Origin of the sequence: Agromyces sp. Marseille-P2726, assembly GCF_902809835.1 — a bacterium.
Lineage (GTDB): Bacteria > Actinomycetota > Actinomycetes > Actinomycetales > Microbacteriaceae > Agromyces.
On sequence record NZ_CADDWM010000004.1, the window covers coordinates 1 to 113579 of the forward strand.

Annotated in this window: 106 protein-coding genes and 1 pseudogene (1 of these 107 running past the window's edge); 48 read left to right on the plus strand and 59 right to left on the minus strand. The window is 69.9% G+C overall.

The annotated features are described in order from the left end of the window. The 3 genes and pseudogenes from HUS56_RS01100 to HUS56_RS17405 all read right to left on the minus strand — a co-directional run. Positions 1–592 (minus strand): annotated as a pseudogene (locus HUS56_RS01100) (hypothetical protein); the annotation flags it as partial. Next, a complete protein-coding gene (gene pyrE / locus HUS56_RS01105; protein WP_173921667.1) occupies positions 592–1155 on the minus strand; it encodes an orotate phosphoribosyltransferase in 564 nt (187 codons plus the stop codon). The pseudogene HUS56_RS01100 and the gene pyrE, both read right to left, overlap by 1 nt. Positions 1156–1328: 173 nt before the next feature. After that, complete coding sequence (locus tag HUS56_RS17405) at positions 1329–1451, minus strand: hypothetical protein (protein ID WP_256368771.1); 123 nt, start codon at positions 1449–1451, stop codon at positions 1329–1331. Positions 1452–1589: 138 nt separating this feature from the next. Between HUS56_RS17405 and HUS56_RS01110 the strand changes: the two genes are divergently transcribed. After that, complete coding sequence (locus tag HUS56_RS01110; RefSeq protein ID WP_173921578.1) at positions 1590–2507, plus strand: LysR family transcriptional regulator; 918 nt, start codon at positions 1590–1592, stop codon at positions 2505–2507. A gap of 12 nt (positions 2508–2519) precedes the next feature. Here the strand turns inward: HUS56_RS01110 and HUS56_RS01115 are convergent, their stop codons facing one another. Then, entirely contained in the window at positions 2520–2669 is a 150-nt protein-coding gene (locus HUS56_RS01115) for a hypothetical protein (RefSeq protein WP_173921579.1), read from the minus strand. Between the two features lie 59 nt (positions 2670–2728). Continuing rightward, positions 2729–3616, minus strand: coding sequence for an N-acetyltransferase (locus tag HUS56_RS01120; RefSeq protein ID WP_173921580.1), 888 nt, complete (start codon positions 3614–3616; stop codon positions 2729–2731). Between the two features lie 128 nt (positions 3617–3744). Here HUS56_RS01120 and HUS56_RS01125 point away from each other — a divergent pair, with 128 nt between their 5' ends. Together HUS56_RS01125 and HUS56_RS01130 are read left to right on the plus strand one after the other, a co-directional pair. Continuing rightward, positions 3745–4554, plus strand: coding sequence for an enoyl-CoA hydratase/isomerase family protein (locus HUS56_RS01125; RefSeq protein WP_173921581.1), 810 nt, complete (start codon positions 3745–3747; stop codon positions 4552–4554). A gap of 29 nt (positions 4555–4583) precedes the next feature. Continuing rightward, complete coding sequence (locus HUS56_RS01130) at positions 4584–5063, plus strand: CinA family protein (RefSeq protein WP_254431227.1); 480 nt, start codon at positions 4584–4586, stop codon at positions 5061–5063. Between the two features lie 11 nt (positions 5064–5074). Here HUS56_RS01130 and HUS56_RS01135 read toward each other — a convergent pair whose 3' ends face one another. From HUS56_RS01135 to HUS56_RS01175, 9 genes are all read right to left on the minus strand, one after another. Beyond that, the gene (locus tag HUS56_RS01135; RefSeq protein WP_254431228.1) at positions 5075–6607 is read right to left on the minus strand and encodes a CoA-acylating methylmalonate-semialdehyde dehydrogenase; all 1533 of its coding nucleotides are present in this window, start codon (positions 6605–6607) and stop codon (positions 5075–5077) included. Next, positions 6604–7935 carry an aspartate aminotransferase family protein gene (locus tag HUS56_RS01140; protein WP_173921582.1) on the minus strand — a complete coding sequence of 444 codons (1332 nt, stop codon included), beginning with the start codon at positions 7933–7935 and terminating at the stop codon, positions 6604–6606. Before HUS56_RS01140 ends, HUS56_RS01135 begins: the two co-directional genes overlap by 4 nt. 199 nt (positions 7936–8134) lie before the next feature. Continuing rightward, a complete protein-coding gene (locus HUS56_RS01145) occupies positions 8135–9292 on the minus strand; it encodes an ABC transporter substrate-binding protein (protein ID WP_173921583.1) in 1158 nt (385 codons plus the stop codon). A 55-nt stretch (positions 9293–9347) separates the two neighbouring features. After that, positions 9348–10181: an ABC transporter permease gene (locus HUS56_RS01150; protein ID WP_173921584.1), complete on the minus strand. Its 834-nt coding sequence runs from the start codon at positions 10179–10181 to the stop codon at positions 9348–9350. Beyond that, complete coding sequence (locus HUS56_RS01155) at positions 10178–11062, minus strand: ABC transporter ATP-binding protein (protein ID WP_173921585.1); 885 nt, start codon at positions 11060–11062, stop codon at positions 10178–10180. The genes HUS56_RS01150 and HUS56_RS01155 overlap by 4 nt, the downstream gene beginning before the upstream one ends. Further along, on the minus strand, positions 11059–11910 hold the full coding sequence (locus HUS56_RS01160) for an ABC transporter permease (protein ID WP_371808281.1): 852 nt from the start codon (positions 11908–11910) through the stop codon (positions 11059–11061). The genes HUS56_RS01155 and HUS56_RS01160 overlap by 4 nt, the downstream gene beginning before the upstream one ends. Positions 11911–12029: 119 nt before the next feature. Beyond that, entirely contained in the window at positions 12030–13046 is a 1017-nt protein-coding gene (locus tag HUS56_RS01165) for a TIGR03842 family LLM class F420-dependent oxidoreductase (RefSeq protein ID WP_173921587.1), read from the minus strand. Positions 13047–13160: 114 nt separating this feature from the next. Further along, positions 13161–14597, minus strand: coding sequence for a dihydropyrimidinase (gene hydA, locus HUS56_RS01170; RefSeq protein ID WP_173921588.1), 1437 nt, complete (start codon positions 14595–14597; stop codon positions 13161–13163). 115 nt (positions 14598–14712) lie between these two features. Beyond that, complete coding sequence (locus tag HUS56_RS01175) at positions 14713–15561, minus strand: nitrilase-related carbon-nitrogen hydrolase (RefSeq protein WP_173921589.1); 849 nt, start codon at positions 15559–15561, stop codon at positions 14713–14715. Positions 15562–15766: 205 nt separating this feature from the next. On the opposite strand from HUS56_RS01175, the gene HUS56_RS01180 reads away from it, so the two are divergent. Next, positions 15767–17176, plus strand: coding sequence for a PLP-dependent aminotransferase family protein (locus tag HUS56_RS01180; RefSeq protein ID WP_254431229.1), 1410 nt, complete (start codon positions 15767–15769; stop codon positions 17174–17176). A gap of 39 nt (positions 17177–17215) precedes the next feature. On the opposite strand, the gene HUS56_RS01185 is transcribed toward HUS56_RS01180, so the two are convergent. After that, complete coding sequence (locus HUS56_RS01185; protein WP_173921590.1) at positions 17216–18412, minus strand: ATP-binding protein; 1197 nt, start codon at positions 18410–18412, stop codon at positions 17216–17218. Positions 18413–18539: 127 nt separating this feature from the next. Then, positions 18540–20645, minus strand: a complete 2106-nt coding sequence (locus tag HUS56_RS01190; RefSeq protein ID WP_371808282.1) for an elongation factor G — start codon at positions 20643–20645, stop codon at positions 18540–18542. A 75-nt stretch (positions 20646–20720) separates the two neighbouring features. Between HUS56_RS01190 and cofD the strand changes: the two genes are divergently transcribed. The 6 genes from cofD to HUS56_RS01220 all read left to right on the plus strand — a co-directional run bounded on the left by cofD (position 20721) and on the right by HUS56_RS01220 (position 26420). Beyond that, entirely contained in the window at positions 20721–21719 is a 999-nt protein-coding gene (gene cofD, locus HUS56_RS01195; protein ID WP_173921591.1) for a 2-phospho-L-lactate transferase, read from the plus strand. Between the two features lie 38 nt (positions 21720–21757). Continuing rightward, entirely contained in the window at positions 21758–22708 is a 951-nt protein-coding gene (locus HUS56_RS01200; RefSeq protein WP_173921592.1) for an EamA family transporter, read from the plus strand. Between the two features lie 149 nt (positions 22709–22857). Further along, on the plus strand, positions 22858–23859 hold the full coding sequence (locus HUS56_RS01205; protein WP_173921593.1) for a putative F420-0 ABC transporter substrate-binding protein: 1002 nt from the start codon (positions 22858–22860) through the stop codon (positions 23857–23859). Then, positions 23859–25004 carry a putative F420-0 ABC transporter permease subunit gene (locus HUS56_RS01210; protein WP_173921594.1) on the plus strand — a complete coding sequence of 382 codons (1146 nt, stop codon included), beginning with the start codon at positions 23859–23861 and terminating at the stop codon, positions 25002–25004. The genes HUS56_RS01205 and HUS56_RS01210 overlap by 1 nt, the downstream gene beginning before the upstream one ends. Next, positions 25001–25897 carry an ATP-binding cassette domain-containing protein gene (locus HUS56_RS01215; protein ID WP_173921595.1) on the plus strand — a complete coding sequence of 299 codons (897 nt, stop codon included), beginning with the start codon at positions 25001–25003 and terminating at the stop codon, positions 25895–25897. The genes HUS56_RS01210 and HUS56_RS01215 overlap by 4 nt, the downstream gene beginning before the upstream one ends. Positions 25898–25907: 10 nt before the next feature. Further along, on the plus strand, positions 25908–26420 hold the full coding sequence (locus HUS56_RS01220) for a hypothetical protein (RefSeq protein ID WP_173921596.1): 513 nt from the start codon (positions 25908–25910) through the stop codon (positions 26418–26420). 270 nt (positions 26421–26690) lie between these two features. Here the strand turns inward: HUS56_RS01220 and HUS56_RS01225 are convergent, their stop codons facing one another. From HUS56_RS01225 to HUS56_RS01235, 3 genes are all read right to left on the minus strand, one after another. After that, positions 26691–27623: an ABC transporter permease gene (locus HUS56_RS01225; RefSeq protein ID WP_371808283.1), complete on the minus strand. Its 933-nt coding sequence runs from the start codon at positions 27621–27623 to the stop codon at positions 26691–26693. Positions 27624–27699: 76 nt separating this feature from the next. Then, entirely contained in the window at positions 27700–28656 is a 957-nt protein-coding gene (locus tag HUS56_RS01230; protein ID WP_173921597.1) for an ABC transporter ATP-binding protein, read from the minus strand. Between the two features lie 11 nt (positions 28657–28667). Next, complete coding sequence (locus tag HUS56_RS01235; RefSeq protein ID WP_173921598.1) at positions 28668–29876, minus strand: hypothetical protein; 1209 nt, start codon at positions 29874–29876, stop codon at positions 28668–28670. A gap of 182 nt (positions 29877–30058) precedes the next feature. Here HUS56_RS01235 and ggt point away from each other — a divergent pair, with 182 nt between their 5' ends. Beyond that, positions 30059–31894: a gamma-glutamyltransferase gene (ggt, locus tag HUS56_RS01240; RefSeq protein ID WP_173921599.1), complete on the plus strand. Its 1836-nt coding sequence runs from the start codon at positions 30059–30061 to the stop codon at positions 31892–31894. 116 nt (positions 31895–32010) lie between these two features. Here ggt and HUS56_RS01245 read toward each other — a convergent pair whose 3' ends face one another. The 5 genes from HUS56_RS01245 to cofE all read right to left on the minus strand — a co-directional run bounded on the left by HUS56_RS01245 (position 32011) and on the right by cofE (position 35824). Beyond that, a complete protein-coding gene (locus tag HUS56_RS01245) occupies positions 32011–32691 on the minus strand; it encodes an LLM class flavin-dependent oxidoreductase (protein WP_217423904.1) in 681 nt (226 codons plus the stop codon). 40 nt (positions 32692–32731) lie between these two features. Further along, on the minus strand, positions 32732–33145 hold the full coding sequence (locus HUS56_RS01250) for an LLM class flavin-dependent oxidoreductase (protein ID WP_217423905.1): 414 nt from the start codon (positions 33143–33145) through the stop codon (positions 32732–32734). Continuing rightward, positions 33142–33942 (minus strand): 2-phospho-L-lactate guanylyltransferase, encoded by an 801-nt coding sequence (locus HUS56_RS01255; RefSeq protein WP_173921600.1) that lies wholly within the window; start codon positions 33940–33942, stop codon positions 33142–33144. The genes HUS56_RS01250 and HUS56_RS01255 overlap by 4 nt, the downstream gene beginning before the upstream one ends. After that, positions 33939–34937 carry a TIGR03557 family F420-dependent LLM class oxidoreductase gene (locus HUS56_RS01260; RefSeq protein WP_173921601.1) on the minus strand — a complete coding sequence of 333 codons (999 nt, stop codon included), beginning with the start codon at positions 34935–34937 and terminating at the stop codon, positions 33939–33941. The genes HUS56_RS01255 and HUS56_RS01260 overlap by 4 nt, the downstream gene beginning before the upstream one ends. Before the next feature lie 110 nt (positions 34938–35047). Then, a complete protein-coding gene (gene cofE / locus HUS56_RS01265; protein ID WP_217423906.1) occupies positions 35048–35824 on the minus strand; it encodes a coenzyme F420-0:L-glutamate ligase in 777 nt (258 codons plus the stop codon). A gap of 101 nt (positions 35825–35925) precedes the next feature. Between cofE and HUS56_RS01270 the strand changes: the two genes are divergently transcribed. The 6 genes from HUS56_RS01270 to HUS56_RS01295 all read left to right on the plus strand — a co-directional run bounded on the left by HUS56_RS01270 (position 35926) and on the right by HUS56_RS01295 (position 41480). Continuing rightward, positions 35926–36312, plus strand: coding sequence for a hypothetical protein (locus HUS56_RS01270; protein ID WP_173921602.1), 387 nt, complete (start codon positions 35926–35928; stop codon positions 36310–36312). A 63-nt stretch (positions 36313–36375) separates the two neighbouring features. Continuing rightward, the gene (locus tag HUS56_RS01275) at positions 36376–36951 is read left to right on the plus strand and encodes a DUF6328 family protein (protein WP_173921603.1); all 576 of its coding nucleotides are present in this window, start codon (positions 36376–36378) and stop codon (positions 36949–36951) included. 115 nt (positions 36952–37066) lie between these two features. After that, entirely contained in the window at positions 37067–38593 is a 1527-nt protein-coding gene (locus tag HUS56_RS01280; RefSeq protein WP_173921604.1) for a cell wall-binding repeat-containing protein, read from the plus strand. Positions 38594–38681: 88 nt separating this feature from the next. Then, positions 38682–39521 carry an exodeoxyribonuclease III gene (locus HUS56_RS01285; protein WP_173921605.1) on the plus strand — a complete coding sequence of 280 codons (840 nt, stop codon included), beginning with the start codon at positions 38682–38684 and terminating at the stop codon, positions 39519–39521. A gap of 88 nt (positions 39522–39609) precedes the next feature. Beyond that, positions 39610–40968 (plus strand): serine/threonine-protein kinase, encoded by a 1359-nt coding sequence (locus HUS56_RS01290; protein WP_173921606.1) that lies wholly within the window; start codon positions 39610–39612, stop codon positions 40966–40968. Further along, positions 40965–41480 carry a hypothetical protein gene (locus tag HUS56_RS01295; protein ID WP_173921576.1) on the plus strand — a complete coding sequence of 172 codons (516 nt, stop codon included), beginning with the start codon at positions 40965–40967 and terminating at the stop codon, positions 41478–41480. The genes HUS56_RS01290 and HUS56_RS01295 overlap by 4 nt, the downstream gene beginning before the upstream one ends. A 75-nt stretch (positions 41481–41555) precedes the next feature. Here HUS56_RS01295 and HUS56_RS01300 read toward each other — a convergent pair whose 3' ends face one another. After that, positions 41556–42395, minus strand: coding sequence for an SDR family NAD(P)-dependent oxidoreductase (locus HUS56_RS01300; RefSeq protein ID WP_173921607.1), 840 nt, complete (start codon positions 42393–42395; stop codon positions 41556–41558). A 120-nt stretch (positions 42396–42515) separates the two neighbouring features. Between HUS56_RS01300 and HUS56_RS01305 the strand changes: the two genes are divergently transcribed. From HUS56_RS01305 to HUS56_RS01320, 4 genes are all read left to right on the plus strand, one after another. Next, positions 42516–42983: a GNAT family N-acetyltransferase gene (locus HUS56_RS01305; RefSeq protein WP_173921608.1), complete on the plus strand. Its 468-nt coding sequence runs from the start codon at positions 42516–42518 to the stop codon at positions 42981–42983. A gap of 135 nt (positions 42984–43118) precedes the next feature. Then, positions 43119–44003 carry an ABC transporter ATP-binding protein gene (locus HUS56_RS01310; RefSeq protein ID WP_173921609.1) on the plus strand — a complete coding sequence of 295 codons (885 nt, stop codon included), beginning with the start codon at positions 43119–43121 and terminating at the stop codon, positions 44001–44003. 101 nt (positions 44004–44104) lie between these two features. Continuing rightward, a complete protein-coding gene (locus tag HUS56_RS01315) occupies positions 44105–45148 on the plus strand; it encodes an aliphatic sulfonate ABC transporter substrate-binding protein (protein WP_173921610.1) in 1044 nt (347 codons plus the stop codon). Between the two features lie 151 nt (positions 45149–45299). After that, positions 45300–46250, plus strand: coding sequence for an ABC transporter permease (locus tag HUS56_RS01320; protein WP_217423907.1), 951 nt, complete (start codon positions 45300–45302; stop codon positions 46248–46250). 105 nt (positions 46251–46355) lie between these two features. On the opposite strand, the gene HUS56_RS01325 is transcribed toward HUS56_RS01320, so the two are convergent. The 3 genes from HUS56_RS01325 to HUS56_RS01335 form a co-directional block, all read right to left on the minus strand. Next, the gene (locus HUS56_RS01325; RefSeq protein WP_254431230.1) at positions 46356–48077 is read right to left on the minus strand and encodes a DUF5671 domain-containing protein; all 1722 of its coding nucleotides are present in this window, start codon (positions 48075–48077) and stop codon (positions 46356–46358) included. Next, positions 48041–48499 (minus strand): hypothetical protein, encoded by a 459-nt coding sequence (locus HUS56_RS01330; RefSeq protein WP_173921611.1) that lies wholly within the window; start codon positions 48497–48499, stop codon positions 48041–48043. Before HUS56_RS01330 ends, HUS56_RS01325 begins: the two co-directional genes overlap by 37 nt. Before the next feature lie 174 nt (positions 48500–48673). Further along, entirely contained in the window at positions 48674–49063 is a 390-nt protein-coding gene (locus tag HUS56_RS01335) for a hypothetical protein (RefSeq protein ID WP_173921612.1), read from the minus strand. 241 nt (positions 49064–49304) lie between these two features. On the opposite strand from HUS56_RS01335, the gene HUS56_RS01340 reads away from it, so the two are divergent. The 3 genes from HUS56_RS01340 to HUS56_RS01350 all read left to right on the plus strand — a co-directional run bounded on the left by HUS56_RS01340 (position 49305) and on the right by HUS56_RS01350 (position 53006). Continuing rightward, positions 49305–50672 (plus strand): L,D-transpeptidase, encoded by a 1368-nt coding sequence (locus HUS56_RS01340; protein WP_173921613.1) that lies wholly within the window; start codon positions 49305–49307, stop codon positions 50670–50672. A 200-nt stretch (positions 50673–50872) separates the two neighbouring features. After that, on the plus strand, positions 50873–52351 hold the full coding sequence (locus tag HUS56_RS01345; RefSeq protein WP_173921614.1) for a DUF6421 family protein: 1479 nt from the start codon (positions 50873–50875) through the stop codon (positions 52349–52351). Continuing rightward, positions 52344–53006 carry an SDR family oxidoreductase gene (locus HUS56_RS01350; protein WP_173921615.1) on the plus strand — a complete coding sequence of 221 codons (663 nt, stop codon included), beginning with the start codon at positions 52344–52346 and terminating at the stop codon, positions 53004–53006. The genes HUS56_RS01345 and HUS56_RS01350 overlap by 8 nt, the downstream gene beginning before the upstream one ends. A 30-nt stretch (positions 53007–53036) precedes the next feature. Here the strand turns inward: HUS56_RS01350 and HUS56_RS01355 are convergent, their stop codons facing one another. The 4 genes from HUS56_RS01355 to HUS56_RS01370 form a co-directional block, all read right to left on the minus strand. Then, positions 53037–53735, minus strand: coding sequence for a hypothetical protein (locus HUS56_RS01355; RefSeq protein ID WP_173921577.1), 699 nt, complete (start codon positions 53733–53735; stop codon positions 53037–53039). A 94-nt stretch (positions 53736–53829) separates the two neighbouring features. Continuing rightward, on the minus strand, positions 53830–55161 hold the full coding sequence (locus tag HUS56_RS01360; RefSeq protein WP_173921616.1) for an MFS transporter: 1332 nt from the start codon (positions 55159–55161) through the stop codon (positions 53830–53832). Between the two features lie 270 nt (positions 55162–55431). Then, positions 55432–57150: a SulP family inorganic anion transporter gene (locus tag HUS56_RS01365; protein WP_254431231.1), complete on the minus strand. Its 1719-nt coding sequence runs from the start codon at positions 57148–57150 to the stop codon at positions 55432–55434. Next, positions 57143–57526, minus strand: coding sequence for a UBP-type zinc finger domain-containing protein (locus HUS56_RS01370; RefSeq protein ID WP_173921617.1), 384 nt, complete (start codon positions 57524–57526; stop codon positions 57143–57145). Before HUS56_RS01370 ends, HUS56_RS01365 begins: the two co-directional genes overlap by 8 nt. A 92-nt stretch (positions 57527–57618) precedes the next feature. On the opposite strand from HUS56_RS01370, the gene HUS56_RS01375 reads away from it, so the two are divergent. The 3 genes from HUS56_RS01375 (at position 57619) to HUS56_RS01385 (ending at position 60142) form a co-directional block, all read left to right on the plus strand. Further along, entirely contained in the window at positions 57619–58935 is a 1317-nt protein-coding gene (locus HUS56_RS01375) for a sensor histidine kinase (protein WP_173921618.1), read from the plus strand. Beyond that, on the plus strand, positions 58932–59684 hold the full coding sequence (locus HUS56_RS01380; RefSeq protein WP_173921619.1) for a response regulator transcription factor: 753 nt from the start codon (positions 58932–58934) through the stop codon (positions 59682–59684). Before HUS56_RS01375 ends, HUS56_RS01380 begins: the two co-directional genes overlap by 4 nt. A 110-nt stretch (positions 59685–59794) precedes the next feature. Further along, a complete protein-coding gene (locus tag HUS56_RS01385; RefSeq protein ID WP_173921620.1) occupies positions 59795–60142 on the plus strand; it encodes a cupin in 348 nt (115 codons plus the stop codon). A gap of 36 nt (positions 60143–60178) precedes the next feature. On the opposite strand, the gene HUS56_RS01390 is transcribed toward HUS56_RS01385, so the two are convergent. Next, positions 60179–61069: a LysR family transcriptional regulator gene (locus tag HUS56_RS01390; RefSeq protein WP_173921621.1), complete on the minus strand. Its 891-nt coding sequence runs from the start codon at positions 61067–61069 to the stop codon at positions 60179–60181. Between the two features lie 83 nt (positions 61070–61152). Between HUS56_RS01390 and HUS56_RS01395 the strand changes: the two genes are divergently transcribed. The 6 genes from HUS56_RS01395 (at position 61153) to HUS56_RS01420 (ending at position 68045) form a co-directional block, all read left to right on the plus strand. Further along, positions 61153–62448 carry a Zn-dependent hydrolase gene (locus HUS56_RS01395; protein ID WP_173921622.1) on the plus strand — a complete coding sequence of 432 codons (1296 nt, stop codon included), beginning with the start codon at positions 61153–61155 and terminating at the stop codon, positions 62446–62448. Continuing rightward, entirely contained in the window at positions 62445–63554 is a 1110-nt protein-coding gene (locus tag HUS56_RS01400; protein ID WP_173921623.1) for a diaminopropionate ammonia-lyase, read from the plus strand. The genes HUS56_RS01395 and HUS56_RS01400 overlap by 4 nt, the downstream gene beginning before the upstream one ends. Continuing rightward, positions 63551–64699, plus strand: a complete 1149-nt coding sequence (locus tag HUS56_RS01405; protein WP_173921624.1) for an ArgE/DapE family deacylase — start codon at positions 63551–63553, stop codon at positions 64697–64699. The genes HUS56_RS01400 and HUS56_RS01405 overlap by 4 nt, the downstream gene beginning before the upstream one ends. A 41-nt stretch (positions 64700–64740) precedes the next feature. Continuing rightward, entirely contained in the window at positions 64741–65493 is a 753-nt protein-coding gene (locus tag HUS56_RS01410) for an IclR family transcriptional regulator (RefSeq protein ID WP_173921625.1), read from the plus strand. Positions 65494–65598: 105 nt separating this feature from the next. After that, the gene (locus tag HUS56_RS01415; protein ID WP_173921626.1) at positions 65599–66786 is read left to right on the plus strand and encodes a 4-hydroxybenzoate 3-monooxygenase; all 1188 of its coding nucleotides are present in this window, start codon (positions 65599–65601) and stop codon (positions 66784–66786) included. Between the two features lie 17 nt (positions 66787–66803). Continuing rightward, on the plus strand, positions 66804–68045 hold the full coding sequence (locus tag HUS56_RS01420) for a Bcr/CflA family efflux MFS transporter (RefSeq protein WP_173921627.1): 1242 nt from the start codon (positions 66804–66806) through the stop codon (positions 68043–68045). A gap of 58 nt (positions 68046–68103) precedes the next feature. On the opposite strand, the gene HUS56_RS01425 is transcribed toward HUS56_RS01420, so the two are convergent. The 11 genes from HUS56_RS01425 to HUS56_RS01475 all read right to left on the minus strand — a co-directional run bounded on the left by HUS56_RS01425 (position 68104) and on the right by HUS56_RS01475 (position 78352). After that, complete coding sequence (locus HUS56_RS01425) at positions 68104–69105, minus strand: sugar phosphate isomerase/epimerase (protein WP_173921628.1); 1002 nt, start codon at positions 69103–69105, stop codon at positions 68104–68106. Positions 69106–69129: 24 nt separating this feature from the next. Beyond that, entirely contained in the window at positions 69130–70338 is a 1209-nt protein-coding gene (locus tag HUS56_RS01430; protein ID WP_371808284.1) for a Gfo/Idh/MocA family protein, read from the minus strand. Then, complete coding sequence (locus tag HUS56_RS01435) at positions 70335–70751, minus strand: DUF6379 domain-containing protein (protein WP_173921629.1); 417 nt, start codon at positions 70749–70751, stop codon at positions 70335–70337. The genes HUS56_RS01430 and HUS56_RS01435 overlap by 4 nt, the downstream gene beginning before the upstream one ends. Before the next feature lie 13 nt (positions 70752–70764). Continuing rightward, entirely contained in the window at positions 70765–71547 is a 783-nt protein-coding gene (locus HUS56_RS01440) for a nuclear transport factor 2 family protein (protein ID WP_173921630.1), read from the minus strand. Beyond that, entirely contained in the window at positions 71540–72577 is a 1038-nt protein-coding gene (locus tag HUS56_RS01445; protein WP_173921631.1) for a sugar phosphate isomerase/epimerase, read from the minus strand. The genes HUS56_RS01440 and HUS56_RS01445 overlap by 8 nt, the downstream gene beginning before the upstream one ends. Further along, positions 72574–73677, minus strand: a complete 1104-nt coding sequence (locus HUS56_RS01450) for a sugar phosphate isomerase/epimerase (protein WP_173921632.1) — start codon at positions 73675–73677, stop codon at positions 72574–72576. The genes HUS56_RS01445 and HUS56_RS01450 overlap by 4 nt, the downstream gene beginning before the upstream one ends. Further along, the gene (locus HUS56_RS01455; RefSeq protein WP_173921633.1) at positions 73674–74081 is read right to left on the minus strand and encodes a DUF6379 domain-containing protein; all 408 of its coding nucleotides are present in this window, start codon (positions 74079–74081) and stop codon (positions 73674–73676) included. Before HUS56_RS01455 ends, HUS56_RS01450 begins: the two co-directional genes overlap by 4 nt. A gap of 38 nt (positions 74082–74119) precedes the next feature. Beyond that, complete coding sequence (locus tag HUS56_RS01460; RefSeq protein WP_173921634.1) at positions 74120–75685, minus strand: GMC oxidoreductase; 1566 nt, start codon at positions 75683–75685, stop codon at positions 74120–74122. Further along, on the minus strand, positions 75682–76476 hold the full coding sequence (locus tag HUS56_RS01465) for a TIM barrel protein (protein ID WP_173921635.1): 795 nt from the start codon (positions 76474–76476) through the stop codon (positions 75682–75684). The genes HUS56_RS01460 and HUS56_RS01465 overlap by 4 nt, the downstream gene beginning before the upstream one ends. A gap of 70 nt (positions 76477–76546) precedes the next feature. Beyond that, entirely contained in the window at positions 76547–77383 is an 837-nt protein-coding gene (locus HUS56_RS01470; protein ID WP_173921636.1) for a carbohydrate ABC transporter permease, read from the minus strand. A 3-nt stretch (positions 77384–77386) separates the two neighbouring features. Further along, complete coding sequence (locus HUS56_RS01475; RefSeq protein WP_173921637.1) at positions 77387–78352, minus strand: carbohydrate ABC transporter permease; 966 nt, start codon at positions 78350–78352, stop codon at positions 77387–77389. A gap of 158 nt (positions 78353–78510) precedes the next feature. Here HUS56_RS01475 and HUS56_RS01480 point away from each other — a divergent pair, with 158 nt between their 5' ends. The 3 genes from HUS56_RS01480 to HUS56_RS01490 all read left to right on the plus strand — a co-directional run bounded on the left by HUS56_RS01480 (position 78511) and on the right by HUS56_RS01490 (position 85469). Beyond that, complete coding sequence (locus HUS56_RS01480; RefSeq protein WP_173921638.1) at positions 78511–81762, plus strand: glycosyl hydrolase; 3252 nt, start codon at positions 78511–78513, stop codon at positions 81760–81762. Positions 81763–81911: 149 nt separating this feature from the next. Next, complete coding sequence (locus tag HUS56_RS01485) at positions 81912–83207, plus strand: ABC transporter substrate-binding protein (RefSeq protein ID WP_173921639.1); 1296 nt, start codon at positions 81912–81914, stop codon at positions 83205–83207. 87 nt (positions 83208–83294) lie between these two features. Next, positions 83295–85469, plus strand: a complete 2175-nt coding sequence (locus HUS56_RS01490) for a glycoside hydrolase family 3 N-terminal domain-containing protein (protein WP_173921640.1) — start codon at positions 83295–83297, stop codon at positions 85467–85469. A gap of 19 nt (positions 85470–85488) precedes the next feature. Here HUS56_RS01490 and HUS56_RS01495 read toward each other — a convergent pair whose 3' ends face one another. The 7 genes from HUS56_RS01495 to HUS56_RS01525 form a co-directional block, all read right to left on the minus strand. Then, complete coding sequence (locus HUS56_RS01495) at positions 85489–86967, minus strand: family 43 glycosylhydrolase (RefSeq protein WP_173921641.1); 1479 nt, start codon at positions 86965–86967, stop codon at positions 85489–85491. A gap of 4 nt (positions 86968–86971) precedes the next feature. After that, entirely contained in the window at positions 86972–88498 is a 1527-nt protein-coding gene (locus tag HUS56_RS01500) for a DUF6379 domain-containing protein (RefSeq protein ID WP_173921642.1), read from the minus strand. 50 nt (positions 88499–88548) lie between these two features. Further along, a complete protein-coding gene (locus tag HUS56_RS01505; RefSeq protein ID WP_173921643.1) occupies positions 88549–89853 on the minus strand; it encodes a DUF6379 domain-containing protein in 1305 nt (434 codons plus the stop codon). A gap of 31 nt (positions 89854–89884) precedes the next feature. Then, entirely contained in the window at positions 89885–91480 is a 1596-nt protein-coding gene (locus HUS56_RS01510) for a GMC oxidoreductase (RefSeq protein WP_173921678.1), read from the minus strand. A gap of 20 nt (positions 91481–91500) precedes the next feature. After that, positions 91501–92994: an MFS transporter gene (locus HUS56_RS01515; protein WP_173921644.1), complete on the minus strand. Its 1494-nt coding sequence runs from the start codon at positions 92992–92994 to the stop codon at positions 91501–91503. A 128-nt stretch (positions 92995–93122) separates the two neighbouring features. Then, positions 93123–93920, minus strand: coding sequence for a hypothetical protein (locus HUS56_RS01520; RefSeq protein WP_173921645.1), 798 nt, complete (start codon positions 93918–93920; stop codon positions 93123–93125). Continuing rightward, entirely contained in the window at positions 93917–94957 is a 1041-nt protein-coding gene (locus HUS56_RS01525) for a Gfo/Idh/MocA family protein (protein ID WP_173921646.1), read from the minus strand. Before HUS56_RS01525 ends, HUS56_RS01520 begins: the two co-directional genes overlap by 4 nt. 127 nt (positions 94958–95084) lie before the next feature. Here HUS56_RS01525 and HUS56_RS01530 point away from each other — a divergent pair, with 127 nt between their 5' ends. The 5 genes from HUS56_RS01530 (at position 95085) to HUS56_RS01550 (ending at position 99784) form a co-directional block, all read left to right on the plus strand. Then, a complete protein-coding gene (locus tag HUS56_RS01530) occupies positions 95085–96350 on the plus strand; it encodes an ROK family protein (RefSeq protein ID WP_173921647.1) in 1266 nt (421 codons plus the stop codon). 85 nt (positions 96351–96435) lie between these two features. Further along, the gene (locus HUS56_RS01535) at positions 96436–97311 is read left to right on the plus strand and encodes a ThuA domain-containing protein (protein WP_173921648.1); all 876 of its coding nucleotides are present in this window, start codon (positions 96436–96438) and stop codon (positions 97309–97311) included. Positions 97312–97318: 7 nt separating this feature from the next. Beyond that, the gene (locus tag HUS56_RS01540) at positions 97319–97732 is read left to right on the plus strand and encodes a DUF6379 domain-containing protein (RefSeq protein ID WP_173921649.1); all 414 of its coding nucleotides are present in this window, start codon (positions 97319–97321) and stop codon (positions 97730–97732) included. A 16-nt stretch (positions 97733–97748) separates the two neighbouring features. Then, positions 97749–98756: a restriction endonuclease subunit R gene (locus tag HUS56_RS01545; RefSeq protein WP_173921650.1), complete on the plus strand. Its 1008-nt coding sequence runs from the start codon at positions 97749–97751 to the stop codon at positions 98754–98756. Between the two features lie 95 nt (positions 98757–98851). Further along, positions 98852–99784 carry a LysR family transcriptional regulator gene (locus HUS56_RS01550; protein WP_173921651.1) on the plus strand — a complete coding sequence of 311 codons (933 nt, stop codon included), beginning with the start codon at positions 98852–98854 and terminating at the stop codon, positions 99782–99784. Between the two features lie 10 nt (positions 99785–99794). Here HUS56_RS01550 and HUS56_RS01555 read toward each other — a convergent pair whose 3' ends face one another. From HUS56_RS01555 to HUS56_RS01580, 6 genes are all read right to left on the minus strand, one after another. Next, positions 99795–100778 carry a fumarylacetoacetate hydrolase family protein gene (locus HUS56_RS01555; RefSeq protein WP_254431233.1) on the minus strand — a complete coding sequence of 328 codons (984 nt, stop codon included), beginning with the start codon at positions 100776–100778 and terminating at the stop codon, positions 99795–99797. Then, a complete protein-coding gene (locus tag HUS56_RS01560) occupies positions 100775–101824 on the minus strand; it encodes an amidohydrolase family protein (protein WP_173921652.1) in 1050 nt (349 codons plus the stop codon). The genes HUS56_RS01555 and HUS56_RS01560 overlap by 4 nt, the downstream gene beginning before the upstream one ends. Further along, positions 101821–102954 (minus strand): FAD-dependent oxidoreductase, encoded by a 1134-nt coding sequence (locus HUS56_RS01565; RefSeq protein WP_173921653.1) that lies wholly within the window; start codon positions 102952–102954, stop codon positions 101821–101823. Before HUS56_RS01565 ends, HUS56_RS01560 begins: the two co-directional genes overlap by 4 nt. A 30-nt stretch (positions 102955–102984) precedes the next feature. Further along, positions 102985–103980 carry a cyclase family protein gene (locus tag HUS56_RS01570; protein WP_173921654.1) on the minus strand — a complete coding sequence of 332 codons (996 nt, stop codon included), beginning with the start codon at positions 103978–103980 and terminating at the stop codon, positions 102985–102987. Next, the gene (locus HUS56_RS01575) at positions 103977–104981 is read right to left on the minus strand and encodes a fumarylacetoacetate hydrolase family protein (protein ID WP_173921655.1); all 1005 of its coding nucleotides are present in this window, start codon (positions 104979–104981) and stop codon (positions 103977–103979) included. The genes HUS56_RS01570 and HUS56_RS01575 overlap by 4 nt, the downstream gene beginning before the upstream one ends. Positions 104982–105081: 100 nt before the next feature. Beyond that, positions 105082–105852, minus strand: a complete 771-nt coding sequence (locus tag HUS56_RS01580; RefSeq protein ID WP_173921656.1) for an SDR family NAD(P)-dependent oxidoreductase — start codon at positions 105850–105852, stop codon at positions 105082–105084. 155 nt (positions 105853–106007) lie between these two features. Here HUS56_RS01580 and HUS56_RS01585 point away from each other — a divergent pair, with 155 nt between their 5' ends. After that, complete coding sequence (locus HUS56_RS01585) at positions 106008–106805, plus strand: SDR family NAD(P)-dependent oxidoreductase (protein WP_173921657.1); 798 nt, start codon at positions 106008–106010, stop codon at positions 106803–106805. Positions 106806–106945: 140 nt separating this feature from the next. Then, positions 106946–107968 (plus strand): VOC family protein, encoded by a 1023-nt coding sequence (locus HUS56_RS01590; RefSeq protein ID WP_173921658.1) that lies wholly within the window; start codon positions 106946–106948, stop codon positions 107966–107968. A 73-nt stretch (positions 107969–108041) separates the two neighbouring features. Here the strand turns inward: HUS56_RS01590 and HUS56_RS01595 are convergent, their stop codons facing one another. Continuing rightward, complete coding sequence (locus tag HUS56_RS01595) at positions 108042–108419, minus strand: cupin domain-containing protein (protein ID WP_173921659.1); 378 nt, start codon at positions 108417–108419, stop codon at positions 108042–108044. Between the two features lie 156 nt (positions 108420–108575). Between HUS56_RS01595 and HUS56_RS01600 the strand changes: the two genes are divergently transcribed. Continuing rightward, complete coding sequence (locus tag HUS56_RS01600; protein WP_173921660.1) at positions 108576–108917, plus strand: helix-turn-helix transcriptional regulator; 342 nt, start codon at positions 108576–108578, stop codon at positions 108915–108917. Further along, positions 108910–109380: an SRPBCC domain-containing protein gene (locus HUS56_RS01605; RefSeq protein ID WP_173921661.1), complete on the plus strand. Its 471-nt coding sequence runs from the start codon at positions 108910–108912 to the stop codon at positions 109378–109380. The genes HUS56_RS01600 and HUS56_RS01605 overlap by 8 nt, the downstream gene beginning before the upstream one ends. Positions 109381–109486: 106 nt before the next feature. Here the strand turns inward: HUS56_RS01605 and HUS56_RS01610 are convergent, their stop codons facing one another. Beyond that, positions 109487–110818 carry an MFS transporter gene (locus HUS56_RS01610; RefSeq protein ID WP_173921680.1) on the minus strand — a complete coding sequence of 444 codons (1332 nt, stop codon included), beginning with the start codon at positions 110816–110818 and terminating at the stop codon, positions 109487–109489. 181 nt (positions 110819–110999) lie between these two features. Between HUS56_RS01610 and HUS56_RS01615 the strand changes: the two genes are divergently transcribed. From HUS56_RS01615 to HUS56_RS01625, 3 genes are all read left to right on the plus strand, one after another. After that, positions 111000–111884 (plus strand): ABC transporter ATP-binding protein, encoded by an 885-nt coding sequence (locus HUS56_RS01615; protein WP_173921662.1) that lies wholly within the window; start codon positions 111000–111002, stop codon positions 111882–111884. Further along, complete coding sequence (locus HUS56_RS01620) at positions 111881–113020, plus strand: ABC transporter permease (RefSeq protein WP_173921663.1); 1140 nt, start codon at positions 111881–111883, stop codon at positions 113018–113020. The genes HUS56_RS01615 and HUS56_RS01620 overlap by 4 nt, the downstream gene beginning before the upstream one ends. A gap of 252 nt (positions 113021–113272) precedes the next feature. Next, a protein-coding gene (locus HUS56_RS01625; RefSeq protein WP_173921664.1) for a low specificity L-threonine aldolase crosses the window boundary here: on the plus strand, positions 113273–113579 show its start. Its footprint extends 770 nt past the window's final position; only the first 307 of its 1077 coding nucleotides appear in the window; the start codon lies at positions 113273–113275; the stop codon falls past the right edge of the window.

Below are 113579 nucleotides of genomic sequence, written 5' to 3' on the forward strand. Positions count from 1 at the left end.
ACCCGGCAGGGGCGGTGATGGGCGCCGTGGGGTGCGCGGGCGGCGTGAAGGACTGACGCGCCACCGGTGGCTGGTGCGGTGGCACAGCCTGCTGGGGCGGAACCGGGTCGGACGCGCCATGGAACGCCTCACGGATCGCGTCCTCGGACTCGAGGTCGCCGGCCTTCCACGTGAGTGCGAACGGGGCCGTGGGGGTGACCGGACCGGGCGGAGCTGAGGCTGCCGGCCGCGCGGGCGCCGGCGCCGGCGGCGCCTCGCCGGGCTCGTCGATCGTGAAGGGCGGGCTCCATCGGGCATCGTCGGCATTCGACGCAGCCGGCCCATCCGCGACCGAGAACCAGTCGAGCACCTCCTCGCCCTGCGACGGCGGCTCGGACGCCGCCTCGAGGGGAGGCTGCGAAGCCGTTGGCGGGGCGACTCGCTGCTGCGGAGCGACGTCGGGCGCGGCATCCACCTGGGCCATCGGCTCGATGGCCGGCTCGACGTCGGGCTCCTCCTGCTCGTCGATACCGGCGTTCGCGAGCTGTGCGAGCAACCAGTCGGTGTCGTCGGGCTCCGTGCCGTCGTGACGCTCTCTGCCGTCGTCGTTCATCAGGGCAGTCCCAGGTCTTCCAGGCCGATGGCGGCGAGGTACGGCACACCAGCCTGCTCGATGGCCTCGCGAGCACCGGTGTTCCGGTCGACGACGACGGCGACGGCGACCACCTCGGCGCCGGCGGCGTTGAGCGCCTCGATGGCCTTCAGCGGCGAGCCGCCGGTCGTCGAGGTGTCCTCGAGCACGACCACGCGCTTTCCCGCGACATCGGGACCCTCGACCTGCTTGCCGCGGCCGTGGTCTTTGGGCTCCTTGCGCACGACGAAGGCGTCGTAGGCGAGCCCGCGCGCGGCACCCTGGTGCAGCACCGCGGCCGCGATGGGATCGGCACCCATGGTCATGCCGCCGACGGCGGCGACATCGGGGATCTCTGCGATGAGATCGAGCATGACCTGGCCGATGAGCGGGGCCACTCGGTGATCGAGGCTGACCTTGCGGAGGTCGACGTAGTACGACGCCTTCTTGCCGCTGGTCAGGGTGAAGTCGCCATGGAACACCGCATCGGCCGAGATGTGGTCGATGAGCCGCCGACGCGCGTCGGTGCTGTTGAGAGGCGTCATGGTCACCCGAATACTCTACGTCGGCGGCGCTCCGACGTCAGAGTCGGATGCCGCACCCAGCCGTTGCGGCGCCGGAGTCGTACGGGCTGGAACGACGAAGGGCCGTGTCGCGGAGTGTCCCTCCCCCACGAAACGGCCCTGCATCGGGACGGTGCCGGTGCGCTGGCGACGACCTAGACGGTCTTCGCGAACGTCTCGCGCGGCTGGCGACGGTAGCCGTCGCGGCCGGTGACCACGAACGAGCTGACGATACCGACGGCGGACACGATGCCAAGCATGAGCATGACGGTGAACACGTTGGTTCCTTTCGAAGAAGTGGCGTTTGTTCGTCGAGCGACGGATGCGCCGTTGCACGTGTTCGACGTACTTATTGTTGCGCAGGAAACTTTGCAGCACAAGCTCACGATGCTTCATGGACGATGTAGCATTACTACATGGATGTGCGACGGCTCGACCTGCTGAGAGAACTCGCCGAGCGCGGCAGCGTGACCGCCGTCGCAGAGGCGACCGGGCGCACTCCGTCGGCCGTGTCGCAGCAGCTCAAGGTGCTCGAACGCGAGGCCGGCATGCCGCTCACCGAGCGGAGCGGCCGCGGCCTGGTGCTGACGAGCGCCGGCGAGGCCCTCGCGCGCAGTGCCGCCGACGTCGCGGTGGCGCTCGAGCGCGCCTCGGCCCTGTGGGACGAGTTCCGCAATGATCCCAGCGGCCGTGTCACGCTGCTCACGTTCCCCACCATGGGCGCCGCCGTGCTTCCGGGCGCGCTCACCGACCTGCAGGCGGTCCCCGACCTCGAGGTCGAGGCGACCGACCTCGACCCTGAACTCGCCGAGTTCGCCGATCTCACCTCCGACTACGACATCGTGCTGGCCCACACCATGCCCGGCGTGCTGCCGTGGGGCGGTCGCGGGCTCACGGCTGTGCCGCTCCTCACCGAGCCGCTCGACATCGGCCTGCCCGCCGACCACCGACTCGCCGGCCGGGCCTACGTGACGCCGGCCGACCTGGTCGACGAGACGTGGCTCGGCGTGCCGCCCGGGTACCCGTTCGAGCGCATCCTCCACGCAATAGAACAGCAGGCCGGGCGACGCGCGACGGTGAGCCAGCGCTTCAGCGACATGCGCATCATGGAGGCGTTCATCGAGGCCGGGTTCGGCATCGCGTTCGTGCCGCGCTATACCTCGAGCCGGGTTCCGTCGAGCATCGTGCTGAAGCCGATCCGCGGCGTGGAGTCGTCGCGCCTGATCGTGGCGCTGATGCGCCCCGACGTCGCAGAGCGACTCGCCGTGCGCACCGTCGTCGACGCGCTCGTCACGCGCGCCGCGCGCCTGGCCGAGACCCGCGCCACCGCCTGACTCAACGATGGCTCAGGCGACGACCGTGAAGACCACCGGCGTCCGCCGTGGCTCGGCGACGCTCGGTGCGCCATCCATTCGCTCGTGCGTGACGTCGGCGGACCCGAGGCGGTCGACGAGGGCATCGAGGTCGGATGCCACCGGCACAACGACCCCGACCAACCCGAGCCCGAGCGTGGTCGGCCGAGCCTGCGCACCCGCGCTGCCCCGAGTGTTCGCTCTCAGGCGGTGCGGCGCAGGTCGGCGACCTGCTGACCCGCCGTGAATCCGGCAGCGAGATACGTCGCCACCGCCCCGAGGTTCGAGCTCTCGGCGCCCACGACGGCGCTGGATGCACCCATTTCGCGGAGAGCCGACGCAGCAGCCATGGTGATCGCGGTGCCATAGCCATGGCCTCGGTGGTCTCGCCGCACTCCCATCGGTTCCACCAGCCCGGGGCGACCTGGCCCTGCCGACCATACCGTGACGACGGCCACAGCTTGGCCACGATCATCGAAGGCGGCCAAGGTGCGCGCCGAGGCTCTGAACGGACCCGTGGTCATCGTTCGCCACCTTCTCGCGTACGCGCTTCGTTCCTCAGGGGTGAGCGGGGTGTCCCGGAATGCCGACGAGTGAACCTCGACGAACGCATCGGCTTGGCTCAGTCCGATGGTCTCCACACGTACAGCGGTGGCTGGCACCGGTTCGGAGAGATCGCGACGCAGTGACGTCCACAACTCATCCGGCTGCCATCCATGCTCCACGAGCAACCCCGACAATCGCTCGGCGCCTCGCGTTTCGATCGTTGCGTGGCCGGCATCGAGGACACCGCGCTGCGGGTCGTCCACGTCGATGGCGAGGTGACGTGCCAGCTGTTCTGCCGTTCCCTGATCAGGGTCGACGGCAATGCGCAGAAGCTGTGGACCGTCGAGCAGCCCGACGGCGAGGATCTGGCTCCCTGCCGACCAGATGCGGAGTGCCGCCGCAGTCGCGGCAGCGCCCTTTCTGGAGTACCAGCCCAGATCACCAGGATGGAGCTGCAGCGGCCCTTCGTCGCGCTGCCACCCGCCCAGCACACGTGCCACGTGTTCGAGGTCATGGATCGTCGGCGTGCTCACTGCGATGCTCACCAATCGATTGAACCGCGGAAACCATCCCTCACCGAATCAGCGGTCGTCGGCCGCCTGGGCTGTAGCCGACGTCCTCAGAAGTGGTCGCGGCCTTCACGCCTCAGACCACCTCACTAGACTCCACCTCCATGAGCGATGACGCGATCCTGTTCGACGTGACCGATGGGCTCGCCCACCTCACCCTGAACCGGCCGGCGCGGTTGAACGCCGTCGATCCCGAGGCGATCGGCCTGTGGCAGTCGCTCGCACACGAGATCGCCGACCGCGACGACATCCTCGCCGTGCTCTTCGATGCGAACGGACGCGCCTTCTGCGCCGGCGGCGACGTGCTGGCCATGTCGGCACTGGGGTCGGGTGAGGGGCGCGGGGACGCATCCGCCCACAGCACCGGCGAGGTCGTGCGCGCGCTGGCCGACCGCATCCACGACGGCCACCGCGTGCTCCGCGAGAGCACGAAGCCGATCGTGGCGGCCGTGCAGGGTCCGGTCGCCGGGGGTGGGCTCGGGTTCATGCTCGTCGCCGACATCATCGTGGCATCCGATCACGCGACCTTCGCGAGCCGGTACTCCGACATCGCACTCACGCCCGACTGCGGCGTGAGCACCCTGCTGCCCGAGGCGATCGGCACGCGTCGAGCGCTCGAGCTCACGCTCACGTCACGCACGCTCTCGGCGAGCGAGGCGCTCGACTGGGGACTCGTCGCCGAGGTCGTCGCACCCGACGCACTCGACACGCGAGCCCGGGAGATCGCGGACTCGTGGCTGAGCGGGGCGACCGCCGCATTCGGGCAGACCAAGCGGCTCATGCGCTCGGGGCTCACCCGAGACTTCCAGGACGCGCTCGACGACGAGGCACGCACCATCGGCGCCGCGATCGAGACGCCGGCGGCGCAGGCCGCGATCGCCGCGTTCGCCACGGGTCGGCGCATCGACCACTGAACGACCGAGGACCACCGAGGAGGGGACACGTGGAGGATCCGGCAGAGGAGTTCGCGCACATCGCCGAGGAGATCGCTCGGCGGGCCGGCGCGACTGGCATGACCGTCGCCGCAGCCGAGTCGCTGACCACGGGCGGCATCTCGAACGCGCTCGGCGCGGCACCCGAGGCATCCGAGTGGTACCGCGGGGCCCTCGTCGCCTACGCGGAGTCCGTGAAGCGCGAGGTCCTCGGGGTTCGGGCCGACTCGGTCAACTCGACGCAGTGCGCGCGCGAACTCGCGACCGGCGTCGCGAAGCTGCTCGATGCCGACGCCGCCGTCGCCGTGACGGGCGTCGGGGGCCCCGAGCCCGATGGCGACGAACCCGCCGGAAGCGTCTACGCGGCGGTCACGGTACGTGGCGACATCCGCGACGCCCACCTCCGATTCGAGGGCGAACCATCGGAGGTCGTGCACCAGACGGTGCGCGCCGCGCTCGAGATGCTGCGCGACGCGCTCCCGTCTGCGTGACGACCGCGCTCTCAGTCGTGCTGCGGGAACCCCAGGTTCAGGCCGCCGTGGCTCGGGTCGAGCCAGCGCGACGTGATGGCCTTCTCCTGCGTGTAGAAGTCGAACCCGCGCGCGCCGTATGCCTTGGCGTCGCCGAACAGCGAGTCCTTCCACCCACCGAACGAGTGGTACGCCACCGGCACGGGGATGGGCACGTTGATGCCGACCATGCCGACCGTCACCTCGCGCTGGAACCTGCGTGCCGCGCCGCCGTCGTTGGTGAAGATCGCGGTGCCGTTGCCGTAGCGACTCGAGTTGATGAGGTCGACGCCGTCTTCGTAGCCGTCGACCCGCAGCACCGACAGCACCGGGCCGAACACCTCGTCGCGATAGACCGCCGACGACGTCGGCACCTTGTCGACGAGGGTGGGGCCGAGCCAGAACCCGTCGGGGTCGCCGTCGACGTCGGGGTCGCGTCCGTCGACCACCACGGTGGCACCGTCGGATGCCGCGACGTCGACGTAACCGGCGACCTTGTCACGGTGCTCGCGCGTGATGAGCGGACCCATGTCGCAGCCGCGCGTGCCGTCACCGGTCTTCAGCCGGGACATCCGCTCGCGGATCTTCTCGACCAGCTCGTCGGCGATGGAGTCGACCGCCACCAGCGCCGAGATCGCCATGCAGCGCTCCCCCGCCGACCCGAAGCCGGCGTTCACCGCCGCGTCTGCCGCGAGGTCGAGGTCGGCGTCGGGCAGCACGAGCATGTGGTTCTTCGCACCGCCCAGCGCCTGCACCCGCTTGCCGTTCGCCGTCGCGGTCGTGTAGATGTGCTGCGCAATCGGCGTGGAACCCACGAACGAGATCGCACGGACGGTCGGATGCTCCAGCAGCGCGTCGACCGCGACCTTGTCGCCGTGGACGACGTTCAGCACGCCGTCGGGAAGGCCGGCCTCCTGCATGAGCTTCGCGAGCCACACTGCGGCAGACGGGTCTTTCTCCGACGGCTTCAGCACCACGGTGTTGCCGGTGGCGATCGCGAGCGGGAAGAACCACAGCGGCACCATCGCCGGGAAGTTGAACGGGCTGATGATGCCCACGACGCCGAGCGGCTGACGAACGGAGTACACGTCGATTCCGGTCGACACGTTCTCGGAGTACTCACCCTTCGTGTACCCCGGCATGGCGCAGGCGAGCTCGACGACTTCGAGCCCGCGCGCGATCTCGCCCGCAGCATCCGACAGCACCTTGCCGTGCTCGCTCGTGAGGATCGCGGCGAGATCATCGCTGCGTGCCGTCAGCAGCTCGCGGAACTTGAACATCACGGCCTGCCGCTTCGCGATCGAGGTGTCGCGCCACTTGGGGAAGGCGCGGGCGGCGGCCTGCACCGCGAGGTCGACGTCTTCCGTCGACGCGAAGCGCACGCGCTTGGTCTCGACGCCCTGGGCGGGGTTGTACACCGGTCCGCTGCGGTCGGACGACCCCTCGACGGATGCCCCGTCGATCCAGTGGTCGACGGTCTCTGTGCCGGCGGCGGCAGCCTGGGTTTCAGTCATTGTCTGGCTCATGAGTCAGCCTCTCCTTCGAGCGCAGTGCTCAATACTTCATCGTAGATCGCCATGGCCTGGGCGACGTCGTCGGCGGTGACCACACAGGGCGGCACCACGTGGATTCGATTGTCCTGCACGAACGGCAGGAGCCCGCGCTCGACCATCGCGGACTTGAGACGCCCCATCACGGCCGCGGGGAGCGGCTCACGTGAGTCGCGGTCGGCGACGAGCTCCATCGCCCAGAACACGCCCTCGCCGCGCACCTCGCCGATCACCGCGTGCTTGTCGGCGAGCTCGGCGAGCGCCGGGCCGATCTCGGTCTCGCCGATGACGCGGGCGTTGTCGACGATGCCCTCCGACTCCATCGCGTCGAGTGCCGCCACGATCGAGGCCATCGCGAGCGGATGCCCCGAATATGTGAGCCCACCCGGGAACACGCGGTCGTCGAACATCGCCGCGATCGGATCGGAGATGACGACCCCGCCCACCGGGATGTAGCCCGAGTTCACGCCCTTCGCGAAGGTGATGAGGTCGGGGCGCACGTCATAGCCGTCGAGCGCGAACCACCGGCCGGTTCGGCCGAAGCCCGCCATGACCTCGTCGAGGATGAGCATGATGCCGTCCCGGTCGCAGAGCTCGCGCACGCCCGCCAGGTACCCCGGCGGGGGCAGCATGATGCCGGCGGTGCCGGGCACCGTCTCGAGCAGCACCGCCGCGATCGTCGACGGGCCCTCGGCCTCGATCACTCGACGCAGATGATGCAGCGCGCGCTCCGACTCCTGCTCGGGCGTCGTCGACCAGAACTCGGAACGGTAGAGGTAGGGACCGAAGAAGTGCACATGCCCGCGCGCGTACTCGTTCGGGATGCGGCGCCAGTCGCCGGTCGAGACGATCGCGGCCCCCGTGTTGCCGTGGTACGACCGGTAGGTCGACAGGACCTTGTCGCGCCCGGTGTACAGGCGCGCCATGCGGATGGCGTTCTCGTTCGCGTCGGCGCCGCCGTTCGTGAAGAACACCTTGTGGAAGCCCGACGGCGCGCGGTGGATGATGCGCTTGGCGGCCTCACCCCGGGCGAGGTTCACGGTCGAGGGCGCGATGGTCGTGAGCAGCTCCGCCTGCTCCCGGATCGCCTGCACGACGGCCGGATGCTGATGGCCGATGTTGACGTTCACGAGCTGGCTGGAGAAGTCGAGGTACTCACGTCCGGCGTGGTCCCAGACGCGGCATCCGCGCCCGCTCGCCACCACGAGCGACGAGAGCTGGGACTGCGCCGACCACGAGTGGAACACGTGATCGCGATCGAGCGTGCGGGCGAGCTCGTCGAGGTCCTCGGCGAGATTGGTCATGGCTTCCTTGCCTTTCATTCGGGGGATGTTCTCGCATCCGGTGATCGAGGAGCGCGCCCGGCGCAGCCGGACCGTACCGAGACCGGCGATCGATCCCGATACGCGTCGCCTGACGGCGGCGCAACTCGATCAGCGATGGGAGCCGGATCTCGATGCGCGTCGCCCGACGGCGGCGCTCCTCGATCAGCGATGGGAGGGTTCAGTTGCCGCCCTCTTGGAGTTCGACCTCGATCGGCTCGAAGCCCTCTCCGGTGAGGTCGAGGTCTTCGCCTTCGAGCTCGTCGAGCGCCCGCTGGATGTACTCGTTGGTCCAGGCGGTCGCCGGCGGCTCCTCGGTGATGAGACGGGCGCCGGTCTCGTTCACGGCCGCGAGCGCGCCATCGACCGTCTTCTGGAACGCCGCCTCGTCGATCACGCCGATGCCGTCAGGCGCCGGCCAGATGAGCTTGTTGGTCTCGTTGACCATCCAGAGCTCGTGGCTCGGGCCCCAGCCGGAGCCGGCGGCGATGGTGATCTCCGACGCCTCCTCGGGGTTCTCGGCCGCGTAGATCCAGCCCTTGATGACGGCTTTGAGGAACGCGACCGTGGTGTCCTGGTACTCCTCGTCGTTCTCGAGACGCTCGGTGTCGGCCCAGATCGCGTCCTGGAGCATGGCGCCCTCGGTGTCCTCGTAGTTGATGACGTTGAAGTCCTCGGGCTGGTAGAGCTCGCCGGTGTCGGGGTTCACCGTCTCGAGGAGCTGCGCGTACTCGTTGTAGGTCATCGCCTGAGCCGCGTCGATGTCGCCCTGCAGGAACGCGTTCATGTTGAAGTCCTGCGTGATGATCTGCACGGTCGTCGAATCGAGTCCTTCATCGGCCATGGCCGCGAAGATCTCCCACTCGTTGCCGAAGCCCCACGATCCGATCTTCTTCCCCTCGAAGTCCGCGACCGAGGTGATGCCCGAATCGGCCCACGACACCTGCAGCGTGCCCGAGCGCTGGAAGATCTGTGCGATCTCGGTGAGGTTGGCGCCCTGCTCGATGGAGCCGAGCACCTTCGGCACCCAGGCGATCGCGTAGTCCACGTCGCCGTTCGCGAGCGCGTCCTGCGGCACGATGTCGCCGCCCGAGGGGATGATCTCGACGTCGAGACCCTCCTCCTCGAAGTAGCCGAGCTCCTGGGCCGCGAAGTAACCGGCGAACTGGCCCTGGGGCAGCCACTGGAGTTGGAGCTTCACCGGCGTGAGGTCGCCGCCGCCGCCGTCGGCGCCGTCGGTCTCACCCGACCCGCCGCCGGCCGAACATGCGGTGAAGACGAGGGATGCCGCGAGCGCGAGCCCTCCGATCGTCGCGAGGCGACGTCTGCTGTGGTTCATGTCAGTGCCTTCCTGTTCTCGGTGCGTGCGGTGGTGGGGGTCTCGGGGCGGGTGGTCATCGCGGCCCCCTTCGAGGAGCGTGCGGCTGCAGCAGCCGTTCGAGGCCGAGCGTGACGAGGTAGAAGAGCAGGCCGAGCACGATGGATGCCACGACGTAGGCCCATGCCCGCGCGTATGCGCTCGACGCGGCCGACGTCGAGATCTGCGCACCGAGCCCACCGCGCGGGCCGCCGAAGTACTCGGCGACGAGTGCCGAGATGACGGCGAGCGACGAGGCGATGCGGATGCCCGTGAGGATGAACGGTCGCGCCGTCGGAAGGGTGAGCGTGCGCAGGACCTGACCCGACGTCGCGGCGTACGCCTTCATGAGGTCGCGGTGCACTGGTTGCGTCTGCCGGAAGCCGCGCAGCGTGTTCAGGAACACCGGCACGAACGACGCGAGCGCCGCGATCGCCTGGCGGCCGAACTGGCTGTCGGCGCCGAACATCGAGTTGAGCACGGGCGCCAGGGCGACGATCGGGATCACCGCCAGCGCCGCGACCAGCGGGGCGCTCATCTGGTCCATCGCCCGCCAGCGGGCCGCGAGGGCCGCGAGCAGGATGCCGAGGATGGAACCCACGATCAGGCCGACGAGCGAGTTGATGCCCGTGATGAGCATCGCCGCCGCGATCGACGGCCAGTAGGCGATGAACTCCTCGATGATCGAGGCGGGGCTCGGCAGCAGGTAGTCGGAGACACCGACGACGCTCACGAGGAACTGCCAGATGCCGAGCACGATGAGCCCCACGGCGATGGGCGCGACGACGCGCAGGGTCGTCTCGGTGCGCGGGCTCATGCGTCGCGAACCGGGTCGTCGGTCGCCCACGGGCACGGACGCGGTGGCCGTCATCTCGTCTCCACTCCGCGGGCGCCGGACGCCACCGGGGAGCCGCCGTGCAGGGCCTCGCGCACCGCAGTGACCATGTCGAAGAACGCGCGCTCTTCGCGCAGCTCTTCAGTGCGCGCAGCCCGTCTGGCGTCGGCACCGAGCCGCATCGGGACGATCTCGCGGATGCGGCCGGGCCGCGGCGACATCACCACGACGCGGTCGGAGAGGAACACGGCCTCGGGAATCGAGTGCGTCACGAACACGACCGCGGCCCCCGTCTCGGCCGAGATGCGCACCAGCTCGGTCTGCATCTTCTCGCGCGTCATCTCGTCGAGGGCGCCGAACGGCTCGTCCATGAGCAGCAGTCGCGGTTGCTCGGCGAGCGCGCGGGCGATCGCGACGCGCTGCTGCATGCCGCCCGAGAGCTGATCGGGATAACGGTCGGCGAAATCGGCGAGGCCCACCATCTCGAGCAGCTCTGCCACGCGGGAGGAACGGGCGGCGGATGCCACGCCATGCAGCTCGAGCGGAACGGCGACGTTCGCCGACACCGTGCGCCAGGGCAGGAGGCCGGCCGACTGGAACGCGATGCCGTACTCCTGGTCGAGTCGAGCCTGCTTGGCCGACTTCTCGAAGACGGTGACGCTGCCCACGCTCGGCTCATCGAGATCGGCGATGAGCCGCATGAGCGTCGACTTGCCGCAGCCGCTCGGGCCGATGAGCGAGACGAACTCACCGGCTGCGACGCTGAGGTCGACGGACTCGAGCGCGTGCACGTCGCCGGCACGGGTCTGGAACACCTTGTCGACACCGCTCACCTCGACCGCGGCCTCCGCGGGCTGAGGAGGCGCGCCGGCGCCGTCTCGAAACCCGGGGCCGGTCTGGGACTCGTGAAGGCTCATGCGGCCTCCTCCGTTCGTCGGTAGTTCTTGAGGATGACGCCGAGCAGTGCGACGGAGCCCGCGGCAACGAGCCCGAGCACGATCGCGCCGAAGATCGGTCCCCATGCCTTCGCCGGGTCGCCCGACGCCTGGCCGGCGAACTGGATGAGCAGGCGCCCGATGCCACCCTGCAGGCCGGTCGACACCTCGGCGACGACGGCGCCGACGACGGCGTTGGCGGCCCCGAGCCGGAGTGCTGGGAGCAGGTAGGGAACCGCCGCCGGGAACCGCAGCTTGACGAGCGTCGACCAGTAGCCGGCCGCGTACACGTGCATGAGCTCCTCGTGGATGCGGTCGGGCGACTGGAGCCCCTTCAGCGCTCCGACCGCGATGGGGAAGAACGCGAGGTAGCTCGCGATGAGGGCGACCGACATCCAGTCCTGCCATTGGAAGGAGCCGATCTCGACTCTCGAGCCCCAGCTCTTCACCACGGGCGCGAAGGCGATGAGCGGAACGGTCTGACTGAGCACGATCCACGGCAGCAGGCCCCATTCGGCGATGCGCCAGCGCTGCATCACGAGGGCGAGCCCGATCCCCACGACGAGACCGACAAGCCAACCCACCGCGGCGATCCCCAGCGTCGTGAGCGCTCCGAGGGTGATGACGAGCCAGAGCGGCTGCGCCGAAGCCGAGCGTGTGACCGGTTCGGCGAGACGGGCGAGCATGTCCCAGACGTGCGGCATCGCGAGGTCGGTCGACCGGGGCAGCACGCGGGCACCGCCGATCACCACGCCATCGGCCGGGGCGAGCAGCTTGTAGCCCTCCCAGATGAGCACGACGACGAGGATTCCGACGACCCCCCACAGCACGGTCAGGAGCCGGCGGGTCGAGGAGCGTGAAGGGCGTCTCGAGACCCTTCGGTCGCCCGGCTCGCCGGGTCTCGAGACACGGGCTTCGCCCGTTCCTCGACCAGCAGATTGGACGGTCGTCATGCCTTGGCCGTGATGTGCTCGGACATCGCGGGGATCACGGTCTCCCCGTAGACGCGGAGGGTCTCCTCCTTGTTGTCGTGCTGCAGGTAGCCCGCGAACTGGTCGACGCCGAGTTCCGCCAGCTGCCTCAGCTTGTCGATGTGCTGGTCGGCCGTGCCGAACAGGCAGAAGCGGTCGACGATCTCGTCGGGGACGAAGTCCGTGTGCACGTTGCCGGCTCGCCCGTGCTCGTTGTAGTCGTAGCCCTCGCGGCCCTTGATGTAGTCGGTCAGGGCGTCGGGCACCGTGCCGTGCTTGCCGTACTTCGCGACGATGTCGGCGACGTGATTGCCCACCATGCCGCCGAACCACCGGCACTGGTCGCGCATGTGCTCCCAGTCGTCGCCGATGTAGAACGGCGCCGCCACGCAGAACTTGACCGACATCGGGTCGCGGCCCGCCGCCTCCGCGGCATCCCGCACATGCTTGATCATCCAGGCGGCGATGTCGACGTCGGCGAGCTGCAGGATGAACCCGTCGCCCACCTCGCCAGCCACGGTCAGGGCCATCGGCCCGTACGCCGCGACCCAGACCTCCAACTCGGATCCGCGACTCCACGGGAACTGGATCGTCGACCCGTTGTACTCCACCGGACGCGAGTTCGCCAGTTCCCTGATCACGTGGATCGACTCGCGAAGCTCCTTGATCGTGGTGGGCTTGCCGTTGGTGACCCGCACGGCGGAGTCGCCCCGCCCGATTCCGCAGACAGTGCGGTTGCCGAACATCTCGTTGAGGGTCGCGAACACCGACGCCGTCACCGTCCAGTCGCGCGTGGCCGGGTTGGTCACGAACGGGCCCACCTTGATGCGGTCGGTCTCGGCCAGGATCTGGCTGTAGATGACGTAAGGCTCCTGCCACAGGATGTGGGAGTCGAACGTCCACACGTGCGTGAACCCGTGCACCTCGGCGAGCTTCGCGAGCTGGACGGTGCGGGACGCCGGCGGGTTGGTCTGGAGGACCGCTCCGAATTCCATCCCGTGCTCCTTTCGTGTTCTGTGGGTTGAGGAGCCGCCGCAGGCGGCGTCTCGAAACCATCGGGTTCGGGTTTCGAGACGGCGCTGACACGCCTCCTCAACCCGCAGGGGTGTTCAGATGAGGTACTGACTCAGGCCGCGCTTGAGGAAGCGGCCGTCGCCCTTCGCGCCGAGGTACTCGTCGCCGTCCACGACGACCTTTCCGCGCGAGAGCACCGTGTCGACGTGGCCGTCGATCTCGTAGCCCTCCCACGCGGAGTAGTCCATGTTCATGTGGTGGGTCTTCTCGAGCCCGATCGACGTGTGGCCGTTCGGGTCGTAGACGACGATGTCGGCGTCGGCGCCGGGCTGGATGACCCCCTTCGTGCCGTAGAGGCCGAACATGCGGGCCGGCGTGGTGCTCGTGAGCTCCACCCAGCGCTCGAGCGTGATCTCACCGGTCACGACGCCCTGGTACATGAGGTCCATGCGGTGCTCGATCGAGCCGATGCCGTTCGGGATCTTGCGGAAGTCGCCGAGCCCGAGCTCCTTCTGGTCCTTCATGCAGAACGGGCAGTGGTCGGTCGAGACCATCTGCAGGTCGTTGGTGCGCAGCGCCTGCCACATCGAGTCCTGATGGCCCTCTTCGCGGCTTCGCAGCGGCGTCGAGCAGACCCACTTCGCCCCCTCGAAGGCGCCCCATTCGTCGCTCTTCGCACCGAGCTGGTCTTCGAGCGAGAGGTACAGGTACTGCGGACACGTCTCGCCGTACACGTTCTGCCCCTTGTCGCGTGCCCAGGCGAGCTGCTCGACGGCCTGTTTCGCCGACACGTGCACGACGTAGAGCGGCGCGCCCGTGAGTTTCGCGAGCATGATCGCCCGGTGGGTGGCCTCCTCCTCCATCTCCCACGCGCGGGCGATGCCGTGGTAGTACGGATCGGTCTTCCCCTGCTCGATGAGCTGCGCCGCGAGCACGTCGATCGCCGGACCGTTCTCGGCGTGCATCATCGTCAGCATGCCGGTGTCCCGAGAGACCTGCATCGCACGCAGCACCTGCGCGTCATCCGAGTAGAACACCCCCGGATACGCCATGAAGAGCTTGAAGCTCGACACGCCCTCGTCGGGGAGCCTCCTCATCGCGGCGAGCGACGCGTCGTTGACCTCGCCGACGATCTGGTGGAACCCGTAGTCGATCGCGCAGTTGCCCGACGCCTTCTCGTGCCAGGCGGCCAGCCCGTCTTCGATGCGCTGCCCGTACGTCTGCACCGCGAAGTCGATGATCGACGTGGTGCCGCCGTGCGCCGCCGCCCGGGTGCCCGATTCGAAGGTGTCGGATGCCTCGGTGCCGCCGAACGGCAACTGCATGTGCGTGTGCGCGTCGATGCCGCCAGGGATCACGTACTTGCCGGTCGCGTCGATGACCCGGTCGACGGATGCCGCGACATCCGTGCCCAGCAGTGTGCTCCCGGGCTCGAGCACGGCCCGGATCGTCTCGCCGTCGATGAGCACGTCGGCCGCGGCGCGCCCGGTCGCGCTCACCACGGTTCCGCCGGAGATGAGGGTTGTCGTCATGTGTGGAGCTCTCCTTCAGGTCTGCGGGTTGAGGAGGACGCGGAGCATCCGTCTCGAAACCGGTCGTTGAGGGTTTCGAGACACGCCTTCGGCGCTCCTCAACCCCCGGAGTGGACTACGGCTTGGGAATGGCCGTGTAGGAGTCGGGGCGACGGTCGCGGTAGAACTGCCACGTGTTGCGCACCTCGCGGATGAGGTCGAGGTCGAGGTCGCGGATCACGACCTCTTCATGCTCGTCGGAGCCGTAGTCGCCCACGAGGTTGCCGCGCGGATCGACGAACTGGCTCGAGCCGTAGAACGTCACGGCGAGGTCGCCGTACTCGTTGTCCTCGGTGCCGACCCGGTTGGGGGCAGCGACGAAGTACCCGTTGGCGGCGGCGGCGGCCGGCTGCTCGATCTCCCACAGGCGGTTCGACAGCGCGGGCTTCGTGGCGTTCGGATTGAAGACGATCTGCGCGCCGTTCAGTCCCAGTTCGCGCCATCCCTCGGGGAAGTGCCGGTCGTAGCAGATGTACACGCCCACCGGGCCGACGGCCGTGTTGAAGACGGGGTAACCCAGGTTCCCGGGCCGGAAGTAGAACTTCTCCCAGAACTTGTCGAGGTTCGGGATGTGGTGCTTCCGGTACTTCCCGAGGATCGTGCCGTCGGCGTCGACGACGACCGCGGTGTTGTAGTAGACGCCGGGCTGGTCCTCCTCGTAGATCGGGAGGATCATCACCATGCCGAGCTCCTTGGCGAGCGCTGCGAAGCGCTGCACGATCGGGCCGTCGGCCGGCTCGGCGTAGTCGTAGTACTTCACGTCCTCGGTGATGCCGAAGTACGGACCGTAGAACAGCTCCTGGAAGCAGATCACCTGGGCGCCCTGCTCCTTGGCCTGGCGGGCGAACTGCTCGTGCTTGTCGAGCATGGACTCCTTGTCGCCCGTCCACGTCGTCTGCGTGATGGCTGCTCGGACGATCGTCATGTTGCCTCCTGAGTCGGTCGGCGCCGTTGCCGTCGCCCGGTGCGTCGGTGCACCGGGCGGTGTCAGGGCGTCGAGGGGTGGATCGGTGTGCCGAAGGGGGGTGTGCCTCTTCTGTTATTGTTCGGCGTGAACATTTCTCTTGTGTTTCACTCCGTGACGCTGTGGTTAATGATCATGTCCTGTGCGTCGTGAGGAGGCAACGGTCATGTCGGATATCGGTGCGGATCTGCCGCCCCTGATGACACGCACGGCCTTTCCCGACACGAGCCCGCGTGGAATCGCCGGAGTCATCGCCCGCCTCGTCAACACCGGGGAGCTCGCCGAGGGCAAGCGCCTTCCGACGGTGCGCGACCTGGCCACCGAACTGGGAGTGAGCCCGGCGACCGTCAGCCAGGCCTGGCAGGCGCTCTCGCGGGCGGGCATCATCGAGTCGCGCGGTCGAGCGGGGAGCTTCGTGCGGCAGACGTCGCCGGGCTGGCTCGCACCCCGGATGCGCGGGATGGCACCGCCCAACGACCCGGTACGCTTCGACCTGTCACGCGGCACGCCCGATCCACTCCTCCTGCCGGCGATCGGACCGGCGCTCTCGCGCGTCTCGACCCGCGCCGAGACCGGCAGCTACCAGGCCGAACCGGTGATCCCGGCCCTCGCCGAGGTGCTCGCGGACTCGCTGCCGACGCGACCCGAGGCCCTGATGGTCGTCGACGGGGCGCTCGACGCGATTTCGCGCACGCTCGACGAGGTGCTTCGCTTCGGCGACCGGGTGGTCGTCGAGAGTCCCGGCTTCCCGCCGTTCCTCGACCTGCTCGACGTGCTCGGCGTCGAGGCCGTGCCCGTGCAGCTCGACGAGCACGGCGTGCTTCCCGTCTCGCTCGCGCGCGCCCTCCGTCTCCGTCCGGTCGCCGTGCTGCTGCAGCCGCGCGCGCAGAACCCCACGGGCGCGTCGATGACACCCGAGCGCGCCGCCGACCTCGCTCGCGTCATCCGCTCGGCTGCCGACGTCGACGACCTCATCGTCATCGAGGACGATCACTCGGGTCTCATCTCGACCGAGGGCGACGTCTCGCTCGGCACGTCGCTGCCCGGTCGGGTCGTGCACGTGCGCAGCTTCTCGAAGTCGCACGGCCCCGACCTCCGGATCGCCGCGCTCGGCGGCCCGCGCCAGCTCATCGACCGCATCACCGCCCGCCGCATGCTCGGCCCGGGCTGGACATCCCGGATGCTGCAGACGATCCTGCTCGACCTGCTCACCGACCCCACGGCCATCGGCGCCGTGGCGGACGCCAGGCGGCAGTACTACACGCGCCAGCGAGCCCTCGGCGACGCTCTGCGGGCCCGCGGCGTGGACGTGGTGCCCGCCGACGGCATCAACCTCTGGATGCCGGTGCTGAGCGAGCGATCGGCGCTCGTGCAGCTCGCGGCCGCGGGCATCCGCGTCGCCGCGGGCACGCCGTTCCTCGCGGCAACGGAACCGATGGATGCCGCGAACGGCATACGTGCTCGCACGGGCGGCGACTTCGTGCGCGTCACCGTCGGCGCGCTCCGCTCGGGCACCGAGGAGGTGGCGGACGCTCTCGCTGCCGCCGCGCAGCGCCTGGCGTGGCGCGGCTACTGAGCGCCGTGGATGAGTGCCGAAGCAGTGTGCGGAAGCGAACTAATCCAAGTACTTGCGGGTGATGAAGTCCGCCATTCCCGGAACAGTGAACGCCACGTAGCCACGGTCGGGCGCGAAGATATGGCCATTCTTGATCAGCTCATTCCGTGAGACCGAGAGGTCACTCGTGCGGGCCTTGCCTGTTCGGGCAACAAGCTCCTGGATCGCGGAAGGCTCGCCACCGTCGAGAGCCATCGCCTTCATCATCTCCCGTTGGGCAGGGGTCGCTCGGTCCCATCGCGACTGATAGAGGCCACGGTCGACCTCATCGCGCGCAAGCTGGATCCCGACTCTCGCATCGTCCTCATCGATGCGGTCGGCGATGGCGCGCGCCTCCCAGACATGCTTGCCGCACGCCTGGGCGAAATACGGATACCCGCCGATCGCCTCCCGCGCAATCTCGAGCGCCTGATCGTTCCACTGGACATTCCGCGCCTCTGCGGGCCGAACGAGCGCTGCCGTAGTCTCGGAGTCGCTCAATAGGCCGAGGCTCCGATAGTCATAGAGGCGTTCGGCATAGCTCGTGGCATCTGCGAGGACTGACGGAAGGGAAGGCAGGCCGGTTCCGATGAATAGGATCGGCACCGGACGCGGGGCCTGACCCAAGGTGTGGAGCGCGACGTTCAATCCATTGAGGTCGGTCCTCGACGCATCCTGCAACTCGTCAACGGCTACCATGACTCCCATTCCGAGTTCCCGCGCTGTCTCGCCGAGCTCCTCGAAGAGGTCGAGGATGTCCCGCTCGAAGTCGCCGGTGTCAGCCCGACCGGGCATCGCATCGATTTCGAAGCCGAACGAGTAGGTGCCGTTCGGGTCGACCTTCATCTGGAAGGATCGGAAGACTCGAAGCAGCCTTGTGACGCGTTCGCGGACTTGGTCGCCCGGACCCGCGAGCTTCCGAAGTTCGAGGTAGAGGGCTTGCGCAAGCGCTCGCTGCAGGCTGCCACCCGCGACCGCCTCCACCTTGATGGCGATCCAACTCCGCGAATCATGCGCGTTCCGCACGAACTCGTTGAGCAGCACCGTCTTACCGACTCCTCTGAGGCCCGAGATGACTACGGGTCGGTCGCCTTCGGACTCCTCGACAACTTGTCTCATCACGGAGCCGATCTGATCGAGTATCGCGTCTCGGCCGGCAAGCTCAGGTGGCACACGGCCGGCACCGGGGCGAAACGGATTCGAACCGTAGACCTCCACGTATCACCTTTCATATGCGTTTATAAGGACAGTTATTATACGCCTCGATAATTCCATAGACGTCGCTCGTCGACCAGCGTGCTCGGTGCGGCTCCGCAACGCCGCCTGGGGGATGATGCAGGGACGGTCAGACCTTGGCCGGGTTCGGCGCCTTCACGTACCGGTCGGGCGTGATGGTCAGCTCGGCCTGGCCGCCCGTCATGGAGCGCAGGTCGAGCACGTAGCGGGCGAGCTCGGCCTCGGGCACGCTCGCCACCACGCGCGCCCGGCCGTCGTCGGCGGTCTCGGTCGCGCTCACCCGGCCGCGGCGACCCGACAGGTCGGTGAGCACGGTGCCCTGCAGTTCGGGCGGCACCGTCACGGTGACGGTCGACACCGGCTCGAGCAGCACCGTGCCGGCCTCGGCGAGCGCCGCTTTCACCCCGATCGACCCCGCGGTGCGGAACGCCATCTCGGACGAGTCGACCGAGTGCGCCTTGCCGTCGTAGAGCTCGACCCGCACGTCGACGACGGGATGCCCCTGCGGTCCGCCCGTCGCCAGCGCATCGCGTGCACCCTTCTCGACGGCCGGGATGTACGTGCGCGGCACCGCTCCGCCGACGACCGAGTCGACGAACTCGAACCCCTCGCCCGGGGGGAGCGGCGAGACGCGCAGCTGCACGACGGCGAACTGCCCGTGGCCCCCCGATTGCTTCTTCAGCTTGCCCTCGACGTCGGCCGAGCCGGCGATCGTCTCGCGATAGGCCACCGGCGCCGGAGCCGTGTCGACGTGCACGCCGAAGACGCGCGCGAGGCGTTCCACCGCGACGGCCACGTGCATGTCGCCGAGACCGCGCAGGACCGTCTGGTCTCCGGCCCGGTCGATGACGAGCGTGGAATCCTCCGCCACGAGCCGCGAGAGCGCCGTCGACATCTTCTCGTCGTCGGACTGCGAGACCGGCGTGAGGCTCACCGCGAACACGGCCGCACGGTTGGGCAGCGGCGCCGGGCGCGCGGTGCCGCTCGCGCGCGACCACAGCAGGGAGCCCGACGGCGACCCCGTCAGCTTGGCGACGGCACCGACGTCGCCCGCGCGCAGCACGTCGACCGGCAGGTGCTCGGCGCCGCGCAGCCGGAACAGCCCGTGGATGCGCTCGTCGGCCCCCGTGGTCGCGTTGTGCAACCGGTCGCTCGGACGGAGCACGCCCGAGAGCACCTTGAGCATCGACACCTGCCCGACGAAGGGGTCGGCCACGGTGCGGAACACGTGCACGAGTGTCTCGCCGTCGGGGTTCGGCGCGACCTCGAGTTCGGTGCCACCCGTGCCGTCGTCGGCGCCACCGATCACGATTCGCGCCTCACGCTCGAGGGCCGACGGCGACAGCGCGCAGACCAGGTCGGCGACGCGGTCGACCCCGGTGCCGGTGACGCCGGAGCACACGACGACCGGAACCGCGCCGCCCGACGCGACCTCGCGGGCCAGCGAACGCTCGAGTTCCTCGACCGACGGCTCCTTGCCCTCGAGATAGGCCTCGAGCTGCTCGTCGTCGTGGGAGACGATCTCCTCGGTGACATCGAGGTGCATCCGGTGCTCCTCGTCGGCGACCTCGGCCGGCACCGGTCCGTCGTGATGGTGGCCCGTCTCGTCGTAGTCGAGCGCCTGCTCGCGAAGCACGTCGGCGACCCCGTGGAACGACTGCTCCTCGCCGAGCGGCAGTTCGAGCGGCCACAGGTGCTGGCCGAATGCGGAGCGAAGCTCGGCCAGCACGCGGTGGAAGTCGGCGCGCGCCTTGTCCTCCTGGGTGATGACGACGATGCGGGGAACTCCGGCGGCCTCCGCGGCGCTCCATGCGAACCGTGTGCCCGCCGTGACGCCGTCGACGGCGCTCACGACCACGAGCGCGACATCCGCCGCCGCCAGTGCCGTGTCGAGCGATCCGACGAAGTCCGCGCGCCCCGGCGTGTCGGCCAGCGTGATGGCGCACTCCTCGTCGCCGGTGGTCGGCCAGCTCAGGTAGGCAAGGGAGAGCCCGAGGGTCGTGCCTCTGGCGATCTCCTCGGGCTCATGGTCCAAGACCGTCGTGCCCTGCTCGATGGTGCCCACCCTCGGGATGGCACCCGCGCGATGCAACAGGGCTTCCGCCAGGGTGGTCTTGCCCGAGCCTGCTCCGCCCACGAGGGCGATGGTCCGGTGGTTCGAGGTGGGTACCGAGTTCATGAGGCCTCCCGCGCCGGTGCGGTTCCGTGCATCCATGGTGTACCCGTCGCGCCGGGATTACCAGAGCGAGCGGATGCCGCGGGCGCGAATCCGCCGCCCTAGAGTGGCTCCGTGCGGATCACGGTGCTCGCGGGCGGAGTGGGAGGCTCGCGCTTCGTGCGCGGCGTGCGAGAGGAGTGCGCGCGACGAGACCCCGACGCGTCGGTCATCGTGATCGTGAACACCGGCGATGATCTCTGGCTCGCCGGCGTGCGCCTTATGCCCGACTTCGACTCGCTGCTCTACTCGCTCGCGGGCGTGAACGACACCGAGCGCGGATGGGGCCGGGCCGGCGAGACCGAGCGCGTCGCCGCCGAGCTCCGCGAATGGGGTGTGGGGTGGCCGTGGTTCACCCTCGGCGACCTCGACCTCGGCACGCACCTCGCGCGAACGGCGTGGCTGCGTGAGGGCGCGACGCCGTCAGAGGTGGCCGAGCGCCTGCAGCGCCGCTGGCCGCTCGGCGTGCGACTCATTCCGGCGACCGACACCGAGGTCGATACCTGCGTCGAGGTCCCCGATCCCGAGACGCCGCACAGCACACGCGAGTTGCACTTCCAGGAGTGGTGGACCAGGTACCGTGCGACGCTGCCCGCAATCGCCTTCCGACAGCGGAACATCGATCGCGCGCGCCCGGCTCCCGGCGTCGTCGAAGCCATCACCGACGCCGACCTCGTGCTCTTCGCGCCGTCGAATCCCGTCGTGTCGATCGGCACGATCCTGGCGGTGCCGGGCATCCGCGACGCCATCGCGACGACGTCCGCGCCCGTGATCGGCGTCTCCCCGATCATCGGCGGCAAGGTCGTGCGCGGGATGGCCGACGCGTGCCTCCCGGTGATCGGCGTCGACACCTCCGCCGACGCGGTCGGGCTCCACTACGGCTCGCGCCGGTCGGGCGGGCTCCTCGACGGATGGCTCGTCGATGAGACGGATGCCGCAGCGGTCGGGCCGCTCGAGGAAGCCGGCCTGCTCGCGGCATCCGTTCCCCTCTGGATGCGCGACCTCGAGACGTCGGCGGCCCTCGCCGGTGCCGCGATCGACCTCGGCGACGTCGTCCGGTCGCGTCCGGCCTGACTGCACCGAATCTCGGCGGGTCACGGCAGACTGTCGTGGTGATCCTCATCGTCGTGCTCGCGCTCGGTTCGGCGCTGCTCTACGGCGTCGGCGACTACTTCGGCGGCGTCGCCGCCCGCCGCATTCCCGTACTCGCCGCCAGCACGATCAACTACGCCTTCGCGACGGTCGTGCTCGTCATCGCGCTGCTGGTCACGGGCGGGGCTTGGTCCCAGGCGGCGGTCGCCGGCGGCCTCATCGCCGGGGTGCTCGCCGCGGTCGGATTCCTGGCGTTCTATGCGGCGCTCGCGGCCGGCCCGATCTCGCTCATGTCGCCGCTCATGGCACTGCTGAGCTCCGCCGTGCCGGTGGTGGTCGCCATCGTCCTCGGCGACCACCTCGGTCCGATCGCGTGGATCGCCATCGTGCTCGCGATCGTCGGCTCGGTGCTCATCGGCGTCGAACGCCGGGTCACGACTCGCGGAGCACGTCCGCGCACGGTGCTCTTCGCCGTCGTCGCGGGCGTGTGCCTGGGCCTGGCCACCGTGGCGCTCGACAACGTGCCCGACGACGCGGGGATGGTTCCCGTCTTCCTCGACACGCCGCTCGGGTTCGTGCTGCTCGCCGGGCTCATGGCGCTCGCGCGTGCGGTGCCCGCGGTCCGCCGGAGCGTCGCGGTGCTCGATTCGCACGAACCCGCGCACGCGTCGTCGGGTCTCTCCCCGATTCCGTCGCCCGGTGCCGCCTACCTGAGCGTCGACGACACCGTGCAGCGCGGTCGCGCCCGCCTCCTCGCCGCCACGGCGGGCCTGTTCATCGGCGGGGCGAACGTGCTGCTCATGATCGCGCTGCATGCCGGCAGCGTGGCGGTCGTCGCGGTGCTCGTGAACCTGTACCCCGTCGCCACCGTGCTCCTCGCGTGGGTGCTGCTGCGCGAGCGCGTCAACGCGGTGCAGGGCGCCGGGATCGTGCTCGCGGTCGCGGCATCCGTCATGCTCGGCCTCGCCTGAACCTGACGGCGGAGGTGACCGGCGGCCCGCCGCGGGTCTACGATGGAGCCGACCGCCGGTCTGAATCTGATCGGTGCGTGTGGCCCGGGTTTGGGCTGCGAGTCGCCGACCACGTCGGAACGCCACTTGCACACGTCCCGGAGGCCCCCATGCCCACACGCCGCACCCCCGCGGTCGTCGCGCTCCCATTCGCCGTCCTGCTGCTGGCCGGCTGCGCCACTGCCGGCGCCGCCGAGACGAGCACCCAGACGGATGCCGCGAGCCCGGCGTCATCCGCATTCCCCCTCACCATCGACAACTGCGGTACCGAGGTGACGTTCGACACGGCGCCCGAGCGGGTCGTGACCATCAAGTCGTCGACGCTCGAGCTGATGCTGGCGCTCGGCCTCGAGGATCGCATCGTCGGCACCGCGTTCAGGGACGGGCCCGTGCCAGACGAGTTCGAGCCCGCGGCATCCGGCCTCGAGGTGCTCTCCGACAAGGTCCCGTCGCAGGAGGCGACGCTCGCGGCCGAACCCGACCTCGTCTTCGCGGGCTGGGAGTCGAACCTCACCGCCGAGGGCGCGGGCGATCGCGAGACGCTCGCGAAGCTCGGCGTCGCCACGTACGTCGCCCCGGCCGCCTGCAAGGGCGACGGATACATGCCGAATCCGCTGACCTTCGACGAGGTGTTCCGCGAGTTCGAGGAGGCCGGGGCCATCTTCGGTGCTCCGGATGCCGCAGCCGACCTCGTCGCCGAGCAGCGCGCCGAGCTCGACGCCATCGAGCCGAACGACGCCGGCCTCACCGCCCTCTGGTACTCGTCGGGCGAGGACACGCCCTACGTGGGCGCGGGCATCGGCGCCCCGCAGATGATCATGCAGGCCGCGGGGCTCGAGAACGTCGCGGCCGACGTCGAGGACACCTGGACCCCCATGGGCTGGGAGGCGATCGTCGCCGCGAACCCCGACGTCATCGTGCTGGTCGACGCCCCGTGGAACACGGCCGAACGCAAGATCGCGCACCTCGAACAGAACGCCGCCACCGCGGCGCTGCCCGCCGTGCAGCAGCAGCGGTACGTCGTGGTCGACTTCCCGTCGACCGAGGCGGGCGTCCGCAACGTCGCCGCGGTGGCGTCGATCGTCGACCAGCTCGCGAGCCTGGGGTACTGATGGCGCCCTCTGCTGGTCGAGGAGCGCCGCCGGAGGCGACGCGTCTCGAGACCCCCCACGATCCGGATCTCGATACGACCACTGCGGGTCGAGGAGCGCCGCCGGAGGCGACGCGTCTCGAGACCCCCGCCCGGCCGGGCCTCCGCACGGGGCTCTGGGTCGCCGGCCTGATCGTGCTGCTCGCGGCATCCGTCGTCGTAACCGTCACCGTCGGACCCGCCGGGCTCAGCCCCGCCGACGTCTGGGCGAGCGTGCTCGCGCACCTCGGCATCGGTGACCCGACCCTGACCCCATTGCGCGATGGCATCGTCTGGGAGCTGCGGATGCCGCGGGTCCTCACCGCCGCCGCAGTGGGCGCGGGCCTCGCACTCTGCGGTGCGGTCATGCAGGCCCTCACCCGCAACCCCCTCGCCGACCCGTACCTGCTGGGACTCTCGTCGGGCGCGTCCGTCGGCGCCGTCATCGTGATCGTGCTCGGCGTCGGACTCCTGCTCCCGGTCGCCGCCTTCGTCGGCGCCCTGGTCGCACTCGTCGCCACGCTCGCCCTGGCGAGCGCCGGCGCGGGCCGGCTCACTCCCACCCGCACCGTGCTCGCCGGCCTCGCGGTCACGAGCGTGTTCGGCGCGATCACGAGCCTCGTCATCTTCTGGAGCGCCACCGGCGACAGCTACCGCGAGATCCTGAACTGGCTGCTGGGCTCGCTCGCGGGCACCGACTGGACCTCGGTGGCCATCGCGGGCGGTGCCGTCGTGCTCGTCGGCGTCCCGCTCGTCGCGAGCGCACGCACCCTCGATGCGTTCGCGTTCGGCGACACGGCGGCGGCCGCCCTCGGCGTGCACGTGGGCCGCAGCCGGGTGCTGCTCCTGACGGGCACCGCGCTGCTCACCGGTGCACTCGTCTCGGTCAGCGGCTCGATCGGCTTCGTCGGGCTGATCCTTCCCCACGCGGTGCGGCTCGTCGTCGGCTCCCGGCATCGCGCGCTGCTGCCCCTGTCGGCGCTCGCGGGCGCGATCTTCCTGGTGTGGGCCGACACCGGCGCGCGAACGCTCTTCGATCCACGTGAGCTGCCGGTCGGCATCCTGACAGCGCTCATCGGCGGACCGGTCTTCGCGGTGCTGCTGCTCCGAGGACGGAGGCTCTCGTGAATCGCTTCGACGGCCTCGGCGAACAGGGTTCGCCGGGCGGCCCGACGGGGCTCGGCGGCCTCGACGCGGCCCGCATCCGATTCGCCCGCGGCGACCGCCTCATCGTCGACGGGGTCGACATCACGGTGCCCTCGGGGTCGGTCGGCGCCCTGCTCGGCCCGAACGGCGCTGGCAAGTCGACCCTCCTCCACCTCATCGCGGGCGTCGAGCGAGCGGATGCCGGTGCGCTCGCGCTCGGCGGCGACGATCTCGCTACCCTGCGCCGCCGCGACCGTGCGCGTCGCGTCGCCCTCGCGGGGCAGGAGGTCGCCGAGGCGCCGGGCCTGCGCGTGTCCGAGGTCGTCGCACTCGGCCGGACGCCCCACGTCGGCGCGTGGTCGAGCCTCGGCGAACGCGACCACGCGGTCATCGCCCGGTCGATCGAGGAGCTCGACCTCGGTCCGCTCGCCGATCGCGACTACTCGACCCTGTCGGGCGGCGAGCGCCAACGGGTGAACCTCGCGCGCGCCCTGGCGCAGGAGCCCGAGCTGCTGCTCCTCGACGAGCCGACCAACCACCTCGACGTGCGGGCGCAACTCTCGAGTCTGGACCTGCTGCGGCGGCTCGCCGCCCGGGGGCACACGGTGCTCGCCGCGCTGCACGACCTCGGGCTGGCGGCGGCCTACGCCGACCACGTCGTCGTACTGCAGGGTGGCCTAGTCGTGGCATCCGGAGCCCCGCGACGCGTACTCGAGCCCGCCCTGATCCGCGCCGTCTGGGGCGTCGACGCCGAGGTGCTGGAGCATCCCGTGACGGGACGGCCGCTCATCGCGTACTCCGGGGTCGCCGGCGATCCCTCCGACGAGCGGGTGCCGCCGTCACCACCCGTGGTCGCCGGACGTGCCGAGGCGTAGCCTTGGCCGCATGAACGAGCCGACCCCCCTTTCCGAAGCCCGACGCGAGCTGCTCGAGTCGATCGCCGACGAGTTCCTGCACAACTCCTGGGCCGGCCGGCGGCTTCTCGCGGTCGAGGGAGCGTCCGCCGAGCGAGCGACCCGGTTCGCCGACGACCTGGCCGCCGTGCTGGTCGAGAAGGGCCAGCGTGCGGTGCGAGTCTCGCTCGGCGACGTCGACGAGTCGACGCTGCGCGCGAACACCGTCGACCCGTTCCGCGCAGGCACGCTGCCGGGCGCCGAGGATCCCCACACCGTGCTCGTCGTCGACGGACAGCGGCTGCTCAACCTCGCCGTGCGTGGGATCTGGCACTTCTCGGTCTGGACGCTCGCCGGCGACGAACTGCCCCACGCGAGCGTGAACGTGGTCGTCGACGACACCGACGAGGCCACGCCGAAGCGCTACTACTACGACCTCTGCAAACTGCCACCGAGCTTCGGCGAGCGCCGCGCGTCCGAGCCGGCGACGGCACCGAGCGCGTGACCCTCGTGCGCTTGCGGCATGGCGCCTCGAGCGATCCCCGCGCGTCGCCGCGTCACCGCGTCACCGTGGTTCGACGTGCAACCCCGCGTCGAGCACGAGCGCGCGTGCCCCTCTTCGCCGTGACGACATCAGAAGAGCATCCTGTTCCGTGATTCCCGGTGCCGAAGTGCCGAAGTGCCGAAGTGCCGCGACTCCGCGGGAGAGAATCGCCCTTCCGCTCGCGCCGCGATCCACCAAACCACGGCCATGCCGCTGCTCGTGGCGCGCCGGCTACGAGAGCACGTCCTTGGTGAGGAACCGCCCCACGGCGAGTGCGCCGAATACCACGACGTAGCCCGCCTGCAGCACGGCGTTATCGACGAAGGAGTCCCACACGGGCGGTTCGCGCAGCAGGTCGCCGAAGCCGAGCCAGTAGTGGGTGAAGAGCCACGGATGCAGCGTCTCGAGCTGCGGCAGGGCGTCCATGATCTGCGACACCACGGCGAGGATGGCGGTCGCGGCCATCGCGCCGACCGGCACGGTCGTCAGCGTCGAGAGGAACAGCCCGATCGCCGACATCCCGAGGAGTGACACCGTGACGTACGCGGCGACCGCGAGGAAGCGCAGCAGGCCCTCCGCGATGCTCACCGTCACGCCCGAGAGCAGCGTGATCGGGCCGATCGGGAAGAGCACCAGTCCGACGAGCGTGCCCGCGATCACCACGGTGAGGGTCGCGGCGGCACAGAACGCTGCCGCCGCCGCGTACTTCACGAGCAGCAGCCGCACGCGCCCTGCCGGGGCGATGAGCAGGTAGCGCAGGGTGCCGTGACTCGCCTCACCCGCGATGGAGTCGCCGGCAACGACGCCGATCGTGAGCGGCAGGAACAGCGGGATCGCCACCACGAGCGCGGTCATGCCCACGAAGAGCCCGTTCTCGGTGATCTGGCTGAGGAACGCCGGACCCCGGCCGCTGGGCGCCGGCCCCGCGAGGCGCAGCGCGATGCCGATGAGGATCGGGATGAGCGCCAGGGCGCCGATCATGGCCCAGGTGCGCCGCCGACGGAAGAGGGTGAGGAGCTCGGAGCCGAGCAGCGACAGCGTGCCGCTGTCGACAGCTTCTGCGGGTCGAGGAGCCGGCCCGGCCGGCGTCTCGAGACCCACGTCAGCGGCATCCGGTCTCGAGACGACCGCTTCGCGGTCTCCTCGACCCGCAGAGACGTCCACTTCCCCGTCTCGTCGACCCGCAGAGACGACCGCTTCGCGGTCTCCTCGACTCGCAGCTGTCGCGCCCTCATCCACCTCACTGGACAACGTCGAACCCCTCGCCCGTGAGCTCGACGAACCGCTGCTCGAGGCTCGCACGCTCGACCTCGAAGCCGCGCACCCGAACGCCGCCGCCGACGAGCGCCGCCACGATCTGCTCGGGAGCGGGCGCCGCGGCCTCGATCGCGGCCGTGACGACGTCGGTCGTGGCATCCGCTCGACCGCCGCCACCGACGTCCCCGAGCCCGAGTTGCGCGAGCACAGCGCGGGCCCTTCCGGCGTCGGGCGTGCGGACGATGACCCGCGACTCCCCGACGGCACGCAACTCGTCGAGCGTGCCCTGCGCTACGAGACGTCCGGCGCTCATCACGCCGACGTGCGAGCAGACCTGCTCGACCTCGGCCAGGAGGTGGCTCGACACGAACACGGTCGTGCCGTCGCCGGCGAGCGAGCGGATGAGCGCCCGCACCTCTCGCGTCCCCTGCGGGTCGAGCCCGTTCGTGGGTTCGTCGAGCACGAGCAGGTCGCGCCGCATGAGCAGCGCGTTCGCCAACCCGAGGCGCTGCTTCATGCCGAGCGAGTAGGCATGCACCTTCTTGTGCGCCGCGTGGGACAGGCCGACTCGATCGATCGCCTCGGCGACCCGAGCGGCACGTGTGCGTCGTGGCGCATGGCGGTTGGCCGCATCGAAGCGGCGCAGGTTCGCCTCACCCGAGAGGTACGGCGAGAACGCGGGGCCCTCGACGAGCGATCCGACCCGAGGGAGCACCGTGTCGACGTGGCGCGGCATGGGCGCACCGAGCACGCGCGCATCACCGGCCGTCGCCGCGACGAGCCCCAGCAGCATCCGGATGGTCGTGGTCTTGCCCGACCCGTTCGGCCCGAGGAACCCGAACACGGTCCCGCGCGGCACCGCGAGGTCGATGCCGTCGACGGCGAGCTGCGATCGGAAGCGCTTCGTGAGGCCGTGCGTCTCGATCGCCAGGACTGGCACGCGCGGCGCCCTCAGCGACCGTTCGCCGCGACGTCGAGCAGGTGGTCGGCGGTCACGGCGCCGGCGAGCACGCGGCCGTCGTCGGTGAACAGCACGGTGATTAGCGAGGTCTGCACGACGCGTCCGCCGTCGACCCGCGTCGTGAGTCCGTCGAGCATTGCGGATGCCTCACCGCCGAGCCCCTTCGCCCCGCCCTCGCCGGCCGGCAGCTCGACCACGGCCGACCAGCCCTCGCCATGCACGACCGGACGCGGCATCCCCTCGGGGGCGACCGCACCCGCTTCGGCCTCGGCCTTCCACTGCTCGAGCTCGGCCACGCTCGGGAGCGGCACCTGATGCTCGGTGACCTCGGTCCCGGCAGGCGGGGTGAATTCGAACACCGAGGCATCGGGGGCCTCGAAGGAGATGTCGGTGAAGGCGACGCTGAATGCCGGCTCTTCGACGTTTCGAGCGGTGACGGATGCCGCGAGCGCGACGCCCGTGTCACCGTCGATCGCCACCCGCACCGAGCCGACGAGCGTATCGGGATCGCGCGGTTCGAGCACGAGCTCGTACGCCTCGCGCCCAGCGACGAGGGCATCGGTGCCGACCGAGACGTCGGTGGATTCGTCGAGCTTCGCGAGGGCCCGGTCGAGCACCTCGCCGGGGTTCGGCAGGGGCGCGCCGTACTGCGCCTCGACCTGCGCCCGTGCCGCCTCGCCCCACGCCTCGAGCTCGGCTTTCAGCGCCTCGACGTCGGCGGCCGGCGGCGGAGTCACGTGCGTCGCGGCCTGGGCCCGCGAGTCGTAGACCCACACCCCCTGCTGCGAGACGTACACATCCCGCTCGGCGAGGGGGTCGAGCACCTGCAGGCGCGCGTTCGACTCGTCGAGGTACACGCGCGCGGTGTGGGTGCCGGTCACGAGCGAGACGACGTCGTCCAGGTCGGTGGCGGATGCCGCGGTGCCGTCGTCGGAGCCGCGGCCGCCCATCGCGCCGGTCAGTCCCGAGAGATCGGGCAAGCCGAGCTCCGACGTCTGCTCCATCGTGCCCGAGAGCGCGTCGACGTCGCTCGACGCGGCCAGCTCGAGCAGCTCCTCGGGCGTCAGGTCGGGGAGGTCGACGGCCGCATTCGCCTGCATCGGCACGACCACGACGGCCACGCCGATCGCGACGGGCGCGGCGATCGCCGGGATCCAGCGGGTGAGCCGCCGGGCGGCGCCGGTGTCGTGCGCGGGCATGCATTCAGGGTACGCCGCCCCGCGGCATCCGGGACCTGATCGATGGTGAACACACAGGATGCGAGGGCCGCCCGCAGATCGGGCCACCGGCCGACCGGAACGCGCCCGACCATTGCCACGAGCTCGAGCCCGGGTCTACGGTGGGTGGCATTCGGCTCGTGTACCCATTTCGGGGGGAACTCATGGTCAATGTCGTCCATCGCCCGGCGATTCGCAGTCTGGGCCTCGCAGTCGCCGCGGTACTGACGGTCGGAGCCGTCGCCGCCACCGCCCCTGCATCCGCGGCCGGCAGGCCCGCGCCGCCGGCACCGTCGACGTCGACCGGCTTCGGCGGCGCGGTGTCATCCGTCGACGCCGAGGCGAGCGCTGCGGGCCTCGAGGTGCTTCGCAAGGGCGGGAATGCTGCGGATGCCGCGGTCGCCACCGCCGCGGCGCTCGGCGTCCCCGAGCCCTACAGCGCCGGCATCGGCGGAGGCGGGTACTTCGTGTACTTCGATGCCGCGCCCGGTGAGGTCCCCACGATCGACGGTCGCGAGCCCGCGCCCGCCGCGATGCCGAGCGACGCGTTCGTCGTTCCCGGCACCGTGACTCCTGCGACTCCGTTCGGCCAGGCGGTTCCGTTCGCCGATGCCGTGTCGTCCGGTCTCTCGGTCGGCGTTCCGGGCACGCTCGCGACCTGGGAGGCGGCGCTCGACGAGTTCGGCACGGAGTCGCTGAAGGAGATGCTGAAGCCGGCCATCCTGCTCGCGACGCGGGGATTCAAGGTCGACGAGACGTTCGCCCAGCAGACGGCCGCGAACCAGGATCGGTTCGAGGAGTTCCCGGCCACGGCCGAGCTGTTCCTTCCGAATGGGGAACCGCCGGCGGTGGGGTCCACGTTCAAGAACCCCGATCTCGCGAAGACGCTCCGCGAGATCGCGCTGCGCGGCACCGACGCGTTCTACGAGGGCGCGATCGCCAACGAGATCGCCGCCATCGTGCAGGACCCCCAGACCATCGACGGGACCGATCTCCCGGCGTTCCCGGGCTTCATGACGGCCGATGACGTCGGCGACTACGAGGTGATCCTCCAGGACCCGACGCACATCGAGTACCGCGGCCTCGACGTCTACGGCATGGCGCCGTCGTCGTCGGGCGGCACGACCGTGGGAGAGTCGCTGAACATCCTCGAGAACTTCGACCTGGGGGCCGAGACGGCCGAGCAGACCGTGCAGAGCCTGCACCTCTACCTCGAGGCGACGGCCCACGCCTTCGCCGACCGTGGTGCCTACGTCGGCGACCCGGCGTTCGTCGACGTGCCGACCGAGACCCTGCTCAGCCAGGAGTTCGCCGACGCGCGAGCGTGCGCGATCGATCCCGATGCCGCTTCGGTCAAGCCCGTCGCCCCGGCACCGCTCGATGCAGCCGGATGCGACGTGGCGGCGCTCGAGGAGTTCGCCGACACCGAGAACGTCTCGACGACGCACCTCTCGGTCGTCGACCGGTGGGGCAACGCGGTCGCCTATACGCTCACGATCGAGCAGACCGGCGGCTCCGGTATCACCGTACCGGGCCGCGGGTTCCTGCTCAACAACGAATTGACGGACTTCAGCTTCCTGCCGAACCCGGCCGACCCGAACATCGTCGAGCCCGGCAAGCGGCCGCGCTCGTCGATGTCGCCGACGATCGTGCTCGACGACGGCGAGGTGCGGTACGTGGTCGGCTCGCCCGGTGGGTCGATGATCATCACCACGGTGACGCAGGTGCTCATGAACCGCATCGACCTCGGCATGACGCTGGCCGAGGCCGTGGCCGCGCCACGAGCATCGCAGCGCAACACGACCGCCGTCGCCGCCGAACAGGCGTTCCGCGACGCCTACGAGCCCGCGCTCGCAGGGTACGGGCACACCTTCACGACCTCGGCCGAGATCGGAGCCGTGGCCGCCATCGAGGTCGACGAGAATGGGCTCATGACCGCGGTCGCCGAACCGGTGCGACGCGGCGGCGGCACCGGTCTCGTCGTGAAGCCTGCGCGCTGACCTGTCTGCTGGTCGAGTAGGCCGCGAAGCGGCCGTATCGAGACCCGGTGCAGCGGCGACATGGCCTCGATACGCCGCCTTCGGCAGCTACTCGACCCGCAGGGGCGGTGCTTCGCTCAGAGGGCCCGCAGCCTCGGTGCGAGGTCGCGTTCGAACAGTTCCAGGAACCGGCGCTGGTCGTGGCCGGGGGCGTGGAACACGAGGTGGTTGAACCCCCAGTCCACGTACTGCTTGATTCCGGCGACGACCTGGTCGGGGTCGGTGCCGACGATCCACCGCTTCGCGATCTGCTCGATCGGCAACGCGTCCGCGACCCGCTCCATCTCGATCGGGTCGGTGATGTCGTGCTTCTGCTGCTTCGACAACGACAACGGCGACCAGAACCGGGTGTTCTCCAACGCGGCATCCTCGGTCTCCTCGTACGACACCTTGATCTCGATCATCCGGTCCAGGTCATCGAACGAACGGTCGGATGCCGCAGCCCCCTCCGTCACCGCCGGGATCAGCTGGTCCACATACAGCTCGGCACCCTTGCCCGAGGTGCAGATGAACCCGTCCCCGGCCCGGCCCGCGTACTTCGCCACCGTCGGACCCCCTGCCGCGATATACACCGGCACCGGCACGTCCGGCCGGTCGTAGATCGACGCGTCGTGCGTCGAGTAGTACTCCCCCTCGAAACTCACCCGATCCTCCGACCACAGCGCCCGCATCAGGCGCACCGCCTCACGCAACCGGGCGAACCGCTCCCGGAACTCCGGCCACTCCTGCGCGCCCGCCCCCCGGAACCCGGTAGTCATCTCTCTCTCCGCTACGTCACTTTGTGTCTACATTTTTTTTTTAAAACAGAAAGGGGCATAGGATATGCTCCGGGTTCTCGTGGGCTCGGAGATGTGTAAACGAGACAGCGGACGCGACCTCGTTCAACGCCTCCCCCGTGCCGAACCCCGCCACGATCCGGCCCGGATACAGGCACCCCAACGACGCGAACGCCTGCGCCAGCACCGCCGGGTTGTACCGGAACGTCGGCGTCATCACACTCGTGCCGATCCGCACCCGCGAAGTGCGCTCCCCCACCGCCGCCATCCACGCCAACGAGAACGGCGCATGCCCACCCCGATGCCGCCACGGCTGGAAATGATCACTCGTCCACACCGACTCCAACCCATGACCCTCAGCCGCCACCGCGATCTCCACCAACTCCCGCGGCGCAAACTGCTCCGCCGAAGCCTTGAACCCGAGTGTGAGCGTCATGATGTTCCCTTCAGATCAGCCAGATGAGCGATGGCCTCAGCGGTGTGATCGCCGACGCCATGGTGGAGGACGGCCTCGAGGGCATCGACGGTGTCGACGTCGCGGGTGAGACCGGGGGTGGCGGATGCCTCGAGCTCGACGAACCCGGCCGCGGCGTGCTGCGCAGCTGAGTCGGGCCCGAATCGCGGCTCGAACGGCTCGCCCCCACGGGCGGTCGCGAGGGTCGTGCCCGTGCCGTCGGCGTCGCGCACGAAGGCGAGCGGATGCCGCGACGCCGCGCGGAGGGCCGCATCGAGGTCCTCGGGCCGCAGCGCCGGCAGGTCGCCGAGCAGCACGGCGACCGCGGCATCCTGTCCCTGCGGGCCGAGGAGCTGCGCAGCGGCGTCTCGAGACCCCCGGCCGCCCGGGTTTCGAGACGGACGCTCCGCCCCCTCCTCAACCCGCAGAGTTCGAGACGGGCGCTCCGCGCCCTGCTCAACCCGCAGAGCTCGAGACGGGCGCTCCGCGCCCTCCTCAACCCGCAGAGCTCGCGCGTGCGCGATCCCGTGTCGGATCGCCGGAAGCAGGCCACGCGCGTCGCCCTCGGGCTCGAGCAGGAACTCGGCACCGCCCGCGAGCGACGCATCCGCGCCCACGACGATGACGCGACCGACCGATCGCGCGCCGAGCGCCGCAGCGATCGTGTCGAGCGCGAACGCGCGAGCGAGCACGGCGCGCGCGTCGTCGGGCACCGCGGGCGAGAGCCGGCTCTTCGCGGCGGGCACGCCCTTCACGGGAATCACGACCGTCCACTTCATGCGCGAAGGCCGGGCAGGACGTCGCGACCGAAGACCTCGAGGAACTCCGCCTGGTTGCGTCCGACGTTGTGCAGGTAGATGCGGTCGAACCCGAGGTCGAGGTGGCGCTGGATGTCGGCCCGGTGCGCCTCGAGGTCGGCGGTGACGACCATGCGTCCCGCGAAGTCCTCGGGGCGCACCGTGCGGGCGAGCTGGTCGAACTCGTACGGCGATCGGATGTCGCTCCGGGGGAAGCGCATGCCCCCGTTCGGCCACTCGTGGAGCGCGTTGCGCATCGCCTCCTCGTCGGTCGATGCCCACGAGAGGTGCAGCTGCAGGACCTTCGGCATCGCCGCCGGGTCGCGTCCCGCCTCGCGCGCACCCTCCTCGAACCGCGTGATCAACGGCACGAGCCGATCGGTCGGCCCGCCCATGGTGATGAAGCCGTCGACCGTGCGCCCGGCACGACGCGCCGTCACCGGCCCGGATGCCGCGACGAGGATCTCGGGGGCACTGTTGGGCATCGTCCAGAGCCGCGTCGATTCGAGCCGGAAGTGCGGCCCCGAGTGCCGCACGTCGCGACCGGCGAGCGATCCTGCGAACAGCTTCTTGATCACGTCGACCGCCTCGAACATGCGGTTGATGCGCTCGTGCGCCTCGGGCCAGTACGGCCCGACGACGTGTTCGTTCAATGCCTCGCCCGACCCGAGCCCGAGCCAGTGCCGACCGGGATAGAGGGACGCGAGCGTCGCGCTGGCCTGGGCGACGACGGCCGGATGCATGCGGAACGTCGGCGTGGTGACCCCTGGGCCGAGGTCACCCGTGGTGCGCTCGCCGATCGCCGCGAGCACACTCCACACGAACGAAGACTCGCCCTGCGCCGGCACCCACGGCTGGAAGTGGTCGGTCGCCATGACCCCCGTGAACCCGTGCGACTCGGCGAGCGCGGCGAGCGCCACCGCCTCGGCGGGCGGGAAACGCTCGAGCATGGCGGCGTAGCCGATGTGGGCGGGCATGGGACCATCCTGCCCTGCCGAGGACCGCCGGTGGTCGAGGAGGCCGCGCAGCAGGCGTACCAAGACCGGTCATGCGCGGGCTCTGGATACGCGACCGGCTCCGCCGGGCGCTACTCGACCGCCGTTGCGCCCTCCGTCTGCGCCTCGTCGTAGCCGTCGCGATAGCCCTCGTTGTACGCCTCGTCGGCCCCGATGCGGAACAGGTCGCGATCGGGCGGGCGCTGGATGCTGCGCGCGCCCGGCAGGTCGAGCTCGCCGACCAGGCGGCCGAGACCTCGCACGACCGCCACCGGGATCCCCGACGACTTGCCCTTGACGAGTTCGGCGGCGCCCGCGATCTCGTCGGCGACGCACGGCATCGTGACCATGAGCGGCTTGCCCGAGGCATCCGTCGAACCCCGCAGGTCGTCGAAGACCCGAACGCCCGCGGCGCCGATCGCGATATCGGTCTGCCCCTCGCGCCATGGGCGGCCGAGGGTGTCCGAGAGGATGACGCCGACGGCGGCTCCGGTGAGGGCACGGATGCCGGTGGCGAGCGCTCTCGCGGAGGCGTCGGGATCGACGGGCAGCAGCAGCACGGTGCCGTCGGGGGCGTTGGACGCGTCGACGCCGGCGGCCGCCCCGATGATGCCCTGCCGGTTCTCGACGATTCGCGTCACGCCGCCGTCGTGCTCGCGGACCGCCACCACGCGCACGGTCTCGGCCTCGATCGCATCCTCGCGGTCGCGGGCCTGCACGACGCGTCCCTCGGCCTTCGACACGATCTTCGAGGTGACGACGAGGATGTCGCCGTCGGCGAGTCGCACCGCATTCGCGATGAGGGCGGCCAGGTCGTCGCCCTTCGAGACCTCGGGCAGGCCCTCGACGCCCTCCACGCTGAACTTCACCCTCTTGCCGCCTCCCGATTCCCTTCCGATCCTTGCAGGTCTGCGCCGGTCGCTGCCAGAATTCGGCTGTCGGCGCGCCCAGTGATGGACGGGAGGTCGTCATGACCGAGGCAGTCCAGCCGTACGCGGCATCCGTCTCACCGACGCGGCCGGTCATCGTGTGGGACCTGGTGCTCACCATCGTGCTGCTCGTGCTCATGATCGGCGCCGCGCTGCTCGCATCGTTCCTCTCCTTCTTCCTCGCCTTCGCGAGCGACCCCTGCGGGTCGGGCATCACCTGCGACTACGACCGCATGGGCACGGGGATGCTGATCGCGATGGTCGGACCGCTCGCCGTCGGCATGCTCGCCCTCGTCGCTGCGGTGGTGGTGCTCGTGCTGAAGCGGGTCGCGTTCTGGATCCCCCTGCTGGGCATCGTGCTCATCATCGCGGTCTTCGTCGCCGGCGCCGCCCTCACGATCTCGGGGGTGCCGGGCGCGACGTTCTGATCGCTCCCGCTGGGCCGCGCAAGGGGTTGAACGCGCCCCGGGCGGCGTGCATACGATTCGGGCATGAATCGCCCCCGCCACGCCGGATCGCCCCCAGCGGAGCAGCGCTCCGCGGGAGAGAGCCGGTCCCATCGCGATGCCCGTCGCGGCGACGGACGCAACGAGTCGCCCAACGAGCGCAGCGACCGCAACTGGGCCGACATCCTCCAAGAACTCAGGGTCGCCCTCACCGGCACGCAGCTGATCGGCGGCTTCCTGCTCGCCGTCGCCTTCCAGCCCCGGTTCGCGGACCTCGACGACTACCAGCTCACCCTGTACCTCATCCTCGTCACGCTCGCCGGTCTCGCGACCGTGATCGGCCTGGCCCCGGTGACCCTTCACCGCACGCTGTTCGGTCGTCAGGTGAAGGGCCGGGTGGTGAGCCTCGGCAACAAGCTGTTCGTCGCGCACCTCGTCGTGGTCGCGCTCCTCGTGGTCGGGGTCACGAGCCTCATCTTCGACTGGGCCCTGTCGCGTCTCGCCGGCATCATCGCGCTCGCCGCAGGGGCGGTCATCCTGGTGGCCTTCTGGGTGGTCCTGCCCCGACTGGAGCTCCTGAAGTCCGGTGAGGACGACCCCCAGGCCATCACGCCGGACTGAGCGCTCGGCCGTCACCCGGAAATGGGTGTAGCGCCGGGCCATTCGCGAGCCCTACGCTGGCGAGCAGTGTCTTCGACACGCCCCCTGCAACCTTCCGACCCGAATGGATTCCCCCATGGCATCAGCCGCCATGGCCGGGCTTCGACGTGCCGCCGTGCTCGTCAGCGCCCTGGCCCTCCTGGGTGCCGGCATCGCCCCCGCGAACGCCGCCACCGACCCGACGCCCGACCTCTCCTTCCCTCCCGCGAAGTCGACGCCCGATGACGCGGGAGGCGACGCGCCGTCGAGCCTGCGCGCGAAGGTCGCCGAAGGTTCGGCTGAGGCGTTCCTCGCCGACTTCGAGGCCGGCGACGCGGCTGGCGCGACCACCCAGCGCTTCAGTGGCACGGATGCCGCTGCGAGCGCTGAGGCCGTCGGCGGAACGATCAGCGGAACGATCACCTACTGGAAGGACGGCGCATCGGCGGGCCCCCTGTCGACCGGGTTCGCCATCGCCTTCCGCTGGGACGAGGCAGCAGGGGAGTACCTGCCGGCGGGTTCAGCCGACGCCGACGAGACCGGCGCGTACTCGATCACCGGCCTGCCCGCCGGCGAGTACGTCGTGCTGTTCGCGGACGAGACCGGCACCACGCTCCGTACCGAGTTCTGGAACAACCGCCAGTACCTGGAATGGACCCCGGTCATCACGATCGCCGACGGCGAGGTTCGGTCGGGCATCGATGAGGAGCTCGAGCCGCTGCTGAAGTGGCGGATCGCGGGTCCGGACCGCTACGAGACCGCTGCGGGCCTTGCTCTGTCGTTCCCCGAGGGTATCGAGTGCGCGTTCATCGCCAACGGCGCCGACTTCCCCGACGCGCTGAGCGCTGGGCCTGCCGCCGCGCACTGCGGCGGACCGCTGCTCCTCGTCTACCCGACCCTCGTGCCGGCCGTCGTCTACGGCGCGCTGCAGGCACTCTCTCCCGAGCGGATCGTCATCGCGGGCGGCACCGGTGCCGTGTCGGCCCAGGTCGAGGCCGACCTCGCGACGATCGCCCCGGTCACGCGCTACGGCGGCATCGACCGCTACGAGACCTCGCGCCTGATCGTCGAGGGCGAGTTCGGCACCGCCCCGGCCGCGTGGGTGGCGACGGGCGCGAACTTCCCGGATGCCCTCGCGGCGAGCTCGGGCGCGGCCGCCGCCGACATCCCGGTGCTCATCGTGCCGGGGTCCGCACCGACCCTGGATCCGGCGTCGGCCCAGGCGCTCACCGATCTCGGCGCGTTCGACATCGGGATCGCCGGTGGCGCGGGCGCCGTCACTCCGGGCATCGAATCCGCCATCGGGGCGCTGCCCTCGGTCACGGTGGTCGAGCGCGCCGGCGGGGCCGACCGCTACGAGACCGGCATGGCGATCATGGACATCGTGTTCGACGGTGCATGGGCGCCCTACGCCTACGTCGTCAGCGGTGCGAAGTTCCCCGACGCTCTCGCCGCTGCGCCCCTCGCCGGCCTCTACGGCGGGCCGGTGTACGTCACCCCGTCCACCTGCGTGAGCTCGGATGTCCAGGAGCACGTCGAAAGCCTCGAGGTCGCGGACGCATTCGTGCTCGGAGACCACCTGCAGCACTTGGTCAACCCTTGGGAGCCGTTCCGCACCTGCTGATCCCACTGGCGCCGGGCGGGCGTGCATCCTCCGGGGGTGCGCGCCCGCTCGCGTTTCAAGGTCGGCAGCCCCGAATAGGCTGGAGCGCATGCGCATCGCCACCTGGAACGTCAATTCGATCCGCAGCCGCGTCAATCGCGTGGTCGACTGGATGGTGCGCGAAGACGTCGACGTGCTGGCCATGCAAGAGATCAAGTGCAAGCCCGAGCAGTTCCCGGCCGAGGTGTTCGAACGCGAGGGCTACGGGCTCGCGATCCATGGGTTCAACCAGTGGAACGGAGTTGCAATCGCCAGCCGCTCCCCCATTCACGACGTCGAGACGAGCTTTCCCCGCATGCCAGGCTTCTTGAAGGGTGAGGAGGGGCCCGACCTCCCCAAGGAGGCTCGTGCGATCGGCGCGACCATCGACGGGGTCCGCCTGTGGAGCCTCTACGTCCCGAACGGCCGCTCGTTGGGCGATCCGCACTATACGTACAAGCTCGACTGGCTCGCCGCACTCGCCGACCTCGCGCGCACCGAGACATCCACGCATCCCGACCGACCGTTCGCCCTCATGGGCGATTTCAACATCGCGCCGTTCGACCAGGACAACGGCGATCCGGCCGTCGTCGAGGGCGTGTCGACGCACGTGTCGCCGCAGGAGCGGCAGGCGTTCTTCGCGCTGGAGGCCGCGGGAGTGACCGACGTGGTGCGCCCGCGGGTTCCCGAGGGCTTCACCTACTGGGATTACAAGCAGCTCCGCTTCCCCCGCAACGAGGGCATGCGCATCGACTTCATCCTCGGTTCGAAGGTTTTCGCCGACGCGGTGACCGATGCGTCGATCCACCGCAATGAACGCAAGGGCAATGCGCCGTCCGATCACGTCCCCGTGCTCGTCGAGTTGGCGCATGGCCCGAACGACGAAGATGTGCCGATGATCTTCGGCTGACCGGCGCAAGAGTTCCAGAGCGGGTCCGCGTCGTCAACCCGTCAGCCGAAACGGGCGACGTTCAGGCACGAAGGCTACTCTCGGACTCGTGACGACCTCAGCCGACCGCGTCGCGGGCGACTCCTTCACCGGAGTGGTTCTCGGCGGCCGCTACCGCCTCGACGGCCTGATCGGCCGTGGAGGAATGGCGAGCGTCTATCGTGGCGAGGACCTTTCGCTGGGGCGCTCGGTTGCCGTGAAGGTCTTCGCCGAGAACGCCGAGGGGATCGACGACGCCGAGCGCCGCAAGTCGGAGACGGCACTGTTCGCGAGCGTGTCGCATCGTGCCCTCGTACGGCTGTACGACGCGGCCCGGGATCCGGCCTCGGGCCGCGAGTTCCTCGTCATGGAACTCATCGACGGCCGTGATCTCCGCGAGACACTTCGACTCGGGCCGCTGAGCCCGACGGATGCCGCCGCGGTGCTCGCCGATCTCGCCGAGGCGTTGCACGTCATCCACGAACGCGGCATCGTGCACCGCGACGTGAAGCCCGCGAACGTGCTGCTCGAGCCCTCTCACGTGCCCACCCGCACATGGAACGCCAAGCTCGCCGACTTCGGGATCGCGCGGCTCGTCGACGACGCCAGGATCACCAGCACCGGGCTCCTCGTGGGAACCCCGGGCTACCTGGCACCCGAACAGGTGACCGGAACACCGCCGACGCCGGCGGCCGATATCTACGCACTCGGGCTCGTCGTGCTCGAGGCCCGAACCGGAGAGACCGCCTTCCCCGGCCCGGCGGTCGAAGCCGCCAGTGCCCGGCTCGCGCGTGATCCCGAGATCCCGGCATCGCTCGGCGATGACTGGGTGGCCCTGCTCCGCACCATGACGGCTCGCGAGCCGGCCGATCGTCCGAGCGCCATCGATGTCGCGGGGGCAGCTGCCGGCCTCGACGAGACGCCGATGCCGCCGATGACGGCACCGACCGTCGCGTACTCCGACGTGGCCGAGATCCCGACGGCCGCGGTCGCCGACCCGGGCGGAGCTGAGGAATCACCGGCGACGGGCGATCCGATCGCCGACTCCGACACGATCGTTCCGACGGCATCGCCTCGACCGACGCAGCAGACCTCCGCGACGCGGGTGCTGCCTGCACCCGACCGCAGCTTCTTCGGCCCGCCGGTCGCGGCGCCCGACGCACCCGCTCCGGGGAGCCGGGCCGAACGTGAGCGGGAGCGCGCTCGCCGAGTCCGCCCCCAGAGTGCCCCCGGCGGTACGGCTTCCCGGCGAGGCGCTCGCCTCGCGATCGTCATCGGTCTCCTCGCCGTGCTCGCGGCTGCGGTGGTCTGGGTCATCTCCGCCGCCCTGATGGGTCCCGACACCACGGCCGAACTCGAACCCATGCCGAACGTGCCGGGTCAGCTCGGTGTCCACCTCGAAGAGCTCGAACAGGCGGTGACCGGATGACGCGACGTGGGCTCCGAGGCCGACGACGCGTGCTCGCGGCCATGGTCATCTCCGGCACGCTCACGCTCGGCATGTCGGCGTGCGTCTCGGCCGAGGACACCACCGCAGAGCTGCACGGCTCGGTCGTGCAGGTCGCCGAGCGAGCCGTCGCCGGCGACTTCGCGGGCGCGCTCGCAGCGCTCGCCCTGCTCGACCGGGATGTCACCGCCGCGGTCGAGGCCGGCCGCCTGGACCCCGACCGCGAGCGCGAGATCCGTGCCGCCATGGACCTCGTGCGCGCCGACCTCGAGGCGGCTGACGTCGCGGCGACCCCCGAACCGGCGCCTGAGCCCGAGCCGGAACCGGCGCCCGAGCCGGAGCCGGCCCCAGAGCCGGAGCCCCAAGACGATCCCGACAACAGCGGGCCCGGGAACAACAACGGGAACGGGAACAACGGCAACGGCAACAACGGGAACAACGGGAACAACGGGAACGGGAACGGCAACAACGGAAACGGCAACGGCGACGACTGACGCGCTGGCCGTGGCATCCTCACCGCCATGGTTGCTTCTCGCCGGCCCCGCTGAGTCACCGGCCCCCGCCGAGCGTCAGTTCCGGCCGGTGAAGCGCTCCATCGAGCGATAGACGCCGAACCCGTCGCCGATCACGCGGTCGAACACCCGCGTCGGGAGGATGCCGCGGAGTGCGCGCGAGAGGCCGACGCTCCAGGGCATCTCGAGCAGCGGCCGCCCGTCCAGCATCGCACGCCACACCCGGTCGACGACGACCTCGGGCGCGAGGATCGGCGCGAGGATGGGGCCCCGCGCTCCTGCGAACATGCCGGTGGAGATGTAACTCGGCGTGACCGTGAGGACCTTGACGTTGCCGTGGTCGGCCTGCTCGAGCTCGAGTCGGAGCGAGTCGCTCCACGCGATGAGGGCCGCCTTCGACGCCGCGTAGACCGCCATGCGCGGGTTCGCGAGCGTGCCGGCGGCCGACGCGATGTTCACGATGCGCGCCGGGCGGTATGCCGCCGCGATCATCCCGGGAAGGAACTCACGGGTGATGTACATGGGCGCCAGGGCGTTCACCTGCATGGTCGGGCGCGTGTCCTCGCCGTTGTCGGTCTCCCAGAAGTACCGGTTGCCGCGCACGATGCCCGCGTTGTTGATGAGCAGGTCGGGATTGCCGACCTCCTTCCGCACCTTCTGCGCGGTCTTCGCGATCGCGCCCAGATCGCCGACGTCGACGACGTACGACTGGATGCGCGTGGCCCCGCGAGACGCGTCGCCGAGCTCCTCGACGGCTCGGGCGAGCGCCGGCGCATCGTGGTCCCACAGCGTGACGGATGCCGCGCCCTCGACGACCGCCCGCTCGGCGTACATGCGTCCCATGCCGCCCGCCGCCCCCGTGATGAGCGCATGCGCACCGTGAACCGTTCTCGTCATCCCACCATCTTCGCCCACGCCGCGTGACCGCCCGCGCGCCCTCAGACGCCGACGTGATGCTTCCAGCTCGCGTAGCGATCGGTTCAACGTTTTCCTCGAGCCGCATGCCACGATGGGCGGATGACGACGCCCGAGATCCGACTCGTTCCGAAGTCCGACGACGAGACCGCCGCCTGGCTCCCCGTCGCCATGGCCGCGTACGAGGCGGCGCGCGTGCGAGCCGGCGACAGCGCCGACCAGGCCGCTGCGGCACGTCGGCTCTCGGAGGACCAGTTCTTCCCCGGCGGTCGCTTGGTCGATGGACACTTCCTGTTCACGATCGATGCCGACGGCGACGACGTCGGATGGCTCTGGATCGGACCTTCCGGCGACACGATGAGTTGGTGGGTCTGGGACATCGCCGTGCACGAGGCCTTTCGCGGGCGTGGCATCGGGCGCGCCACGATGCTGCTCGCCGAGGACGTGGCCCGCTCCCAGGGCGCGAAGTCGATGCGGCTGAACGTGTTCGCCTACAACACTCCGGCGATCCGGCTCTACGACGAGCTCGGCTACGAGACCGCCTCGTTGTTCAAGCAGAAGCTGCTCTAGCGACCAGCCCGGCGCGAACCCGCCACGTTACGCCGTGCAACGCACCGTTACGCCGCGGGTCGGAGGAAGGTCGACGCGCTGCGTGACACGCCGGTAGCTTCGGGGCTCCGACCTTCCCACGAGCGAGGAGCTGCCATGACGGCGACGATCGCAATCCCGCAGGACGCAACCGAACACACGGCTGCCGTCGGTGCCGGCAGCACGTCGGCCGCGCCCATCGCGTTCCGTGGCGTCGGCCGATCGTTCGGGCCGGCGGAATCCGCTCGTGCGGTGCTCCGCGACATCGAGCTCGAGGTCGCTGCGGGCGAGATCGTCGCGATCCTGGGTCCGAGGGGGTGCGGCAAGTCGACGCTGCTGCGCATCGCCGCCGGCCTCGACGAGCCGTCGAGCGGCGAGGTCGCGATCGACGGCCGCCCGGTGGAGCCGTACGACCGGCGTTCGGCGGTCGGATTCCAGGAGCCCCGCCTGCTGCCGTGGCGCAGCGTCGCTCGCAACGTCGCACTCGGACTGCCGCGCGGCACCTCGCGTGGCGTGAGGGATGCCCAGGTCTCGCGACTCCTGCAGCTCGTGGGCCTGGCGGAGTTCGCCGACCACCGGCCGCACGAGATCTCGGGCGGCATGGCGCAGCGCACCTCGCTGGCCCGGGCCCTCGCCCGCAACCCCGAGGTGCTGCTCCTCGACGAGCCGTTCGGCGCGCTCGACGCGCTCCCGCGGCTGAGGATGCAGGACCTCCTCCTCGACGTGCACGCCGCCGAGCCCACCACGGTGCTGCTCGTCACCCATGACGTCGATGAGGCCCTGCAGCTCGCCGATCGCGTCATCCTGCTCGGACCCGAGGTCGACGAGCCGGGCGCCGTGATCCGGCAGACGGTCGTCGTGCCGGGCCGCCGCCCGCGCGATCGCGGATCCGCCGAACTCGCCGAGCTGCGCGGGCGCCTGCTCGACGGACTCGGCATCGACCGCCACGGCACGGCCCGAGGCGTCGAGACCGCGACCACCATTCCGCACTACCCGTACTGACCGAACCCGCCGACCGAGTCGACCACAGTCCGATCGAGACACGCACCGGTCTCGATGCTCCGGCTGCGCCGGCTCGTCGACCAGCACAACTGAGGAGTCACATGTCCCGCACGACCCGCACCCCGTTCCTCCGACCCGCGTTCGTCGCGGGCGCCGCAGCGACCGCCCTGCTCCTGTCGGGCTGCGTCGCCGGAGAGGGCCAGGCCGCCGAGGCCGAGCCCGCAGCATCCGATGAGTCCGTCTCGCTCGAGGGCCAGACGCTCAACATCGACTTCGCGACCTACAACCCGCTGAGCCTCATCGTCAAGGACCAGGGCTGGCTGGAGGATGCCGGCCTGACGGTCAACTGGGTGCAGTCGGCCGGATCGAACAAGGCGAACGAGGCACTGCGCGCCGGTGCCATCGACGTCGGGTCGACGGCCGGTTCGGCTGCCCTGCTCGCGCGCTCGAACGGTTCACCCATCCAGGTCATCGACATCTACTCGCAGCCCGAGTGGGCGGCGCTCGTCGCGCCCGACGGCTCGGCGATCACGTCGGTCGAGGACCTGAAGGGCAAGCAGGTGGCGGCGACGAAGGGCACCGACCCGTACTTCTTCCTGCTGCAGTCGCTCGAGGCGGAGGGGCTCGAGGCATCCGATATCACCGTGCAGAACCTGCAGCACGCCGACGGGTGGGCCGCCCTGCAGAACGGCTCGGTCGACGCCTGGTCGGGCCTCGATCCGATCATGGCCGGCGCCGAGGAGCAGGGCGCCACGCTGTTCTACCGCAACGTCGACTTCAACAGCTACGGGTTCCTGAACGCGACGGAGTCGTTCCTCGCCGAGAAGCCCGAGGTGGCGCAGGCGGTCGTCGACGCCTACGAGACCGCCCGCGCGTGGGCGGCCGAGAACCCCGAGGAGACCGCCGAGATCCTCGCCGAGGTCGCCGGGCTCGACCTCGCGGTGGCGACGAAGGTCATCGCCGAGCGCTCCAACCTCGATGTCGATCCCGTGCCGGGCGAGGCCCAGCTCGAGGTGCTCGGCAAGATCGGGCCGATCTTCGTCGAGCTCGGCGACGTCGCCACGCAGCAGCAGGTCGACGACGCGCTCGAGACCCTGATCAACGACGAGTTCGTCACGAAGGCCGACCCCGGCCGCTTCGAGTAGCCCGCCCGCGTCAAGCAGCCCCAGCCGCTTCGGCTGGCCCGGCCGCGTCAAGCAGCCCCAGCCCACTCCGGGGTCGTTTTCCGCCATCACCACGGCGATTCGCCCGAAGATCTGTCGGGAAACGACCCCGGGAACGAAGGAAGGAGTCCGGATGAGCAAGACGGATGCCGCGGCGCGCACGCTCGCGGCCGCGGCGGATACGGGCACGCAACCCTCGCCCGCCGCGACTGTCGCCGCCCCACCGCGCGGATCGTCGGCGGTGGCGCGGGGGCCGCGAGCACCTCGACCGGGGCGCGAGCCGCGAGCGTCTCGCCAGCGCGGCGGCGCCGCGGCATCCGTGCCCCTCACCCGTCGGCGCTGGTTCCTCGCCGTCGGCGGCGCGATCCTCCCGCTCGTGCTGCTCGCCGCCTGGCAGTTCGTGACGACCACGGGCCTCGTGCCCGTGTCGCAGCTGCCGTCGCCCGAGATGGTGTGGCTCGCCGCCGTCGACCTCGCCCAACGCGGACTGCTCGGCCAGTACATCGCGATCTCGACGCAGCGCGTGCTGCTCGGCTTCGCGTTCGGCGCGGCGATCGGCCTGGCCCTCGGCGCGATCGTCGGGCTGTCGCGGCTCGGCGACGTGCTGCTGGCGCCCACCCTGGGCGCCCTGCGGGCGGTGCCGTCGCTCGCATGGGTGCCGCTGCTGATCCTGTGGTTCAAGATCGGCGAGGAGTCGAAGATCATCCTCATCGCGATCGGCGCCTTCTTCCCCGTCTACACGATCGTCTCGGCGGCCCTGCGACACGTCGATCGCCAGCTGCTCGAGGCGGCTCGGGCTTTCGGGCTGCGGGGCGCGCCGCTCTTCGCCACGGTGCAGCTGCCCGCGGTCGTGCCGTCGGTGCTCTCGGCCCTGCGCCTCGCACTCGCGCAGGCCTGGCTGTTCCTCGTGGCTGCGGAGCTCATCGCGTCGTCGATGGGCCTCGGGTTCCTGCTCAGCGACTCGGGCAACACGGGGCGGATCGACCGCATCATCCTCGCCATCATCCTGCTCGCGCTGCTCGGCAAGCTCACCGACTCGATCGTGGGACTCTTCGAGCGTTGGGCCGTGCGCCGCTGGGCCTGACGCCGCCTCACCGAGTTGCCCGATCCTCGCGAAGATCGGGCAGCTCGGGGAAAGTCGAGGGCGCGGGGTACCGCGTGCGGGACGCTCGGGATCGAGTGCGCTCCGTCAGTCGGCGAGCGCGATCACCTGAGCCGGGTCTCCGGGGCCGGTCACGACGAGCACGCGCTTCGCCGTGACGCCGTCGAGCGCCGCGACGACGGCTGCGGCATCCGTCACCGATCCGACGCCGGCCGGAGCTGGCTCGTCGGCGGCGCGCTGCCACACGGTGACGGATGCCCCGGTGACGCGCTCGATCTCCCGCTCGAGCGGCGCGGCGTCTCCGGCAGCGACGAGGATGACCCGGCCGATGCGGCGCTCGGTGCCGAGGCCCTCGGCGGCGATGACCGCCCGGTCGCGACGCCAGACAGCGAAGTGGTAGGCGAACACGAGCGCGGTGGCCACGAGGACCCCGAGCGGCGCACGCACCTGGTCGACGAGGCTCGCACCGCTGCCGGCGTCGAGTCCGAACTCGAACAGCCGGTACGCGACGACGAGCAGGGCGATGAGCGCGACGACGGCGCTGACGCCGAACACAGCCACGAGGTACACGCGGCGAGACGTCTGCGCGATCTCCTCGGGCTTCACGCGCCGGGTCGGCCGCCAGCTCAGCCACCACGTCGGCCCGCCGACGGCAAGGGCGCTGATGCCCCCGAGGAGCAGGGCTCGAGTGCCGGATGCCGCGAGCGGACTCACGAGCGCCGCGAGCACGGCGTTCAACACCACGCCGATGCCCGACGCGGCCGCGGCGAGGCCGATGGCCGACATGACGAGCGCGCTCGCTCGGCGAGTTCCGTCGGACCGCTCGACCGCGATGCCACGGTGATGCACCCAGACCACGGCGCCGACGAGTGCGGCCGCCAGTGCGACGCCGAGCGGCCGGAGGACCTGCGCCGCCGGGTCGGCGGGGTCGAAGGCCAACCGGAGCCCGACGTCGAGCGCGGTGCCGACTCCGCCCAGCATGAGGATGCCCGATCCCATCACGCCCACGACGATGAGCGCCACGGCGGCGAGACCGGTCGTCAGGCGCTTCGCCCCGTCGCGGTACCAATGCCACCACCAGATGACAGCGCCGACCACCGCCCAGACGAGGCCGTCGACCACGCCCTGCCACCACGGGCTGCCCGCCAGGGCCTGGGCGGAGGCCCCGCGGATGGCCGTGTCGAACAGCGACCCCAGCGCATTCACGGCGCCGGCGACGGCGATGATGAGACCGTAGACCGAGCCGGCGACGGCGGGCACCGTGGCCAGCCGCTCAGGACGCTTGACCGGGTGCCGCCACATCCATCGGTGCCAGATCCAGACCGCCGCCCACACGAGGCCGGTCGCGAAGCCGCTCGGCCGCCACTCCCGGTCGAGTCCCGCCATCGCGGTGCCGAGCAGGGCGGATGTCGCGACGATCAACGCCACCGTGTACATCGTCGCCAGGTAGAGGCCCCACGCGAGCGCCTCGCGCTCCGCCGGCTCTCGGAGCCGACGCCAGACGACCCACCAGAGCAGCGCCGCCAGCGGACCTCCGATGAGTGCGAACGCGAGCGAGAGGGCGAGATCAGCGACCCCGCCGACCGCGAGCCGGTCACCGAGTTCCAGCAGCCGGGCGAGCAGGCCGGCGATGCCGACCGCCGCGATGGTGACGAGTGCGAAGAGGAGGGTGTAGACGATGAGACGCCGCACGGTGCCCTGCGTCGTCCCGGTCGTCGGGCTCGGCGACGGTGCGCGTGCCGGGCTCGTCGCCGCTGCGTCCATGCCGGTCATCAGCTCACCGCCGGCATGCAGATGGTGAGGGGCCACGGTGCGGACTCGATGAGCCACCCGCCGTCGTCGGCGACGAGGTCGAACGTGCCCTCCTCCTCGTAGTCGGATGACCCGAAGAGCCCGCCATCGTACGAGATGCTGATGAGCACGCGCACGTCGGCCGTGTCCTCGCGCTCGGCCGTCGAGTCGAGCGTGACCCGCAGATCGCGGACGCCCGGATCGACGCGCTCGCAGGAATCGGCGAGTTCGGGCACGAGGTACTCCATCGCCGCGTCCTCATCGCCATCGATCACGGCGGTGGCATAGCGCTGCACGACACCCTCGGGCGAGGACGCATCGAGCTGGGCCGGGGCACCGCGCGTGAACACGACGATGAGGGCGATCACCACCAAGGCGCCGATGACGCAGAGGATGACGATGAGGGTGCGGTCACGTTGCGGCGCGGGGGCATCGGTCATGCCCTCATCATGGCGTGCTCGGCGTGGGCCACGCGAACGTGGCGAGCACCGGGGCGGCAGTCACGTCGTCGGTGCCCACCGGTGCACTCTCGGGGACCGCACGCGCCACAGACGGACGCGGGAGATCTCAGTGGATCTCGCCGCGCCCGTCGGATTCAAGGAGGCGTCGCGGGTTCAGTCCGCACCTCCGAGGGGAGACAGGTCGTCCCCGACCTCGACCGTGGTGCCGACCGGCTGGCCCGCATGGAGTTCACGGCGGACCTCGGCGCTGAACGGCACCGTCACGTCGACCTGCAGGTTCGCGTGCATCTGGCGGCGGTTCTCAGCGCTCCGGGCTCGCGCGAGATCGGTGTTCACGGACCGCGCGGCGGCCGCTTGCATCGCCCGCTCGATGCGGTCGGCGCCGACGACATGGCCGTGTACGAGTCCCTGCTGTGCGGCGTTCGCCGCAGGGCCCAGGTCATCGCGGACCTGGCCGCCCTGTCCGGTTGCGCCCGCGCAACCACTCAAGAGGACTACCAGCGACACGGTGATGGCCACCGGTGCCGCCGTTCGTGTGTTCATTGCTCCGTTCCTTTCGGGAGTTGGGTTCACCACCTGGTGTGGGGATACCCGCCAAGGTAGGAGCAGCGCTCGGGCACCGGATCCGGGCGGCCCCCTCATCGGAGGTCCGGAATTCCTGAGCTTTCCTCAGGGCCGAATCGTCCGCGTGCATCGAACGAACCATCACGCTGCCCTCGTGCCGTCACGTTCGGGCATCCCCAACGGGCACGCGCCACCGCATACCCGATGACATCCTGAGGAAATGACGGAACCCGCGCGCGCAGCGCAGCGGCATGCGCTGACGAGCGGTCGCACCACACCTGCTCGCGCCGGCGCGTCCACCGTCGGCGATTCGAGCTTGATGCACCTGCAACTGCTCGCCGGGAATCGCGCGGTCTCCACGATGGTCGCCCAGCGTGCGCCGTTCGCGTTCGCCCAGCGCCAGAAGCACCCGGGAACGGTCGCGCGGTCGGCGTTCGCGCAGAGTGTCTTCGAGCAACTCGAGAAGCGCAACGTGACGGCCGACGGCGGGGCGTTGTTCCTGCTGAACGGGCAGAACCCGCCCGGCCTCATGGCTGCCGTCGACCAGGTCGCCCCGCTGCGCGAGCTCGGACTGGTGGGTGCGACCGGCCCCAATCCCTTCGACGGCCCTCGGCTCGCGACGGCATTCCAGGCCTCGATGTCGGGCAAGTCCGCGGACGGAGTGGCCGCCTTGGAGCTGCTGGATGCGTACCGCAGCTACGGCGACGACGTCACGGGATTCTGGCGCGACAAGGTGGGGCCGATCTCGGCCAAGCGATTGGAGCAACTGCTCCTGGTCTACGACCGGCGCGTGCTCGACTCGTTCAAGCGGTACCTCGAACACGCTCCGCCGAAGGTGGCGATGAAGGTCGGCCCCATCCTCGGGAAGCTGTTCGACCCCGACCCGAAGGACATCGAGCTGGAGTTCCGGCCCGATCAGTTCGTGGTCGCCGTGACGATCAGGTACCCCGACGGCCACGACGGACCTGCCCAGTGGCCGATGGGGGTGATGATCGCCCGAGTCAAGGGTCGCGTCGCGGCGATGATCACGGCTCGCGGCGGCCCCTGGGAGTCGCGGGTCGAGAAGAGCGGTCATCGCGCCGATCCGTCGAAGCCGGGCACGTACAAGCTGGGCAAGGGCGCCCCGGTGGTCGGGCCGTTCTGGGATGCCGCCCAGATCCGATGGGGCGCCGAGGTGCGCACGGTCGCGGGCCCGACCGGACCGGAGGTCGAGTACCGCACCGACAGCGGGAAGTGGGTGAACACCCTCAAGCTGAAGAAACCGATCTCGCGAGCATTGATCCTCGATTGGCAGAAGATCCTCGGCCGGCCCCCGCTGGTGCCGTCGAGCTGGACGCTGAACCCGTTCGGTCCCCGCGGCTACCAGGTGGGCGACACCGACGTCTTCATCCACACGACGCAGCCGAACGAGGACCAGTACAACGGCAAGCTCGAGGAGCAACTCGATTTCTCGCACGGCTGCATCCACATCAAGCCCAGCGATCGCGACCGGCTCGAGTCGATGAAGCTGCTGAAGGCGGGCGCGACGGTCATCATCCGTCCGTACCGGCGCGGCGTGAAGGAGTACGGCAAACCACCGGAACGCTGAGCGGCACGCGGCATCCCTCCGACAGGCGATGGCGGAGGCGTGCGCCGGTTCGCGAAGTCCGCCGCGGGTTCTCGGCGCCACGCAAGAAAGCGGCGCCGGCCCGCAACACATCGCGGGAAGCGCGCGTCTAGCCTTGAAGTGCCGGCACATCGGCCGGATTCCACGCCGCCCTCGCGGCCGTACCGGGAACGGAGGCTCACATGTCGAACATCACGATCGACGCCATCATCGGCGAACCCGAGGTTCTCGAAGACGGGATGACTCGCGCAGACCTCGCGCTCGCAGCGGGCGTCGAGACCGACCCGGCCTGGCTCCGCCTGAAGGAGTCCGCGACGAAGCTCCAGGCGCTCCAGGTGAAGGACGGATCGGTGCCCGATGAGGGCGACCACACGGAGGCGTCCGCCCTCGTCGACGCCATCGTGGAGTCGATCGAGGCGCTCGCGCCGCGGTTCCCGCACGAGCGGGCGTACCTCGCGGCATCCGTCGCCGACTTCCGACGCTGGCAGGCCGAGGGATTCGGGATTCCCGACTTCCTCGACTCGCTCGTCGAGTTCCAGCCGCAGCAGCACCGCATCGACGGGATCCGCCACCTCGTGGTCTTCCCGATGTACACGCAGAACGGCTCGCCCGACCGGCACGTCGAGGCGCTCATCGTCGAGACGATCTGGCCCGAGTTCATCGCCGCACTCGAAGCGGGCGAGTACTCGAACAAGCTGTTCGTCTCGCTGCGCCTGGTCGACTTCACCCCCGGGTACGACACGAATTCGGCGGTGCTGTTCCCCGAGACCGTGGCGATGCGCGAGATCCCGCCGTTCACGTGGGGTGCGATCTTCCAGGACCGTGAAGCCGCCCGTTACCGCCGCGTCGTGCGTGCGGCATCCGAGATCACGAAGCTCGAGCTGCCAGACGACGCGGCCTCCCTGCTCGAGGACCAGGAACTGGCGGAACGCACCTTCGTGATGTGGGACATCATCCACGACCGCACCCACATGCGCGGCGACCTGCCGTTCGATCCGTTCATGATCAAGCAGCGCATGCCGTACTTCCTCTACTCGCTCGAGGAGCTGCGGTGCGACCTCACCGCGTTCCGCGAGTCGGTGAAGATCGAGCGCACGCTGCGATCGAGGTCGACGACAGTGCCGACCGACGGCAGCGCGGCGGCGCCGCTCTCCGACGTCGAGCAGCAGCTGCTCGAGCACGCGAAGCTCGTGCAGTACGCGGTGATCTTCGACCGCATCTTCCGCTTCGCCATCACCGGCTCGCGCGTGCGAAACTACGACGGGCTCGGCGGGCAGCTGCTGTTCGCCTGGCTGCACCAGAAGCACGTGCTGGAGTGGACGGATGTCTCGCTCAGCTTCGACTGGGACGCCGTGGCCGACGCGGTCGTCGAACTCGGCGACGCGATCGACGAGTTGTACTGGAAGTCGATCGACCGCCCGAAGACGGCGCACTGGCTCGCCGCCTACGAGCTCGTGCGCAGCGTGCTGACGCCGAATCCCGCGTCGGTGTGGGCCGAGGGCCTTCCGCGCGAGGTGCTCGCCGGACCGCCGAAGGGCTACACCGATCTCGTGATGGACGACGAGTTCCCGCTGTCGATGTTCTACGAGGCCCTCGACAAGAAGATGAAGCCCGTCATCGAGTCGACGGTGGGCATCACGGCGAACACGCCCGATGCCTGACATGACCGTCGCGGGCCGGACGGTGCTCATCGCGGGAGCGACGAGCGCCTCCGGCCATGCGGTCGCGCGGGCGCTGCTCGACGCCGACGCACGCGTCATCGCGGTCGGCAGCGACCAGGGCCGCATCGACGCGATGACGGCCGAGCTGCCGGGCATCCTGGGCGAACGCGCCGACCTCACCGACAGCGATGAGGTGCTCGAGCTCGCGATGCGGGTGCACGCTTCCGTCGGAGAGGTCGACGGCGTCATCCACCTCGTGGGCGGGTGGCGCGGCGGTGGCGGCATCCTCGGGCAGTCCGACGAGGACTACCGCGTGCTCGAGCGGTCGTTCACGGCGCTGCGGCACGTGAGCCGCGCGTTCTGGACCGACCTCGTCGCGTCTCGGGCCGGGCGGGTGGCGATGGTCTCGTCCACGACGGTTGCCGCGCCCTCGGCGGGCAGTGCGAACTACACCGCGGTGAAGGCCGCCAGCGAGTCGTGGATGCGGTCGCTCGCTCAGGGCTTCGCCAAGGCCGAGGTTCCCGCCGCGGCCACGATCTTCCGTGTGAGTTCGCTCGCCGGCCTCGAGGAGCGACTGGCGGCATCCGTGGTCGAGCTCTGGAACTCGGATGCCGAGTCGCTGAACGGGCGCGTCATCGAACTCGCCGCCGACTGACCGGGATCAGGTCGCGGCGGGGGTCTCGCCTCAGTTCGTGCCGCCGGTCACGTGCACGGCGTAGCCCCAGCAGCCGGCCTGCTGCCAACGGTAGTCGTCGCCCACGCCGGCGTCGCCGTGCAATGCGAGCTCCCACGCCGCAACCTCGTCGGGCGGGAGGTCGGCGGGCATGGGCGCGAAGCGGTTCGTCGGGTGGGAGCTGGGGTTCCACCACTCCCAGTACAGGTACTCGTACCCCGATTCGGCCATGCACTCGCGCACGATCTGCTGGAAGGCCAGCCACGCCTGCTGCTCTTCGGGCGTGGGCGTGCCCCGGTCGGGCCGGTCGAACGAGGCTTCGGGACCGTCGATCGGGGGGTCGTCGACCGAGGGGTCGTCGTCGCCCGGTTCGTCGGGAGCGGGCGTCGGTGTCGCACCGGGTGTCGGGGCCGGCGTGGGCGTCGGCTCGGGAGTCGGCGTGGGCGTCGGGGCGCCAGGCGGCGTGGGCGATTCGGTGGCGCCGTCGGGCGTCGGCGACTCGATCGCCTCAGCTCCTTCTTCGAGAGCAGGATCACCGGGACCGGTGACGCCCTGCTCGACGTCGTACTCGCTGGGCTCGGTCGTCGCGGGCGCGGGATAGCGGGCGTCGTAGAAGACCGGTGCACCGGTGGTGGCGGCGGCGGCACCGACGAAGACGGCGGCGGCGAAGGCTGCGACGACGCCGCCGCTCAGCAGCAGTACCTTTCGCATCTCATGCCCTCCATGCGGCGCCATCCGGCGCCGAAGTCTGCCGACATGCTATCCGACCCCTGCGACGCTCGTCTCGGCGCTCGATGACGTGACGTCAGGCAGGCGGCGTCGCGGCATCCGTCGCCGGCTCGTCGCCCGGAGCGGAGCCCGAGGAGGTGACCTCGACGGCCGAGTCGGCCGGTGCCTGCTGGGCACGGCTGAGGAGCACGAAGGGAACCGCGATGGCCGTCAGGATGCCGCTCCAGAGCATCGAGCCGCCGTATCCGCCGAGGTCGGCCGAACGACCCAGGAAGGGCTGGAACACCGCACCGCCGCCGCTTCCGAGCAGCGAGTCGAAGGAGAGCACCGTGGCGCGCTGCTTCGAGGGGATCATGTCGTTCAGGTACGAGCGGTGCACGGGGTCGTCGACCGACGACGCGATGCCCCACAGCGTGATCAGCGCGATCGCCAGCCAGAAGTCTTCGGTGAAGGCGAGCGCCACGAGCACCGCGGCGCTCGAGCCGATGGCGAGCAGGATCGCAGAGGTTCGCTTGCGGAACAGCCGCCGCACGTACGGGGCGACCAGGCCGCCCACGACACCGCCCCCCGCCAGGATCGCGGCAGCGAGTCCAGCGATGGAGTACGCGCCCTCATCGCCCCAGAGCTCGAGCAGGTACGGCTGCAGCGCGTAGAACACGTAGATGCCGACCCCGGCGGTGAACGGCGTGGCGAGCATCAGCCATCGCACCGGTGCATTGCCGAGGCCGTACTTGACCGAGGCGCGGAAGACCGTGCGCGTTGCCGCGATCGGTCCGGCACCCCGCTCGGGCGTGAATCCGAGGTCGCGCATGAGCAGCGCGGCCACGACGAACATGATGAGCAGCACGCCGCCACGGATGAGGAACGGCACCCCGAGATCGGTCAGCTGCGCCACCACGCCACCGAGCACCGACCCCGCCAGCATCGCGATGCTCGACACGATGAGTGCGCGGCCGAACACCGTCTCGAGGCTTCCCCGGTATTCCGTGGCCCTCAGCGCGTCGACGAGCCAGGCGTCGACGGCGCCGGAGAAGAAGGTGAAGCCCAGCCCGAGCAGCACGGACACGATGGCCCACGCCCAGAACGGAGACTGCCAGACCCAGAGCAGCCAGTACATCACCGTCGTCACGGCGAGCGTGAGGGTGCCCAGCAGGTACGAGGCACGGCGGCCGAGCGTGTCGGCGACGACGCCCGTCGGGATCTCGAAAAGGAACATGCCCGCGCTGAAGAATGCGTTGGCCGCGAACGCCTCGAGGTTCGAGAGCCCGGCGTCGAGCAGGAACAGGGTGTTGATTCCCCAGATGAACGAGGCGGCGAGCGTATTGCCGAGCATCAGCGTGTAGTACACGCCCTGCACCCGGCGCGGCGTCGGAGTCGGGCTCGTCGCCGCCTGCCGCCGCGTGGTCATCGCGTCCCCTCCCCCCGAGCCACCCGCCCATCATGCTCCACATGTGGCGCGGGGCCAAGACCCCTGACGGCCACGCAGCGCCACGACGGTTCTGCCGATCGTCGGCAGGAGTCGAGCGTTCGTCGGTGTCTTCGGTTGACGACCCGAAAGAGGCGGGATGCCGCGGCGGAGAACCCGAGCACGTCTCGGTGTCGACGGCCACCTCGGGTCAGCAGGCGCAAGGAACTCTCTTCGGAGCGCAACCTGGAGGCGGACCCGCTCGGGGAGGCATCAGGGCGAACTCCGATGTCGCACCCAGTCCTGGGCGTCGCGGAACGCACGGTGCACCGACTCGCCGACCCACTCCGAACTCTCGTACACGCCGACGGGGCTGAGGCGTTCGAGCAGCCCGCCGGCCGCGAGCACGTTGCGGATCCGCTCGCCGGCGATGACGGCCCACAGCGTCGAGCCCTGCTTCTCGAGGTCGTCGAGGTAGCGGCCGAGCACGGCGACGAGTGACAGCCCCATCTCGTCGACCCCGCGCAGCCGGACGATGACGACCGACCCCCGGGAGTCGCTGTCGACCTTCGGCAGCTGCGACTCGAACACGGGGGCGGTGGCGTACGACAGGTTGCCGTACGGCTGTAGCACCACCACGTCGTGCGCCGGCACGATGTCGACGGGATCGACTTCGCGCATGCGGCCGCCGGAGTGGAGCTCGAGCTGGCGAACGCGAAGGCGGTTCGACTGCTGCGCGACGAACAGGATGACCGCGAGGCCCACGCCCACGAGCACCGCGAACTGCAGCGGGATGAGCAGGGTGAGCGCGAACGTGACCCCCATGACGGTCGTCTGCAGCGGCCCCGTCTTCGCGACCGACAGCACGCGAGCCGGCTTGATCGCCTGCACGCCCACCACCATGAGCAGGCCGGCGAGCGCCGGCATCGCGACCCAGGCGACGACGGCGGATGCCACGAGGATGACGAGCGCCATGACGGCGGCGGCGATGAACAGCGCGAGTCGGGTTCGTGCTCCGGCGGCGACGATCAGGCCCGATGCCGACATCGAGCCGCCGACCGGCATGCCGCGGAAGACACCCGCGACGATGTTGCCGAACCCCTGGCCGATGAAGTTGCGTGAGGCATCGGCCGGCTTCCCGTCGGCGTTCGGCACGCTTCCGGCGACGGCCGCACCCTGCACGAGGCCCACGAACGCGAGCGAGAGCGCGGGCACGAGGAGGGAGGCGACATCGTCGAGGCTCGGCAGAGCGGGCGCCGGAAGGCCCGACGGAACCTCCGCGACATCGGCGACCGTCTGCACCTCCCATCCGAAGCCGAGCGTGAACAGCGCCGCGAGACCGGAGCCCGCCGCGATCGCGACCACGAGCCCGAGCGAGCGGAGGGGCGTGCGCGTCAGCACCAGGATCAGGGCGATCGTGACCACTCCGACGACCAACGTCGACAGATCGAACTGCCACGGATGCAGCACGGTGTCGACGGCGCGGAGGAGTCGGTTGCCGCCCTGCCCGGAGTACCCGGTCAGGTTCGTCAGCTGCCCGAGCACGATGTTGACCCCGACCGCCGTCACGAACCCCACCATCACGGCGGTCGGCACGAACCGCAGCATCCGGCCGCCCCTGGCGAGGCCGGCGACGATCATGATGACGCCGGTGAGCATGGCGAGCGTGAACAGGGCGCGGTCGGCGTCGGGACGGCTCGCGAGGTCGGTATCCGAGACGATCAATGCCATCGCACCGGTCGCCTGCACCGCAAGGAACGAGCTGCCGGTGAACAGCGCGGCCCCCGCCATGCCGAACAGGAACGCGTAGATGCCCGAAACGGGGTTCACTCCTGCGAGCAGGCCGATCGCGAGCCCGTCGGGGACGCTCTCGACGCCCAGTATCGTGCCGGCCAGGGCGTCCTTGCCGAGCGTCTCGCGCCGGAACACGCTGCGCACCCGGCGCCAGCCCGCGGCGAGGCGCGGGCTCCTGACGCGCGCTCGCTCAGTCACCCTCGGCGGTCTCGTCGGGGGGCGGCGAGTGCAGCTGCGAGCGCCAGTCGGGCGGCACGAGGGCCTTCGGCGCCGGGGCTCCCTGCTCGACCGGCCGACTGTCGGGCGGCATCAGTTGCGGCCCGCGCAGGAACTCACCCGTCGCGTAGTTCCAGAACCAGCGCTCGCCCGGCTCGAACGACCGCGCGATCGGATGGCCCAGCTCGCGCGCGTGCTTCGATGCGTGCTGCTGGGGCGAGGAGTCGCAGCACCCGACGTGCCCGCACTGGGCGCATCGGCGCAGGTGCCACCACCACGTCGATTCCGCGAGGCACTCGACGCAGCCGTCGCCCGACGGGGGCACCTCGGGGTTGATCGCGGTCGCTTCGCCGTTCATGCGAGAAGCCTAGGACTCGTGGGCGAGCGAGGGGCGGGGATCTCCGCCACACGACGGATCCGGCTCGAAGCCGCGATCGGTAGCGTTGAGGGATGACCGCGATCCCGCCGCCTCCCGTCGTGGAGGGTGTCGAGTGGGTGCGACCTCGACCGCCGCGCGCGGCGTACCACGACGATGTCGTACTCGCGCTCGTGCTCGCCGGGGCGACGGCCGCCAGCGTCGTGCTGTATCGCATCACGGGCTGGGGCGAGGGGGCCCCCTGGTGGGGGTCGGTGCTCTGGGTGCTCGCCATGAGCCTGCCGCTCGCCGCCAGACGTCGCTGGCCCGAGATCGTCGCGCTCGTGGCATCCGTCGCCTTCGTCGTCGGCGCGATGACCGAGGTCGGCGAAGCGCTGTTCTCGAACATCTCGTTGTTCATCGCGATCTACACGGTGGGAGCGTGGGGCCGCAGTCGGCTGCGGGCCAACATCGTGCGCGGCGTCATCGTCGTCGGGATGTTCGCATGGCTGTTCTGGGGGCTGGTGATCGGTTCGCTCACCCCCGAGCAGGTGCCCGAGCTCTCGCGCGAGGGCGGCGTGATCTCGCCGTATCTCGCGTTCGGCCTGATCAATGTGCTGACGAACCTGCTCTACTTCGGCGGCGCGTGGTACTTCGGCGATTCCGCGTACCGCTCGGCACGTTCGCGGGCCGAGCTGCTGCAGCGCACCGCCGAACTCGCCGCCGAGCGGGAACGCAGCCGCGCCCAGGCCGTGGCGATCGAGCGCCTGCGCATCGCGCGCGAGCTGCATGACGTCGTCGCGCACCACGTCTCGGTGATCGGCGTGCAGGCCGGCGCCGCCCGGCGGGTGTTCGCGAAGGATCCCGATGCTGCCGCCGCGTCGCTCTCGGCGATCGAGTCGAGTGCCCGCGAGGCGGTCGACGAGCTGCACGGCCTGCTCGGAACCCTGCGCGGCGATGAGGAGCCCGCCGCCGAGAGCACGAGCACCCGCGGCCTCGACCGCATCGGTGAGCTCGTGGCGGAGTCCACCGAAGCGGGCGTGCCGACGACCCTGGCGGTGGTGGGGGAGCCGCGCGAGGTCTCGCCGGTCATCGGGCTGAGCGCGTACCGCATTGCCCAGGAGTCGCTCACGAACGTGCGCAAGCACGCGGGGGCGACCGCGAGCGCCGACGTGCGCGTGCGGTGGTCGGATGACGCGGTGGAGGTCGAGGTGGCGAACACCGGCTCGGCGCATACGGCCGAACTGGGGGCGGGCCGCGAGGGGAGCGGCGCGAACGGACTCGGGCAGCTCGGCATGCGCGAGCGCGTGGCCGCGGCGGGCGGCACGATCGAGCTCGGCCCCCGCGCTCGGGGCGGGTACCTCGTGCGGGCGAGGTTCCCGCTGCGACGCGGGGAGGAGGTGCGCGCGTGATCCGCGTGCTCGTGGTCGACGACCAGGCCCTGGTGCGCGGCGGGTTCCGCACGATCCTCGACTCGGAGGACGGCATCGAGGTCGTCGGCGAGGCCGAGAACGGTGAGGAGGCGATCGCGCAGGTCGCCGAGCTGCGTCCCGACGTCGTCTGCATGGACGTGCAGATGCCCGGCATGGACGGCCTCGAGGCGACGCGGCGCATCACCGCGAGCGCAGGGGATGCGGCATCCCGACCCGCAGTGCTCGTGCTCACGACCTTCAACCGCGAGGATTACCTGTTCTCGGCGCTCGAGGCCGGAGCGAGCGGCTTCCTGTTGAAGAACTCGAGCCCCGAGCAGCTCATCGAGGCGGTGCAGGTCGTCGCACGCGGCGACGCACTGCTGTCTCCCGATGTCACGCGGCGGGTCATCGAGGCGGTGGCGGCGCGCCCTGGGGTCGGCGCTCGCGCTGTGGATGCTGCGGGTCCAGGAGCTGGCGATGCTGCGGATCGAGGAGCGACCGGCGAAACCGGACGCGTCTCGAGAACCGACCCGACCCCCGAACTCGCCACCCTCACCGATCGCGAGCGCGAGGTACTCGAGTTCCTGGCCGAGGGCCTGTCGAATGCCGAGATCGCCGAGCGCATGTGGGTCGGCGAGGCCACCGTGAAGACGCACGTCTCGAAGGTGCTCATGAAGCTCGGCCTGCGCGATCGCGTGCACGCCGTGGTCTATGCGTACGAGAACGGGGTCGTGCGTCCGTCGGCGTGAGAATGACTTCGAACGGCACCGGGCTGACGGCTGCGCGAAGCCTGCCCGCTTGGCATACTGGGCCGCATGAGCATGTCGACGACGCATGCCCACGCCGATGGAGGACTCCCGTGGCCGACCTCACCGAACTCGCCCGCACACACCTGGAGGCCGCCCTCGCCACCGAGCACGGCCGCAGCGCCGAACTCATCCTCCGCGACGGTCCGCTCCGCCAGTCGATCATCGCGCTCCGGGCGGGCGTCGAGCTCAACGAGCACAATTCGCCCGACGCTGCCAGCCTGCAGGTGCTCGAGGGGCGGGTTCGCGTCACCGGACAGGACCCCGCCGAGATCGACGCCGGCCGCGTCGAGATCCTGACCCACCGCCGGCACGGGGTCGTCGCGCTCGACGATTCCGTGTTCCTCCTCACCGCGGTGACGGGCATCGGCGTCACCGGCGGGCCCGAGCGCGCTCGCTGACCGGGCAGCCACTGGTCGACCCAGCGCCGGCCGGGATCAACTCGCCGTTGCCGACCGCACGCCCGCGCTTCGCAGCGCCTCGCGCGCGGCGGCGATCGCCGGGTTGGCCTCGCTGCCGGTCCGGAGCGCGAGGCGGATGGTCCGCGCACCTCCGCTCGGTGACACGGCGCAACCGCCGGATTCCTCGGCGATGAGCGCGGGCAGGAATGCGACGACGTCGCCACGAGCCGCCAATCGCGCGTGCAGGAGCACATCGGTCGATTCGACGGCGACACGCGGCTCGAAGCCGGCCGTGCGGCAGGTCGCCACCGCCCAGTCCCTCGACCGTGTCCCCGGGGGCTCCATCGCCCAACGTGCTCCGGCGAGGTCGGCGAGCCGGCGCGGTCCACGCGAGCCGGCAGCCGTCGCGATGAGCATCGGGTCGTCGAGCAGGTGCTCCGTGCGGACGTTCGTGATCGGCGCGACGGGCGCCCCCGGGTACTCCTCGTAGAGCACGAGGTCGACGTCGCGCGCTAGCAACGCAGGCAGCCCGTGCTCCGCGTGCACGTGGCGGAAGGTGACGTCCACGTGCTGGTGCGCGGCGGCCAGCCGATCGAGGGCGGACGGCACGATGGTGTGCGCCGCGGACTGGAACGTCGCGAGGCGCACGTGCCCCGAGACATCCGTTCGACTCGCGGCGATCGCCGCCTCCGCCTGTTCGAGCTCGAGGAGCACGCGTTCGGTGTGCGCGACGAGGAGCTCTGCGGCATCCGTCAACCTGACCCGGCGTCCGACGGGCTCGAGCACCGGCACCCCCACCTCGCGTTCGAGGATCGCGAGCTGGTGCGAGATCGCCGACGCACTGTACCCGAGCGCCTCGCCGACCGCCGCGAGCGTGCCTCGGTGCTTCAGCTCGCGGAGCAGCCGAAGACGATGCAGGTCGTACATCAGGTGACCATTCGAAATAGTGCAGGTGTACTGGTGAGAATCATGCTATCGATCGATGGGTGGATGGCGCCTAACGTCGAGGCATGACCGAAACCCTTTCCGCCGGCTCGCGCACGCGCACGCTGGCCATCGATGCCGATCGGCTCTGGGCGTCGCTCATGGAGCTGGCACAGATCGGCGCGTACACGGATGCCGCGACCGGCCTCGTCGGCGTCGACCGGCTGTCGCTCACCGACGACGACGCCGAGGGACGGCGGCTGCTCGTCCGTTGGATGGAGGAGGCCGGCCTCGAGGTGACCATCGACGAGATGGGGTCCATCTTCGGTCGCCGCGATGGCAGCGAGCCCGACCTCGCGCCGGTGATGGCCGGCTCGCACATCGACAGCGTCGCCACCGCTGGCGCATTCGACGGATGCCTCGGGGTGCTCGGTGCCCTCGGGGTCGTTCGCAGCCTCGACGACGCCGGCGTCACGACACGGCGTCCACTCGTGATCGCCGCGTTCACCGAGGAGGAGGGCGTGCGGTTCGGCACGGACATGTTGGGCTCGGCGGTCGCAGCCGGGCGGCTCAGCCTCGAGTACGCGTACGAGCTGGTCGACGCGCGGGGGCTCCGGTTCGGCGACGAGCTCGCGCGCATCGGGTTCAGGGGCGAACGTGCGGTGCGCTTGGAACCGCCGCACGCCTACGTCGAGTGTCACATCGAGCAGGGCCCGGTGCTCGCGCAGCAGGGCTACGCGGTCGGGGTGGTGACGGGCGTGCAGGCGATCTCGTGGCAGCGAGTCACGATCCACGGGCGGGCGGCGCACGCCGGCACCACGCCCACCGAGCTGCGGGTCGACGCCGGCCTGGCGGCCGCGCAGGTGATCGTGCGCATCCGCGAGATGGTCGACTCGGGGCACTACGGACGGCTCCGCGGAACCGTCGGCCACGTGAGCACGTCCCCCGGGCTGCCGAGCGTCGTGCCCGACCGCGCCGAGCTCACCGTCGACCTTCGCAACCCCGACGACGGGCACATGGCCGCGGCCGAAGCCGACCTGGCCGCGTTCCTCGCGTCACTGCCCGAGCAGCAGCCTGGGCTGCGCGTGGAGACGAGGCGCATGGCGAAGACGGCGCGCGTCCCGTTCGCGGCATCCGTTCAAGATGCGATATCGGATGCCGCGGCCGACCTCGGCATCCCGACGATGCGCCTCATGTCGGGCGCCGGTCACGACGCGCAGGAGATCGCCGCGATCGCCCCGACCGCGATGGTCTTCGTGCGCGGACAGTACGACGGCATCAGCCACAATCCGCGCGAGTTCTCCACGCCCGAGGACTGCGCCGCCGGGATCTCGGTGCTCGGCACGACGCTCCTGCGCCTCGCCGAGGAGGCCGACGCATGAGCGCGCCGTACTGGAAGCCGGCCGCACGCGCGTGGCGCACCGACAGCCCGAGTGGCGTGGTCGAGTTCCACCGCAGCCTGCCCGGCTACGGCCCGACGCCGCTGGTCGAGGTGTCCGACCTCGCGGTCGAGCTGGGCGTGGGCCGGGTGTTCGTGAAGGACGAGAGCTCGCGGCTGGGGCTGCCGGCGTTCAAGATCCTCGGGGCCGCCTACGCGATCTCCCGGGCGCTCTCGGCGCGGGTCGGCTCCCCCGATCGCGCGCTGCCGCTCGACGACCTGCGTGAAGCGCTCTCCGCCGACCGGCCGGTTCCGCTCGTCGCGGCCACCGACGGCAACCACGGGCGGGCCGTGGCCCACACCGCACGGCTGCTCGGACTGCCGGCGCAGATCTGGTTCCCCGACACGCTCAGCGCCGAAGCGAAGGAGGCGATCGCCGACGAGGGCGCCGAGACCGTCGAGCTCGCGATTCCCTACGACGACGTGGTCGCCGCGGCCAGGCGGGCCGCGGAACACACGGGAACGGGCGCGGTGCTGATCCAGGACACCGCATGGCCCGGTTACGCGCAGGTGCCGCAGTGGATCGTCGACGGCTACTCCACCCTGTTCGAGGAGGCCGACGCCCAACTCGCCGCAGCCGGCGTCGACGAGGCCGGCCTCGTCGCGGTTCCCGTGGGGGTCGGATCGCTCGCGCAGGCCGCGGTGCACCACTACCGCTCGGCCGAGCCTGCGCCCATCGTGCTGAGCGTCGAAGCCGAGGCAGCGCCGCCGATCATCGAGTCGCTCCATGCCGGCAGGCTCGTCAGCGTGCGCACCAGCTACACGGTCATGTCGGGCCTCAACTGCGGCACGCCGTCGGACATTGCCTGGCCGGTGCTGGCGGCTGGCCTCGATGCAGCCGTCACGGTCGGCGAGGAGGAGGCGGTCCGAGCGGTGCACGACCTCGAGGCACTCGGCATCGACTCCGGTCCGTGCGGGGCCGCGACACTCGCGGGAGTGCGCGCACTGCTCGCCGACGCTCGGCCCCGCGACGACCTCGGACCCGATGCGACCGTGCTGCTGCTCTCGACCGAGGGCCGGCTCGCCAATCCGCTTCCCGCAGGACGATGAGTTCGCCTGCCCCCGAAGAGGTCGAGCTGCTCCGCCGACTCATCGCCATCGACTCGGTCAACCCGGCACTCGTCGCCGGCGGCGCAGGCGAGGCCGACATCGCAGACGCAGTCACCGGGTGGCTCGCCGAGTGCGGATTCGAGTGCCGCCGTCTCGAGGCGACGCCCGGTCGCCCGTCCGTCATCGCCGTCGCCCGTGGCGCCGGCGGCGGGCGAAGCCTCATGCTCAACGGTCACCTCGACACCGTCTCGCTGGCGAGCTACGAGGGCGACGGCCTCGAGCCCGTGCTCCGCGACGGGACCCTCCACGGCCGAGGCGCCTACGACATGAAGTCCGGCCTCGCCGCGATGATAGTCGCCGCGGCCCGCGCGCACCGCGAGCCGCACCGCGGCGACGTCGTGCTCGCGCTCGTCGCCGACGAGGAGCACGGCAGCCTCGGCACCGAGGAGGTGCTCGAGGCGGTCGTCACGGACGGAGCCGTCGTGGTCGAGCCGACCGGACTCGACCTCGTCACGACACACCGTGGGTTCGTGTGGGCGACGGTCACCGTCCACGGCCGAGCCGCGCACGGATCGCGCCCCGACCTCGGCATCGACGCGATCGCCAAGGCGGGGCGCGTGCTCACCGCGATCGACGAGCTCGGCGCTCGCCTCGCCTCGGGTCCGCGGCATCCGCTGCTCGGCACCGGCAACGTGCACGCCGGCACCATCGCGGGCGGCGCCGAGCCGTCGAGCTATCCCGACACGTGCGCCGTCACGATCGAGCGGCGCACGATCCCAGGCGAGAATCACATCACGTTCGAGCGGGAACTCCGCGGCATCCTCGACGACCTCGGCCGAGCGGATGCCGCCTTCAGCGCCGACCTCGAGATCACCACGCATCGCGGCACGTTCGAAGCCGACGCGGCATCCGACCTGGCAGCGATCGCCGCCGCGAGCTTCCGCGACGTCACGGGCCGGGAGCCGACCCGGCGCGGCGAGCCGTTCTGGACGGACTGCGCCCTGCTGCAGGCCGCCGGCATCGACACGGTCATGTTCGGGGTCGACGGCGGCGGGGCGCATGCCGCCGACGAGTGGGTCGACCTGGATTCGCTCGCCACCGTCACCATCACGCTGGAACGGGCGATCCGACGGTACGTCGGCTGAGCGGACACAGCCGGAGCCGGCAGTGGTGCGATGCTGAGAGCATGGCGAACTCGCGGAGCGGCGATTCGATGACCGAGCGGATCGTGCGGGTGCTCGACACCTTCTCGACCGACCGCACGCTGCAGACCGCGTCGCAGATCAGCCGGCGTTCGGGGCTGCCATCGTCGACGGCGCACCGCATCGTCGACGACCTCGTCACCGTGGGGCTGCTCGAGCGCGACGACGATCACCGGGTGCGGCTCGGCCTCCGCCTGTGGGAACTCGCGCTGCGCGGGTCCACCGCGCTCCGACTCAGGCAGGCCGCGCTCGTGCAGATGCAGGCCGTGCAGGAGCTCGTCCGTGAGCACACCCAACTCGCGGTGCTCGAGCAGGACGAGGCGCTGTTCCTCGAGCGGCTCTCGCATCCCGATGCCGGGGCGAACATCACCCGTATCGCGGGGCGCCTGCCGTTGCACGCGTCGTCGTCGGGCCTGGTGCTGCTTGCGTACGCGCCCGACGAGGTGCGCGAACGCGTCCTCGGCGGCCAACTGCGCGCGCTGACCCCCGAGACGGTGACGGATGCCGCGGAGCTGCGCCGTCTCCTCGCCGAGGTCCGCCGCGCGGGGCATGTGGTCGCGCCCGGCACCGTCGAGACGGTGTCGACCGGCGTCGCCGTGCCGATTCGCGATGCGGATGAGGTGATCGCCGCGTTGTCGGTCGTGCTCCCCCGCGAGGCGCGTCCGGATGCAGCGATCTCGGCGCTGCATCGGGCGGCCCGGCGCATCGAGGCATCCCTCGGCCGCTCGTTGCCATGACGGGGTCGACTGAGATTTGCTTCCCGTTGAATGGGAAGCGGCACGCTCGGAACGCGTGCCGAGCCGCACACTGATCCGAGGCATCCAACCGTCGAGGGAGACGACATGACCACCACCGTCCGCACCCGGGTCGCGATCATCGGCGCGGGTCCCGCGGGTCTGCTGCTTTCGCACCTGCTCGCGAAGTCGGGCATCGAGAGCGTCGTCATCGACTCGCGCAGCCGCGACGAGATCGAGCAGACGATCCGTGCCGGCATCCTCGAGCAGGGCACCGTCGAGGTGCTCGATGCCTCGGGCGCCTCCTCGCGCGCCCTCGCCGAGGGGCACCGGCACGACGGCATCGAGCTCCGGTTCGAGGGGGAAGGGCACCGGATCGACTTCCAGGGGCTCGTCGGTCGCAGCGTCTGGCTCTATCCGCAGCACCGGGTGCTCAAGGACCTCATCGAAGTGCGACTCGCCGAGGGCCAGGATGTTCGGTTCGGCGTCACTGCTGAGCGCGTCGAGGGCGCCGAGGGCGCCCGCCCGCGGGTGTTCGCCACCGATGCCGACGGTGAGCCGCTCGAGATCGATGCCGAGTTCGTCGTCGGCGCCGACGGATCGCGGTCCGTCGCCCGTACGGCCGTCACGGGGTCGCAGACCGGCGGCTACTTCCGGGAGTACCCGTTCGCGTGGTTCGGCATCCTCTGCGAGGCGCCGCCGAGCTCGGAGGAGCTCATCTACTCCAACTCGCCCAACGGATTCGCGCTCATCAGCCAGCGCTCCGACACCGTGCAGCGCATGTACTTCCAGTGCGACCCCGACGTCGACCCCGAGTCGTTCACCGAGGAGGAGCTCTGGGAACACCTCCAAGCGCGCGTGCCCGGCACGACCCTGAAGGAGGGGCACATCTTCCAGCGCGACGTGCTCCGGTTCCGCAGCTTCGTCGCCCACGAACTCCGGCACGGCCGGGTCGCACTCGTCGGGGACGCCGCCCACACGGTGCCGCCGACCGGAGCGAAGGGTATGAACCTCGCCGTCGCCGACGTCATCCTGCTCGGCCGCGCGCTGCGCGCCCTGCTCCTCGAGAACGACGAGCGCCCGCTCGACGCCTACCCCGAGACCGCCTCACGGCGCATCTGGAAGGCGCAGCACTTCTCCTGGTGGATGACGAGCATGCTGCACGTCGCGCCCGACGCCACCGACTTCGATCGCCGCCGGCAGGTCGGAGAGCTCCGATCCGTCGTCGAATCCGAGGCCGGCCGCCGCTTCCTCGCGGAGGCCTATACGGGCTGGCCCCTCGACACCGCGCTGTAGGCAGACGAGAGGATCTCGTGGGCGGCCTTCCTGACGAGCGCGACCGACTCGGGGCGCGCTCGGCTCGGCGCATCAGCCCCGGGCTGATGCTGGTGCTGGGGTACATCTCGATGGCGGGCTCGCTGTCGACCGACCTCTACCTCCCGGCGTTCCCCGACATCGCCGAAGACCTCGGGGTCGGCGCGTCGACGGTGCAGCTCACGCTCACGGCGCTCCTCGCCGGATCGGCCCTCGGCCAGTTGCTGATCGGCTCCGTGTCCGATGCCCTCGGTCGACGCCGAACCCTCGTCGTCGCACTGACCCTGTTCGCGCTCTGCTGTTACCTGGCCGCCGTCAGCCCCACGATTCAGGTGTTGATCCTCGTTCGCGGGGTTCAGGGATTCGCCGGCGCCTCGGGCACGGTGCTGGCCCGCGCCGTGATCGCGGATCTCGTCGACCACGCGCAGGCGGTGCGCGCCTTCAGCGCGATCTTCGTCATGATCGCCCTCGGTCCCGCGGTCGCGAGCCCACTCGGCGCGCTCCTGACCCAGCTGGGCGGCTGGCGGATCGCCCTCCTGGGTCTCGCGGTGCTGGCGACCGGCATGCTCGTCGTAGCGACGCTCTTCGTTCCCGAGAGCCTGCCCGTCGAGCGTCGGCACCCGTTCACCCTCGGCACGCTCGCGCGGAACATCGGCCGCCTGCTGCGGCATCCGGTGTTCATGGGCTATGCGGTCGCGTTCGGCGCCGGGTACGCCGCGCTCATGGTCTATATCAGCTCATCGTCGTTCATCGTGCAGGACGTGCTCGGCATCACCCCGCTCGGGTACGGACTCACGTTCTCCCTGAGCTCCGTCTCGGTCATGGCGGGCGCGTGGCTCAACGGGGGGATCGCGCACCCGAGCGGTGCGCCGGCGACGCTCAGGATCGCCCAGTCGCTGCAGGCGCTCGCCGCTGCCGCAGGGGTCGTCCTGACGGTCACGGACACCCTGACGCTGACGACCTATCTCGTGCTCGTGAGTGCATTCGCCGTGGGCTGCGGCTCGGTGATGTCGAGCGCATCGGCCCTCGCCGTCGGCGAGGCGCGTGCCGCGGCGGGCGCCGGCTCCGCGCTGGTCGGTTTCACCCAGTTCGTCTTCGGCGCCCTCGCGTCGCCGCTCGGCGGCATCGCCGGCACCCAGACGGCGTTGCCGGCGATGACTGCGATGACCTGCCTCGCCGTGCTCGGGCTCGCGAGTGCATGGTACGCCGGGTCACGCGCACTCGCGCGGGCGCGGAAGTAGGGCCTCGGCCGGCGCGGCTTTCGTCACCCGCGAGTTCCGGCGCGGCCGCCGCATCGCGTCAGCGTGTGCTGAAGGCGGCGTCGAAGGCGGCGGTCGGGGCGGCGAACGCGTTGCGCCTCACGAACTCGAGAGCCTCGGGCGCTCCGGTCAGGCGGTCCATGCCCGCGTCCTCCCACTCGACCGAGATCGGGCCGTCGTAGCCGATCGCGTTGAGCGCACGGAAGCTCTTCTCCCAGGGCACATCACCCCGGCCGGTCGACACGAAGTCCCATCCGCGGCGCAGGTCGGACCACGCGAGGTGCGAACCCAGGCGGCCGTTGCGGCCGTTGCCGACGTTCAGCTTCACGTCCTTGCAGTCGACGTGGTAGATCCGGTCCTGGAAGTCGAGGATGAAGCTCACCGGGTCGAGGTCCTGCCACATGAAGTGCGACGGGTCCCAGTTCAGGCCGAATGCCTCGCGGTGGCCGATCGCCTCGAGCGTACGCTTCGTAGTCCAGTAGTCGTAGGCGATCTCCGACGGGTGCACCTCGTGGGCGAACCGCACGCCCACCTCGTCGAAGACATCGAGGATCGGGTTCCAGCGCGCAGCGAAGTCCTCGTAGCCGGCGTCGACGAGTTCCTGCGATACGGGCGGGAACATCGCGACGTACTTCCAGATACTCGATCCCGTGAAGCCCACGACAGTCTTCACGCCGAGCTTCGCGGCCAGCCGCGCGGTGTGCTGCATCTCCTCGGCGGCGCGACGGCGCACCCCCTCGGGTTCGCCGTCGCCCCACACGCGGTCGGAGAGGATGTCGCGGTGACGCTCGTCGATCGGGTCGTCGCAGACCGCCTGGCCCTTGAGGTGGTTCGAGATCGCCCACACCTTCAGTCCGTGCCGCTCGAGCAGTTCGAGCCGCCCCTGGACATAGGCGTCGTCGTCCCAGCGCCACGGGTCGAGATGATCCCCCCAACAGGCCAGCTCGAGTCCCTCGTATCCCCACTCCGAGGCGAGGCGGGCGACCTCCTCGAGTGGCAGGTCGGCCCACTGGCCCGTGAACAGCGTGATCGGTCGGGTCATCGTCGTCTCCTCCATCTGGTTCGTTCAGGTGCTCGGGGTCATCGCTTCCGCGCCGACGCGGACCCACGCCGATTCGCGTTCGGAGCTCTGCTCGACCGCGGCCAGCACACGCTGCACCTGCAGTCCTTCGGCGAAGGTCGGGTGCGGATCGACGCCCTCGACGATCCCCTCCACGAGGTCCTTCACCTGATGGCTGAAGCCGTGCTCGTAGCCGAGCATGTGACCCGCCGGCCACCAGCCCGACACGTACGGGTGCTCCGACTCGGTCACGAGGATGCGTGTGAACCCCTGCGTCTGGTTCGGTGCCGTGCGGTCGTAGAAGGAGAGCGTGTTGAGATCCTCGAGATCGAAGGCGAGCGCGCCCTTGTCGCCCGAAACCTCGATCGAGAGCGCGTTCTTGCGTCCGGTCGCGAAGCGCGTCGCCTCGAACGAGCCGAGCACCCCACCCTCGAAGCGGCCGGTGAAGATGGCGACGTCGTCGACGGTGACCTCCCCGTAGCCCTCGGCTGCGGTTCCGGAGAGGCCCGAGCCCGCCCCGAGCAGCGGACGCTGCTTCACGATGGTGTCGACGACACCGGACACCTTCTCGAGCTTCATGCCGGTGACGAACTGCGCCAGGTCGATGGCGTGGGCGCCGATGTCACCGAGCGCCCCCGACCCTGCGTGCTCCTTCTGTAGGCGCCACGCGAGCGGCATCTCGGGGTCGACGAGCCAGTCCTGACGGTAGCTTGCGCGAACCTGGGCGATGCGTCCGACCGCACCCTGCGCGATCAGGTCGCGCAGGAACGTGACGGCGGGCACGCGACGATACGTGAACCCGACCATGGCACGGATGCCTCGGGCCGCCGCGCGAGTGGCGGCATCCGTCATCGCCTCGGCCTCGGCGACCGTGTTCGCGAGCGGCTTCTCGCAGAGCACGTGCTTGCCGGCGTCCAGCGCGGCGATCGCGATCTCGGCGTGGGAATCGCCGGGCGTGACGATGTCTACCAGGTCGATGTCGTTCCGCCCGATCACCTCCCGCCAGTCGGTCGCCGATTCGGCCCAGCCCCACTTCGCCGCGGCATCCGACACCGCCGCCGCATTGCGGCCGACGACGACCGCCATCTCGGGTTCGGCGGGGAGGTCGAAGACCCGAGGAGAGGTGCGCCACCCCTGGGAGTGTGCGGCGCCCATGAAGCCGTAGCCGATCATCGCAACCCGGAGCCGGGGAGGCGCGCCGTCGGTGGTGCTCATGCGAGCACCACCTGGCGCTCGACGGGCACGCGGTTGGTGACGTAACGGCCGGGACCGCCGTCGACGCCCGGCATGATCTGCATGTACAGCAGGCGCATGGTCAACACGACCTCGACGGTGAGCTTCACTCCCGGCTCGGGGGTGCGGCCGAGGTCGATCAGCACGTCGGGGCGGTCGGCGACGAACCAGAGCGTGTCCCACTGCTGGGGCAGCTCCTCGACGCGGTACTGGCGCCCCTGAAGCTCGAAGCGAAGCCGGTCGGACGGGATCGCCTCGCCGTTCACGGTCACGGCGACGTCGTCGACGGCCGAGAGCCAGAGGCTGCGGTACCAAGGCAGCTGCACCGAGACCGCGATGCCGTTCTCGACGCGTCGGACGTCGTGCTCGGAGAAGAGCGAGTTGTGGGTGGCCATTGCGATGCCTGCCTTACTTGAAGGTGTCGGTGAACGTCTCGTGCGGCACGGGGGGCGCCGGCTCGAGCGTCTGACGGGTCGACGGGTGATACGGGTGATACTCGCTCGGCACCGGCTCGTCGGCCGGCGGCATGAAGACCGGCTTGCCGTCGTCGCCGAAGTACATGAGGTCGAGATCGAACGCGGCCTGGTTCTTCTCGCCGAAGCTGATCCAGTCCTCGTGGAACGGAGCGCGGGCGAGCTCGTAGCACCGGAACTTCCAGATCCTCCACTCGCCGTCCTGACGGAGGAAGTCGATGGCGTACTTGCACCACACCCAGTGGGCCCAGACCTTCTTGCCCTGCACGGTACCGGGCGAATACATGTCGGGGAAGGCCTTGGCGACCTCGGGGTCGGTGAGGCCCGACTCGGTGCCGGCCATGATCCACACGCCCTTGGCCGTCCCGCCATCGGCAGCGACCTCGATGACGGGCGTGGTCGTCGCATGCAGGATGAGCTTGCCGACCGGCGTCGGCCGCCCCTGATGGTAGCGGATGACGCTGTCGTAGTCGGTGTACTGTCCGGCGTTCGTGTACCGGGCCCGGATGCCCGGCGTGCCGCGCTTCACCCACAGCGGGATGATCTGCTCGTCCTGGAATGCGTTGTGCAGGTACATGTAGCGGTTGAAGAGGTTCTCGATTGCGCCTCGGTCGTGGGCGCTGCGCGAGAGCCGGGTGGCCTCGGCGACCTCGGTGCGAAGCCGCTCGATCTCGGCCTGCAGTTCGGCGACGGATGCCGCGGTGATCTGTTCAGACACGGGTGCCGGCCTCCTGCTCGATCGCGCGACGCATGAGTGCGTGCTGCTTCTTGACGAGGTCGATCGGATCGGCTTCGCCGAGGTCGGCGAACGCGTGCCCCTCCCACTCGCTGGAGAGGTAGCCGGTGTAGCCGCCGTCGACGAACTGCTTCACAATGCGGGGGATGTCCATCGCGGGCTCGTCGCCGTTCGCGTCGATGTCGTAGAACTTCGCGTGCACGTGGAAGATCTGCGGCATGATGTCCAACCACTCCTCGGGCGGCACGAGCCCGTGCATGTTGAACGCGAGGCGCGTGAACGGTCCGAACGTGAGCGGGTCGACGCCCTGCGCGGTCAGGTAGTCCTCGAACTTCTGGTTGCGCACGTGCATGAGCGTCGGCTCGTGCCAGATCTCCTCCATGACTGGGAAGTGCTTCTCGTCCATTCCCATCTGGCTCAGCGTGCGCAGGAGCATGGGCGAGAGGCTGTGCATGGTCGAGGAGAAGTCGGCGGTGAAGCCGAGCCGCTCGCTCTGCAGCTCGTCGTACATCTCCCGCATCTGCAGCACCGCAGGATCGTTCGGGCCGGAGGGGGCGTGGATCTCGTAGCCGAGGTACTGGTCGTACTCCTCCGCCAGCGGAAGGAGGCTGCGCAACAGCTCCTTGCCGTGCGACCGGATGACGACCTTCTTGAAGCCGAGGGTGTGCGCGGTCTTGAGCTGCCGCGCCAGGAAGTCGTGCTCCTCGTCGGGCGTCATGTCGCGGTCCTTGCGGCGGCCCATGTCGAGGTTGGTTCCGACGGCGCTGGCCTCGAGGCCGTACTTCTCGAGCGAGTCGAACCAGAGCCGAACGAAATCGGCGTCGACATCGGGATACGTGCGCAGCAGTTGCGCGATGTTGAACTCGACGCCAGGGCCGATGCCTTCGTCGTGGACTGCCTTGATCAGCGTCTCGGGGGTGTAGAGTCCGGCCGCGAACTCGCTGGTCATCGAGTAGAGGGTCGTCCCCAGCTTGATCCCGGTGCCCGCGATGCCAGTGGTCGTGTCGGTCATGCCTGGACTGCCTTTCCAAGGTGGGTGTCGAGGATGCGGCGGGCTTCCGCGGCGTCCGTGATCATGCGAGAGCCGGATGCCTCGGCTGCCGATCGTTGCACGGCCTGCTCGGCCGCGATGATCTCGAACGGGCTCTGCCAGTGGTTCCAGTGCCATCCCTCGTATTCGCTCGAGACCGCCCCCGAGTAGCCCTGCTCGACGAGCAGGCTGATCAGGTCGCGGACGGGGACCGAGGGCTCCTCGCCGCGCTCGTCGATGCCGAAGAACTTGCCGTGCACGTGGCGGATCCACGGCATGATCTCGAGCCAGTCGTCGACGCGCGCCGGACCGAAGAGGCCGGTGCCGTTGATACCGAAGTCGATACCGAGGTCGGGCCGGCCGTTCTGTGCGGCCAGCCCGATGAAGGCGCCGAACCGCTGGCCGTGCTCGGCCTGATCGGCGGGCGGGCCCTGCTCGTAGAAGCCGTTCCACAGGTCGACGACCTTCGCGAGCAGCTCGTCGGTCGCGCCGCGGCGGCGGTACGCTTCGAGCAGCGACGGTGCGAATCCGGTGACGGTGGCGCCCCAGTCCATGGTGAAGCCGAGGAACGGCGACCCGACCTGCTCGTAGCGGTCGCGAAGCGCGAGGATACGCGGGTGCGACGCGTACTGGTCGGCGTGCACCTCGAGGGCGAGCGTGACGCCGTAGCGCTCGGCGATGGGCGCGAGCTGTTCCATCGAGTCGGGCGTGAGCGAGATCTGCACGCGTGCGATCGGGAAGCCGAGCTTGGCGGCGGCGTCGATCTGGCGGCGCATGTACTCGATGAGCTCATCCTGTGTAAGGAGGCGGTCGCGGTGGATGCCGATGTCGGCGTTCACGGCGAGCGAGGTGGTGACCAGGCCGACCTCGTCCACGAGGTCTCGGAACCAACCGGCGAACCGGTCGTCGATCTCGGGGAACCCGCGGAAGCTGGAGAAGCCGATGATCTCGAGTCCGGGACCATAGCCCTCGGTGGCGACTTTGCGGATGAGGCCCTCGAGGTCGTACTGGCGCCCATGGAAGGCGCGGGTGAAGCTGTAGAGGGTGACGCCCTGAATGGGGGTGCCGAGTCCGCCGCTCATGCCGCGACCACCTCTCGTGCCGTCATGGTCTTGGTGTCGTGCTCCTCGATGTGGAGCACCTCGTTCTCGCCGATGACGATGTACGGGATGTAGAGCGTCAGGTCGACGCGGACCTCGTGCTCGGCTCCATCCGCCGTCACCGCAATCTCGCCCGAGAGCACGGCGGAGTCGGTCGGGAACCACCACTCGCCGGTCTCGTCGACCAGCTCGTCGAAGGTGAAGGTGCGGTCGTTCATGGTCCAGCGCAGTGATTCCGCTGGCGCCCGAAGGCCGTCGACGGCGAGCGCGGCGCCGGCGATGCAAGAGCCCGGAAGGGCCCGGTACCACGGAAGGCGCACCTCGACGGCGGCGCGCGCGCCATCCGTCGTCAGCGTGCCCGCTTCGATCATGCGATCGGAGATCATGAGAGCCTCCCGGACATCTTTGTCATCATTCCTTCACTCTAATGTTCTTTTTCGACAGAAGCAAGATCGGCGACAAGTTCGCCCGCCAGTCGACGGGCCCCGCGGACTGCCAATGCGACACTGGTCAGCGTCGGATTGCACGCTGTCGCCGTCGGGATGACGTTGTTGCCTGCGACGAAGAGGCCCGGCACGCCCCAGACCTTGCTGTCGACGTTGCACACGCTCTCGCCGTCGTTCGCCTCGCCCATGCGCGTGGTGCCCTGGTAGTGCAGCGAAGCGCCGAGGGGCATCGTGAACGGTCGCGGATCGAGCGGCTCGCCGACGGCGGCACCGAGGCGCGCGATCTCCTCGCGCGCGCGATCGAGCACCTCGTGGTCGCGATCAGTGAGGCGGTAGTGGATGCGCATGGCGGGCATGCCGTATGCGTCGACCTCGTCGTCGCTGAACTCGATGCGGTCCTCCCGCTGGAGGTCCTTCGCGCAGAACAGCCCGAGGCCGACGATCGATCCCGGCACGATCGGGTCATCATCGGCGAGCGGGATGGGCGAGGCATCCAACTGCATGATCTGCCCGTGGAACGGAAGTTCGTCGGTGTAGGGCACCCAGCTCACGCCGCTCTGCTCGCTGAGCCCGCCCTCCGCGGGCGCGGCGTGCTCAGTACCCTCGCCGAGATCGACATCGCGGATACGGGCCGCATACACGACCTGGGTCTGGTCGTTCAAGTACCGGCCGAGGGCGTCAGGGCGGATGCCGCTGGCCCAGAGCAACTGCGGCGTGCGCAGCGCATCCGCCGCGACCACGACCGCACGGGCTCGCACCTCGTGCGTCTCGCCCGTGCGCAGGTCGCGCACGGCCACCCCCGCGGCACCATCGCCGTCGACGAGCACGCGTGTGACCAGTGACTCGTCGTACAGGTGGAAGTCGGGATTCCCGCGCGTCTCATCGCCGAGCACGACGTCGGAGCCCGACCAGACCAGGCGTCCGTCGGGCCGGCGGTGCACCGCGAGCGGCATGCGCTGCACGCGGGCCGCGGGCTCACGGCCGTCATCGACCGCGGCCGCGAGGCGCTCGCGCACGAGCCCGGTGAACGGAGCGCCGTCGAAGGCGTCGGCCGTCACGCCGAGCAGGCGGTCGGCCTCGTCGAGCAGTTCGTCGAGGTCGGGCAGGAACCGGATGCGCTCGCGGCCGCCGGGTCGCGGGCAGGCACCCGTCCAGTGGGCCGACATGCCGCCGACGTTGCTCGACATCGCGGCGACGGGCAGGCCATCCTCGCCCGGGAACGCATAGCCGTCCTCGAGCAGGAACGTGCCCGGGCGGGCACGCCGTTCGCCGCTCTTGACCGCTCCGGGCGAGTTCACGGTCGCGGCGCCAGCACCAGGTCCCTCCGAGGCGCGTTGCGCGGCGGCTCGCGCGTCGGGATCCTCGATGTTCTTGACGTGCGCGCCCGGCGGATCGGATACCGTCGGCCCGACCTCGAACATGACCATGGTCACGCCCGGGACCTCCTCGCTGAGGATGCGCGCGTAGGCGGAACCCGTCGGACCGCTGCCGACGATGGCGACATCGACGACCTCGGGATACCGGGTCGCGACTGCCGAGCTCACGCCCTCGCCGCCAGTTCGCGGATCAGGGCGACGGATGCAACGGACTCCTGCGTCGGGTAGTACTCGAGCCCGATGGGCCCGTCGTAGCCCGACGTTCGCAGGATCTCGAGCGTGCCGGACCAGTCGAGTGACCCCGAACCGGGCTCGCCCCGGCCTGGCGCGTCGGCGAGCTGCACGTACTTGACGAGGTTGCCGGCATTTGCGAGCTCGACCGCCATGTCCTCGCCCTCGACGGCGGAGTGGTAGATGTCGTACAACACGCCGAAGAACGGCGAGTCGACTCCTCGCGCCACGTACACGGCCTCGCTCGTGCGGTCGAGCAGCGAGCCCGGGTGGTCGACGCGCACGTTCACGGGTTCGAGAACGAGCGTGATCTCGGATCCGTCGATCTGTGCGATCGCCTTCTGGTAGATCTCGATGAGCTTGTCGAGCTGCACCTGGCGCTTCCAGCCTCCGAAGCCCGTGCCGCTGCCAACGACGATGCGCGGGCAGCCGAGGTCGTGCGCGATCGCGACGCCCTCGTCGAGCTTGCGGAAGAATTCCGAGTGGTCCCACGGCGGGATCATGAACTGCGTGCGCGGCTCGGCGAGCTGCGCCGTGAGCTGCGTGCCGGTCTCGACGAGCGCCGCCTTGAGCGACGGCACGTCCTTCGGTTTCGCCGGAGCATCCACCCCCGTGGGTCCCCACATCTCGACAGCGGTGAAGCCCGCGGCGGCAGCGGCACGCACGCGGTCGTGGTAGTCGCCGGCCTCGGTGAAGAGGAGTTCGATGTTGGGTGCGAGCTGGTACACGAGTGATGGATGCCCTTCGTGGTGGGATGGAGGTCGGTTAGGTCGTGGATCGCCGGCGACGCGGCACCCGTCAACCCTTCAGGCCGCCGGCGAAGCCCTGGATGAAGCGCTTCTGGGCGAACATGTAGAACAGCAGGATCGGGATCATCGAGATGATGACCACCGCGAAGATCTTGTTCCAGGCCGACACCAGGCCGCCGACGTACGTGTACATCGCAACGGGCAGCGTCTGTGTCTCGGAGCCTCCGAGGAAGATCAGCGAGTTGAAGAAGTCGTTCCACACGATGAGCCCGGCGAGGATCGCGACCGTGCCGGTGGCTGGTGACATCAGAGGAAGCACCACGCGGAAGAAGGCCTGCGTCGGCGAGGCCCCGTCGATGACGGCGGCCTCCTCGTACTCGGTCGTCAGCCCACGGAAGAAACTGGCGTAGAGGAAGACCGACAGCGGCAGCAGGATGCCGATCCACAACAGGATCATGCCGAGGGCATTGCCGGTGAGTCCGACCGATCGCGCTCCGATGTAGAGCGGCACGGTGCCGAGCTGAGCGGGCAGGATGATCGCGATCAGCACCAGGTAGTAGGTGAGGTTGGTCCAGGTGCGCGTCCGCCGGGCGATGACGTACGCCGCGACTGAGCCGAGGAGGACGAGACCGACGATCGCGCCGGCCGTGATGATGACGCTGTTGAGGATGCTCATGGGGATGCTGTTACGGCCCCCAGTCGTGAGCACCTCGACGAAGGCGCCGAAGTCGACCGACGACGGCGGAGCGATGGCGCTGGTCGTGAGCACCTCCTGGTCGGGCTTGAGCGCGGTCACGATGAGCAGGTAGAAGGGCAGCAGGCCGATGAGCGTGACGATCCAGACGAGCACCTCGCGAAGGGCGGTGGCCTTGGTGTAGCGGAACATGAGTCAAGCCCTTCCGGTGGCGTCGCGGTCGCGGGTCACGTACTGCTGGAGGATGGCGAACGCGAGGATGATCACGGTCAAGACGAGGGCGAGCGCTGAGCCGAAGCCGAACTGACCCAGCGAGAACGCCTGCTTGTAGACCTGAGTCGCGAGTGTCTCCGTTGCCCCGGCCGGCCCGCCGCCGGTGAGTGCGAGGATCTGGTCGAAGATCCGCAGGCCCTGGATGATTCCGAGGGTTGTGGCGATGGCGATCGACGGGCGGATGGCTGGAGCGACGACATGCCAGAATCGCTGCCAGATGCCCGCGCCATCCAGAGCGGCCGCCTCTTCGACCTCGACCGGGACGCTGGCCAGTCCAGCCAGGTAGATCACCATCGTGAACCCGGTCTGCTGCCAGACCACGGTGATGAGGATGGCCCAGATCGACCATGCGGGGTCGGCCAGCCAGACCTTCTGGAACTCCTCGAGTCCGATCAGGCCGAGGAAGCCGTTGAGAGGGCCGTCGAACTGGAAGATGAATTTCCACACGTAGGCGACCGCCAGCGGGCTGAGGACCACCGGCATGAACAGCAGGGTGCGCAGGATGTACCGGGACTTGAGCATGCGGTTGATCGCGAGTGCGTAGAGCAGCCCCAAGACATTGGTGAGGATCACCGAGGCGAAGGCGAGGAACAGCGTGTTCACCACGGCGCCGAACAGCAGAGGATCCTGGAAGATCCGCTCGAAGTTGTCGAAGCCGACGAACGACCATTCGCCGAGTCCGGTCCAGTTCGTGAAGGCGAAGAATCCGCCCGTCAGGGTGGCGACGTAGTGCACGCCGATCACGAGGAGTACCGCGGGGAGCGCCCACCACCAGTGACCGTAGCTGATGAGCGCCTTCTTGCCGGGCCGCCGCGGCGGCGGTGTGTTCCACGCTTCAGGCGGGACTGTGAGTGTGCGAGTGCTGCTCTCGTCGATCGTCACTGTCATCTGCTCTCTGACCTCGTCGTCAAGCGTTCTTGCGGCTCGAACGCTTCTTCGCCCACTATCACATACTTGCGTCGGAAACACACATTAGTCATCCCGATATCGCGTATAAGTACGTCCATCATCCGTTCACCAAGGGCGGCTGGGAGGATTCATCCGTGATGAAGCGCGCACCTTCCGGGCCTCTGGATGATTCGGATGCCCTGTGGGCAGCGTTCGTCGATCCGCCCGATGCAGCCCGGCCGCGGGCATGGTGGCACTGGATGGACGGCAACGTCGACCCTGCGGGCATCGTGCGCGATCTGCGATGGCTCCACGAGGTGGGCGTGCGCGGTGTGCAGATGTTCGACGGCGGGATGGGCGGTCCGCTGGTGGTTCCCGCGCCGGTTCGACCAGGAACGCGGGCCTGGAACGCGGCGATCGACGCGGCAAGGGGAACGGCGGCGGAACTCGGCATGGAATTCGCCGTGGCGACCTCGTCGGGCTGGAGTGCGGCGGGTGGGCCGTGGGTGAAGCCTGGCGATGCGATGAAGAAGGTCGTCTGGTCGGAGCAGCCCGTTGCGGGAGGCCGACCGGTGGAGGTCGAGCTGCCCCCACTCCCCGCGGTGCCCGGGCTGTACCAGGACTGCCCCCGTTGGGGAGCCGGCGACGACGAACCGGCGTACGCCGTGGACTGGCGAGTGATCGCATTCCCCCGGAGTCCGGCGCACGACGTGCTCATCCCGACCCGGGTGGCGGCGTCGACCGCAATCCCCGACTCGTCGCCCCTGGTCGACGGGTCGTACCGATCGACTGTGTCGCTGCCGCGCGACCCCGACGGGTGGTCGACGGGCTGGATCGAGCAGGAGTTCCCCGAACCGGTGACCGTGCGTTCCGTCGTGGTCGGGCTACCCGGTCCGCGCGGGTTCGGCGCGGCTCCGCCGGCGGCGGCGACCCTGCAGGCCAGCGACGATGGTGCCGAGTACCGGGATGTCGCACACCTGCCGCCCTCGACGATTCCGGTGCGCACCGTGAGCTTTCCGGGCGCGACCGCACGGCGGTTCCGGCTGGTGCTCTCGGGTTGGAGCGCGGCAGACGCGCTTCCCCCGGTCGCCGATGGCGTTCGGCGCCCGCCCGTCCTGAGGACAGCCGAGACGTTCGAGGTCTCGGAGTTCGCGCTGCGCAGCGGCGGGCGCGTCCATGCCGCCGAAGCCAAGGCGGGATTCGGTGTCGTCGGAGACTACTTCGCCATGGCGACGCACGCCGACGCAGCGGCGGGATCCGTCGATCCGCACGGGGTGCTCGATCTCACGGAGCACCTCCGCGACGGGATGCTGCGCTGGGATGCGCCGCCCGGCAGCTGGACCGTTCTGCGGCTCGGCGCCTCACTCACGGGCCAGACGAACGGTCCGGCCCCCGCCGACGCCACCGGACTGGAGGTCGACAAGCTCGATGGCGAGCGCGTGCGCGACTACCTCGACGCGCATCTGCGGCGATTCGGCCTCGAGGAGTCGCCCGCGAGCCCCGGCACCGCCCCGGTCACGGCGCTGCTGAGCGACAGCATCGAGTCCGGCCCGCAGAATTGGACCGACGCGATCCTCGAGCACTTCGAGCGCCTTCGAGGCTACGACCCGAGGCCGTGGCTGCCCGCCCTGACCGGCACGCTCGTGAGCGGGCCGGCCGACTCCGACCGGTTCCTGTACGACTACCGGCGCACGATCACGGAACTGCTCTCCACCCAGTACTACGGAACGCTCGCGGCCGAGGCGCACCGCCGTGGCATGGCCTACTACGCCGAGGCGCTCGAAGACGGCCGACCACAGCTCGGCGACGACCTCTCGATGCGCGCGCACGCCGACGTGCCGATGGGGGCGATGTGGACCTTCGACGCCGACGACGGCCCGCGACCGACCTACGTCGCGGATCTGAAGGGCGCGGCATCCGTGGCCCACGTGCACGGCAAGTCCTGGGTGGGAGCGGAGGCGTTCACATCGTTCGATCGTCCGTGGGCGTCGACACCGCGCACGCTCAAGCACGTCGCCGACCTCCAGTCAGCGCTCGGCGTGACCCGGTTCTGCATCCACACGTCACCGCACCAGCCGATCGACGCGCCACCGCCGGGTATCGCGCTCGCGCCGTTCCTGGGGCAGGCATTCACCGTGCACGAGACCTGGTCGGGACTCGCGAGACCGTGGATCGACTACCTCGCGCGCTGCTCGGCGGTGCTCGGCATGGGCAGGCCCGCGGTGGATGTCGCGGTCTTCGTCGGCGAGGAGGCACCGGTCACCGCGCTCTACGAGCACGAGGTCGACACGACGGTACCTCCGGGCTTCGACTTCGACTACGTGGGACCCGGAGCGCTGATCGACACGCTCCGAGTTGAGGACGGTTCGCTCGTCGCGGACGGCGCGGCCTATCGCCTCCTTTGCCTCGGAGGATCGAGCGATCGGATGACGCTGGCGACGCTCCTGGCGATCGAGCGTCTCCTCGACGCGGGCGCGACCGTGGTCGGCCGTCGCCCATCCGCCTCACCATCGCTCGCCGACGACCCCCGAGTCTTCGAGGCGGTCTGCGACCGGATCTGGTCGGGGCGGCGGGCGAGCGGGCGTGTGTTCGCAGACGCGGACCTCGGTGCAGCGCTCGCCGAGCTGGGCATCCGGCCCGCCCTCGAGATCGACGGTCCGCCCGTACGGCAGATCGCGCGGGTGATCGGAGGTCGGCGCGTGACGTTCCTGGCGAACCCGTCGAACGAGTCGATCGAGCTCCGGCTTCGCATGCCCGAGGAGGCTGCCCCCCTCGTGGCGTGGGACCCGGTGGAGGTTCGTGCCGAGCCGCTGCGGGCAGACGGGTGGTCCGGCGACGGGCCTGCGGCCTACCGCCTCCGGATGCCGCCCTTCGGCTCCCGTTTCGTGCTGGCGTCGTCGGCGCAATCGCCCCCCGAGCCCCAGGTGCAGCGACGACTCGCACTGGCTGGCGACTGGGAGTTGCAGCTTCCGGAGGCGAGAGCAGTCATCATGTCTCCGCATCCGAGCCTCTGGACCGAGTCCGAAGGCGACGCCAGGGCGTTCTCGGGCATCGGGACCTACCGTCATGAGCTGGACGTGCCGGGTGACATCCTCGTGGCCGAGCGACTCGTGCTCGACCTCGGCGCGGTGCACGACATCGCCCGGGTCACGGTCAACGGCACGGAGTGCGGTGTGGCGTGGACACCGCCGTTCCGTATCGAGGTGACGCCGGCGCTGCGCGCGGGTCCGAACGACATCCAGGTGGAGGTCGCGACGCCGTGGCGGAATCGGCTGATCGCCGAGGCGGGCGCGGCGAGTGGCGACGTCTTCGAGCCGATGACCGCGGTGTTCGAGTCATCCGCTGAGCCACTTCCGGCCGGCCTGGCCGGACCTGTCGTGCTGATCGCCGAGTCCGCGCCGCGAACGTGAGGGTCGGGCCGGCCCGAACGGGAATCACTGGGACTATTGCCGCACATCACAGATACTAATGTCGGAATTGTGCGAATGTGTGTCAGGCTGAATGGGCAGCCAGAGGTCGAGCCCGCCCACTGGCGACAACGACGTCAGGAAGGTCCGAAATGCCACAGCACCCCGCATCCAGGTCGCTTCGGTGGTCGCTTCTCGCGGCCCCCGTTGCCGGAGTCATGGTCCTCGCCGGTTGTTCCGGCGGTGCCGCCGAGGACAGCGGCAGCACCGACGGCGCGTCCGCAGGCGGCTTCACACTCATGGTCGCCCAGGCGAACGACGCCGACGACTTCTACGCTCAGATGGTGGACGCCTACACGGCAGAGACCGGCGCTGAGATCGAGGTGATCCCATACCCGTCCGACGCCTACAACACGCAGGTCACGACGCAGTTCCAGGCCGGCAACGCGGCCGACGTCGCGATCCTCTCGCCCGGAACGGGCCAGCCCATCTCGGTGATCACGCTCGCCGAGGCGGGCTTCCTCGAGCCGCTCGATGACACGTCGGCAGGCGTGATCCCCGAGGGCACGGAGTCGCTCTACGAGGTGGACGGCGAGATCTACGGCCAGCCGACCGCGCTGACCCCCGTCGGACTGATCTGGAACGCCGCCGCCGGAGCCGAGGCGGGTGTCGACGAGTACCCGGCCACGTACGACGACCTCCTCGCCGCGTGCACGGACGCGCGGGCGGGCGGCAAGTCGTTCACGGTCCTCGCTGGCGCGATCCCCTTCAACACCGGTCTCTTCGCGCAGCTCGTCTCGGCGACCCGCGTGTACGAGGAGACGCCCGACTGGAATGAGCAGCGCGCCGCCGGCGACGTCACGTTCGCCGACAGCGGCTGGAAGCAGACCCTCGAGGACGTCGTCGCGATGAACGAGGGCGGCTGCTTCCAGGACGGCGCAGCAGGCGGCACGTTCGACGCCATCACCGCAGGCATCGGCGGCGGCACCTCGCTCACGGCCGCCGTCCCGGGCAGCGCCGCGACCTCGATCGGCGAAGCCGCCGGAATCGACCTCACCGTGCAGGCGTTCCCCCCGGCCGATGGCCAGGGCGACTTCACCCTCGCCTCCGCCAACTACGCGTGGGCGATCAACGCCGCTGCCGACGATGACGCCAAGGCCGCCGCTCAGGACTTCCTCGACTGGGTCGCTGAGCCCGAGCAGGCGCAGAAGTACGCCGACCTCTCGGGTGCCGTTCCGATCACCGGAGTGAGCGCCGACACCCTCCTGCCCGAGTACGAGCCGATCGGTGCGCTGCTCGAGTCGGGTGCCTTCACCGGGCTGCCCAACTCCACGTGGCCGAACCCGGCCGTCTACGACGCGCTCGGCGTCGGAGTGCAGGGCCTCCTGACCGGTCAGAAGACCGTGGACCAGGTGCTCGCCGACATGGACGCGGCCTGGGGCGACTGAGCAACCCATCGCATCCTGATCAGTCGCCGCCCGGTGCCTCGTGCGCCGGGCGGCGATTCATGTTCACCCAAGGACGAGGAGCCGCTGATGCCCCCGAGCCGCCGTGTCCGAGCGCTCATCGACGGGTTGAGCTGGGCTGAGAAGCTCGGCCAGCTGCAGATCGTGTTCCGCCCGTCGCTCCACGAGGCGAAGCAGCTCGTGCGAGGCGGCATCGGTTCCGTGTTCTGGCCCAGGTCGTCCGCCGCCGTCAACGCGCTGCAGCGGGTTGCGGTCGAGGAGACCCGGCTCGGCATCCCGGTGCTCGTGGGGCTGGACGTCGTCCACGGGCACCGCACGACGGCGCCGATCCCGCTCGCCCAGGCGGCGACGTTCGACCGCGACCTGGTGCGCGAGCTCGCCCGCCTCGCCGCAGCCGAGGCGAGGTCGGCCGGCGTGACCTGGACGTTCTCGCCGATGATCGACGTGTCCCGCGATCCGCGGTGGGGCCGCGTTGCCGAAGGCTTCGGTGAGGATGTCTACATCACCGCCGAGATGGGCCGTGCGATGGTGCGCGGCTACCACGGCGAGGAACTCGCGGCATCCGATGCCATCGCCGCGACGGCCAAGCACTTCGTCGCGTACGGCCAGCCCGAGGGCGGCCGTGACTACAACACGGCGGATGCCTCGGAGCACCGCCTGCGCAATGTGCACCTCGAGCCGTTCCGAGCGGCGGTCGAGACCGGCGCGGCCGCCGTCATGGCCTCGTTCAACACCGTCGACGGTCGCCCGATGCACGCGAACCGACGGCTGCTCACGGACGTGCTGAAGTCCGAATGGGGATTCGACGGAATCGTCGTCGGCGACGCCGACGGCGTGCGGAACCTCATCCCGCACCGGGTCGCCGCCGACCTCGCCGACGCGGTTCGGCTGGCGTACGGCGCCGGACTCGACGTCGAGATGGGCGGAGCGCCGAGTGACCTGAACCCGTCGGAGCTCGCTCCGGATCGACTCGACCCCGCGCGCCTCGACGACGCCGTTGGCCGTGTGCTCGCGCTGAAGGAGGCCCTCGGGCTGTTCGATGACCCCTACGTTCCCGAGGCGGATGAGCGGACGGAACCCACCCACGAGGCTCGACGGCTCGTGCGAACCGCAGCGGCGCGCTCGGCGGTCCTGCTGAAGAACGACGGCACATTGCCGCTGCGGCGTCCGCGCCGCGTGCTCGTGACCGGCCCGTACGCCGAGTCGGCCGACCATCTCGGCGCGTGGACGCAGTCCTTCGCGGCGCCGGCCGGGAGCATCGCCGACGAGCTCGGGGAACGGATGCCACAGGCGGAGCTCCGGGTGGCGCCCGGCGTCCGCTTCCTCGACGACGACGCCTCGGGCATCCCTCTTGTCGTCGCCGCAGCACGAGAGGCCGACATCGTGCTCGTCTTCGCAGGCGAGCCGAGTTCACTCACGGGTGAGGCCGCGTCACGCAGCGACCTCCGCCTCCCCGGCCGGCAGGAGGAGCTCATCAGGGCGATCGCCGGCACGGGCACGCCGTTCGTGGTCGTGCTCGAGACCGGTCGGCCGCTCGTGGTCGCCGACTGGATCGACCGCGCGCCGGCCGTCATCGTCGCGTGGCACGGCGGCACCGAGGCGGCCGCCGCGATCGTCGACATCCTGCTCGGCGATGCCGAACCGTCGGGTCGGCTGCCGATGTCGTTCCCCAGGTCGTCTGCGCAGGTGCCGATCCATTACGCCCACGAGCTCACCGGCCGACCCGCCACCGTGGGCGGCACGCTCGACGAAACATCCGTCGACATCGGGCTCCACGGTCCCGACAACGTGCACGAGAAGTACACGTCGAAGTACCTCGACCTCGAGCTCGGGCCGCAGTTCGCGTTCGGCCACGGCTCGGGATACGCCACCTTCGTGCACGGCGCGCCTCGCATCTCGGCGGATACGGTGCGGCTCGAGACGCTGGAAGCGGGCGCCCACGTCGTCGTCGAGGTCGAGGTCACGAACACCTCCAGCCGCCCCGGCGATGAGGTCGTGCAGGCCTACCTGGAGGATGTCGTCGCGAGCGTGGCGCCGCCCGTACGCCGACTCGTCGCGTTCGAGCGACGCACGGTCGAGCCCGGCGCGACGGTCACCGTGTCGTTCGAACTCGGAACGGCCGAACTCGGTTTCTGGTCGACGGATTCCGCGCCTGCGCGCTTCGTCGTGGAGCCCGGGCTCTTCCGCATCCACATCGGCAGCAGGCTGGAGCGCACGCAGGCGGTGGAGCTCGTCGTGCGCTGAGGCGGCACCGCTGGACGCCTCAGCCGAGCGGGGTGTACCGGAAGTCGCGGAACCGCACCTCGCCGTCGCCGGCGGCGTAGATCGCGGGCCGCAGGCTCAGCAGGTCGGCGGCCGTGTTGACGTGGTACCCCGAAGTCTCGTACCGGATGCCGTGCCGGATCCACTCCGCGCCCGGCACGAGGTACCACGACGTGACGATATGCTCCTCGTTGCGGATCCGCAGCCGCATCCGCCGAGCGGAGGGCGCGGGTTCGCGCCAGTGGGTGCGCCGGCCGCCCGAGTAGCTCAGCATCTTCTCGCCATCGATGCCCATGCCGCAGAAGAGCCGGTTGTTGAAGAAGAGCAGCAGCCCACCCTCGACCGCGCCGGCTCCGAGTTCGACGTCGACCTCCACCTCGTACGAGTGGTGGCCCGTGAGGATGCAGAGCGGTGAGGTGTCGCCCGGACCCGACCCCTTGGTGCGCATGACCAGTCCGTCGTCCACGCGGAGTCGCTGCGCCTCGCCGGGGTCGGGCGCATGGAAGGCCCAGCGCTCGCCGAGGCGAAGCGACGTGAAGTCGTCGTCGAAGCCTGACGAGGCACGTTGCGGCGCGGCATCCCTCGGCGCGGCCTGCGGGGCACCGATGTCGTCAGCTGTCGCGACAGGCCAGCCGTCGTCGGTCCAGGAGATCGGCTCCAGCAGGATCTGTCGCCCAAGGGTGCGGAACCCGTTCTCGTACCCATGCGAGACCATCCACCAGTCCCCATCGACGGACTCTGTGCCCGGCCCCGGAAGGATGGACGCGTGCCCGCGCGACCACCATCGCTCACCGGCGTCTCGCGTGCGCGCGACCGGGTTGTGCGGGCTGTTCTCCCACGGCCCGTGCACCGAGCGCGATCGCGCGACGATGACCATATGGCCGGTCGGGGGCCCGGCGGTTCCACCGACGGCGCTCAGGAGGTAGAACCAGTCGCCGCGACGGAGCAGCTTCGGCCCCTCGAGGGCGTACGCCTCCGTCACCCACTCGTCGGGGTAGCGCCATCCGTCGTACGCGTGCTCGAGTTCTCCGATCGTGGAGAGGCCGTCGTCGGTGAGCGCGATGCGCCGGATGCCGTTGACGAACAGGTAGCGCCGGCCGTCATCACCGACGACGTGCCCGGGATCGATGGCCCCGCGGATGCCGAGGTCGATCGGCTCCGACCACGGTCCGGCCATCGACGGCGCGTGGATCACGAAGATCGACGGCTCCGTCAGCTTCGACCACGGCGTCGGGATGAACGGGATGTAGATGAAGAAGCGCCCGTCGTGCTCAGCGATGTCGACCGCGAACGTGCTGCCGAGCGGCTCGGGCAGCGCGGCGGACTCGAACGTCCAGTTCACGAGGTCGGTCGAGCGGTACAGCAGCAGGCCTGGTGCCGATTCGAACGACGAGTAGGTCATCCAGTACTCGTCGCCGACCCGGATGATGGCGGGGTCGGGGCGGTCACCGCCCAGCACGGGATTCGTGAAGGTCGTCATCGGTTCACCCGGGGCCGCCGGATGCCGCGGCGTCGGCCCCGACGACCCCGGCCTCGTTCGCGGGCTGCACCGCTCGCATGCTCGCGCGGATGAGGTCGTGCTGCCTGCGCACGAGCAGCAGCGGGTCCACCTCGCCGAGCTCGGCGAAGGCGTGGCCCTCCCATTCGCTCGACCAGTAGCCGCGGTAGCCGCCCTCGACGAAGACGCGCACGAGCTCGGGGTAGTCGATCGCCGGCTCCTTGCCGTGTTCGTCGATGTCGTAGAACTTCGCGTGCACGTGCAGGATCTGCGGCATGATGTCGGCCCACTCGCGCGGGTCGACGTGGCCGTGCATGTTGAACGCGAGGTGCGCGAAGGAGCCCAGCCGACCCGGGTCGAAGTCGCGCCCCTTCAGGTACCCGATGAACTCCTCCTGGCGCTCGCGCATCGGCGCGTCGGTCGCCCAGATCGCCTGCAGGCGCTCCACCGCCTCGGCGTCGAGCCCGGCCCGTGACACCGCGCGCAGCAGGGTCGGCGACATGCTGTGCATGGTCGCGGAGAAGTCGGCGACGAAGCCGAGCAGCGGCGAATCGAGCTCGGTGTACGTCTCGCGGACCTTCAGGATCGGCTCGGCGTTCGGACCCATCGGCGCGTGGATCTCGTACGCGAGCTGCAGGTCGAGCCGCTCCGCCACCGGCAGGAGGCGGCGCAGCAGCTCGGGCTTGGCCGACTGGATCCGCACGAGCGGGAAGCCGAGCCGGCTCGCGCCCTCGAACATCAGCTTCGAGAACTCGAACTCCTCGTCGGGTGTCATGTCGCGGTCGCGACGCCGTCCCATGTCGAGGTTCGCACCGAACGAGCTCGCATCGAACCCGTGGCGGTCGAAGGCGTCGCGCCACGTGCTGACGAACGCATCGGAGACGACCGGGTAGGTCGGCAGCACCTGCGACGCGACGATCTCGATCCCCGGACCGATGCCCAGCTCCGCGACGCGGTCGAGCAGTCCCGCGAAGTCGAACCAGCCCGCGCGGAACTCCGCGCTCGCCGAGTAGAGGGTGAGACCGAGCTCGAACGGATCGGCATCGGTGGCGGGCGGCGGCGGCGCGACATCCGACACCATCGCGGGAGCCGGCGCATCGCGGTCCGTGACCGTCAACGTGAGCGCCTGGCGGACGAAGTTCGGCACGTACAGGCCCGGTCCGCCATCGGAGCCGGGGGCGATCTGCATGTACGGCAGGCGCAGCTCGCCGACGATGCCGACCTCGTGCGCCTCACCGAGCTCGACGGGCATCGCCCGCTTCGCGATGAGCAGCGGGTGGGCCTGCAGGTACCAGAGCACCTCGGACTGCTCGGGAAGCTCGTCGAGCGTGTAGCGCACTCCGTCGAGTTCGAAGACGACGTCGTCGGCCGGCACCTCCTCGCCGTCGATCGTGAGTCGCAGCGACGTCACCGACGAGAGCCACAGGCTGCGATACCACGGCAGTGTGAGCGCGAGGGCGAGACCGTCGGGGTGCGTGCGGAGGCTGTCTTCCTGGATGAGTCCGTTCGGCATGGGGAGTCCGTTCTTGATTCGGTCGATGTTGAGTGGTCGGATGCCGCAGCTCAGTCGAGCCCCGAGGCGATGCGCCGGATCAGGGAGTGCTGCCGTCGCACCTGCTCGATCGAACGCCACGGGACGCGCTCGCCCTCGTACTCGCTCGAGAGGTAGCCCGTGTAGCCGGCGTGCTTGAGCGCCCGGAGCACCGGCTCCCATGGGATCTGCTGGTCTTCGAGGTGCTCGTCGATGTCGTGGAACTTCGCCTGGATGAACACGACGTACTTCGCGATGCCGGCGATGTCGGCCGGGTCGACCGCGATGCCGTCGAGGAATGCGGGTCGCTGGCCCGGGAGCTCGCCGGGCCGCAGCGGGATCGGTCGGTCCTGGAAGATGCCCGTGTCGAGCAGGAGGCCGAAGTGGTTGGTGCCGGTGCGCTCGATGAGGTCGATGTAGTCGTCGACGACCGGGTGCTTGATCGGGGTCGGCGAGTGGATCTCGGGGCAGATCACCACGTCGAGCTCCTGCGCCAACTCGAGCGAGCGCTCGACCGACTCGGTCCAGATCGGGTCGGGCACGAGGTCGCCCGACACGACACCGATCTTCGGACGCACGAACCGGAACCCGAGTCGATTCGCGAGCCGGAGGTCGCGCTGGAGCATTCCGGCGCCCTCGTCGACCGTGAGGCGGCGCGCGTTCGGGCCGCTCGAATGCAGGCGCGTGTCGATCCACGAGCCGTAGTTCGTCGGTTCGAGGCGGTACCGCTCGAGCAGCTCGAACCACCAATCGATCCACTCGGTCGTGGGCTCGGGGTAGCCCTCGACGTGGCCCTCGCCGAGGATCTCCACGCCGGTGGCGCCGGCGTCGGCGATGTGGGCGAGCGCCGTCTCGAGGTCGAGGACGGTGCCGTAGTCGGTCATGTAGCTGTACAGCGAGACGCCGTACTTGAACGGCCCGCCGTCGGCCTCGGGCGAGAGCGTGATGTGTCGCGTCTCGCGATACGTGCTGGGCTGATGCTCCTCGGGGATGTACGACATCCGCAGGCGCAGCTCGATCGAGACCTCGTGCACTCCATCGGGCAATCCGCCCTCCAGCGGCACCGTCACGATCGCCGCATCCTCGAGCGGCCAGCGCACGCCGTCGCTCTCCCAGAGCTCGGTCAGCGTGAAGGTGCGGCCGCCGAACGTCCAGAGCGGCACGTCTGGGCCGACGTCGACGAGGTCGCCGACGCGCACCGCGATCCCGTCGACGAGCGACGCGGCCATGCCCCGATACGAGGGCATGCGCACGCGGAACTGGAAGCCGGTCGCGCGCACGCCCTCGCGGACGTTTCGGAAGCCGGTGGACTGGATCAGGTCTCTTTCGAGAAGCATCGTCGCTCGCTCTCTGCGCGTTGTCGTGGATTCAGGCGGTGACGGATGCCGCGGCATCCGTTCGCAGCTGCTCGAGCGCCTTGCGCGCGCCCCGCACCGCGATCGCCACGCTCATGAGCGTCGGGTTCATGGCCGTGGCGGTGGGGATGAGCGCGTTGCCGCCGACGACGAGCCGCTCGTAGCCCCAGACCCTCGACCACGGGTCGGCGACCGAGGTGCCGTCGTCGGTGTCGCCCATTCGCAGGGTGCCCTGGTAATGCAGGCTCGACCCGTTCGGCATGAGGCGCGGTTCGGCCACGAAGGTGCCGAGTGCATCGCCCGCGCGGCGCAGCCGCTCGGTGGCCGCCTCGATCTCAGCGAGCTCCGTCGGTGTCAGCTCGTAGGTGATCGTCATGTTCGGGAACCCGCGATAGTCGAGCTCGTCGTCGTCGAAGGTCACGGCGTCTTCGAAGCGGGGGTGCTTGCGCATGCCGTAGCCCATGTTCACGTACCCCCATCGGTTCTCCGAGTACGGGGTTCCCGGCTCCATGAGGAACGGCGTGGTTTCGGAGTACATGACCTGCAGCGAGAACGGATGATCGGGTTCCGAGAAGGGGATGCGATTCCCCGCCGCGACCGGATCGGCGGGGTTCTCCGCCCGCCGTGCGAGTTCCTCGTCGAGCTGCTCCTCGCTTGCGAATCGACCCATCTTCTCGGCGTCCAAGGCGACGGTCGAGATGACGACCGGGTGCTCCGTGAGGTAGTGCCCGAGCGCCCGTGGACGGATGCCCGAGGCCCACAGCAGCTGCGGCGAGCGGAACGCGTCGGCCGCCACGACGACGAGGTCGGCGGCGACGAACGAGGTCACCCTGGTGCGAAGGTCCTCGACCGTGACGCCGGTGACGACCTCTCCCTCGTGCTCGAGGCGGCGCACGAGCGTGAGGTCGTGCAGCTCGAACCGCTCGGCCAGCGGGCTGTCGGGCTCGATCAGGGGACCGAGCACGACATCGGCTCCGGCCCAGCGCATCGTCCCGTCGGGCTGCGGGTCGCCGGCCACGGGCAGCGTGCTCGGCCCGTACCCGTCGGGCAGCTCGCCGGCGAACTCCTCCTCCAGAAGCGACCGGATGGCGCCGCCGACGGCCGAGTCCGCGAACGCCGCACTCTGAGCGTGCAGCAGGCGCTCCGCCGTGCCGATGAGCTCCTCCCACTCGTCTTCGGGGATGAACCGAACCTTCTCGCTGAACGCGGGTCGCGGGATCGCGCACGTCCAGTGTGCCCCCTGACCCCCGACGTTCGTCGAACCGGCGGCCGCGGGGAACGTCGGCGCGTGCGCGGACCCGTCGCCGCCGAAGTCGAGCAGGTGGGTCCCCTGCCGTGCCGTGAACATGCCCTCGACGACGCTGGCGGCCGGGATCCCCAGCGACTCGCGCAGCTCTCCCGCCTGGGGTCCCTGCGAGAGTTCGCGCGCCCGCGCCTTCTCGACGGGGTCTGCGATGTTGCGCACGCTCTCACCCGGCCGGTCGGTCAGCTGGGGACCGGCCTCGAACATGACGACTCGGGCGTCGGGATGGCCCTCGAGCAGGAGGCGGGCGTACGCGGAGCCGATCGGCCCGCTGCCGACGACGGCGATGGTGGGGTGGTGCGACATCAGGATCTCCTCTTCGAGGCTCATGCGGTCAATGGTTCGGATGCGGCATCCGTCGATGGTTCGTGCTCGTCCGACAACCGGCCGGGCGGGAGGGCGACGGCTGCGATGATGCCGATGGCATACGTGACGGCAAGTGCGAAGAACACCGGGGCCATCACGTCGCCATAGATCTGCGCGATCTCTGCCTGCACGGCCGCGGATGACCCGTGGACCAGCTGGGGGGTCAGTGCCGAGGCATCAAACGTCGACGGCAGGCGCGCCGCGACACCGACCCCGATCACGCCGCCGACGATGGCCGTGGCCACCGTCGAACCCATCTGGCGCACGAGGTTCGTGGTCGCCGTCACGGTGCCGGTCTCGGTGCGCGGCGCGGCGTCCTGCACGACCGCGATGACGAGGCTCATGAACGAACCCGTGCCGAGGCCCACGACGAACATGACCGCCATGGGAACCCAGAGCGGTGACGCGATGGGCAGCAGGGCCATGACGAACAGGCCGGTTGCACCCAGCACGGTGCCGACGATCGGGAACACGCGGTAGTGGCCGGTGCGACTCGCGAGCCACCCGGTGAGGAGATTCGACACGAGCATGCCGAAGACGGTCGCGATCGGCACCAGTCCCGAGACGGTGGCGCTCGTGCGATACGCCATCTGGAAGTACGTGGGCAGGTATGCCGTCACCGAGAAGAGTCCGATGCCGATGATGGCCGACAGGGCGATGCCCGCCGCGATCGTGCGGTCGGCGAAGAGGCGCAGGGGCACGATCGGTTCCGCGGCGCGCAGCTCGATGAGGAAGAAGGCGGCGAACGTCAGCGCAGCGATCGTGAACGCGACCACGGCCTGGAGTCGCACGGCCGGGTCGCCGATCCAGGTCACTGCGAGCACGAGCGCGACGAATGCGATCGTGAAGCTGATCGACCCCGCGACGTCGAACCGTCGGCGCGTGGCGCCCTCCACGTGCGGGATCGCGAACACCGCGAGCGCAAACGCTGCGAGTCCGAGCGGCAGGTTGATCCAGAAGACCCAGGGCCAGCCCCAGTAGTCGGTGATGAGCCCGCCGAGCACGGGCCCGACGAGGATTGCGATGGGGAACGCGGCGCCGATGATGCTGAGGTACCGCGGGCGCTGCCTCGGGGTGGTCACGTGCGCGACGATCGTCTGCGACATGAGCTGCAGACCGGCCGAGCTCATGCCCTGCGCAACGCGCGCGATGACGAGTTGCGTCATGTCCTGCGCGAAGCCGCAGGCGGCAGATGCCGCGAGGAACACGACGAGCGACGTGAGGAACACGAGCCTGGGACCGACGACGTCGCCGAGCTTGCCGAGCACGGGGAGGAGCACCGTGCTCGCGAGCGTGTAGCCCACGACCACCCAGCTCATGTGCTCGAGCGCACCCAGTTCGCCGGCCACCGTGGCAAGCGAGGTCGACACGACGGTGTGATCGAGTGCTCCGAGGAACGACACGGTCAGGAGCGACGCGACGAGGAGGCGGAGCCTGAGCGGGGAAAGCGACATACGTGGTTGATCCGAACGATCGGCCGTCGACGCGACAGGCTGTGCCCCGATCGCAGCCTCACGACCGGGAACGGATCCGAGGATCCCGACGTCAGGTCGATTCTAAGCAGTCTTTCGCCAGAATTCAACTAAAGAATGTCGTTCCATGCCTGATCCCGGCCGAAGACGGCTGACGCGGCCTCGGCGTCGTGCCGCAGATCCTCCAGATCGCGGATCGCGCCGCCGCCCGTGACGGCATCGATCGCGCGGCGCAGGGCGCTGCGCTCGCCGGCTTCGAACAGGGCGGGCTCGATCAGCCGTCCGCGACTGGTGGTGGTCGTGAGCGTCAGCCGTCCCATCGGCGCATCGAGCTCGACCTCGGTGCCCGTCTCTCCGAGCGCCTGCACGCGCACGATCGCACCTCCGAGCCGTGCCTGGGTGATGATGAGGGATCCGACGAGTCCGGTGCCCTCGGCCCGCACCAGTGCGGTGCCGCCGGTCGGGCTGACCGTCGCGGTGACGACGCGCAGGGAGGCATCCGACAGTTCACGAAGCCACCCGAGCGCATCCCGGACCGCTCCGACCAACTGCACCGACTCGCCCGCACACTCAGCCGCGAACACCCTCGGCGCGACGCCGCCTCGCTGTGCAACCGCCGCGGCGGCGAGGTCCGCGCGAAGGAGCGGGCGATGCACGACCACCGGCACCCCGATGCGCTCCGCGAGTTCGCCGAGTGCCGTTCGAGGCACCTCCCCGGGATCGTCGACGACCAGCCCGGACGCCCCTGCGGCCGCGGCGGCTTCGGCGGGCTGCCACCAGTCGCCCCGCCCGTCGACGACGACCACCGCACCGGCAAGCCGGTCGACGAGCGTGGCCCTGGCCGGCAGGCCGTCGACCGCGGCGCGGTACTCGTCGAGCTCGGCGACGACTCCGATTCGGGCACTCACGGCGTCCCCCCGCGGCGAACCGCCTCCGCCGCCGCGTCGGCAAGGGCGATCGTGAACAGCGCGTCGTCGAGCACCTCGTGGTACTCCATCGTGGCCGCGCCCTCGAGCAGCGCATCGAGGGCCTGCCACTCGCGCAGGTAGCCGTCGTCGGGTTCGCGGCGGTAGCTCGTGGTGCGAACGTCTCCGGCGCGAACTCGCACGGTCGCGCTGCCGGCGTGCACGAACGCCGGCGGGAATTCGACGTCGACACGGTCGGCCGACGTGCCGATGCTGAGTCGCCAGAGCGCGTCGGGACCGTCGGGAAGCATGACCGCCGTCAGGACGACGTGGATGCCGCTTGCTCGGAATCCGATGGTGTACCCGATGGGCGGCACCGCTACGGCGAAGTCGACGCCTTCGAAGTCGCGTGCCAGGTCCCGAACCGCAGGCAGGTCGTGCACGGCGAGTCCCAGCACGAGCTGCCGCACGACGGACGCCGCCAGGTCGGGGTCGGCGAGGTCGGGCCCGCTGCGGGCTGGCGCGGCGCCCGGCTCGAGCTCCGTGACGGCCGCGTGGTACCGGTCGTTCGGCGGGAGGGCGACCGTCACCGCGATCGTGCGAATGTCACCCTCGAGCGCGACGAGGTGGTGCTTCGCGCGATCCCATGCCCCGTCGTAGAAGTGGTTCGTGGCCACGAGCAGCCTGACGCCCGCGCTCCGACATGCGTCGATCACCGCGTGCGCCTCCTCCGCTGTGGTGGCGAGCGGCTTCTCGCAGAGGATCGCCGTCACTCCGGCGTCGACGGCGTCGAGGATGTTCCGAGCGTGCTCACTCGGCGGACTGCAGACGGCGATGACCTGGACCGACGGGTCCGCGAGGAGCTCCGCGACGCCTCGCGACGCGGGGACGCCCAGCCGCTCCGCGAGCGCGGCGGCGCGTCCACTGCCGCGGTCCGAGATGTGCGAGACGCGGAACCGGTCGCGGAGCCTCGCGAGCGTTGGGAGGTGCAGGGCAGCCACACCCGGACCGGCACCGATCACTCCGACCCCGCGCGACATTCGACCACCTCCCGCTCTCTTTGCTCACCGCAACTTCTGTCATGACTATACAAAAGCTGTGGACATCCGTGTCCATAGTTGCACCCGGATTCGCTCACATCCGCTGACGTTATGTCAGAATCGCTACATGACACGCGAGTCCACACTTCGGTTCGGCGCTCAGACCGACGAGGTGACGAGCCTGCTGCGCATCGTCAACCTCGTGCGAACCGGCGAGGCAACCACCCGCCCCGAGATCGGTCGAGTGACCGGACTCGGCCGCGGCGTCGTGACGCAGCGAGTCGACCAGGCGATCGAGATGGGCTTCCTCGCCGACGGCGACTACGGTCCGTCGTCGGGCGGCCGAGCGCCGCGCACCCTGCGCTTCCGCTCCGACCAGGGCCGCATCGTGGTCTGCGCGCTCGGCGCTCTGCACATCCGCGTCGGCATCGCGTCGCTCGACGGCGACATCGTCGACCACATGCACGAGCCGTGGGACATCGCGCGCGGGCCCGCCGAGACCATCGAGCGGGCGCTCGAGATGCTCGACGAGATCCTCGCGCGCCACGATGACGTGCCCGTGTGGGGCGTCGCCGTCGGCATCCCTGGCCCGGTCGACTTCGAAAGCGGCCGCCCGGTCGCCCCTCCCATCATGCCGGGGTGGAACGGCTTCGACGTTCGCCGCCGCTTCGAACAGCGATTCGACGCGCCGACCTGGGTCGACAACGACGTGAACCTGCTCGTGTTCAGTGAACGTGCTCGGCGCCAGGAGGAGGCGCTCGACCTCATCTTCTGCAAGGTCGGCTCGGGCATCGGCGCCGGCCTGCTGTCCCGCGGGCGGATCCACCGCGGCGCGAACGGCGCGGCCGGCGACATCGGCCATGTGCGCGTGCGCGAGTCCGAGACGCAATGCCGCTGCGGCAAGGTCGGATGCCTCGAGGCGGAGGCCGGCGGATGGGCCCTCAAGCGCGACGCCGAGGCCGCGGTCGAGGAGGGCGCGGGCGGCCCGCTCGCACGCCATGTCGCGGAGAACGTCGAGATCACGCCCGAGCTCATCTCGCTCGCCGCGGTCGACGGTGACGCACTGGCGATCTCGCTGATCCAAAGGTCGGCCAGGCTCGTCGGGGAATCGATCGCGGCCCTGGTGAACATGTTCAACCCGGCGGTGATCGTGGTCGGCGGTGCGGTGTCCTCGGCAGGCGAGGTCTTCCTCGCAGAGGTCCGCCAGCGCGTCTACGAGCTCTCACTGCCCCTGGCCACGCGCGATCTCAGCATCGTGCGATCCCACGGCGATGAGAAGGAACCTCTGCGCGGTGGCGCCGAGATGGTGCGCGAGCAGCTGTTCGACGCGACGTTCCCACGATGGTTCGCCCACGGTCGCCCGTCGATCGACGCCATCGCGATGGCCTCATGAACGGCTTCTTCCTACTTCTGACATAACAGTGTATCTTCTCGTCTGAAGTGAGCGACGCTGCACACCAGACACGAAGGAGTGGGACATGCCCGGGGGCAAGATCTCGACGCTGATCATCACGGGAATGACGGACGTGCACCACGACTGGCGTGCGACCACGCCCGCACTCACCCGACTCCTGGAAGGCACGGGGCGTTTCGACGTGCGCGTCACTGAGGAGTTCCGCGGCGCCACCGCTGCCACGCTGAAGCCGTACGACCTCGTCATCGTGAACTACTACGGCCGGCACGATCCCTGGCGCGACGTACCCGAGGAACGATTCGGCCCCGAGGCGGAACGAGCCCTCTTCGAATTCGTCGCGAGCGGCAAGGGCTTTATCGCCTACCACCCGACGCTCGCCGGCGGCGTCGGGTGGGACCCCGAGTACGAGCGGCTCCTCGGCGGCGTGATGCGCGAGACCACGTCGCGGCGCGCCCCCAACAACGACTTCCTCCTCCACACTGCCGACGAACATCCGATCACCGCCGGCTGGCCCGCCGAGTTCCCGCACTACGGTGACGACCTCTACGTCGGGCTGAAATGGCCCGACGACGTGAAGAAGACCATCCTGCTCACCGGCTGGGACAATCCCCTGCGCTACACCCAGGTGCCATCGCAGTGGCGCGCTCTCCCGGGCATGGGCGACGAGCACCCGGTCGCCTGGACCGTGGAGTACGGCGCCGGTCGTGCGGTGTCGATCGGCATCGGTCACAACGTCGCCGCCATCGGGCACCCCGCGTTCCGCGCACTCTTCCCCCGCAGCGCGGAGTGGGCGGCCACTGGGCAGGTCACCATCCCGACCCCCGACGATCTCGGTGACGCGATCGAGGGCGGCGACTGGTGGCCGACGACCCTGGAGCCCATGGTGCGGAAGATGTTCGACGAGTGGGTCGCCGCCGGCGAGCCCGCCGCGCAGAAGTGACCTGCCCGTGACGCTCGCCGCGCTCCGCGATGACGCGCTCTCATCCAGTGACGACGGGTTCACCCTCCGACTCAGCCTGCCGTGGATCCGGTCGCTGCCGCTGTCGAGCCTCCACGAGCTCGAGGTCAGGATCGATGGCGATCGCATCGACGGGCTCCGCATCATGCTCGGCGACCGCCTGATCGAGTCCGAGCTCGTCTCACGAGAACGGGGCTGGTGGTTCCTGCAGGATCGCGTCGCGATTCGCGGGACACGGGTGCTCGAACCTGGCGCACACGACGTCGCCGTGTCCTTCCGGCTCGTCATCCCGTACCTTCAGGCCGGTACCGACGGCCCGCTCACCCTGCCGTTCCACGTCGCGCAGTCACTGGTGCTGGATGCACCGGCTGCGACCACATCGGTCTCGCGCGATGTCGCTTGACCCTCGAGGAATCACCGTGATCGATGAACTTCCCAGCGGATGGACGCAGACGGCGAGCGCCTTCAACTGGACCCCTGAGGTGATCCGCGCCGAGCGCCCGGCTCCCGACATCGCCGTCGGAATCGTGGCCGACGGCGTCAGCCCGGTCATCGAGTTGGAGCCCGGACAGCTTTGGCGATCCTTCCCGGAGCCCGCCGACATCGAAGTGGACGCGCTGCGACGTGGACTCGACGGCGTGGGAGGCGCTGTGAGCATCGTCGGTGCGAGCCTCGATGATTGGCTCGACACCGGCCGACGCCGCGACGATGACGAACGACTCGGGTTCCTCCTTCCCCAGTTGCACGCCGCACGCCGCGTCGGTGCAACCGCGGTGCGGTTGCCGATCGGCCAAGCCGGCGAGCCGCTCCTGCGGCGACTGGTCCCGACCCTGGGGGAACTCGACCTCGTGCTCTTCGAGGAGATCCAAGGGCAGCAGACCCCCACGTCCGCTGCTGCGGCGGCCGCGATCGACGTGATCGCGCGCTTGGATGAGCCGCGCGTGCGGTTGCTGGTCGACATCAGCATGCTCATGCCGGCACTCCCGTCGACCTACCTCGAGCAGCTGGCTGCAGCGGGCATCCCGAACCACCTGCTCGCGCGCCTTCGCGACGAGTGGCGCGACCCCAAGACGAACGACGTCGTCGTCGAGGTACTCCGATCGGGCACGGTTCCTCCCACCATCCACACCCTGTACATGAACCTGCTCGTACGATTCGGGCGATCGGACGCCGCTGACCTTCGCGACATCCTTCCGCTCGTCGGCGCGTTCCACCTGAAGTTCTGGGATCTCGACGACACCGACGACCGCGTGTCGGCCCCTCTCCGGGATCTCGGAGGGGAGCTGACGCGTGCGGGCTTCACCGGGACGCTGTGCAGCGAGTGGGGCGGACACGAATGGCTCGTCGACGCGGATGCCACAGACATGACCCGCCGTCATCTCGCGCTCGCGCGCGACGTACTGCTGCAGGCCGCCGCTGGGAATTGACGTCGTCACGCATCACCTCGCGCGATGTCCTAGCGGGGAAGATAGACGCCGCTGATAGACTGATGGTCCATCCTCACCCGAAGGAACACGACGACGTGGCCGACCAATCCCCGCTCTCCAGGCTCGACCTGAATCTGCTGGTCTCACTCGACGCGCTGCTCACCGAGCGAAGCGTCACGCGGGCGGCTGAACGGCTGCATCTCAGCCAGCCGGCGCTCAGCGCATCGCTCGCCCGACTCCGCACGCACTTCAACGACCCGATCCTCGCCAGGACCGGGAACACCTATGAGCTGACCCCGCTGGCATCGCGCCTCTCCGAACACACCGCCGCGGCCCTCGACGCCGCCCGTCGGGTCTTCGAGAGCCAGGCCGAGTGGGATCCGAGCGAATCGACGCGCGAGTTCTCCATCTACGGCTCCGACTACAGTGTCTCGACAATGGGGCGACGCATCGCCGCTCTGGCGGCGGATCGTGCCCCCGGGGTGCGCTTCCGCTTCATGATGCACAACCCGCAGATCGTCGACGACGCCGCGAATCGACTCCGCGGCTCCGACGCCCTGCTCATGCCCCACGGCTTTCTCACCGACCTGCCGTTCACCGACCTCTGGACCGACACGTGGGTGGTGATCGCCTCCGACGACAACACCGCCATCGGCGACGAGGTGACCCTCGAAGACGTCGGACGACTTCCCTGGGTGTTCACGTACCTGTCCCGCTCGGCCTTCACCTCGGCCACGCGGCAGATCCAACAGCTCGGCATCGAGCCCCGGGTCGAGGCGGTCGTCGAGAGCTTCCTGGCGATGCCGATGTTCGTCGCGGGAAGCGATCGCCTCGGGCTGATCCAGGCCGGACTCGCGGACTACGCCCGCGACGTGGGTGGCGTGCGGGTGCTGGAGCCGCCGTTCGCGGCGACACCCATCCACAACGCGATGTGGTGGCATCCGGTGCACCGCCGTGATCCCGAACACGAGTGGCTGCGCAACCTCGCCGTCGAGGCGGCGAGCGATCTGCGGTCCGAGGCGGCCTGACCGCCTTCCGTCACGTCCGTTCGCGAGCCCGCGAGCGCCGCTGGGCGGGCGGGATGGCAGGAACCCCGTGAGCGCGGCCGACGACATTTCGGATCTCGCCGACGCGCTCGACCCGCATGACCACTTCGTCGCCCGCGGCGAGTGGGGGCGGCGTCAGCTCTCCTGCTCGCCCCCACAGCTCCGCGAGGCACCCGCCGTTGCCGGCCGTGCCCGACCCGAGCACATCGCCGGGAACGACGCGCGAGTCGCGCGAGGCGTAGGCGACGAGGTCGCCGAAGGGCCACCCCATGTTCGAGAGCAGGTCGTTGCCGACGCGGCGGCCGTTCACGGAGACCTCCATGCGGATCGGCAGGAAGCCCTCATCGTCGACGAGGTCGTCGAACTCGTCGGCGGTCACGATCCATGGCCCGAGGGTCGTGGCGAAGTCTTTGCCCTTGGCCGGCCCGAGCCGCACCTTCATCTCCCGTCCCTGCACGTCGCGGGCCGACCAGTCGTTGAAGATCGTGTACCCGAAGATGTGGCTCGCGGCGTCGGCCGGTGCCAGGGCGCGGCCGTCGGAGCCCGCGACCGCGCCGATCACCGCGCCCACCTCGAGCTCGAAGTCGAGCCGCTCGGTCGCCGGCGGTCGAACCTCGGCTCCGGTCGCGATGATCGAGTGCGGGTTGGTGAAGTAGAAGGTCGGGAACTCGTACCACTCGTCGGCCACGTGGCTCGCGCCGTCGACCGAAGCGGTGACGCCCTCGACGTGCTCCTCGAACGCCACGAAGTCGCGCACGCTCGCGGGCACCAGCGGGGCGAGCAGCTCCACGGAGTCGAGCGGGACAGCGGATGCCGCAGCCTCACCCACGACCTCGGCGGCGAGCGCGGGCAGCTCGGCGAGCCCGGCCGCGAGCACGTCGGCCACCGTCATGCCGCGCGGGAAGCGCACGACACGGTCGTCGATGACGAACCCCTCCCCGACGGCACCGTCGTGGCTCCACCTGGCGATCCTCACGCGACCACCCGGCCCCGGAGTCGGGCCGGCAACAGCTCGGCTGCGTTCCCCGAGAGGATCGCCAGCTCGTCGGACTCCGCGAGACCGGCGTCGCGCACGCGCTCGACCGGGTCATCGACGCCCATGTCGAAGGGGTAGTCGGTGCCGAGCAGCACCCGGTCCGCGCCGACCGCCTCGACCAGCGCCCGCAGGGCCGTCGGCGTGTGCACGAGCGAATCGAACCGCAGACGTCGCAGGTACGACGAGGGCACCTCGCGACATCCGCGGGCCTCGGGACGCACCTGCCACGCGTGATCGGACCGACCCAGGAACGTCGGCAGGTACCCGCCGCCGTGCGCCGCGATGATGCGCAGCTTCGGATGCCGGTCGAAGACGCCGGAGAAGATGAGGTGCGAGAGCGCGACGGCGTTCTCGACCGGCTGTCCGACGGTGTTCGAGAGGTAATAGCGGTCGAGCCGCTCGTCAAGGCTGCAGCCGAACGGGTGCAAGAACACGATGGCGTCGAGCTCGACGGCGCGCATCCAGAAGGGCTCGAGCCGCTCGTCGGAGAGCTCGACGTCGCCCGCGAACGATGAGAGCTCGACCCCGACCAGCCCGTTCGCGACCATGGCGTCGTCGAGCGCGTCGACGACCAGGTGCGGATGCTGCAGCGGCACGAGTCCGAGCCCGAGCAGCCGGTTGGGCGAGCCCGCGACGTGCTCGGCGATCGCGCGATTCGCCTCCCGCGCTGCCCAGGCGGCGAGTTCCTCGCCGGCCCACGGATAATAATGCGACGGCGATGGCGAGACGACCTGTGCGTCGACGCCCTGACGATCCATCTCCCCGAGGCGCGCGTCGAGCGATGTGAGCAGCGGCATCCGCTCGCCGATCATGCGCCCCGAGGCGGCGAGGCTCTCGTGGCCGTTGCGGCGCGCCTCGAGCGCCTGCGCCGCCGCGAAGCCCTGGGGGTCGCGCTCGGCAATGGCGGCCTGCAACGCGGGCAGAAGCAGGTGCGCGTGCACGTCGACGATGGGCGACGCGGCGTGGAGCGACGATGCGGCGGTCATGCCGGCTCGCTCACGAGCGTGGCGATGCGTCGCATGAGGCCGGGGACGTCGGCGTGCTGCACGTGGTCGATCTGCCACTGACCGAGCTGCACGGATGCCTCGACGACCTCGGTCGCGCGCGGAAGCCGTCGCGCGTGGAACTCGTCCCAGAGCGCCTGATCGACGTCGTCGCGGTCGAGCAGCAGCTCGGCGAGCACGAGCGCGTCCTCGGCCGCCTGCGCCGCGCCCTGCGCGATAGTGGGCGGGCAGCTGTGCGCGGCCTCCCCGATGATGACGACCCGACCGCGATTCCACGCCTCGGGGACCACGTGCTTCGTGAACCATGTGTAGTTGACTCGTGAGGCGTCATCGAGCGACTCGCGGATCTCGTTCCACGGACCGCCGTACGCCTGCGACAGCTCCTTCATGACTCTCACGCCCTCCGCGGGCGAGAGCAGGTGCCGATCCTGGGCGGGCTCCACCAGATAGGCGTACATCATCTCCTCGCTCGTCGGGCAGTATCCGGCGATGTAGACCGGGCCGCCGTAGTAGAGGTCGGTCTGCGTGACGTCCTTCGGGCGCGGCACGAAGGCGCGCCAGATGCCCATTCCGGTGCGCTCGGGCTGGACGTCGATACCGAGTTGCCTGCGGATGTCGGAGTGCAGGCCATCTGCGCCGATGAGGAGGTCGAATCGACCCGTCGATCCGTCGGAGAGGGTCACGTCGACGCCGTCGTCGTCCTGCGTGAAGCTCGTCACGGTCGTGCCGTAGTGGATCCGGGCGCCCAGCTCGATAGCCCGATCGGCGAGGATGCGGGCGAGGTCGGGGCGGTACATGCCGGCGACCGCCGGGTACTCGGGACCGCCCGTCCGTGCGTCGGGAATCTGCGCGATGACCGGGGCGTCGGGGCCGGGAGCCCGCAGGCCGGTCTGGTCGAAGGTATAGCCGGCCTCCTTCACCTTCCCCCACACTCCCAGTCGGTCGAACACCCGCAGGGCGTTGCCCTGAAGGGTGATGCCGGAGCCGAGGGCGGACAGGTCGGGCTTCTGCTCGAAGACGTCGACCTCGACGCCGCCCTCGGCGAGGAGGATGGCTGCTGCGGTGCCGGCCACGCCGGAGCCGACGATGGCGACGCGGGATACAGCGGTCATTGGTGGGTCCCTTCTTGTGCAGATTCGGGTCTACTTGAGTGCGATCGGGTTGACGGGGGAGCCAACGGCGCCGGTGATGGGCAGGGGCGGTGCGACGAGGAGGAACTCGTAGACACCATCGACGGCACAGTCGGCGGCGAGCGCCTCGAGATCCCACATCTCACCGATCGTGAGACCCATGTTCGGGATGACGACCTGATGCAGCGGCTGGAAGGCGTCGTCGAATTCGTTCGGTCGCACCTCGAAGCCCCACGTATCGGTCGCGATCGCCGCGATCTCGGTGCGGTGCAGCCAGCCGGCTGTGGTGAACGAGAGTCCGGCGCTCGGCCCCCCGGCATAGCCGTTCCAGCCCTCGCGGAGTGCTCGGGCGTAGCGGCCCGTGCGAACGAGCACGAGGTCTCCGCGGCCGACGTCGCTCGTCGCGCCCTGCGCCGCAATGCACGCCTCCAGGTCCTCGATCGTGATGGCATAGCCGTCGGGCAACTCGGCTCCCTCGGGCCGCAGGAACCGGCCAACGTCGAGCAGCACGCCCCTGCCGATGATGGCGGATGCCGCGTGCTCGATGCCCGTGACGAGGTCGCCCTCGCTCGTGACGACCGACCCGGCCGGTCGCCCGTTCCAGGCCATGCCCCGGTCGAAGATGTGGCCGAGGCCGTCCCACTGGGTGGAGCACTGCAGCGGCATGGCGATGACGTCGTCGGCCCCGCCGATGCCGTGAGGGAAGCCCTGGGTGCCGGCCGCGGCATCCGTGCCCGTGTCGAGCATGGTGTGCACCGGATTCGTGCGGCGGCGCCAGCCCTGTTGCGGGCCGTTCATGTCGAAGGGCTGCGAGAGCGAGAAGCTCGCCCCCCGGCGCACGAGGGTTGCGGCGCGGGCACGCTCGGCGTCGCCGATGAAGTTGAGCGTGCCGAGGCGGTCGTCGTCGCCCCAACGGCCCCAGTTGCGGTACGCCTCGGCGGCCTCGGCGACGTGGCGTGCGGGGTCGGTGCGGTCGAGCTCTGCAGGGTCTTCGGTCGGGGCGGTCACGATCCCGTCCCTGAGCTCGTCGAACGGTCGGCCACAGCGCGCACGGTCTGGGCGCCGAGGCCCTCGATCGCGCCGACCATCACGTCGCCGTCCCGGAGCATCCGTCCGTGGACGATGCCGTTGCCGGCCGGGCTTCCGGTGAGCAGCAGGTCTCCCGGAAGGAGTGGCATGTTCTGCGAGGCACCGGCGATGAGCGCCGGGAGGTCGAAGAGCAGGTCGGAGGTCGTGGCATCCTGCATCGTCTCACCGTTGAGGGTGAGCTCGAGGTGCAGGCCGCCCGGGTTCGCGACGAACGACGCCGGAACGAGGAACGGTCCGGTCGGCAGGAAGCCCGGCGCGTTCTTGCCCCGGTACCAGTCGGTGCCGATCTCCTTCATGTCCTCCCGGAAGACCAGGTCGCGCGTCGTGATGTCGTTCACGATCGTGTATCCGGCGACGTGCTCCATGGCGTGCTCGCGGTCGACACGGAACGCCTCGCGGCCGATGACGATGGCGAGCTCGAGCTCCCAGTCGTGCTGGTCGCTATAGGAGGGCAGCATCAGGTCGACGTCGTCGCCGACAACCGCGGCGGGCAGCCCGATGAAGAAGTACGGGATGCCCTCGCGCGCCCGGCGGTCCATCATGTCCGCCGCCCATTCGCGGAGCTCCTCGATCGGCCGCGGGTCGTTCTTCGCACGGCCTGCTGCCACGAGATCGATCACGTGCGTGCGGTAGTTCGCCCCGGTCTGCAGCACCTGACGAGGCGTGACCGGTGCCGTGAGGGTGACGTCAGCGAGCGGATGCCACGTGGCGTCCGCCTGCTCTGCAACCGTGTGGAGGCGATCCCACGACTCGGGCGCCTCGGCGAGGAACGCGTTGAGATCGGGTGCACGGAGCTCGTCGGGGCCGATCGGGCGAACCCGGTCGCCCGCGACGAGACCCAGCCGCGCGTCCGATCCGTCGCCCGTGCGGAAGCGGACGAGGGCGAACGGTGCGGCCAGGCCGTCGGACGACGATGTCACGTGAACTCCATTCGGGCGCGCGTCGTTGAGTGCGCACCACCCAGTCAAGCGCGTCGATCGGTATCAGTGAAGGCCAGATCGATGATGGACTCCATCAGTCCTATGGATGCCCAGAGCCCATGGATCGCGCGATGGGCAGGCCGCCGCCATGACCGGTGAGGCCGCCGTCGACGGCGATCTCGGTTCCCGTGACATACGAGGCCTCCGGCGACAGCAGGTGCACGATGACGCGTGCCACCTCATCGGGCTCGCCGGTACGACCGAGCAGGGTCGCGTCGAGGTTCACCTCGCGGAACGCCTCAGGGGCGCTGCGCGTCATGGCGGTCTCGATGAACCCGGGGCTCACGAGATTGACCCGTATGCCGCGGGACCCGAGCTCCATCGCGGCGGTCTTCGTGATGCCGCGAAGTGCCCACTTGCTCGCGCCGTAGGCGATGCCGTAGTGGGCCATGGTCCCCGCGGCGGACCCGACGTTCACGATGGCCCCGCCCTTGCGCATGAGTGGTGCCAGCGCCTGGATCCCGAGGGCCGGCCCGACCGAGTTGACCGCGAAGGCCTGCTCGAAGTCGTCGGCGGTGACGTCGTCGAGGTGTGCGCGTCGCGTGATGCCGGCGGCGTTGACGAGGCCGTCGATGAGGGTGGCGTCGGGGCCGGCGTGGGCGAGGCGCTGGCGGAACTGCAGCCAGGCAGCGGGGTCCGCGACATCGAGCATGACGTGCTCGATGCCATCCCGACTCGACGCGAGGTCATCCCAGGCGATGTCAGCGGCGATGACCCGGGCGTCGGCGGCCGCGAGTGCATCGACGGTGGCGGCGCCGATCCCCGACGCGGCGCCGGTCACCACGTAGCTCCGACGTTCGAGCGTGTGCATCGGTGCTCCCTTCCGTGCGAACGTCCCGGCCCTGCCGACGTCCCGGCTTCCCATCGTCGCGCAACCGAGTCTGCGTGATGCCACGCATCAGGAATGACGATGACCTGATCGAGCACGCGTCCCTACGCTGTCGGCAGGCGATCGAGGAGAAGCGGATGACACGGCACGACGACGCGCGCTCGGCCTTCGTGCCTGCCCACCTGTTCTCGTGCGCCGGGCAGGTCGCGATCGTCACTGGCGGTTCCTCGGGCATCGGTCTTGCGGCGGTCGAAGCGCTTGCCGCCGCCGGAGCTCGGGTGCTCTTGGTCGGCCTGGTCGAGAGTGATCCGGATGCCGCGGCGGCCACACTGCGCGAGCGCGGATTGACCGTCGCGGGGCTGGCTGCCGACGTGACGGAGACTGGCGCATCCGAGGCAATCGTCGGCGCCGCCGTCGACCGATGGGGACGCCTCGACACCGTCCTGGCCAACGCCGGCACCGCGCTCGACGAACCGGGCACGACGAGCATCGACGCGCTCGATCGCATGTTCGCCCTACACGTGAGGTCGGTGACGCAGCTCGCGAATGTCGCTCTGCCGGTGATCGCCGAAACCGGCGGCGGCGCATTCCTCGTCGTGTCGAGTCTCGCCGGCCTGCGCGGGAACCGAGTCCTCTCGGGGTACGGCATCACGAAGGCCGCAAATGCTCAGCTCGTGCGGAACCTCGCCGTGCAGTGGGGGGCGAGCGGCATCCGGGCGAATGCCATCTCCCCGGGCGTGATCGAGACCGACTTCGCCCGGCCGATCACCGACGACCCCGAGATCGGGACGATTCGACGCAGCCGCACGCCCCTGGGGCGGTTCGGCCGCCCGGAAGAGGTCGCCGGTGCGGTGGTCTGGCTCGCCTCAGCGGCCGGCGCATTCGTGACCGGACAGAACATCGTCATCGACGGCGGCACACTGATCGCAGATTGATTTGCATCAACGACATCGATTCGCACCATCATCACTTTCAGCTTCCCTGATGCTCACCGCTCACGCAGAGTGGATGCAGTGCCGCACCGGCACGCCCCATCCCCGCGGCCCGAGGCCGCCACCGTCACGAAGGATCGACGATGATCACCCTCCTCTCACACCTGTCCCACGTGGAGATCGCCGCGCCCGACGTCGAGGCCTCCGTCGCGTTCTATCAGGAACGACTCGGCCTCCGCGAGGTCGGTCGCGAAGGCGGCAAGGCGTACCTCCGCTCGTGGGGCGACTACACGCACCACAGCGTCGTGATCTCCGAGGGCCCTGAGCCGGCCCTCGTCGAGATCGGCTGGCGCACCACGAGTCCCGAGGCCCTCGAGGAGGCGGCACGCCGCGTCGAGGCGGCGGGCGTGACGGGCGAGTGGTCGGAATCGGGTCCGGGCCGCGGCCGCTCATACGTCTTCACCGGCCCCTGGGGACACACCATCCGCCTGGCGTGGGACGTCGAGCAGTACCACGCCACCGATGAGCACGCCTCGATCTTCCCCGATCGCCCCGAGAAGCGGTCCAGCGTCGCTGGTGCGCCGCGGTTCCTCGATCACGTCACGATCGCGGCATCCGACGTGAAGGCCTTCGCGAAGTGGCATCACGACGTCCTCGGCTTCCGCATCATGGCATACACCGAGCTCGACGAGGCGCCCGTCACGGTTTTCGCCGTCATCACGACGAATGAGAAGTCGCACGACCTCGGCGTCGTACTCGACAGCTCGTCGCGTCCCGGCCGCATCAACCACTACGCGTTCTGGATCGACACGCGCGAGGAGCTCCTCGTCGCGGCCGACGTCCTCATGGAGAACGGCGTGCACATCGAGTACGGTCCGTCGATCCACGGCATCGGCGAGCAGTCGTTCCTCTACTTCCGGGATCCGAGCGGGCTGCGCATCGAGGTGAACACGGGTGGCTACCGCAACTACGTGCCCGACTGGGACGCCAACACCTGGAAGCCTTCGACGGGCTCGAACAACCTCTACCGCAACGGCGCCATGCCGATGTCGATGACGGAATCGTTCCCGCCCGACGAGGGGCATCCGACGGCCACCGAGGAGGGCATCGTTCCCGGCACCGAGGAGGCGCTGCTCAACCCCTACGGCAAGCACGGCCAGGGCTGAGCACCGGGCGTATGCGAAGCGGGGCGTTCGACCAAGTGGTCGGGCGCCCGCTCTCGTGTCCGCCGCGCCCGGCTCACTCCTCGAGCTCGCGCAGCTCCGCCGTGCGCGCGCTCGGCGTGTCGCCCGTGTTCACCGTGCCCTGGGGCTCGATGAGCATGGCCGACACCTCGCCGTCGGCACGCGGACAGTGCTCCACACCGCGCGGCACCACGAAGACGTCGCCCGGCCCCAGCTCGACGTCGCCGCCGTCCGCGTCGCGCAGCTGGATCACGAGCCGGCCCGAGACCACGAGGAACAGCTCGTCGGTGTCGGGGTGCGTGTGCCAGGTGAACTCGCCCTGGGCCTTGAACAGCTTCACGTCGTAGTCGTTCACGCTCGCGAGGCGGCGCGGCGACCACGGCTCGGCGAACGAGTCGAGCGCCGCCTGGATGTTCCGTACCGGGTCTGCCATGTTCCGATCATTCCGGATGCGGCGGCTCGCCGAAACCGCGGGCCCGCCTTGCTCGTGCGGGAACTTCAACACCGGCACGGCATTTCCCGATCGAGGCTTGACGCCAGCCGCGCACAAGCCTAAAGTAAGCAAATGATTAATTAAGGAGTTGCTTACGTGGCCGGGCAGAACGATGAGCTCAGCGTCGTGTTCCAGGCGCTCGCCGATCCGACGCGGCGCGCGATCATCTCGCGCCTCCGCGGCGGGCCGACGACCGTCGGGGAGCTGGCAGAGCCGTTCGCGATGAGCCGACCCGCCATCTCGCAGCACCTGAAGGTGCTCGAGCGAGCCGGGCTCATCGAGCGCACCGCCGATGCCCAGTGGCGCCGGTGCACCCTGCGCACCGAGCCGCTCGACGAGGCATCCGCCTGGGTGGAACGCCACCGAGCCGAGTGGAACGAGCGCTTCGATCTGCTCGACGAGCACCTCCGCAGCATGAAGGAGAGAACCGATGAATGAGCACACCGCCACGAGCCAGCGCCAGTTCACCATCACGCGCGTGTTCGACGCGCCCCGCGACGCCGTGTGGGAGGCCTGGACGTCGGAGGGCGAGGCCTCCGCATGGTGGCATCCGCGCGGCATCGAGATCAAGCCGGGGAGCATCGCCTTCGACGTCCGAGTCGGGGGCCGATACGCATACACCATGGTGAATCCGGCCGACGGCCAGGAGTACCCGACGGTCGGCGTCTACCGCGAGCTCAGTCCACCCGAGCGGCTGGTCTTCACGTGGGCGTCGCCCGGCGATCCCGACGACGAGGCGCCGGTCATCACCGTCGACCTTCGCGAGCTGCCCGAGGGCCGCACCGAGATGCGGTTCCACCTGCTCGGTCACGCCGGACAGCCGGGTGACGACAACGTGTACGACGGGTGGGACTCCGCGTTCGACATGCTGGCCGAGCAGCTCGCGGGAGCCGTCAGCTGATGGTCCCTCGTCGAGTGTGCCCGATACGCCGCTCGCGCTCGCGTTGCGCCCCTCGGAGTCGGCGGATCGAGCACACTCGGCGCGAGCGCCGTTGAGCGGCCGCGCGCTACTCGACGACTGAGACCTCTTCCGCGGCGGGTGCCGGCGCGCCCTGCATGAACTGCTTCGACAGCAACCGGTACGACCGGGTGCGGAACGCGAGCAGGGCGAGCGCGACGAGCACCAGCCCGCTGAAGAAGAAGATCAGGGCGATACCGCGAGCGTCGCCCTCGCCGACGAGCCAACCCCACGTCGCCTCTCCGCTCGACGAATCCAGGTACGGGATGACCCAGAACTCGGCGATCGGCGCGATGAGGAATGCCGTGATGGGCGCCGCCGCGGCCTCGAACGCCTGCGCCAACCCGAAGACCCGCCCCTGACGGCGGAACGGCACCACCTTCTGGATGACGGTCTGCTCCGACGCCTCGACCGCGGGGATGAGCAGCATGTAGAGCCAGATGCCGCCCGCGTAGAGCAGCCACCACTCGCGGATCGTGAAGAGCGCTCCGAGCAGCCCCATGCCGACGACGACGAGCAGCATCGTGCGGATCGGATTGCTCCCGAGTCCCCACTTCGCGATCACGATGCCGCCGAGGATGAACCCCGTGGATGCGACCGCGAAGACGACACCCCAGGCCTCCACCGCGAAGAGCGTCAGACCGTACGGGTCCATGAGCGCGATGTAGACGCCACCGATCAGGTTGTTGAGGGTCGAAAAGAGGATGAGGGCGAAGAGCCCGGGCGCCGCCCGGACCGCGGCGATGCTGCCGCGGAGGTCGACCGCGGGCCGACCCCCGCCCTCGGCGACCGGCTGCTCCTCGGGGATGCGGATGAAGAGCAGGTGCACGAGTGCGACCAGGGTGGCCGCGATGGCGATCGCGAGCGTCAGGCCCATGCCGAGGAGCCCGATCGCGAGTCCGCTGAACACGCTCGTCACGATGAAGGCCAGGCCCTGTACGGTGCCGACCATGCCGTTCGCGTTCGCGTGCCGCTCCACCGGCACCAGGAGCGTGACCGTCGTCGAGAGTGCGATATTCTGCATGTGCTCGACGACCGACCCGAACAGGATCACTCCGGCGAACAGCCAGAACCACGGGCCTCCGAGGTCGACGAGCGCGGATTCGGGCTGGGTGAGGTACAGCACCCCTGCGGCGACGAACGCGGCGAACGTGACCACGGTGGCGAGCATCATCACCCGGTACTTCTTGTGCCGATCGACGATCGTGCCGAAGACGATGCCGAACGCGGCGATGAGCAGCATGTAGGCGCCGCCGATGACGCCGGTCGCGAGCACCGAGCGGGTCTCGAGGTACACCCAGAACGTCAGCGCGAACCAGAGGAAGCTCGTCGTGACGTTCGCGAGCATCGTGTTGACGAGCACGTGCACGAAGGTGCGCATGCCGCCTTCGGGCGGCGAAACGGTGGTCGCCCCTGGTCCTTCGGACCGGTTCTGCTCCTCGGTCACGCAGGCGACGATAACGAGGACCACCGACATCCGACACCGCTCATTCGGACGGCGGACGAGGAAAACCCGCCACGAGACGGATGCCGCCCCGCCGCGGCATCCGTAGCGTGACACCATGCTCGAACTCGACGGAATCACCAAGCGCTACGGCGAACGCGTCGCCCTCGACGGTGTCGGCTTCACCGTGGGCGACGGCCGCCTCACGGGATTCGTGGGCGGCAACGGCGCCGGCAAGACGACCACGATGCGCATCATCCTCGGCGTGCTCGCCGCCGACGCCGGCACCGTCACGCTCGACGGCTCGGCCGTGACTGAGCCCGACCGCCGCCGCTTCGGCTACATGCCCGAAGAGCGGGGCCTCTATCCGAAGATGCGCGTGCTCGAGCAGACCGTGTACCTCGCGCGGCTGCACGGGTGGTCGACCGCCGCCGCGAGGCGCAACGCGCTCGAGCTGCTCGAGCGGCTCGGGCTCGGCGAGCGCGTGAACGACACGATCGAGTCGCTCTCGCTCGGCAACCAGCAGCGCGCCCAGATCGCCGCGGCGCTCGTGCACCGGCCCGAGGTGCTCGTGCTCGACGAGCCGTTCTCGGGCCTCGACCCGATGGCCGTCGAGACGGTGCAGGGCGTGCTGGCGGAGTTCGCGGCATCCGGTGCCCCCGTGCTCTTCTCGTCGCACCAGCTCGACATCGTGGAACGCCTCTGCGACGACCTCGTGATCATCGCCGACGGACGCATCCGGGCCGCGGGCGAACGGGATGCGCTGCGCACGCAGCACGGGTCGGATCGATGGGAGCTGCTCATGTCGGGCGACGCCGGCTGGCTGCGCGAGGCCCCCGGAATCGAGGTCATCGAGTTCGACGGCGGCTGGGCGACCTTCGAGGCTGCATCGGATGCCGCGAGGCAGGCCGTGCTCGCCGAGGCGCTCGCGCGCGGCGAGGTCGTCAGCTTCACGCGCGAGCACACGACGCTCGCCCAGATCTTCAAGGAGGTCGTACGATGAGCGGTTCGAGCGGTTTCGAGACGCGTGCTTCGCGCGCTCCTCAGCCAGCAGAGCGGGGGACCCCGCGCTTCCTCGACAGCGTCGCCCTCATCGCCGGGCGCGAGATCACCATGCGGTTCCGCAGCAAGGCGTTCCTCTGGTCGACCGGCGTGCTCATGCTCGCCGTACTCGCCAGCGTCGTGCTCGGCAGCATCTTCGGCGGCCAGAACGAGCCGCCGAAGGTCGCCGTCGTCGCCGGTGCGTCGTCGGTCGTCGACGGGAACGAGGAACTCGACGGCGTGGCGGCATCCGACCGGGCGGAGGCGGAGCAGATGCTGCGCGACGGCGAGGTCGAGGCCGTGGTCGTGCCGGCGGCATCCGATCCCCTCGGCATCACCGTGATCGGGCTCGACTCGCCACCGACGGCGGTCGTGCGGGCACTGTCGGTTGCCCCCGGCGTCGAGGTGCTCGAGCCCGCCGCGACCGATCCCGGCCTGGCCTACCTCGTCGCATTCGGCTTCGGGATCGTGTTCTTCATGTCGGCCCTGACCTTCGGCACGACGATCGCCCAGTCGGTCGTCGAGGAGAAGCAGACCCGCGTCGTCGAGATCCTGCTGTCGACCGTCTCGGCCCGAGCACTGCTCACCGGAAAGGTGATCGGCAACAGCGTCATGGCCTTCGGGCAGATCATCGCGATCGCGGTGCTCGCGATCCTCGGGCTGCTGCTCACGGGTCAGCGGGTGCTGCTCGGCGGGCTCGGGGCATCCGTCGTCTGGTTCGTCGTGTTCTTCGCGATCGGCTTCGTGATGCTCGCTGCCCTCTTCGCGGCGACGTCGGCGATGGTGTCGCGTTCCGAGGACATCGGCTCGGTCACGACGCCCGTGACGATGCTCGTGATGATCCCGTACTTCCTCGTGATCTTCTTCAACGACAACCCGGTCGTGCTCGTGATCATGAGCTACGTGCCGTTCTCGGCGCCGGTCGGGATGCCGATGCGGGTCTTCCTCGGCACCGCCGCCTGGTGGGAGCCGATCCTGTCGCTCGTCATCCTCGTGGCGACCGCGGCGGCCGCGGTGCTCGTCGGCGAGCGCATCTACCGCAACTCGCTGCTGAAGACCGGCCCGCGCGTGCGTCTTCAGGAGGCGCTGCACGGGTGAGGCACAGCTGATCGAGTGGCGCCGCCGCCCGGTGATCGAGTAGCGACGCGTCTCGGTGGTCGAGTAGCGACGCCGCAGGCGACGCGTATCGAGATCCTCCCCTCGGGTCTCGATACGCGTCCGGCTGCGCCGGGCGCTACTCGACCACCGGGCCCGGCTGCGCCGGGCGCTACTCGACCACCGGGCCCGGCTGCGCCGGGCGCTACTCGACCACCGCGGCCCAGCTGGGCCGCGCAATGGCAGGATGGTCCGGTGACCGATCAGCTCCACGACACCGCCGTTCGCGGCTTCGCCTCCGACAACTACTCCGGCGTTCACCCTGAGGTGCTTGCCGCGATCACCACCGCCAACGGCGGCCACCAGGTCGCCTACGGCGAGGATGTCTACACCGAGCGGTTGCAGCAGGTGTTCGCGCACCACTTCGGCGAGGGTGTCGAGGTGTTCCCGGTGTTCAACGGCACGGGCGCGAACGTGACGGGCCTGCAGTCGATGCTGCCCCGCTGGGGAGCGGTCATCAGCGCGTCGACGGCGCACATCAACTCCGACGAGGGCGGCGCAC

Bases quoted from the DNA above. Each gene is read 5' to 3' on its own strand.
- HUS56_RS01165 (WP_173921587.1), bottom strand. From the start codon at position 13,046: ATGGAATTCGGAGCGGTCCTCCAGACCAACCCGCCGGCGTCCCGCACC.
- HUS56_RS01340 (WP_173921613.1), top strand. From the start codon at position 49,305: ATGACGGAACCCGCGCGCGCAGCGCAGCGGCATGCGCTGACGAGCGGT.
- HUS56_RS01355 (WP_173921577.1), bottom strand. From the start codon at position 53,735: ATGCGAAAGGTACTGCTGCTGAGCGGCGGCGTCGTCGCAGCCTTCGCC.
- HUS56_RS01345 (WP_173921614.1), top strand. From the start codon at position 50,873: ATGTCGAACATCACGATCGACGCCATCATCGGCGAACCCGAGGTTCTC.
- HUS56_RS01505 (WP_173921643.1), bottom strand. From the start codon at position 89,853: ATGCTTCTCGAAAGAGACCTGATCCAGTCCACCGGCTTCCGAAACGTC.
- HUS56_RS01335 (WP_173921612.1), bottom strand. From the start codon at position 49,063: ATGAACACACGAACGGCGGCACCGGTGGCCATCACCGTGTCGCTGGTA.
- HUS56_RS01445 (WP_173921631.1), bottom strand. From the start codon at position 72,577: ATGACCGACACGACCACTGGCATCGCGGGCACCGGGATCAAGCTGGGG.
- HUS56_RS01360 (WP_173921616.1), bottom strand. From the start codon at position 55,161: ATGACCACGCGGCGGCAGGCGGCGACGAGCCCGACTCCGACGCCGCGC.
- HUS56_RS01285 (WP_173921605.1), top strand. From the start codon at position 38,682: ATGCGCATCGCCACCTGGAACGTCAATTCGATCCGCAGCCGCGTCAAT.
- HUS56_RS01250 (WP_217423905.1), bottom strand. From the start codon at position 33,145: ATGACGCTCACACTCGGGTTCAAGGCTTCGGCGGAGCAGTTTGCGCCG.
- HUS56_RS01495 (WP_173921641.1), bottom strand. From the start codon at position 86,967: ATGACGACCTTCACGAATCCCGTGCTGGGCGGTGACCGCCCCGACCCC.
- HUS56_RS01470 (WP_173921636.1), bottom strand. From the start codon at position 77,383: ATGTTCCGCTACACCAAGGCCACCGCCCTTCGCGAGGTGCTCGTCTGG.
- HUS56_RS01350 (WP_173921615.1), top strand. From the start codon at position 52,344: ATGCCTGACATGACCGTCGCGGGCCGGACGGTGCTCATCGCGGGAGCG.
- HUS56_RS01305 (WP_173921608.1), top strand. From the start codon at position 42,516: ATGACGACGCCCGAGATCCGACTCGTTCCGAAGTCCGACGACGAGACC.
- HUS56_RS01315 (WP_173921610.1), top strand. From the start codon at position 44,105: ATGTCCCGCACGACCCGCACCCCGTTCCTCCGACCCGCGTTCGTCGCG.
- HUS56_RS01610 (WP_173921680.1), bottom strand. From the start codon at position 110,818: ATGCGCACCTTCGTGCACGTGCTCGTCAACACGATGCTCGCGAACGTC.
- HUS56_RS01530 (WP_173921647.1), top strand. From the start codon at position 95,085: ATGACACGCGAGTCCACACTTCGGTTCGGCGCTCAGACCGACGAGGTG.
- HUS56_RS01370 (WP_173921617.1), bottom strand. From the start codon at position 57,526: ATGAACGGCGAAGCGACCGCGATCAACCCCGAGGTGCCCCCGTCGGGC.
- HUS56_RS01275 (WP_173921603.1), top strand. From the start codon at position 36,376: ATGAATCGCCCCCGCCACGCCGGATCGCCCCCAGCGGAGCAGCGCTCC.
- HUS56_RS01425 (WP_173921628.1), bottom strand. From the start codon at position 69,105: ATGACCCGACCGATCACGCTGTTCACGGGCCAGTGGGCCGACCTGCCA.
- HUS56_RS01535 (WP_173921648.1), top strand. From the start codon at position 96,436: ATGCCCGGGGGCAAGATCTCGACGCTGATCATCACGGGAATGACGGAC.
- HUS56_RS01615 (WP_173921662.1), top strand. From the start codon at position 111,000: ATGCTCGAACTCGACGGAATCACCAAGCGCTACGGCGAACGCGTCGCC.
- HUS56_RS01145 (WP_173921583.1), bottom strand. From the start codon at position 9,292: ATGAACCACAGCAGACGTCGCCTCGCGACGATCGGAGGGCTCGCGCTC.
- HUS56_RS01565 (WP_173921653.1), bottom strand. From the start codon at position 102,954: ATGACCGCTGTATCCCGCGTCGCCATCGTCGGCTCCGGCGTGGCCGGC.
- HUS56_RS01255 (WP_173921600.1), bottom strand. From the start codon at position 33,942: ATGAAGTGGACGGTCGTGATTCCCGTGAAGGGCGTGCCCGCCGCGAAG.
- HUS56_RS01220 (WP_173921596.1), top strand. From the start codon at position 25,908: ATGAACGAGCCGACCCCCCTTTCCGAAGCCCGACGCGAGCTGCTCGAG.
- HUS56_RS01270 (WP_173921602.1), top strand. From the start codon at position 35,926: ATGACCGAGGCAGTCCAGCCGTACGCGGCATCCGTCTCACCGACGCGG.
- HUS56_RS01150 (WP_173921584.1), bottom strand. From the start codon at position 10,181: ATGACGGCCACCGCGTCCGTGCCCGTGGGCGACCGACGACCCGGTTCG.
- HUS56_RS01590 (WP_173921658.1), top strand. From the start codon at position 106,946: ATGATCACCCTCCTCTCACACCTGTCCCACGTGGAGATCGCCGCGCCC.
- HUS56_RS01400 (WP_173921623.1), top strand. From the start codon at position 62,445: ATGAGCGCGCCGTACTGGAAGCCGGCCGCACGCGCGTGGCGCACCGAC.
- HUS56_RS01310 (WP_173921609.1), top strand. From the start codon at position 43,119: ATGACGGCGACGATCGCAATCCCGCAGGACGCAACCGAACACACGGCT.
- HUS56_RS01405 (WP_173921624.1), top strand. From the start codon at position 63,551: ATGAGTTCGCCTGCCCCCGAAGAGGTCGAGCTGCTCCGCCGACTCATC.
- HUS56_RS01245 (WP_217423904.1), bottom strand. From the start codon at position 32,691: ATGACTACCGGGTTCCGGGGGGCGGGCGCGCAGGAGTGGCCGGAGTTC.
- ggt (WP_173921599.1), top strand. From the start codon at position 30,059: ATGGTCAATGTCGTCCATCGCCCGGCGATTCGCAGTCTGGGCCTCGCA.
- HUS56_RS01330 (WP_173921611.1), bottom strand. From the start codon at position 48,499: ATGACCGATGCCCCCGCGCCGCAACGTGACCGCACCCTCATCGTCATC.
- HUS56_RS01295 (WP_173921576.1), top strand. From the start codon at position 40,965: ATGACGCGACGTGGGCTCCGAGGCCGACGACGCGTGCTCGCGGCCATG.
- HUS56_RS01235 (WP_173921598.1), bottom strand. From the start codon at position 29,876: ATGCCCGCGCACGACACCGGCGCCGCCCGGCGGCTCACCCGCTGGATC.
- HUS56_RS01175 (WP_173921589.1), bottom strand. From the start codon at position 15,561: ATGACGATCGTCCGAGCAGCCATCACGCAGACGACGTGGACGGGCGAC.
- HUS56_RS01260 (WP_173921601.1), bottom strand. From the start codon at position 34,937: ATGCCCGCCCACATCGGCTACGCCGCCATGCTCGAGCGTTTCCCGCCC.
- HUS56_RS01480 (WP_173921638.1), top strand. From the start codon at position 78,511: ATGAAGCGCGCACCTTCCGGGCCTCTGGATGATTCGGATGCCCTGTGG.
- HUS56_RS01500 (WP_173921642.1), bottom strand. From the start codon at position 88,498: ATGCCGAACGGACTCATCCAGGAAGACAGCCTCCGCACGCACCCCGAC.
- HUS56_RS01155 (WP_173921585.1), bottom strand. From the start codon at position 11,062: ATGAGCCTTCACGAGTCCCAGACCGGCCCCGGGTTTCGAGACGGCGCC.
- HUS56_RS01580 (WP_173921656.1), bottom strand. From the start codon at position 105,852: ATGCACACGCTCGAACGTCGGAGCTACGTGGTGACCGGCGCCGCGTCG.
- HUS56_RS01320 (WP_217423907.1), top strand. From the start codon at position 45,300: ATGAGCAAGACGGATGCCGCGGCGCGCACGCTCGCGGCCGCGGCGGAT.
- HUS56_RS01620 (WP_173921663.1), top strand. From the start codon at position 111,881: ATGAGCGGTTCGAGCGGTTTCGAGACGCGTGCTTCGCGCGCTCCTCAG.
- HUS56_RS01585 (WP_173921657.1), top strand. From the start codon at position 106,008: ATGACACGGCACGACGACGCGCGCTCGGCCTTCGTGCCTGCCCACCTG.
- HUS56_RS01415 (WP_173921626.1), top strand. From the start codon at position 65,599: ATGACCACCACCGTCCGCACCCGGGTCGCGATCATCGGCGCGGGTCCC.
- HUS56_RS01375 (WP_173921618.1), top strand. From the start codon at position 57,619: ATGACCGCGATCCCGCCGCCTCCCGTCGTGGAGGGTGTCGAGTGGGTG.
- HUS56_RS01515 (WP_173921644.1), bottom strand. From the start codon at position 92,994: ATGTCGCTTTCCCCGCTCAGGCTCCGCCTCCTCGTCGCGTCGCTCCTG.
- HUS56_RS01525 (WP_173921646.1), bottom strand. From the start codon at position 94,957: ATGTCGCGCGGGGTCGGAGTGATCGGTGCCGGTCCGGGTGTGGCTGCC.
- HUS56_RS01485 (WP_173921639.1), top strand. From the start codon at position 81,912: ATGCCACAGCACCCCGCATCCAGGTCGCTTCGGTGGTCGCTTCTCGCG.
- HUS56_RS01455 (WP_173921633.1), bottom strand. From the start codon at position 74,081: ATGATCTCCGATCGCATGATCGAAGCGGGCACGCTGACGACGGATGGC.
- HUS56_RS01135 (WP_254431228.1), bottom strand. From the start codon at position 6,607: ATGAGCCAGACAATGACTGAAACCCAGGCTGCCGCCGCCGGCACAGAG.
- HUS56_RS01595 (WP_173921659.1), bottom strand. From the start codon at position 108,419: ATGGCAGACCCGGTACGGAACATCCAGGCGGCGCTCGACTCGTTCGCC.
- HUS56_RS01180 (WP_254431229.1), top strand. From the start codon at position 15,767: ATGTCGGATATCGGTGCGGATCTGCCGCCCCTGATGACACGCACGGCC.
- HUS56_RS01410 (WP_173921625.1), top strand. From the start codon at position 64,741: ATGGCGAACTCGCGGAGCGGCGATTCGATGACCGAGCGGATCGTGCGG.
- HUS56_RS01450 (WP_173921632.1), bottom strand. From the start codon at position 73,677: ATGAGCGGCGGACTCGGCACCCCCATTCAGGGCGTCACCCTCTACAGC.
- HUS56_RS01560 (WP_173921652.1), bottom strand. From the start codon at position 101,824: ATGACCGCCGCATCGTCGCTCCACGCCGCGTCGCCCATCGTCGACGTG.
- HUS56_RS01510 (WP_173921678.1), bottom strand. From the start codon at position 91,480: ATGTCGCACCACCCCACCATCGCCGTCGTCGGCAGCGGGCCGATCGGC.
- HUS56_RS01390 (WP_173921621.1), bottom strand. From the start codon at position 61,069: ATGTACGACCTGCATCGTCTTCGGCTGCTCCGCGAGCTGAAGCACCGA.
- HUS56_RS01490 (WP_173921640.1), top strand. From the start codon at position 83,295: ATGCCCCCGAGCCGCCGTGTCCGAGCGCTCATCGACGGGTTGAGCTGG.
- HUS56_RS01395 (WP_173921622.1), top strand. From the start codon at position 61,153: ATGACCGAAACCCTTTCCGCCGGCTCGCGCACGCGCACGCTGGCCATC.
- HUS56_RS01280 (WP_173921604.1), top strand. From the start codon at position 37,067: ATGGCATCAGCCGCCATGGCCGGGCTTCGACGTGCCGCCGTGCTCGTC.
- HUS56_RS01205 (WP_173921593.1), top strand. From the start codon at position 22,858: ATGCCCACACGCCGCACCCCCGCGGTCGTCGCGCTCCCATTCGCCGTC.
- HUS56_RS01475 (WP_173921637.1), bottom strand. From the start codon at position 78,352: ATGACAGTGACGATCGACGAGAGCAGCACTCGCACACTCACAGTCCCG.
- hydA (WP_173921588.1), bottom strand. From the start codon at position 14,597: ATGACGACAACCCTCATCTCCGGCGGAACCGTGGTGAGCGCGACCGGG.
- HUS56_RS01605 (WP_173921661.1), top strand. From the start codon at position 108,910: ATGAATGAGCACACCGCCACGAGCCAGCGCCAGTTCACCATCACGCGC.
- HUS56_RS01430 (WP_371808284.1), bottom strand. From the start codon at position 70,338: ATGAGCACCACCGACGGCGCGCCTCCCCGGCTCCGGGTTGCGATGATC.
- HUS56_RS01140 (WP_173921582.1), bottom strand. From the start codon at position 7,935: ATGACCAATCTCGCCGAGGACCTCGACGAGCTCGCCCGCACGCTCGAT.
- HUS56_RS01110 (WP_173921578.1), top strand. From the start codon at position 1,590: ATGGATGTGCGACGGCTCGACCTGCTGAGAGAACTCGCCGAGCGCGGC.
- HUS56_RS01125 (WP_173921581.1), top strand. From the start codon at position 3,745: ATGAGCGATGACGCGATCCTGTTCGACGTGACCGATGGGCTCGCCCAC.
- pyrE (WP_173921667.1), bottom strand. From the start codon at position 1,155: ATGACGCCTCTCAACAGCACCGACGCGCGTCGGCGGCTCATCGACCAC.
- HUS56_RS01435 (WP_173921629.1), bottom strand. From the start codon at position 70,751: ATGGCCACCCACAACTCGCTCTTCTCCGAGCACGACGTCCGACGCGTC.
- HUS56_RS01300 (WP_173921607.1), bottom strand. From the start codon at position 42,395: ATGACGAGAACGGTTCACGGTGCGCATGCGCTCATCACGGGGGCGGCG.
- HUS56_RS01190 (WP_371808282.1), bottom strand. From the start codon at position 20,645: ATGGATGCACGGAACCGCACCGGCGCGGGAGGCCTCATGAACTCGGTA.
- HUS56_RS01210 (WP_173921594.1), top strand. From the start codon at position 23,859: ATGGCGCCCTCTGCTGGTCGAGGAGCGCCGCCGGAGGCGACGCGTCTC.